The 115,343-nt window shown below is 68.6% G+C and carries 105 protein-coding genes (1 of these 105 running past the window's edge); 55 read left to right on the forward strand and 50 right to left on the reverse strand.

Features of this window, described 5'->3' with window-relative positions:
- Positions 1-118: 118 nt before the first annotated feature.
- Positions 119-832: a hypothetical protein gene (locus tag LQ566_RS16535; protein ID WP_231092884.1), complete on the forward strand. Its 714-nt coding sequence runs from the start codon at positions 119-121 to the stop codon at positions 830-832.
- 262 nt (positions 833-1,094) lie between these two features.
- Here the strand turns inward: LQ566_RS16535 and LQ566_RS17730 are convergent, their stop codons facing one another.
- The 5 genes from LQ566_RS17730 to LQ566_RS16555 form a co-directional block, all read right to left on the reverse strand.
- Positions 1,095-1,445 carry a protealysin inhibitor emfourin gene (locus tag LQ566_RS17730; RefSeq protein WP_308071100.1) on the reverse strand — a complete coding sequence of 117 codons (351 nt, stop codon included), beginning with the start codon at positions 1,443-1,445 and terminating at the stop codon, positions 1,095-1,097.
- Positions 1,426-2,523, reverse strand: a complete 1,098-nt coding sequence (locus tag LQ566_RS16540; protein ID WP_269143300.1) for a M4 family metallopeptidase — start codon at positions 2,521-2,523, stop codon at positions 1,426-1,428. Before LQ566_RS16540 ends, LQ566_RS17730 begins: the two co-directional genes overlap by 20 nt.
- 234 nt (positions 2,524-2,757) lie before the next feature.
- Positions 2,758-3,918: an acyl-CoA dehydrogenase family protein gene (locus tag LQ566_RS16545; RefSeq protein ID WP_231092885.1), complete on the reverse strand. Its 1,161-nt coding sequence runs from the start codon at positions 3,916-3,918 to the stop codon at positions 2,758-2,760.
- Positions 3,919-4,093: 175 nt separating this feature from the next.
- On the reverse strand, positions 4,094-5,077 hold the full coding sequence (locus LQ566_RS16550) for a M15 family metallopeptidase (RefSeq protein ID WP_231092886.1): 984 nt from the start codon (positions 5,075-5,077) through the stop codon (positions 4,094-4,096).
- A gap of 90 nt (positions 5,078-5,167) precedes the next feature.
- On the reverse strand, positions 5,168-5,971 hold the full coding sequence (locus LQ566_RS16555; protein WP_231092887.1) for a D-alanyl-D-alanine carboxypeptidase family protein: 804 nt from the start codon (positions 5,969-5,971) through the stop codon (positions 5,168-5,170).
- 118 nt (positions 5,972-6,089) lie between these two features.
- On the opposite strand from LQ566_RS16555, the gene LQ566_RS16560 reads away from it, so the two are divergent.
- Together LQ566_RS16560 and LQ566_RS16565 are read left to right on the forward strand one after the other, a co-directional pair.
- Entirely contained in the window at positions 6,090-7,007 is a 918-nt protein-coding gene (locus tag LQ566_RS16560; RefSeq protein WP_231092888.1) for an alcohol dehydrogenase catalytic domain-containing protein, read from the forward strand.
- A gap of 59 nt (positions 7,008-7,066) precedes the next feature.
- Complete coding sequence (locus LQ566_RS16565; RefSeq protein WP_231092889.1) at positions 7,067-8,113, forward strand: Rv2578c family radical SAM protein; 1,047 nt, start codon at positions 7,067-7,069, stop codon at positions 8,111-8,113.
- A gap of 102 nt (positions 8,114-8,215) precedes the next feature.
- Here LQ566_RS16565 and LQ566_RS16570 read toward each other — a convergent pair whose 3' ends face one another.
- Both LQ566_RS16570 and LQ566_RS16575 read right to left on the reverse strand, forming a co-directional pair.
- Entirely contained in the window at positions 8,216-8,764 is a 549-nt protein-coding gene (locus LQ566_RS16570) for a YceI family protein (RefSeq protein ID WP_231092890.1), read from the reverse strand.
- A 192-nt stretch (positions 8,765-8,956) separates the two neighbouring features.
- Positions 8,957-11,206: a DEAD/DEAH box helicase gene (locus tag LQ566_RS16575; RefSeq protein WP_231092891.1), complete on the reverse strand. Its 2,250-nt coding sequence runs from the start codon at positions 11,204-11,206 to the stop codon at positions 8,957-8,959.
- Between the two features lie 730 nt (positions 11,207-11,936).
- Between LQ566_RS16575 and LQ566_RS16580 the strand changes: the two genes are divergently transcribed.
- The 4 genes from LQ566_RS16580 to LQ566_RS16595 all read left to right on the forward strand — a co-directional run bounded on the left by LQ566_RS16580 (position 11,937) and on the right by LQ566_RS16595 (position 15,887).
- A complete protein-coding gene (locus tag LQ566_RS16580) occupies positions 11,937-12,857 on the forward strand; it encodes an aldose 1-epimerase family protein (RefSeq protein WP_231092892.1) in 921 nt (306 codons plus the stop codon).
- A gap of 51 nt (positions 12,858-12,908) precedes the next feature.
- On the forward strand, positions 12,909-14,069 hold the full coding sequence (locus LQ566_RS16585) for a sensor histidine kinase (RefSeq protein WP_231092893.1): 1,161 nt from the start codon (positions 12,909-12,911) through the stop codon (positions 14,067-14,069).
- Positions 14,066-14,686 (forward strand): response regulator, encoded by a 621-nt coding sequence (locus LQ566_RS16590; protein WP_231092894.1) that lies wholly within the window; start codon positions 14,066-14,068, stop codon positions 14,684-14,686. The genes LQ566_RS16585 and LQ566_RS16590 overlap by 4 nt, the downstream gene beginning before the upstream one ends.
- A 112-nt stretch (positions 14,687-14,798) precedes the next feature.
- Positions 14,799-15,887, forward strand: coding sequence for a DUF4822 domain-containing protein (locus LQ566_RS16595; protein WP_231092895.1), 1,089 nt, complete (start codon positions 14,799-14,801; stop codon positions 15,885-15,887).
- A 59-nt stretch (positions 15,888-15,946) separates the two neighbouring features.
- Here the strand turns inward: LQ566_RS16595 and LQ566_RS16600 are convergent, their stop codons facing one another.
- From LQ566_RS16600 to LQ566_RS16615, 4 genes are all read right to left on the reverse strand, one after another.
- Positions 15,947-19,240: an efflux RND transporter permease subunit gene (locus LQ566_RS16600; RefSeq protein WP_231092896.1), complete on the reverse strand. Its 3,294-nt coding sequence runs from the start codon at positions 19,238-19,240 to the stop codon at positions 15,947-15,949.
- Between the two features lie 118 nt (positions 19,241-19,358).
- Positions 19,359-19,721 (reverse strand): fluoride efflux transporter FluC, encoded by a 363-nt coding sequence (locus tag LQ566_RS16605; protein ID WP_231092897.1) that lies wholly within the window; start codon positions 19,719-19,721, stop codon positions 19,359-19,361.
- Positions 19,718-20,098: a CrcB family protein gene (locus tag LQ566_RS16610; RefSeq protein ID WP_231092898.1), complete on the reverse strand. Its 381-nt coding sequence runs from the start codon at positions 20,096-20,098 to the stop codon at positions 19,718-19,720. Before LQ566_RS16610 ends, LQ566_RS16605 begins: the two co-directional genes overlap by 4 nt.
- 85 nt (positions 20,099-20,183) lie before the next feature.
- Entirely contained in the window at positions 20,184-20,942 is a 759-nt protein-coding gene (locus tag LQ566_RS16615) for a MerR family transcriptional regulator (RefSeq protein WP_231092899.1), read from the reverse strand.
- A 157-nt stretch (positions 20,943-21,099) separates the two neighbouring features.
- On the opposite strand from LQ566_RS16615, the gene LQ566_RS16620 reads away from it, so the two are divergent.
- A complete protein-coding gene (locus tag LQ566_RS16620) occupies positions 21,100-22,044 on the forward strand; it encodes a DUF4097 family beta strand repeat-containing protein (RefSeq protein ID WP_269143302.1) in 945 nt (314 codons plus the stop codon).
- Entirely contained in the window at positions 22,044-22,652 is a 609-nt protein-coding gene (locus tag LQ566_RS16625) for a helix-turn-helix transcriptional regulator (RefSeq protein ID WP_231092900.1), read from the forward strand. Before LQ566_RS16620 ends, LQ566_RS16625 begins: the two co-directional genes overlap by 1 nt.
- A gap of 193 nt (positions 22,653-22,845) precedes the next feature.
- On the opposite strand, the gene LQ566_RS16630 is transcribed toward LQ566_RS16625, so the two are convergent.
- On the reverse strand, positions 22,846-23,379 hold the full coding sequence (locus LQ566_RS16630; protein WP_231092901.1) for a universal stress protein: 534 nt from the start codon (positions 23,377-23,379) through the stop codon (positions 22,846-22,848).
- A 178-nt stretch (positions 23,380-23,557) separates the two neighbouring features.
- Here LQ566_RS16630 and LQ566_RS16635 point away from each other — a divergent pair, with 178 nt between their 5' ends.
- Positions 23,558-23,746, forward strand: coding sequence for a DUF3073 domain-containing protein (locus LQ566_RS16635; RefSeq protein ID WP_231092902.1), 189 nt, complete (start codon positions 23,558-23,560; stop codon positions 23,744-23,746).
- A 223-nt stretch (positions 23,747-23,969) separates the two neighbouring features.
- Here the strand turns inward: LQ566_RS16635 and LQ566_RS16640 are convergent, their stop codons facing one another.
- Positions 23,970-24,515, reverse strand: coding sequence for a phosphoribosyltransferase (locus LQ566_RS16640; protein ID WP_231092903.1), 546 nt, complete (start codon positions 24,513-24,515; stop codon positions 23,970-23,972).
- A gap of 25 nt (positions 24,516-24,540) precedes the next feature.
- Positions 24,541-24,894, reverse strand: coding sequence for an iron chaperone (locus LQ566_RS16645; protein ID WP_231092904.1), 354 nt, complete (start codon positions 24,892-24,894; stop codon positions 24,541-24,543).
- Between the two features lie 40 nt (positions 24,895-24,934).
- Here LQ566_RS16645 and LQ566_RS16650 point away from each other — a divergent pair, with 40 nt between their 5' ends.
- A complete protein-coding gene (locus tag LQ566_RS16650; RefSeq protein WP_231092905.1) occupies positions 24,935-25,903 on the forward strand; it encodes a hypothetical protein in 969 nt (322 codons plus the stop codon).
- Here the strand turns inward: LQ566_RS16650 and LQ566_RS16655 are convergent.
- The 3 genes from LQ566_RS16655 to purM are packed head-to-tail and all read right to left on the reverse strand — an operon-like array spanning position 25,872 to position 29,121.
- Entirely contained in the window at positions 25,872-26,480 is a 609-nt protein-coding gene (locus LQ566_RS16655; protein WP_231092906.1) for a flavin reductase family protein, read from the reverse strand. The genes LQ566_RS16650 and LQ566_RS16655 overlap by 32 nt on opposite strands.
- Positions 26,481-26,505: 25 nt before the next feature.
- Positions 26,506-27,963, reverse strand: coding sequence for an amidophosphoribosyltransferase (gene purF, locus LQ566_RS16660; protein WP_231092907.1), 1,458 nt, complete (start codon positions 27,961-27,963; stop codon positions 26,506-26,508).
- A gap of 27 nt (positions 27,964-27,990) precedes the next feature.
- Complete coding sequence (gene purM, locus LQ566_RS16665; RefSeq protein WP_231092908.1) at positions 27,991-29,121, reverse strand: phosphoribosylformylglycinamidine cyclo-ligase; 1,131 nt, start codon at positions 29,119-29,121, stop codon at positions 27,991-27,993.
- Between the two features lie 123 nt (positions 29,122-29,244).
- Between purM and LQ566_RS16670 the strand changes: the two genes are divergently transcribed.
- The gene (locus LQ566_RS16670; protein ID WP_231092909.1) at positions 29,245-30,267 is read left to right on the forward strand and encodes an SMI1/KNR4 family protein; all 1,023 of its coding nucleotides are present in this window, start codon (positions 29,245-29,247) and stop codon (positions 30,265-30,267) included.
- A gap of 3 nt (positions 30,268-30,270) precedes the next feature.
- On the opposite strand, the gene LQ566_RS16675 is transcribed toward LQ566_RS16670, so the two are convergent.
- From LQ566_RS16675 to LQ566_RS16700, 6 genes are all read right to left on the reverse strand, one after another.
- Positions 30,271-30,588, reverse strand: coding sequence for a potassium transporter Trk (locus LQ566_RS16675; protein WP_231092910.1), 318 nt, complete (start codon positions 30,586-30,588; stop codon positions 30,271-30,273).
- A 114-nt stretch (positions 30,589-30,702) separates the two neighbouring features.
- Positions 30,703-34,569, reverse strand: coding sequence for an HtaA domain-containing protein (locus LQ566_RS17735; protein ID WP_231092911.1), 3,867 nt, complete (start codon positions 34,567-34,569; stop codon positions 30,703-30,705).
- Positions 34,570-34,695: 126 nt separating this feature from the next.
- The gene (locus LQ566_RS16685) at positions 34,696-35,460 is read right to left on the reverse strand and encodes a heme ABC transporter ATP-binding protein (protein ID WP_231092912.1); all 765 of its coding nucleotides are present in this window, start codon (positions 35,458-35,460) and stop codon (positions 34,696-34,698) included.
- The gene (locus LQ566_RS16690; RefSeq protein ID WP_231092997.1) at positions 35,457-36,503 is read right to left on the reverse strand and encodes a FecCD family ABC transporter permease; all 1,047 of its coding nucleotides are present in this window, start codon (positions 36,501-36,503) and stop codon (positions 35,457-35,459) included. Before LQ566_RS16690 ends, LQ566_RS16685 begins: the two co-directional genes overlap by 4 nt.
- 11 nt (positions 36,504-36,514) lie before the next feature.
- Positions 36,515-37,621 carry a heme/hemin ABC transporter substrate-binding protein gene (locus tag LQ566_RS16695; protein ID WP_231092913.1) on the reverse strand — a complete coding sequence of 369 codons (1,107 nt, stop codon included), beginning with the start codon at positions 37,619-37,621 and terminating at the stop codon, positions 36,515-36,517.
- Positions 37,621-38,544: an HtaA domain-containing protein gene (locus tag LQ566_RS16700; protein WP_231092914.1), complete on the reverse strand. Its 924-nt coding sequence runs from the start codon at positions 38,542-38,544 to the stop codon at positions 37,621-37,623. The genes LQ566_RS16695 and LQ566_RS16700 overlap by 1 nt, the downstream gene beginning before the upstream one ends.
- A 97-nt stretch (positions 38,545-38,641) precedes the next feature.
- Between LQ566_RS16700 and LQ566_RS16705 the strand changes: the two genes are divergently transcribed.
- Positions 38,642-38,998, forward strand: a complete 357-nt coding sequence (locus tag LQ566_RS16705) for a sterol carrier family protein (protein ID WP_231092915.1) — start codon at positions 38,642-38,644, stop codon at positions 38,996-38,998.
- A gap of 48 nt (positions 38,999-39,046) precedes the next feature.
- Entirely contained in the window at positions 39,047-40,318 is a 1,272-nt protein-coding gene (purD, locus tag LQ566_RS16710) for a phosphoribosylamine--glycine ligase (protein ID WP_231092916.1), read from the forward strand.
- 79 nt (positions 40,319-40,397) lie between these two features.
- On the opposite strand, the gene LQ566_RS16715 is transcribed toward purD, so the two are convergent.
- Positions 40,398-41,879, reverse strand: coding sequence for a DHA2 family efflux MFS transporter permease subunit (locus tag LQ566_RS16715; RefSeq protein ID WP_231092917.1), 1,482 nt, complete (start codon positions 41,877-41,879; stop codon positions 40,398-40,400).
- On the reverse strand, positions 41,876-42,493 hold the full coding sequence (locus LQ566_RS16720; protein WP_231092918.1) for a PadR family transcriptional regulator: 618 nt from the start codon (positions 42,491-42,493) through the stop codon (positions 41,876-41,878). The genes LQ566_RS16715 and LQ566_RS16720 overlap by 4 nt, the downstream gene beginning before the upstream one ends.
- 97 nt (positions 42,494-42,590) lie before the next feature.
- Here LQ566_RS16720 and LQ566_RS16725 point away from each other — a divergent pair, with 97 nt between their 5' ends.
- The 4 genes from LQ566_RS16725 to LQ566_RS16740 all read left to right on the forward strand — a co-directional run bounded on the left by LQ566_RS16725 (position 42,591) and on the right by LQ566_RS16740 (position 46,414).
- Positions 42,591-43,388, forward strand: a complete 798-nt coding sequence (locus LQ566_RS16725; RefSeq protein ID WP_231092919.1) for a siderophore-interacting protein — start codon at positions 42,591-42,593, stop codon at positions 43,386-43,388.
- Between the two features lie 191 nt (positions 43,389-43,579).
- Positions 43,580-44,722 carry a LacI family DNA-binding transcriptional regulator gene (locus tag LQ566_RS16730; protein ID WP_231092920.1) on the forward strand — a complete coding sequence of 381 codons (1,143 nt, stop codon included), beginning with the start codon at positions 43,580-43,582 and terminating at the stop codon, positions 44,720-44,722.
- A 155-nt stretch (positions 44,723-44,877) separates the two neighbouring features.
- Positions 44,878-46,035, forward strand: coding sequence for a glycoside hydrolase family 1 protein (locus LQ566_RS16735; protein ID WP_231092921.1), 1,158 nt, complete (start codon positions 44,878-44,880; stop codon positions 46,033-46,035).
- Between the two features lie 49 nt (positions 46,036-46,084).
- Entirely contained in the window at positions 46,085-46,414 is a 330-nt protein-coding gene (locus LQ566_RS16740; protein WP_231092922.1) for a TfoX/Sxy family protein, read from the forward strand.
- A 26-nt stretch (positions 46,415-46,440) separates the two neighbouring features.
- On the opposite strand, the gene LQ566_RS16745 is transcribed toward LQ566_RS16740, so the two are convergent.
- Entirely contained in the window at positions 46,441-46,881 is a 441-nt protein-coding gene (locus LQ566_RS16745) for a pyridoxamine 5'-phosphate oxidase family protein (protein WP_231092923.1), read from the reverse strand.
- A gap of 73 nt (positions 46,882-46,954) precedes the next feature.
- On the opposite strand from LQ566_RS16745, the gene LQ566_RS16750 reads away from it, so the two are divergent.
- Positions 46,955-47,836 carry a phosphoribosylaminoimidazolesuccinocarboxamide synthase gene (locus tag LQ566_RS16750; protein ID WP_231092924.1) on the forward strand — a complete coding sequence of 294 codons (882 nt, stop codon included), beginning with the start codon at positions 46,955-46,957 and terminating at the stop codon, positions 47,834-47,836.
- Positions 47,837-47,851: 15 nt separating this feature from the next.
- Here the strand turns inward: LQ566_RS16750 and LQ566_RS16755 are convergent, their stop codons facing one another.
- Complete coding sequence (locus LQ566_RS16755) at positions 47,852-48,427, reverse strand: TetR/AcrR family transcriptional regulator (protein WP_231092925.1); 576 nt, start codon at positions 48,425-48,427, stop codon at positions 47,852-47,854.
- Between the two features lie 80 nt (positions 48,428-48,507).
- On the opposite strand from LQ566_RS16755, the gene LQ566_RS16760 reads away from it, so the two are divergent.
- Both LQ566_RS16760 and LQ566_RS16765 read left to right on the forward strand, forming a co-directional pair.
- Positions 48,508-48,894 carry a DUF1304 domain-containing protein gene (locus LQ566_RS16760; protein WP_231092926.1) on the forward strand — a complete coding sequence of 129 codons (387 nt, stop codon included), beginning with the start codon at positions 48,508-48,510 and terminating at the stop codon, positions 48,892-48,894.
- A 34-nt stretch (positions 48,895-48,928) separates the two neighbouring features.
- Entirely contained in the window at positions 48,929-49,957 is a 1,029-nt protein-coding gene (locus LQ566_RS16765; protein ID WP_231092927.1) for an NADP-dependent oxidoreductase, read from the forward strand.
- 38 nt (positions 49,958-49,995) lie between these two features.
- Here LQ566_RS16765 and LQ566_RS16770 read toward each other — a convergent pair whose 3' ends face one another.
- Together LQ566_RS16770 and LQ566_RS16775 are read right to left on the reverse strand one after the other, a co-directional pair.
- Positions 49,996-50,676: a hypothetical protein gene (locus LQ566_RS16770; RefSeq protein ID WP_231092928.1), complete on the reverse strand. Its 681-nt coding sequence runs from the start codon at positions 50,674-50,676 to the stop codon at positions 49,996-49,998.
- Positions 50,677-50,702: 26 nt separating this feature from the next.
- Complete coding sequence (locus LQ566_RS16775) at positions 50,703-51,431, reverse strand: ScoMcrA-related endonuclease (RefSeq protein WP_231092929.1); 729 nt, start codon at positions 51,429-51,431, stop codon at positions 50,703-50,705.
- A 139-nt stretch (positions 51,432-51,570) separates the two neighbouring features.
- On the opposite strand from LQ566_RS16775, the gene LQ566_RS16780 reads away from it, so the two are divergent.
- From LQ566_RS16780 to LQ566_RS16795, 4 genes are all read left to right on the forward strand, one after another.
- Positions 51,571-52,914, forward strand: coding sequence for a uracil-xanthine permease family protein (locus LQ566_RS16780; protein WP_231092930.1), 1,344 nt, complete (start codon positions 51,571-51,573; stop codon positions 52,912-52,914).
- 25 nt (positions 52,915-52,939) lie between these two features.
- The gene (locus LQ566_RS16785) at positions 52,940-53,128 is read left to right on the forward strand and encodes a hypothetical protein (protein WP_231092931.1); all 189 of its coding nucleotides are present in this window, start codon (positions 52,940-52,942) and stop codon (positions 53,126-53,128) included.
- A gap of 391 nt (positions 53,129-53,519) precedes the next feature.
- Positions 53,520-54,290, forward strand: a complete 771-nt coding sequence (locus LQ566_RS16790) for a GNAT family N-acetyltransferase (protein ID WP_231092932.1) — start codon at positions 53,520-53,522, stop codon at positions 54,288-54,290.
- Positions 54,291-54,493: 203 nt separating this feature from the next.
- Positions 54,494-55,324 carry an endonuclease domain-containing protein gene (locus LQ566_RS16795; protein ID WP_231092933.1) on the forward strand — a complete coding sequence of 277 codons (831 nt, stop codon included), beginning with the start codon at positions 54,494-54,496 and terminating at the stop codon, positions 55,322-55,324.
- A gap of 84 nt (positions 55,325-55,408) precedes the next feature.
- Here the strand turns inward: LQ566_RS16795 and LQ566_RS16800 are convergent, their stop codons facing one another.
- The 5 genes from LQ566_RS16800 to LQ566_RS16820 form a co-directional block, all read right to left on the reverse strand.
- Positions 55,409-56,428 (reverse strand): LacI family DNA-binding transcriptional regulator, encoded by a 1,020-nt coding sequence (locus LQ566_RS16800; RefSeq protein ID WP_231092934.1) that lies wholly within the window; start codon positions 56,426-56,428, stop codon positions 55,409-55,411.
- 11 nt (positions 56,429-56,439) lie between these two features.
- On the reverse strand, positions 56,440-57,921 hold the full coding sequence (locus tag LQ566_RS16805) for a GH1 family beta-glucosidase (RefSeq protein ID WP_231092935.1): 1,482 nt from the start codon (positions 57,919-57,921) through the stop codon (positions 56,440-56,442).
- A 26-nt stretch (positions 57,922-57,947) separates the two neighbouring features.
- On the reverse strand, positions 57,948-58,838 hold the full coding sequence (locus LQ566_RS16810; protein ID WP_231092936.1) for a carbohydrate ABC transporter permease: 891 nt from the start codon (positions 58,836-58,838) through the stop codon (positions 57,948-57,950).
- On the reverse strand, positions 58,835-59,914 hold the full coding sequence (locus LQ566_RS16815; RefSeq protein ID WP_372459822.1) for a carbohydrate ABC transporter permease: 1,080 nt from the start codon (positions 59,912-59,914) through the stop codon (positions 58,835-58,837). The genes LQ566_RS16810 and LQ566_RS16815 overlap by 4 nt, the downstream gene beginning before the upstream one ends.
- Before the next feature lie 68 nt (positions 59,915-59,982).
- The gene (locus LQ566_RS16820; protein ID WP_231092937.1) at positions 59,983-61,266 is read right to left on the reverse strand and encodes an ABC transporter substrate-binding protein; all 1,284 of its coding nucleotides are present in this window, start codon (positions 61,264-61,266) and stop codon (positions 59,983-59,985) included.
- 221 nt (positions 61,267-61,487) lie between these two features.
- On the opposite strand from LQ566_RS16820, the gene LQ566_RS16825 reads away from it, so the two are divergent.
- Positions 61,488-61,736: a phosphoribosylformylglycinamidine synthase subunit PurS gene (locus tag LQ566_RS16825; protein ID WP_231092999.1), complete on the forward strand. Its 249-nt coding sequence runs from the start codon at positions 61,488-61,490 to the stop codon at positions 61,734-61,736.
- Complete coding sequence (gene purQ, locus LQ566_RS16830) at positions 61,733-62,440, forward strand: phosphoribosylformylglycinamidine synthase subunit PurQ (RefSeq protein ID WP_231092938.1); 708 nt, start codon at positions 61,733-61,735, stop codon at positions 62,438-62,440. The genes LQ566_RS16825 and purQ overlap by 4 nt, the downstream gene beginning before the upstream one ends.
- 43 nt (positions 62,441-62,483) lie before the next feature.
- On the opposite strand, the gene LQ566_RS16835 is transcribed toward purQ, so the two are convergent.
- A complete protein-coding gene (locus tag LQ566_RS16835; protein ID WP_231092939.1) occupies positions 62,484-62,915 on the reverse strand; it encodes a DUF1761 domain-containing protein in 432 nt (143 codons plus the stop codon).
- An 82-nt stretch (positions 62,916-62,997) separates the two neighbouring features.
- Between LQ566_RS16835 and LQ566_RS16840 the strand changes: the two genes are divergently transcribed.
- The 3 genes from LQ566_RS16840 (at position 62,998) to LQ566_RS17740 (ending at position 67,611) form a co-directional block, all read left to right on the forward strand.
- The gene (locus tag LQ566_RS16840; protein WP_231092940.1) at positions 62,998-63,933 is read left to right on the forward strand and encodes an NAD(P)-dependent oxidoreductase; all 936 of its coding nucleotides are present in this window, start codon (positions 62,998-63,000) and stop codon (positions 63,931-63,933) included.
- Between the two features lies 1 nt (position 63,934).
- Positions 63,935-64,129 (forward strand): hypothetical protein, encoded by a 195-nt coding sequence (locus tag LQ566_RS16845; protein ID WP_231092941.1) that lies wholly within the window; start codon positions 63,935-63,937, stop codon positions 64,127-64,129.
- Positions 64,130-64,332: 203 nt separating this feature from the next.
- Positions 64,333-67,611 (forward strand): PKD domain-containing protein, encoded by a 3,279-nt coding sequence (locus LQ566_RS17740; protein WP_231092942.1) that lies wholly within the window; start codon positions 64,333-64,335, stop codon positions 67,609-67,611.
- A gap of 69 nt (positions 67,612-67,680) precedes the next feature.
- Here the strand turns inward: LQ566_RS17740 and hemQ are convergent, their stop codons facing one another.
- A complete protein-coding gene (hemQ, locus tag LQ566_RS16855; protein ID WP_231092943.1) occupies positions 67,681-68,388 on the reverse strand; it encodes a hydrogen peroxide-dependent heme synthase in 708 nt (235 codons plus the stop codon).
- A 227-nt stretch (positions 68,389-68,615) separates the two neighbouring features.
- On the opposite strand from hemQ, the gene LQ566_RS16860 reads away from it, so the two are divergent.
- Entirely contained in the window at positions 68,616-69,326 is a 711-nt protein-coding gene (locus tag LQ566_RS16860; RefSeq protein ID WP_231092944.1) for a FadR/GntR family transcriptional regulator, read from the forward strand.
- Between the two features lie 71 nt (positions 69,327-69,397).
- Here the strand turns inward: LQ566_RS16860 and LQ566_RS16865 are convergent, their stop codons facing one another.
- Together LQ566_RS16865 and LQ566_RS16870 are read right to left on the reverse strand one after the other, a co-directional pair.
- Complete coding sequence (locus LQ566_RS16865) at positions 69,398-69,739, reverse strand: NINE protein (protein ID WP_231092945.1); 342 nt, start codon at positions 69,737-69,739, stop codon at positions 69,398-69,400.
- 148 nt (positions 69,740-69,887) lie between these two features.
- On the reverse strand, positions 69,888-70,409 hold the full coding sequence (locus tag LQ566_RS16870; RefSeq protein WP_231092946.1) for an adenine phosphoribosyltransferase: 522 nt from the start codon (positions 70,407-70,409) through the stop codon (positions 69,888-69,890).
- Between the two features lie 135 nt (positions 70,410-70,544).
- On the opposite strand from LQ566_RS16870, the gene LQ566_RS16875 reads away from it, so the two are divergent.
- The gene (locus LQ566_RS16875) at positions 70,545-72,218 is read left to right on the forward strand and encodes a glycoside hydrolase family 13 protein (RefSeq protein WP_231092947.1); all 1,674 of its coding nucleotides are present in this window, start codon (positions 70,545-70,547) and stop codon (positions 72,216-72,218) included.
- Between the two features lie 63 nt (positions 72,219-72,281).
- Here LQ566_RS16875 and LQ566_RS16880 read toward each other — a convergent pair whose 3' ends face one another.
- Positions 72,282-73,265, reverse strand: coding sequence for a LacI family DNA-binding transcriptional regulator (locus LQ566_RS16880; protein WP_231092948.1), 984 nt, complete (start codon positions 73,263-73,265; stop codon positions 72,282-72,284).
- Between the two features lie 71 nt (positions 73,266-73,336).
- Between LQ566_RS16880 and LQ566_RS16885 the strand changes: the two genes are divergently transcribed.
- Genes LQ566_RS16885 through LQ566_RS16895 form a run of 3 tightly spaced genes read left to right on the forward strand, consistent with a single transcriptional unit; the run spans position 73,337 to position 76,658 of the window.
- A complete protein-coding gene (locus LQ566_RS16885) occupies positions 73,337-74,359 on the forward strand; it encodes an alpha/beta hydrolase (protein ID WP_231092949.1) in 1,023 nt (340 codons plus the stop codon).
- Positions 74,356-75,381 (forward strand): alpha/beta hydrolase, encoded by a 1,026-nt coding sequence (locus tag LQ566_RS16890; protein ID WP_231092950.1) that lies wholly within the window; start codon positions 74,356-74,358, stop codon positions 75,379-75,381. Before LQ566_RS16885 ends, LQ566_RS16890 begins: the two co-directional genes overlap by 4 nt.
- Entirely contained in the window at positions 75,381-76,658 is a 1,278-nt protein-coding gene (locus tag LQ566_RS16895) for an MFS transporter (RefSeq protein ID WP_231092951.1), read from the forward strand. The genes LQ566_RS16890 and LQ566_RS16895 overlap by 1 nt, the downstream gene beginning before the upstream one ends.
- A 66-nt stretch (positions 76,659-76,724) precedes the next feature.
- Here the strand turns inward: LQ566_RS16895 and proS are convergent, their stop codons facing one another.
- The 3 genes from proS to LQ566_RS16910 form a co-directional block, all read right to left on the reverse strand.
- A complete protein-coding gene (gene proS / locus LQ566_RS16900; RefSeq protein ID WP_231092952.1) occupies positions 76,725-78,143 on the reverse strand; it encodes a proline--tRNA ligase in 1,419 nt (472 codons plus the stop codon).
- Positions 78,144-78,208: 65 nt separating this feature from the next.
- Positions 78,209-78,613, reverse strand: coding sequence for a hypothetical protein (locus LQ566_RS16905; RefSeq protein ID WP_231092953.1), 405 nt, complete (start codon positions 78,611-78,613; stop codon positions 78,209-78,211).
- A gap of 48 nt (positions 78,614-78,661) precedes the next feature.
- Complete coding sequence (locus LQ566_RS16910; RefSeq protein WP_231092954.1) at positions 78,662-79,426, reverse strand: aspartate dehydrogenase domain-containing protein; 765 nt, start codon at positions 79,424-79,426, stop codon at positions 78,662-78,664.
- A gap of 57 nt (positions 79,427-79,483) precedes the next feature.
- Between LQ566_RS16910 and LQ566_RS16915 the strand changes: the two genes are divergently transcribed.
- On the forward strand, positions 79,484-79,987 hold the full coding sequence (locus tag LQ566_RS16915; protein ID WP_231092955.1) for a hypothetical protein: 504 nt from the start codon (positions 79,484-79,486) through the stop codon (positions 79,985-79,987).
- A gap of 2 nt (positions 79,988-79,989) precedes the next feature.
- Here the strand turns inward: LQ566_RS16915 and LQ566_RS16920 are convergent, their stop codons facing one another.
- Both LQ566_RS16920 and LQ566_RS16925 read right to left on the reverse strand, forming a co-directional pair.
- A complete protein-coding gene (locus LQ566_RS16920) occupies positions 79,990-80,511 on the reverse strand; it encodes a hypothetical protein (protein ID WP_231092956.1) in 522 nt (173 codons plus the stop codon).
- Positions 80,501-81,088 (reverse strand): RNA polymerase sigma factor, encoded by a 588-nt coding sequence (locus LQ566_RS16925; RefSeq protein ID WP_231092957.1) that lies wholly within the window; start codon positions 81,086-81,088, stop codon positions 80,501-80,503. The genes LQ566_RS16920 and LQ566_RS16925 overlap by 11 nt, the downstream gene beginning before the upstream one ends.
- Before the next feature lie 103 nt (positions 81,089-81,191).
- Here LQ566_RS16925 and LQ566_RS16930 point away from each other — a divergent pair, with 103 nt between their 5' ends.
- Positions 81,192-82,196, forward strand: coding sequence for a LacI family DNA-binding transcriptional regulator (locus LQ566_RS16930; protein ID WP_231092958.1), 1,005 nt, complete (start codon positions 81,192-81,194; stop codon positions 82,194-82,196).
- A gap of 99 nt (positions 82,197-82,295) precedes the next feature.
- Here LQ566_RS16930 and LQ566_RS16935 read toward each other — a convergent pair whose 3' ends face one another.
- Positions 82,296-82,646 carry a VOC family protein gene (locus tag LQ566_RS16935; RefSeq protein ID WP_231092959.1) on the reverse strand — a complete coding sequence of 117 codons (351 nt, stop codon included), beginning with the start codon at positions 82,644-82,646 and terminating at the stop codon, positions 82,296-82,298.
- A 129-nt stretch (positions 82,647-82,775) separates the two neighbouring features.
- Here LQ566_RS16935 and LQ566_RS16940 point away from each other — a divergent pair, with 129 nt between their 5' ends.
- Both LQ566_RS16940 and LQ566_RS16945 read left to right on the forward strand, forming a co-directional pair.
- Positions 82,776-84,425 carry an HNH endonuclease signature motif containing protein gene (locus LQ566_RS16940; RefSeq protein WP_231092960.1) on the forward strand — a complete coding sequence of 550 codons (1,650 nt, stop codon included), beginning with the start codon at positions 82,776-82,778 and terminating at the stop codon, positions 84,423-84,425.
- Between the two features lie 116 nt (positions 84,426-84,541).
- Complete coding sequence (locus LQ566_RS16945; protein WP_231092961.1) at positions 84,542-85,474, forward strand: leucine-rich repeat domain-containing protein; 933 nt, start codon at positions 84,542-84,544, stop codon at positions 85,472-85,474.
- 435 nt (positions 85,475-85,909) lie between these two features.
- On the opposite strand, the gene LQ566_RS16950 is transcribed toward LQ566_RS16945, so the two are convergent.
- Positions 85,910-86,992, reverse strand: coding sequence for a VanZ family protein (locus LQ566_RS16950; RefSeq protein ID WP_231092962.1), 1,083 nt, complete (start codon positions 86,990-86,992; stop codon positions 85,910-85,912).
- A gap of 560 nt (positions 86,993-87,552) precedes the next feature.
- On the opposite strand from LQ566_RS16950, the gene LQ566_RS16955 reads away from it, so the two are divergent.
- From LQ566_RS16955 to LQ566_RS17000, 10 genes are all read left to right on the forward strand, one after another.
- Entirely contained in the window at positions 87,553-89,637 is a 2,085-nt protein-coding gene (locus LQ566_RS16955) for an APC family permease (RefSeq protein WP_231092963.1), read from the forward strand.
- A 118-nt stretch (positions 89,638-89,755) separates the two neighbouring features.
- Positions 89,756-90,052: a hypothetical protein gene (locus tag LQ566_RS16960; protein WP_231092964.1), complete on the forward strand. Its 297-nt coding sequence runs from the start codon at positions 89,756-89,758 to the stop codon at positions 90,050-90,052.
- A 31-nt stretch (positions 90,053-90,083) separates the two neighbouring features.
- Positions 90,084-91,091 (forward strand): hypothetical protein, encoded by a 1,008-nt coding sequence (locus tag LQ566_RS16965; RefSeq protein ID WP_231092965.1) that lies wholly within the window; start codon positions 90,084-90,086, stop codon positions 91,089-91,091.
- Positions 91,092-91,104: 13 nt separating this feature from the next.
- Entirely contained in the window at positions 91,105-92,382 is a 1,278-nt protein-coding gene (locus LQ566_RS16970) for a hypothetical protein (RefSeq protein WP_231092966.1), read from the forward strand.
- A gap of 283 nt (positions 92,383-92,665) precedes the next feature.
- Positions 92,666-92,755 carry a K(+)-transporting ATPase subunit F gene (gene kdpF / locus LQ566_RS16975; protein WP_231092967.1) on the forward strand — a complete coding sequence of 30 codons (90 nt, stop codon included), beginning with the start codon at positions 92,666-92,668 and terminating at the stop codon, positions 92,753-92,755.
- A 61-nt stretch (positions 92,756-92,816) separates the two neighbouring features.
- Positions 92,817-94,493 carry a potassium-transporting ATPase subunit KdpA gene (kdpA, locus tag LQ566_RS16980; RefSeq protein WP_231092968.1) on the forward strand — a complete coding sequence of 559 codons (1,677 nt, stop codon included), beginning with the start codon at positions 92,817-92,819 and terminating at the stop codon, positions 94,491-94,493.
- 101 nt (positions 94,494-94,594) lie between these two features.
- Positions 94,595-96,715, forward strand: a complete 2,121-nt coding sequence (gene kdpB, locus LQ566_RS16985) for a potassium-transporting ATPase subunit KdpB (protein ID WP_231092969.1) — start codon at positions 94,595-94,597, stop codon at positions 96,713-96,715.
- Between the two features lie 38 nt (positions 96,716-96,753).
- On the forward strand, positions 96,754-97,326 hold the full coding sequence (gene kdpC / locus LQ566_RS16990; RefSeq protein WP_231092970.1) for a K(+)-transporting ATPase subunit C: 573 nt from the start codon (positions 96,754-96,756) through the stop codon (positions 97,324-97,326).
- A gap of 84 nt (positions 97,327-97,410) precedes the next feature.
- Complete coding sequence (locus tag LQ566_RS16995; RefSeq protein ID WP_231092971.1) at positions 97,411-99,921, forward strand: ATP-binding protein; 2,511 nt, start codon at positions 97,411-97,413, stop codon at positions 99,919-99,921.
- A 58-nt stretch (positions 99,922-99,979) separates the two neighbouring features.
- Positions 99,980-100,675 (forward strand): response regulator, encoded by a 696-nt coding sequence (locus LQ566_RS17000; protein ID WP_231092972.1) that lies wholly within the window; start codon positions 99,980-99,982, stop codon positions 100,673-100,675.
- 53 nt (positions 100,676-100,728) lie between these two features.
- Here LQ566_RS17000 and LQ566_RS17005 read toward each other — a convergent pair whose 3' ends face one another.
- The gene (locus tag LQ566_RS17005) at positions 100,729-101,901 is read right to left on the reverse strand and encodes a glycosyltransferase (RefSeq protein WP_231092973.1); all 1,173 of its coding nucleotides are present in this window, start codon (positions 101,899-101,901) and stop codon (positions 100,729-100,731) included.
- Between the two features lie 102 nt (positions 101,902-102,003).
- On the opposite strand from LQ566_RS17005, the gene LQ566_RS17010 reads away from it, so the two are divergent.
- The 3 genes from LQ566_RS17010 to LQ566_RS17020 all read left to right on the forward strand — a co-directional run bounded on the left by LQ566_RS17010 (position 102,004) and on the right by LQ566_RS17020 (position 103,572).
- A complete protein-coding gene (locus LQ566_RS17010; protein ID WP_231092974.1) occupies positions 102,004-102,708 on the forward strand; it encodes a hypothetical protein in 705 nt (234 codons plus the stop codon).
- Between the two features lie 73 nt (positions 102,709-102,781).
- Complete coding sequence (locus LQ566_RS17015; RefSeq protein WP_231092975.1) at positions 102,782-103,276, forward strand: MarR family winged helix-turn-helix transcriptional regulator; 495 nt, start codon at positions 102,782-102,784, stop codon at positions 103,274-103,276.
- Positions 103,277-103,302: 26 nt separating this feature from the next.
- On the forward strand, positions 103,303-103,572 hold the full coding sequence (locus tag LQ566_RS17020; RefSeq protein ID WP_231092976.1) for a GlsB/YeaQ/YmgE family stress response membrane protein: 270 nt from the start codon (positions 103,303-103,305) through the stop codon (positions 103,570-103,572).
- A gap of 238 nt (positions 103,573-103,810) precedes the next feature.
- On the opposite strand, the gene LQ566_RS17025 is transcribed toward LQ566_RS17020, so the two are convergent.
- Complete coding sequence (locus tag LQ566_RS17025; RefSeq protein WP_231092977.1) at positions 103,811-105,640, reverse strand: ParB/Srx family N-terminal domain-containing protein; 1,830 nt, start codon at positions 105,638-105,640, stop codon at positions 103,811-103,813.
- A gap of 149 nt (positions 105,641-105,789) precedes the next feature.
- Between LQ566_RS17025 and LQ566_RS17030 the strand changes: the two genes are divergently transcribed.
- The gene (locus LQ566_RS17030) at positions 105,790-108,288 is read left to right on the forward strand and encodes a DEAD/DEAH box helicase (RefSeq protein WP_231092978.1); all 2,499 of its coding nucleotides are present in this window, start codon (positions 105,790-105,792) and stop codon (positions 108,286-108,288) included.
- Positions 108,289-108,758: 470 nt separating this feature from the next.
- On the opposite strand, the gene LQ566_RS17745 is transcribed toward LQ566_RS17030, so the two are convergent.
- A complete protein-coding gene (locus LQ566_RS17745; RefSeq protein ID WP_231092979.1) occupies positions 108,759-111,884 on the reverse strand; it encodes an Ig-like domain-containing protein in 3,126 nt (1,041 codons plus the stop codon).
- Between the two features lie 219 nt (positions 111,885-112,103).
- On the reverse strand, positions 112,104-113,615 hold the full coding sequence (locus tag LQ566_RS17040) for an SDR family NAD(P)-dependent oxidoreductase (RefSeq protein ID WP_231092980.1): 1,512 nt from the start codon (positions 113,613-113,615) through the stop codon (positions 112,104-112,106).
- 159 nt (positions 113,616-113,774) lie between these two features.
- Between LQ566_RS17040 and LQ566_RS17045 the strand changes: the two genes are divergently transcribed.
- Both LQ566_RS17045 and LQ566_RS17050 read left to right on the forward strand, forming a co-directional pair.
- On the forward strand, positions 113,775-114,962 hold the full coding sequence (locus LQ566_RS17045) for an inorganic phosphate transporter (protein ID WP_231092981.1): 1,188 nt from the start codon (positions 113,775-113,777) through the stop codon (positions 114,960-114,962).
- A 156-nt stretch (positions 114,963-115,118) separates the two neighbouring features.
- Positions 115,119-115,343: the 5' portion of a hypothetical protein gene (locus tag LQ566_RS17050; protein ID WP_231092982.1), read on the forward strand. The gene runs 66 nt beyond the window's last position; 225 of the gene's 291 nt are visible here — the first part of the coding sequence; the start codon lies at positions 115,119-115,121; the stop codon falls past the right edge of the window.

Here is a 115,343-nt window from a genome sequence, read left to right on the forward strand (position 1 = left end):
CGCTCTTCCGATGTGGGTGGGCACCTTGGTGCCCACCCCTCAACTCATGCACCGGACATGGGTGTGCCGACGACATCGACCGGGATAGGGTCGATTGCGTCAGCTCGGAGGAGGCATCATGTCCACACCATCACAGCCCGATGACCAGGCCACGAACGCCGGTGCAGCAGCATCCTGGCCGAAGGCGCCGCAGCCTTCGGCGCCTTCGCCGCAGTATGGCTCTGCCCAGCAGTACGGCTCCGCACCACAGCAGCATGACCCTGCCCAGCAGTACGGCTCCGCCCAGCAGTACAGCTCCGCACCACAGCAGCATGACCCTGCCCAGCAGTACGGCTCCGCCCAGCAGTACAGCTCCGCACCACAGCAGCATGACCCTGCCCAGCAGTACGGCTCCGCGCAGCAGTACGGCCCCGCCCAGCAGTACGGCTCTGCGCCACAGCAGCACTATGGGGCGATGGATGCGTCGGGGACTGCACCGGCCGCCGCAGCGGATCCGGTGAAGAGGCGAGCAACCGTCGGGATCATCCTCGGTGCCAGCACGGTCGTCCTGGGCCTGGTGCTGTACGTCCTCCAGACGGTCCTGCTGCGCGTGCTCATCCAGAATGGGAACTATGAGGCGTACGGTGTCGTCACCGCCGCGATCAGCTGGCTCAGCGTCCTGGCGATGGGGGCTTTGGGAGTGATCGCTCTCATCCTCGGTCTCAGCGCCGCCAAGAGTGGACAGCACCAGGTGCGCTCAGGAATCGCGATCGGTTTCGGAGCGCTGGCCTCCGCCGGAGCCGTCATCACATTGATCGAGTTCCTGCTCAACTTCGCACTGGCAGGGTTCTGATCCTTCCCCGGATCAACGTCTGATCCGAGCCCGGATCTACACCTGAACTGGCTCAGCCGTCGATCAAGGTCTGCCCCGGCCACCGCCTTGCCGGCCACCGGGTCAACGGCTGACCCGCAGGCGGCCACGGCTGCCCAGGCGCCCGTCAACGTCTGCCCACGCCCCAATTAACGGCTATCCAGCCCCCGATCAACGGCTGATCCCGTCCTCGATCACCATCCGAGTGAGGACGGGATCACCCACTCCGCAGCCTCGCTCCGAATCAGGTGGATGCGGGCCGCGGAGAACCGGCGGCCCTAACAGCGTCCACGAGTTCCCGCCACGGTCCCGACAGGTTGGCGTCGGAAACCACCTGCTCATGCTGATCATCATGAAGCTGCACGCGGATACGCCAGACGAAGCGATCTGCGCCCCGCTGCGTGCTGCTCTCGTTTCCCCAGGGGCAGCGCTCGATGAGAAGGGCCCAGTTCGGTGATTCCGCCGGAGGCGGCGCAACCGTCCACGTCCGCGGAGCGCCGGTGATTCCGCCGCTGCGCACCACGGTGATCAGAAGACCAGTCGCCCCGTCCTCACCAGTGACGGACTCGGGGTCCTCACTCCGACGCCCGACCATTGCCCGACCTCACATTCACGCCCACCGTCGTCCACGCCGTGCGGAGAGCCTGCGCCACCGAACGGTCGACCGTGCCGGCTTCGGCGAGTGTGGCCTCGGCGAACTCCGAGAAGGTGGCGTTCGTCCGCAGCCCGCGGGAAAGCGCGCGATACCAGACACCTCCGGCCGTCTCCCAGGCTTTACCCCCGAGCTCTCGCGCGAACAGCGCGAATGCCCGGTTCGGTATGCCGGAATTGATGTGCACTCCGCCATTGTCCTCTGATGTGCGCACGAAAGCGCTCATGTCAGCCGGTTGCGGATCGGCACCCAGGTCCGGATCGTCATAGGCGGTGCCGGGATGCAGCATCGACCGCAGCGCGACGCCCTTCACCGATGGCGTGAAGATCCCCGCGCCGATGAGCCAGGTGGCCTCGTGCGCCGTCTGATCAAGCGAATGCTGTTCGGTCAGAGCCCCGAAGACGTCGGCGATCGACTCGTTCAACGCGCCCGACTCTCCCTGATACTCGAGCTCGCCGGCATGCTGGATGACCCCGTGCCCCAGTTCGTGTCCGATGACGCTGAGGGATGCGGTGAAGCCCCGGAACACCTGCCCGTCTCCGTCGCCGAACACCATGCGCTCACCGTCCCAGAACGCGTTGTCGTACTCGGATCCGTAGTGCACCGTGGCATCCAGGCGTGAGCCGAGGCCGTCGATCGAGTTCCGGTCGAACGCTTCGAGGAGCATCTGGAAGGTGCTCCCCAGCCCGTCGTACGCCTGGTTCACGGCGACGTCGGCAACGGGGGCGTCACCTTCGCTCCGTACCAGCACCCCGGGCAGGGTCTCGGCCCCCTGCGCATCTCGGATGGTGCGGTCCGGCGCTGATTCCACGGATGCCACGAGCGATCCGTTCTCGTCGATCGAGAGCTCCAGCTGCGCCCGCCGCTCGGCCGGCGCTCGGCCGACAAGTGTCTGACGTGCTGCCCGCGCGGCGTGCGGGAATCGGTCCGATTGTGCAAGCCGGTCGAGCAGATAGGAAGGCACGATCCCCTGGTGACGCCCCGCGCACGCCCTTCGATCAGCGTTGTTCAGGTTCAGCATGTCGTCCTCCGCTCGCTGTGGTGACCTGACCATACGCCGGGGTTCCGACAGCGGGAGGAGGGTTGTGCACAGCGACGGAACACATCACCGTGCGCGAGCCGAATCCGGTTTCGCGAATGCGGCACCGCTCGGCTGCGCGAGCACGTGCCGGTGGATGCGACGAGCAGCGCCCAGCCGCCACACGGCGCGGGGCGGGCTCCGATGGAACCCGCCCCGCGTACACGTCTGCCGGTGTCAGCCCTTGAGGAGCTGGCGCCCGACGATCTCGCGCATGATCTCGTTCGTGCCGCCGTAGATGCGGTGCACACGGGCATCGACGAACGCGCGCGCGATCGGATACTCCATGATGTAGCCGTAGCCTCCGTGCAGCTGAACGCCCTGGTCCAGGACCTCCCACTCACGCTCGGTGGCGTAGAACTTGACCTTCGCGGCTTCCTCCGGGGTGAGCTTCTGCTCGCCGTACAGCAGGATCGCGCGATCGACGTAGGCCCACAACGCGTCCACCGTGGTGGCCATGTCGGCGAGGCGGAAGTAGGTGTTCTGGAAGGCGATGACCGGCTGACCGAACGCCTCCCGGCTCTTCGTGTAGTCCACCGTCCACAGCAGACCGGCCTCGGCAGCTGCGGCCGCCGCGACACCGATCGACAGGCGCTCCAGCGGAAGGTTGCGCATCAGCTGCACGAATCCGTGGCCCTCCGCACCGCCGATGAGGTTGGCGTCGGGGACGAACACGTCCGTGAAGCTCAGCTCAGCAGTGTCGTGACCCTGGAAGCCCATCTTGTGCAGCTTCTTGCCGTGATCGAAGCCCTCCATGCCGTTCTCAATGAGAACGAGGCTGAACGCGTCGGGGCGATTGCCCTCGCCGGTCTTGACGAAGGTCACGACGACATCGGCCGTTGCACCGGAGGAGATGAAGGTCTTCGCGCCGTTGACGATGTAGCCGCCGTCGACCTTCTTCGCCGTGGTCTTGATGCCGCGCAGGTCTGATCCAGCGCCCGGCTCCGTCATCGCCAGGGCGCCGATGATCTCACCCGTCGCCATACCCGGCAGCCACTTCTGCTGCTGCTCGGGGGTGCCGAAGTGAGCCAGATACGGAACCGCCAGGTCGTCCTGGATGCCGAAGGCACCGGCCAGCGAGCCCAGGCCCGCCTTGATCGTCTCCTCGTTCACGATCGCGCGGAAACGGTAGTCGAACAGCATGCCGGCACCGCCGAACTCGTCCGGCACGGAGAGTCCGATGATTCCCGCTTCTCCCGCAGCGAGCATCGTCGCGCGGTCCACCTGACCGTCGGCGTCCCACTTCTCGCGCGCCTCGTTGGTGCCGTAGCGCTTGATGAACTCCTTGACGACGTCGCGGAACGACTCGTGATCCTCGTCATAGATGTTGCGGTCCATCGGGCTCCCTTTCTGACTCCTCGGTGCGATCGACAGCGATCACCCGATTCGCGAGTCTAGGCGAGATTCCGCACCGAAAACAGGGTTTGGTGGGATTCCGTTCCAGATTTCGGGGAACTCGGTTCCAAGCTTGTGGAAAGTCTCCACACCGCTCGGCGAGGGTCGCGATCCGGGCTCAGGAGGTGTAATCGGGTGCCGCGGGCAGGCCGAAGAACTCCTCGAGCGTGTGGAATCCGCCGTCGTGATACGCCGCCGCCAGCTGGGGTCCGATGTAGCGCAGGTGCCACGGTTCGGCTTCGTAGCCGACGACGTCGTAAGCGCCCTCCTCATAGCGGACGATGAACCCGTAGCGCCAGGCGTTCTCGCTCACCCAGGCCGATGTCTCCGTGCCCCCGAAGGATTCGATCGAACCGCCCGGCAACTGCACATCGACCGTGGTTCCGAGCTGATGTTCGCTGAAGCCGGCACGTGCGCTGGTGCGTTCCGCGGACTGCCCTTCAGCGGCGAGCTGACGATCGTGGTTGCCCACCTGATACGAGTAGGAGCGGTAGCCACTGTTCGCCACGATGTCCGACATCCCCGCCGCAGACGCGTCAGCGACCATGGCGACGAATGCGTCGGCCGAGTTCTGGCGCATTAGCTGCCCGCCGGAGACGGACACGAGGTCGCCCGGCTCCCATTCGAGGGGCTGGATCGGGCGGAGCTTGTCGACGACCACCCAGGCGCGAGACGGATCGTCCAGCGAGAAGCACGGCGCAGCCCCGTTGGCGATGGCCTCTCGCACGGCGCTCCCGCCGCCGGCCGCCGTGATGGCCGCCTCATCGGCGGCGGAGGCCAGAGCATCCGCGACGCCCGGACGATCGCACACCCCGGCGGATGCCACGGGGTTAGCGACAGCGAACTCGGGCACCGGAAGCGATGCCACACCCTGCGGCCGCGGCAGCACCCCGGAGGTGAGATCCGCGCCGATCGGTGCATCGCCGCCCGCGGGGTTCGCGTCGTCGAACGTCTCAGCGACCGGCTGTGACAGAGCGGCCTGACCCGTCACACCGATGCCCACACAGACGACTGCCAGCGCGACGACCCCTGCGGCCAGGAGGACCGAACGTCGCCGCGCTTCCCGCGCGCGATGGCGCGCGATCGGCGAGAGCATCTGCATCACTCCAGTATGTGCACAGGTGCCGACGTTTTCGCACCTTTCCACACCATCGGATCCCTGAGAGGATCCTCATCCGTCCGCAGGGAGGCGTCAGCGGGCCGGCACCGCGAAGAACTGCTGCAGGGAGCTGTACCCACCGTCGTGGACAGCCCGGGCGATCTCGGTCCCGACATATCGCAGATGCGCCTCACGGCCCGTCATCGTCGTGATCCAGCCGTACTGCCAGGCGTTCTGCGTCAGCCAGGCTCCTTGGCTCGTCGTCGCGATATCCGCACCCGCGCCACAGTCACCGCTGGTGCACGCGACCACGTCGACGGCGAGGCCGGTGCGGTGCTCGGCGGCGCCGGGATCCGCGGCGCCGGACTGATCCGTGTAGCCAGCCGTCAGCGCGATGTCACCGCCACCGGCGGCATCCAGCGCCCGATGCAGATGATCGAGGGACTCCGCGGCCTCGGCGCGCAGGCGGGTCCCGGCGATCGATGGCGTCTCGGGGACCACGAGGTCGGACGGCGACCACCCGGACGGCACCGGCCGCGCTGCATCGGCAATCACCCAGATGCGGGCGGGGTCAGCCAGATCGATGCAGTCCGCGCGCGCGGAGACGACGGCCGCACGCAGGGCTGCGCCTCCACCGGCCGCAAGGACCATTCCACCGTCGTCGTCGGCGGCGCTGGCCTCACGCATGGTGGGCAGATCGCAGATCTGCCGTGCTGCCACAACCGAGCGCACCTGCGGTACGGGGAGCGCGGATACCGGGTCCGGCCAGGGCTGCGTGATCACGGACGGCTCGGCCGCGGCATCCGCACCGCCGGCTGCCGCAGCCACGGCGGTGGCGATGAGTGCGGAGCCACCGATGGCCATGGCGAGGAGCACGGCGCCCCGCCGCGCAGCCATTCGTCGCGATGGGCGCGACCGACGTGACGATGAGTGCTGCATGAGAATTCCATCATCTCGTGGGCTTCGGACATTCCCAGAATCGGACGCACCGTCATCGGGGTGGGAGGATCAGAAGATGGGAATGCAGCGCGCCATCACCTACGACCGGACCGGGGATCCCGGTGAACTTCACCTCTCCGAGGTCGCGGTGCCGTCGCCTGCGGCAGAACGCGCACTCCTGGAGGTCCATGCCGTCGGCATCAATCCGTACGATGTGAAAGTTCTCACGGGGCAAGCGCCCCGAGACACCCCCTTCCCGCGCGGGATCGGCAGCGATGTCGCCGGGATCGTCCGCGCCCTGGGGGACAACACGGGCGGGCTGCACGTCGGCGACGCGGTGATGGGCTGGGGGCTCAACACCCTCCGCGAGCAACTGGTCGTGCGCACGAGCAGCGTCACACTCATCCCCCCGGCACTCTCCCTCGACACCGCCGCGGCCCTCGTCACCCCGTCGATCGCCGCTACGGCATGCCTGCGGGCAGTCCCCCTGTCGGCAGGCGACATCGCCCTTGTGCCGGGCGCCAGCGGATCCGTCGGCTGGCTGATCGCCCAGCTCGCACTGCGCGCAGGCGCTCGTGTCATCGGCACCTCGGGCCCGGGCGCACGTGACCGGCTGGCGGCCGCCGGCATCACCCCGATCCCATACGGCGAGAGCTTCGCCGGCGCACTCAGCGACGCCCTGAACGGCGCCTCACTGACCGCCGTCCTCGGGGCCGCCGCGGGCGATGCGCTCCGCGCAGGCCTCGCGGCGGGAGCAGAGCCCGGCCACGTGGTGACGCTGGCGGGCGAGGATCTGGCGCAGGAGTTCGGCGTCATCTCCGCGGACACCACGCACCGCTCGATCGAGCAGGTCAGCATGGTCGCCGAGCTGGTTGCAGCCCGGGAGATCGAGTTCAGCGTGGCGGCCACCTATCCACTGGCGGATGCGCCCGCTGCCTTTGCCGCCGTCGCTTCGGGCCACGGCGGCAAAGTGGTTGTCCATCCACAGCAGTAATTCGTACACATTTTCGAATGTAGCTTGACATCTTCGTCGGACTTCTGTTCTATTGCCGTATGCGTTGGCAGGGACAGGAACTCGGAGTCGCGGATACGGCTGCTCTCCCGGGGATGGAGACGATGGATGGCCTGGTTCGCTCGGTGACGACACCCGAGTTCGCCGGCATCACCTTTCACGAGGTGCTGTGCAAATCCGCACTCAACCGGGTGCCGGTGCAGTCGCGGATGCTCTTCGAATGGACGGTGAACCCCTACCGCGGCTGCTCCCACGCCTGTGTCTACTGCTTTGCCCGGGGCACCCACACCTACCTGGATCTGGACGGCGGACGCGACTTCGACACCCAGGTCGTCGTCAAGGTCAACGTGGCGGAGGTCCTTCGCCGCGAGCTCTCCCGGGGATCCTGGCAGCACGGCCAGGTGAACCTCGGCACCAACACCGATCCGTATCAGCGCGCCGAAGGACGGTACGCACTCATGCCGGGCATCATCAACGCCCTGACCGAGAGCGGAACACCGTTCGCAGTGCTCACCAAGGGCACGCTTCTGCGGCGTGACATCCCTCTGCTGACCGAGGCGGCGGAGCATGTCGACATCGACATCGCCATGTCGATCGCCGTGTTCGACGATGCACTGCAGCAGTCCATCGAACCGGGAACACCCACAACCGCCGCCCGATTGGCGACAGTGCGCGCCGCGGCCGACGCGGGCTTCCGCGTGCGGGTCTTCCTGATGCCGATCCTCCCCCATCTCACCGACTCGATGGAGATGCTCGACGACGCACTGTCTCGCATTCGTGCCGCCGGGGCGAGCGAGGTGGTGTGGGGAGCGCTGCATCTTCGTGCTGGCGTCAAGCCCTGGTTCTTCGAGTGGCTGGAGCGCGAGCACCCCGAGCTCCTCTCGTCCTACCGCGGCCTGTTCCCGGGCGTCTCGACATACGCGCCCAAGGGGTACCGCCAGTGGCTCGCCAAGCGCATCCGCCCCTTGATCGCCGCGCATGGTCTCCGCGCTCGTGCCGACGAGGATTCTCCGGAAGCGCCCCGTCGCTCATCTCTCACCCCGGTGCGACTGGTGCAGCGGCCGCCTCAGCCCGCAATGCTGTTCTGAGACGGGATGCTCACCACCCCGAGAAACGGCGCTGCGCCACCCCTCACGGAGTGGCGCAGCGCAGGAGACGCAGGCGTTACGAGCCAGCAGCGGACGCTCGACTCAGGCGTCCTTGACGACCGAGATGTCCAGGTTGATCTTGATCTTGTCGGAGACCAGCCATCCACCGGACTCCAGAGCCACGTTCCAGGTGAGGCCCCACTCCTTGCGGCTGATGGCGAGGTCACCCTCGAAGCCGGCCCGCAGGGCACCGTTCTGGTCAGTGTGCACACCGCCCACCTCGACGTCGATCGACACCGGCTTCGTCACACCCTTGATGGTGAGGTCGCCGTGCAGCGTGAACTCCTCGTCATCCTTGACAGAGATGCCGGTCGAGTGGAACTCCATCGTGGGGAACTGCTCCGCATCGAAGAAGTCGGCCGAACGCAGGTGGTTGTCACGGTAGTCCTGGCGGGTGTCGATGCTGGCGGTCTGGATGACCACATCGACCTGCGCCTCGTTCTCGCCGGTCACGTTGATGGTGCCCGAGAAGTCGTCGAAGCGACCGCGGACCTTGGTGACCATGGCGTGGGTGGCGGCGAAACCGATGGCAGAGTGCGCGGCGTCGATGGTCCAGGTGCCGGCGATGGTGTCAAGTGCAGGAATTGTCATGTCAGGTGTCCCTCGTGTGGAAGATCAAGTGCGCGCGATCATCGCGTCAGTGGATGTGAACGAGGCTACGCGAACTTCTATTCCCGCGCATGCAGTTTTTCTGATTCTCTCCGCCCGTTCATCGGATTCACCCCGAGACGTCACAGGGCCGCCCCGGATCGGGGCAGCCCTGTGAGGTACGACGAACGGATGTCAGGCGGTGAGCTGCTCCAGCGTCATGCCGCCTGTGAGCTCGTCAAGGATGTCATCACCCGGACGAGCCTCCTCGAACGGCGCGGCGATCTCGGCGCGCTCCAGCAGTTCGGCGATGCGGCGCTTGCGCGCGCGGGTGATGAGTGTCACCACGCGCCCCGTGTTACCGGCGCGGCCCGTACGCCCGGAGCGGTGCAGGTAGGTCTTGTACTCGTCGGGGGCATCCGCCTGAATGACCAGATCGATGTCGTCCACGTGGATTCCACGGGCCGCCACGTCAGTGGCCACCAGCACGTTCGCCCGGCCGGACGACATCTTCTGCAGGTTTCGCGTTCGCTTGGCCTGGTTGAGGTCGCCGTGCAGCGCGACCGCGGAGATCCCCGCGTCCTCGAACTGCTCAGCGAGCATCTCGGCGTACGCGCGCGTACGCGTGAAGACGATGGTCTTGCCCTCTCGATCGACCAGCTCAGTGAGGATGTCGGCCTTGTCACGGTGCTCGATCACCAGGACGCGGTGCTCGATCGTTCCGGAGTTCTGGTCTTCGCCCGCCACCTCGTAGACGGCGGGATTCACGAGGAACTCGTTGACCAGGGCCTCCACCTCGGTGTCGAGAGTCGCCGAGAACATGAGCTTCTGGGCCCCGTCCGCGACCTGGCGCAGGATGCGCTGCACCGGCTCGAGGAAGCCCAGCTCGCACATGTGGTCGGCCTCATCCAGCACCGCCACCTGAACCTGCGACAGGTCCAGCTTGCCCTGGTTCACCAGGTCTTCGATGCGACCGGGCGTGCCGATGATGATGTCAACGCCCTTCTTCAGGGCGCCCACCTGGCGAGCCTGGGGAACACCACCGTAGATCTGCGTGGTGAACAGGCCGACCGAACGGGCGATCGGCTGGATGGTGCGGTCGATCTGCAGCGCGAGCTCACGCGTCGGAGCGAGGATCAGCGCCGAGGGTGCGCGACCGAACTCCCGCTTCACACCGGCCTTCGCACGCAGCACGGATTCCACGAGCGGGGCACCAAACGCGATGGTCTTGCCCGAACCAGTGCGCCCGCGCCCCAGGGTGTCGCGGCCCTCGAGAATCACGGGGATCGTGGCGGCCTGGATCGGGAACGGACGCTCCGCGCCGAGCTCACCGAGCACGCGCACGATGTTCTGCCCCAGCCCCAGGCTGTCGAACGTGACGTCTGCGACGTCGTCCGCCGTCACGGCTTCCGCGTTGAGACGCTCGCGAACGATGTCCTCGTTGTCCTGGAATGCCGCCTTCTTCGCGTCGGCGTTCCAGTCCGAGCGGTTGCCGGACGTGCGCTGCGGGCGGTCGTCGAAGGAACGACGCGGGCGGTCGTCGAACGACCGCGCGGGCCGCCCGTCGCGCTGCGGACGCTCGTCACGGAAGCGCGAGCCGCGATCCTCGCGCTGCGGACGCTCATCGCGGGCGAAACGTGAGCCCCGGTCATCGAACGATCGAACTGGACGGTGGTCGCGCGAAGAACGGTCTTCGAACCGCGGGGCACGTGCGTCACGATCGAAGCGAGACGCGCGATCGTCACGGGAGACGCGCTCGTCGCGGAAGCGCGAGCCGCGGTCGTCGAAGGAACGGGCGTCGCGGCCCGGGCGTGCAGCGCGGTCATCGAACGAACGCGACGGGCGGCCATCGCGAGAGAAGCGGTCACCAGAGCGGGCACCACGGTCATCACGGGAGAAGCCACGGTCATCACGGGAGAAGCCACGGTCATCACGGGAGAAACGGTCACCCGAACGAGCCTCACGGGAGAAACGGTCACCAGAGCGCGCACCACGATCATCGCGCGAGAAACGGTCACCCGAACGAGCCCCATGATCATCACGCGAGAAACGGTCACTGGAACGGGCACCACGATCATCGCGCGAGAAGCGCTCGTCACGGGCGTGGCGAGCAGAGCGATCGTCCGAACGTCCGGCGCGGTTGTCACCGCCGCGGTTGGCGCGGAAATCGTCATCGCGACGAACGCGGCCGCTGCCGGCGTAGTCGTCGCGCAGATCGCCGCGGGTGGTGCGATCATCGCGACCGGAGCTGATGCGGACGGCCTCGTCGCGACCGGCCTTCTCGGCGGAGCTCCACCGGCGCTTTCCGGCGTTCTCAGCGGGATCGGAGTAGCCGCGGTGGCCGCGACCGATGGTCTTGGCTCCCTTGGACGCCTTGGCGCGCTCGCCGTAGCGGGGGTCGAAGTTCTTCGGAGCGCGTCCGCCCTGTCGGGTGTTCTTGGGCATGCGTGATTGACCTGTTTCGTAAGTATCGCCAGCGAAGTGGGGCGCCAATTGAGACGCTCACCATCGGCCACCGAAGCTCACACAGATCCGTGCAGACGGGGGCACGGTGCTCGAAGCCGACATTCCAGGGTACCCGTACCTCCTGTGCAGCACCTGTGGTCTACGATCCTGCCGTCCACACGTGGTTCCTGCAGCCTGCGCGCGTAGGACCCGCAGGGTCGTCGCCCATCCCGTGCAGGGTCAACTGCCCAGGGGGCTGGGTCACTCACCAGGTCAAAGTCACCCGCGGGGAGCAGGGCCCGTTACCCGGGGGGGGTTGGCTCACTCACCACGCGCAGCATCACTCATTAAGCGCAGCGTCACCCACCACGCGCAGCGTCACCCACCACGCGCAGCGCCACCTCACCACACGCAGCGCCACCTCACCACGCGCAGCGCCACCCCACCACGTGCAGCGCCACCTCACCACGTGCAGCGCCACCCCACCACGTGCAGCGTCACCCCACCACGTGCAGCGTCACCCCACCACGTGCAGCGTCACCCCACCACGTGCAGCGTCACCCCACCACGTGCAGCGCCACCCCACCACGTGCAGCGTCACCCCACTACACGCAGCGTCACCCCACTACACGCAACATCACCCACCAAGCGCAACGTCACCCGCCGAGCGCAAGAGTGAATCGTGTCATGCACGGCACGCCTCGCGCGGTGCTCCCCTAACATGGGGCGGGTGAGCCTTGATCCCACCGGTACCCAGATCCACCTCAGCATCGAGCGCGACGGCCGCGTCGTGACGGCGGACATCGGACAGGTGGGAGCCGTGCTGCGCGGCGTCACCGTGGACGGCGTCGACCTCGTCGCCCGCTTCCCCGAGGGAACGCCCGCGCCGAGCTGCTCCGGAACGGTGCTGGTTCCGTGGCCGAACCGGATCCGTGACGGACGGTGGACGCACGAGGGCGCGGTGCAGCAGCTTGCCATCACCGAGCCGAAGCTCAGCAATGCGATCCACGGTCTGCTGCGCTACACGGCCTACGTCGTGAGCGAGTCGGATTCGTCCGTGACCCTGCGTGCCAATGTGGTGCCGCAGATCGGCTATCCGTTCCTGCTCGAGACCGCCGTCACCTACGCGCTCACCGCCGAGGGTGTCACGGTGACCCACGTGATCCGGAACTCGGGAGCCGAGAGCGCCCCGATCGCCATCGGAACCCACCCGTTCATCACCGTCGGAAACGCCCCGGCCGCCGAGCTCACGGTCACCTCCACCGGAGCCGAGCACATCGTCGTCGACGAGCGCCTGCTGCCGGTCGAGACTGCTCCCGTGACGGAGGAACTGGACCTCCGCTCGGGCCGCGTGCTCGCCGATCTGCACCTGGACACCGCATATGCCTCACTCGCCTTCGACGAGGACGGGCGTTCACGCCACCGCATCACCGATGCCGCCGGGAACTCCACCGTGCTGTGGCAGGACGAGCAGTTCGGCTACGTGCAGTTCTACACGGGTCGCGATTACCCCGGCCAGGACGTCGCCCTCGCCTGCGAGCCGATGACGGCGCCGGCCGACGCCTTCAACTCGGGCGAGGGCCTCATCTGGCTCGCTCCCGGCGAGACGTTCACGGGTTCCTGGGGCATCTCCTACGAGCCCGCCGTCTGATCCGCCGGGTGCCATGCGCACCCCACCGTGCGCGCGGATACTGGGATCACCATGACCGGACGTTCCACACCCCTCGCCGGAGGCCGCATCGACCTCGCCATCGACGTGGGCTTCGTCGCGCTGATGGTCGTGTGCGGCGCTCGGTACTTCACACGCCACACACTCGAGGGTGACGGTGTCATCGCTCTGATCCTCGCGATCGGTGCGACAGCGAGCTACGCGGTGGCCGTGATCGGCGGCGGAATCGGCCACGATGAACGATGGCGGCGCGGTGGAGTGCTCCTCGCCACGGCCCTCTGGGTGGGCCTCGCGGTCCTGGCGCCCTCGTTCGGCTGGTGCGCGTTCGCACTCTTCTTCGCGGTGCACCGGGTGCTCCAGGGCACGCGCGCACTCGTGCTGTCGACGATCATCGTGCTGGCCGTCAGCGCCGGGCTCTTCCTCATGTCCCGCGGCGACGATCTGGGCCTCGTGCTGGGCCCCCTCCTCGGGGGCATCGTGCTGTCTGCGGCATACGGCGCACTGGACCGCGCCCTCGCCGCACAGCGCTCCCTGAATGACGAGCTCCTCGCCGCACGCGATCAGCTCGCGGCATCGGAGCGGGAGGCCGGTGCGCTCTCGGAGCGGAATCGGGTCGCGGGCGAACTGCACGACACCGTGGTGCAGCGTACGGCCAGCGTTCTCCTGCTGCTGGAGTCGAGTCGCGACGGGTCGCCGGACGTCATCGAAGCGCGTGAGGGTCTGCGCGATGCACTGACGCAGACCCGCCGGGTCCTGCACGGGCTCGCAGCCCCGGCCGATGACCGTGAGCCGCTCGCGGCGACCCTCGCCCGGCTGGTGGACGACGCCCGGTCCGCAGACGCTGCCGGAGCCGAGTTCGCCGTGGTGGGTGTCCCGCGCGATGTCTCCGACACCACCGCGCACGCGCTCCAGCGCATCGTCCAGGAAGCACTCGTGAACGTGCGCAAACACGCTGCGGCGCAGCACGCGCGCGTCACGCTCACCTTCTTCCCCGAAGCGATCGGCGTCGACATCGCCGATGATGGAGCGGGCATCACCAGGACGACGGGCTCCGCAGACGGGGTGGGCCTGCGCGCGATGCGATGGCGCGCGGAGAGCCTGGGTGGATCTTTCACCGTCGGCCCCCTGGGCGAATCGGGAACCGTCGTCTCCGCCGTCATCCCCGATGCGGCTGTCGTGGAGGAGTCCTCATGATCCGGATCCTGCTGGTCGATGATCATCCCGTCCTGCGTCATGGCATGCGAGCCCTGCTCGGCACGCAGCCCGACCTCGCCGTGGTCGCCGAAACGGGTTCGGCCGCGGAGGCGATCACGCTGGCCGCGTCGGCTGATGTGGCACTCATCGATCTCGATCTCGGGGCCGACGTGCCCGGCGGCATCGACGCCGCGGCCGCCATCCGGCGCTCAGGGGCGCCCACACGTGTGCTGATCTTCACGGCGTACGACTCGGACGCCGACATCGTGCGCGCACTGGACGCCGGTGCGGTGGGCTACCTCGTCAAGGACAGCCGGCCCGACGAGCTGTTCCGCGCGATCCGATCGGCCGTGAGTGCGGATCCGGGCGTCGCGTCATCGCTCACCGCCTCGATGATCGAACGCGCTGCCGTCACCGACGAGACACTGACCGCGCGTGAGCTGGAGGTCCTCTCCCTCGCGGCAGCGGGTCTGTCCACGCGCGAACTCGCCGCCCGGTTGTTCGTGAGCGAGGCGACCGTCAAGACGCACCTGCACCATGCCTTCACCAAGCTGGGGGCGGAGAACCGGCAGGCAGCGATCGCGATCGCTGTGAAGCGGGGTCTGGTGCGCATCTGAGGTGGCGCTCAGCAAGCATCAACCGATCGGTTGATGTCGGGACCGGTGGGCGGTTCTTAGCGTGGGACATGTCCATCGCGGCTCGACCGCCACCACCTCTGGAGGATCCCTCATGGCTTCCCGTCTTGCACCACTCCGATCCGCGGTCATCGCCGCAGCCATCCTCGCTGCAGGGGCTGCCATCGCGCTCCCGGCCACCGCCTTCGCGGCCGCGCCTGCCGCACCTCACACCGTCACCGTCGATTCGCCGTCGGCCGTCCTGTCCGCCACCCCGTGGGAGACCACCGGCGCCGTCGACCAGGACGGCACCCCCGTCGCGCTGACCGACCCCGCCGTCGCCAACTTCGTCGGCTGGGCCTACTACGACGCCGACGGAACCTTCCGCATGTACAACCTCGACGACACCCCTAAGATGCACGGCGACTGGAGCATCGACCCCAACGGCGAAGCCCGCACCATCACCGCCAAAGACGACACCGGCGCCGCCCTCTTCACCCGCACCGTCCCCCTCGTCACCCTCACCACCGAAGAGTTCACCTACCGCGTCACCCCCGACGCGAACACCCCCGACGTCTACTACGACATCATCCACACCCCCACCGACCACCCCGAACCCACCACCACCACGCCGTCGTCGATCCTGGCCGCCACCCCGTGGGAGACCACCGGCGCCGTCGACCAGGACGGCACCCCCGTCGCGCTGACCGACCCCGCCGTCGCCAACTTCGTCGGCTGGGCCTACTACGACGCCGACGGAACCTTCCGCATGTACAACCTCGACGACACCCCTAAGATGCACGGCGACTGGAGCATCGACCCCAACGGCGAAGCCCGCACCATCACCGCCAAAGACGACACCGGCGCCGCCCTCTTCACCCGCACCGTCCCCCTCGTCACCCTCACCACCGAAGAATTCACCTACCGCGTCACCCCCGACGCGAACACCCCCGACGTCTACTACGACATCATCCACACCCCCACCGACCACCCCGAACCCACCACCGCGCCCGTTCCCACCGCACCCGTTCCCACGGCGACCGCGCCTGTCGAGGTGACCTCGGCATCGCCGAGCGCGACGACAGCTCCCGAACTCGCGGAGACCGGCTCGGCGATGCCCGTGGCGCTGATGGCCGTGGGTGTCGCGGCCGCGGCCGCAGGTGCGGGAGCACTGGTGGTGCGCCGCCGCCGCGCTCAGGGCTGAGTTCACAGATGGAAAACGCCGCTCCGAACAACATCGGAGCGGCGTTTTCCATCTCTCACTTACTTTTCGCCGCGGTTTCTCCGCTCGCGACGGGTGAGCGGGTGCTCATCGTCCGCCGCGGACTTCTGACCTTCGAGACGAATGCGCGCGACGTCGGCGGCGGGAAGGGTGTATCCCGCTTCCTCGTCAGTCGCCAGCGCATAGTCCCCCGTGGTCGCGACGGAGACAGCGCCAGTGCGCACCGGACCGCTCGGCCCGGCTTCGGTCTGCGCTCCCTCCCGCTTCGCGCGGCGGCGCTCCTTGGCCCCCTCGACGAGGTTGTACAGCGTCGGCAGCACCAGCAGCGTGAGGACGGTGGAGGACACCAGACCACCGATCACGACGATCGCGAGTGGCTGTGAGATGAACCCGCCGTGGCCCGTGATCCCCAGCGCCATCGGCGTGAGAGCGAAGATCGTGGCCAGCGCAGTCATCAGGATCGGCCGCAGACGCATCGACGAGCCCGTGAGCGTGGCGTCATGAGCGCTCAGCCCGCGCGTCCGGTACTGATTGACAAGATCCACGAGCACGATGGCGTTCGTCACCACGATGCCGATCAGCATCAGCACACCGATGAGCGAGGCCGCCCCCAGCGGCACGCCCGTGGCGAGCTGGAGCAGCACCGCGCCGGTGGCGGAGAAGGGCACCGAGATCAGCAGCAGCAGCGGCTGTCGCAGCGACTTGAACGTGGCCACCATCACGATGTAGACGATGAGGATGGCCGCCAGCATCGCCAGCCCCAGCTGCGAGAACGTGGTGGTCAGCTGCTCGGTCGCACCGCCGATCGAGTACGCCGCGCCCTCAGGCAGCGAGACGTCCTCCAGGGCCTTCGCGACAGCACCGCCCGCGGCGTTGAGGTCGTCCCCGGACGGCGTGACACTCACCGTCGCGGTCCGCTCGCCCCGCGCCGTGGTGATCGATGCCGGGCCATCGGCCTGGTCGACCGCCGCGAGCGTGGACAGCGCCACCGGACCCATCACGGTGGGAACGAGAGTGTTGCGCAGTTCCTCGATGGTCGCCGGCGGGTTCGCGGCCGCGACGTACACGGTCACGGTGCTGCCATCGATCTCGACGCTGCCGGCCTGCTGCGGGCGCATGAGGTTCGAGACGATGCCACCCACGGCCGCTTCGCTGAGTCCCGCGGCCGCTGCCTTGTCGCGATCGACGGTCACGGCGATGTACGGCATCGATGCGGCGAGGTCGCTGGTGACCTGGCCCACGCCGTCCACACCCTGCAAGCCCGCCACGACGGCGTCGGAGGCCTGCTGCAACGTGCCGGCATCGGGTGCCGTGATCTCCACCGTGATATCGGAGGAGCCGATGCCCTGCGAGGCCGTCATGGTGATCTCGCCGACATCGCTCAGTGCGTCCACGGCCTTCTGCACATCCGCGCGGACCTTCTCCTGGTCGGCGTCGGAGTCGGTCGTGATCGAGTAGGTCACACCACCCGAGCCACCGGAGAACGCATCACGCAACGCGGATCCGGACGATCCGATCGACACCTGCACGGTCTTGACGCCGGCGACGTCGATCACCGCCTGCTCCACCTTCTCCGCCGCAGCCTGCTGCACGTCGAGGCTGGATGCGGTGCCGACCTTCTGCGACATGGTGAAGGTGTTCTGACCCGAGTCGCCGAAGGTGGTGAACTTCATCAACGGCGCCAGGGCGAAGGTGCCGCCCATCACCAGGACCGCGACGATCAGAGTGACCGCGGAGTGCTTGAGCGTCCAGCTCAGGATCGGCAGATACGCCTTCTGCAGGCGCGACGGAGGCGCTGCGGGGTCCTCCGGGTCGATCGGAGCACCGTGCTCGTCCAGTACCGGCTTTCCCGGCTTCATGAACCAGTAGGCGAGCACCGGCACGATGGTCAGCGCCACGAACAGCGAGGAGAGCATCGCGATGGTGATGGTCATCGCGAACGGTCGGAAGATCTCGCCGATCATGTCCCCGACGAACGCGACCGGCAGAAAGACGGCGACGGTCGTGATGGTGGACGCGGTGATCGCGCCCGCCACCTCGCGCACCGCCAGCAGGATCGACTTCGCCCGGTCGGCGTCGCCCACGAAGTGCCGTTTGATGTTCTCGATCACCACGATGGAGTCATCGACCACGCGGCCGATGGCCATGGTGAGGGCGCCCAGGGTGAGGATATTCAGCGAGTAGCCGAACGCCTGGATCCCGATGAAGGTGACCAGCACGCTGGTGGGGATGGAGATCGCGGTCACCAGCGTGGAGCGGACGGAGAACAGGAAGAGGAGGATGATGAGCACGGCGAAGACGAGGCCGAGCAGGCCCTCCTGGGCCAGCGACTCGATGGACTGCGTGATGTAGGGCGCCTGATCGAAGATCACGGTGAACTTCGCGCCGCCGAGCTGCTGTTCCAGGTCCGCGAGCGCACCGTTCACGGCCTTCGAGACGTCGACGGTGTTGGCCGACGGGAGCTTGCTGATGGCGATGGTCAGTGCGTCCTGGCCGTCCACGCGGGACAGCGAGGTGACGGGGTCGGTGGCCTCCGCCACCGTGGCCACATCAGCGATGGTCTTGATGCCGGCGGCGATCTGCTCAGCCGAGGTGGGAACCAGCGGAAGGCCGGCGATGTCGTCGACAGATGTCAGCTTCGCCCCGGACTGGACGGTGAGGGTCTGCCCGTTCTCCGTGATGTCGCCGCCCGGGAAGAGGATGCCGTTCTGCTTGAGAGCGTCGGTGATCGCCTGCTGCGAGTATCCGGCCTGGGCCAGCAGGACGGGATCGGGTGTGATCGTCACCCGCTGTCCCGAACCGCCCACGATGGACGCAGAGGCCACACCGTCGAGGTGCTCGAGCTTGGGCACGGCGATCGTGCTCAGCTGATCCTGCAGCTTCGCCGCGTCCTGGCCGTCCGTGCCCACGGCAAGCTGGATGACCGGAAGGTCGTCGAAGGAGATGGACAGCACCTGCGGCTGCACACCGGTGGGCAGCTGCGACGAGATGCGGTTGACCGCCTGCTGCACCTTCTGCTCGGCGGTACCGAGGTCGGTGCCGTAGGCGAACGACAACTGGATCATCGACGCGTTGGTCGTGCTTGTCGCCGTGCTGGATTCGAGGCCGGGGACCGACTGCACGGCCGTCTCGATCGGAGTGGAGACGTCGGCGCTCACCACATCCGGCGATGCGCCCGGATAGGTGCTGGCCACGAGTAGCGCGGGCAGCTGAACCGACGGGAACAGCTCCTGCTTGAGGTTGACCAGCGCGAGCCCGCCGAAGACGGCTGCCACGATCGTGATCAGCGCGATGAGAGCGCGGTTGTACAGGCTGAGGACGGCGAGTTTCGACACGGACTCTCCCTGAGAGGGCCCTCGCCGTCAGCACGGAGGGGGCGATTATCGGGTCGCGCGAGCGCGCCGTGCCAGTATCCCATGGGGATCTTGCACGATTCCCAGTCGCGCCACAGCCTCAGAGCGCGCCGGTGAGCGCGAGTCCCGCCGCCGCGGCGCCCAGACTCAGCACGAAGGTGCCGATCGTGTTGCCGATGGCGGCGATCCAGCGTTTGGTGGCCAGCATGGACGCGGCCGCTGCACACACCGAGCTGAAGGTCGTGTACCCGCCGAGGAGTCCGGTGCCGAGTACCCAGCCGGCCTCGCTGGCGCCGAATGCCCCGGTGACGAGGCCCAGTGCGAACGATCCGGTGACGTTCACGAGCAGGATCCCCCAGGGGAAACGGTGACTCCAAGGCAGGGCGAGCACTTCGATCCCCCAGCGCAGCACCGCTCCGGCGCCGCCGGCGACGCCGATGAGGAGAAGAAGCAGCGGGCTCATGCCGCCCTCCCGCCCCGGCCGAGGCGAAGCCCGGCGAATGCGGCGATCACGCCCAGCACGACGGTGAGCACCGCGGTCCAGAACCACAGCGGGCTGGCCGCATGCACGGCCAGGGCGCTGTATGTGGTGAAGCCGCCGAGCAGTCCCGTGCCGAGGAGCAGGCGGACGCGACGATCGCGCTCGCTCGCGCCCCGGCGCAGCATCACGCCGGTGAGAAGGCCCAGAGCGAGCGCTCCGGCGACATTCACCACGAGCAGGCCCCACGTCTGCCACCAGGGGGCCGTGGGCAGCAGCAGAAGAGTGCGCAGCACCGTGCCGGCCGCCCCTCCGGCGAACACCAGTGCGGCATCCGTCCAGGAGAGTGCGGGGCGTGGCATGTCCCCACGGTACTTCCTCCCGTTTCATCGTGCGCACATGGACCCCTCAATGGCGATGGGGGGTCCCGTTGCGCACGATGAAACGTCAGGAGAGGTTGACGCGCACGTACTCGCGCAACGCGTCGCGCACGAAGGCCGCACCGGCCTCCCCGCCGTAGTTCGCAGCGAAGCGCGGATCGGCGACGTACATCTCCCCGAGTCCGAGAAGGTATCCCGCGAGGTTTCCTCCGTCGGCCGCCGGAGTTCCGGGAACCGAGCTGAGCCAGGCGACGTGGCGCGCGGCGAGGTCCTGGGCGACCGGGGATGCCGGGTCCGTGCCGGATTCGGCAGCCGCGGTCCAGTCACCGCCGAGCTGTGCGGTGCGGCGCTGCCAGTCGGCACGGTCCTCGGCCCTCATCCCCCGCCACCAGCGGTCGGAGCTCGCGTAAGCCTCCTTCCCCCAGCGCTCCTCCACCTCATCGCGATACTGCGTGTGGTCGAATCCGTCCAAGGCGTTCTCAGCCATCAGGGTCTTTCCTTCCTGTCGGGCATGGATCGTGGTCTGCACCGCCCGGATCTGCCGATCCAGTCGTTCGCGCTCCGCCTCGAGGAACTCCAGGTGCGCGCTGAGGGCACTGTGCTCGGGCACGTCGCGATCCAGCACGTCCGCGATCTGCGTCAGCCCGAGTCCGAGCTGACGCAGCAGCAGGATGCGCTGCAGGCGCACGAGGGCGTCCTCGTCGTAGTGCCGGTAGCCGTTCGCGGCGATCCGCGTCGGCGGGAGCAGTCCGATGTCGTCGTAGTGACGCAGCGTTCTGCTGGTGGTGCCGGCGAGCTTCGCCAGGTGCTGAATCGACCAGTCCATGCGTGTTTCTTCCTTCCGCATACGACCGTAAAAGCTTCCGTCGCGTCAATGTCAAGCGTCACTCGGCTGGGAATTCCCCGATCACGTTTCCACTCGCGATATATCGTGTTAGTGTTCCAACACGCGATATATCGCGAACAGATTCAAGGAGAACATCATGGCCGAGAAATGGCTCATCCAGCCGGGTCAGACGCGCGTGATCGACATCGCCGCCGAGCCCCGCATCAAGATCGGACTGGTCGGCGGGCAGGTCGATGTCGTGGCGCACGACGAACCCACGGTGCGCATCGAGGTGCACGATGTGACGGTCAAGGACCTGCGCATCGAGGTGACCGACGGTCTCATCGAGATCGATCACCCGCAGCTGCGCTGGGATAACTTCCTCGAGGTCTTCCGCAACTTCGGCGGCGGCGGACCGAAGTCGGAGGTCTCCGTGGCCGTGCCGCGGGACATCGCCCTCACGCTCGGCGTGGTCAGCGCCGGCGCGCTGGTCACCGGTCTCACGCGCGATGCCAAGATCAACACCGTGTCGGGTGACATGCTGGTGGACGGCCATGACGGCAACCTCACCGCCAACGCGGTATCCGGCGAGATCCAGGTGCGCGGACTGAACGGTGACTTCGGCGCCAACAGCGTCTCGGGCGATGTCGCCGTGACCGGCGAGCTGCGCAAGGTGCTCGTCGACACGGTGTCCGGAGACGTTTCGGTCGATGGTGAGGGTGAGCTCTACGCGGTCAACGCCAACACGGTCTCGGGCAATGTCACCGTCCGCCTGGATGAGGGACGCCCGGCCAACTTCATCACCCGCACCGTCAGCGGACGCGTGCAGATCGACGGCGTGCTGCGCTCGAAGTCCGGCCCATCGAACGTCACCGACACGGTCGGCGACCTCAGCGGCTCCTTCCTGGACCTCAACGTGAACACCGTCTCGGGCGACGTCACCGTACTGCGGCGGCGCATCGAGGCCTTCGAGGCCCCCGCCTCCGCGGACGAGGGATCCCACGCACGCCACGACATGCCCACCGGCGAGCCGTTCCGCGCCAGCGATGGCGAGGCGACCGCGCCCGGCGAGACCGCCGACACCGACGGCGAGGCCCGCTGATGTCCCCGGTCTTCTCCCACGGCGACCTCCGCCTGTACCTCCTGCGCCTGCTGGATGAGGAACCGCGTCACGGCTATGACCTGATCCAGGCGCTCACCGACCGGACCGGCGGCACCTACACCCCGAGTGCCGGCACCATCTACCCGCGCCTCGCGAAGCTCGAGGATGAGGGCCTGGTGACCAAGACCGTCGACGGACGCAAGACGGTGTACGCCATCACCGATGCCGGACGCGCCGAGGTCGCCGCCCGCGCCAACGATCTCGAAGACATCGAGTCCGGCCTGGCCGACTCGGTTCGCCTGATCGCCGATGGCGTCAGGGCGAGCGTCAAGGAAGCGATGCGAAGCCTGAACGCGGATCTCGCCGCGGCTGCCCGCATGGAACGCGAACAGGCGAAGACCGCGCCACCCGCGCCGGATTCCCGCGGCGAGAGCCGCCAGCAGTTGCAGCGCCTGGACGCCGTCGTCAACGAGTTCCGCGGCCGCGTCCGCGCGGAGACCCGCACATTCGTCGCCCGCGGCGGTGTGCTCGATTCCGCGGTGGTCGATCAGCTGGCGGCCGCGCTCGACGCCGCCGGTCGTGACATCACCCGCGCGCTGCATCGCTGACGGGCCGGAGCGCGCCCCGTCTCGCGGCACGGTCACTGACCGCGGACGCGAGGCGGGCGCCGCAGCCCGCGCCGATCTGCGCACTTCCGCGGGCCGACGTCCTCCGCGATGTCGCGCCGCGTGCCGGTCGGTTCACGCGCTCGCCGGTCACGCGCTCGCCGGACGAGGCCGGCGAGACGCACCGAAGCGGGATTCAGGCCTCCGGAACCAGAGGCTGATCGGCCGGCACGGGCTTCGCGTTGGGCACCACGAGGATGCTGCGGGCCTGCCGGTGGCTGAGGCGGGCGGCGACCGATCCGTTGAAGAACTCGCGCAGCGACTCACCGAGACCGGGCCGACGCGTGCCGACGACGATCAGCGAGGCGTCGAGGTCGTCCGCGAGGCCCGCGATAGCAAGAGCGGGGTCGCCGGAGAGCTGCCTCACCGTCCAGGTGACGTCGTGATCGACGAGCACGTTGGCGCATTCGAGCTCGACCGCCTCGGCATCGGCAGCCACCGCCGCGGAAGCGAGCTCGATGTTGGCGGTGGGCACCATGCCGGTCGGATCGTCGAACCCGAGATACCGGCCCACGTCCACAGTGACCACGACGAGAGGGACGCGGAAGAGCTCAGCGAATCGCGCGGCTTCCTTCACGACACGCGGCTGCTGCCCTGCCACCAGACCGACGACCACCGCGCCGCGCAATTCCGCATCGCTGCGCTCCCCGACGGGACGGTTCTCATTCATCGTTCCTCCTCCTTCCACCGGAAGGATGCCTCCGGCAGCGGTTCGGACGGTGCAACCGCCGGGGGCGGCGGCGCCGCGTGATATCCTGGATTTTACTCTTACCGGTCAAGCAACCGGTCCTGTGAAACCGTCGGACAGGCCAGATCTGTCCGCATCTGAACTCGTGAGGGGGTCTCGCATGGGGCGTGGCCGTCAGAAGGCGAAGCACACGAAGCTCGCCCGCGAACTGAAGTCGTTCAGCCCATCGGTGAACTACGCCGCGCTAGAGCGCGAGCTGGGTGCCGAGCACGACTCCGAGCCGGAGTACGTGGACAAGTGGGCGGACCAGTACGAAGACGAAGAGGAGGACGAACTCGAGAAGGCTTAGCCTTCCGTTCGTCCCTCGCCGAGTGGCGCTTGTGCTGAGCGTCCACTCGGCCTTTCGTGTTCCTGCCGCGCGTTGCGCGCCGCCCCATCTGTGGCACTGACGGCTCGGGCCTGAAGCGCAGCGCCGGGTGCAGGTGTCACCGGATCCGTCCGGTGCCCACGGATGCGCAACGCACCCGTCACGCATCCGGCGACGAGGAGCGTCCCGCCGCGCCAGGCGGGATTCAGTCCTCGGTGACCGGCGGCTTGTCCGACCAGGGGAACGCGATCCACCGGTCCGTGGTCTTCCACGTGTAATCGGGCTTGATCACCGAGGTCGGCTTGGTGAACAGCACGACGGAGCGCGCGTCCACGGCTAGCCGCTCGGCGGCGACGCCGTCGCCGTCCGCATCGACAGGGATGCCCTGCGTACGGATCATGCGCATGACCAGGTCGAGCGTCTTGCCCGAATCGGCGACGTCGTCGACGACCAGGACGCGCTTGCCCGGAAGCTCAGACGTGTCCATCAGGGGCGGAAGGATCACGGGTTCCACGAGGGTCTCCCCCACGCCGGTGTAGAACTCGACGTTGAGCGTACCCATGGCCTTGATACCCAGAGCGTAACCGAGCGCACCCGCCGGGAGCAGGCCGCCCCGAGCGATCGCGATGACTAGATCGGGCATCCATCCCGATGCCACCACGGTGCGGGCGAGGTCTCGCGCCGCCTCCCCGAATCCGTCCCACGTGAGGACTTCCAGTTCACGATCCGCCGCGACGTCGTCGAATGCCATAGATCAATCGTAGACGCCGCTCCGGTCAGCGGCCCAGTTCCGCCAGCCGCGCCGCGACGACGGCCCGGATCGCCTCCGGCGGCAGCGGGACGTCGAGGGCGAAGTGCAGCGAGCCCGTGGTCGACCCGATCACGCCGGGCAAGCCACCTCCGGCGAGCACCCGCGCCACCGTCTCGGATGAGTACGGATACACGCCGATGTGCTTGCGAGTGGACATGATGCTGATCACGCCTGCACCGTCGAGCGCCAGGGCTGGCATCGCGTACTTCAGCGTTTCCTCTGCGTCCGGTACCTGCTCGCGGGCGATGGCGTACGCGTCCCGGATGTACTCACGAACCGGAGCCGGCAGCGCCTCGACATAGTCACCCACTGTTCCCATGCGCCCATGCTCGCACGCCGGCGGGCGTTACGCTTCGATCATGGTCGCCGCTCGTCTGATCCGCCATCTCACCGGCCTCGATCCCAGCCGGGGGATCGTCTCCGGTCCCGGCGGGATCCACGCGTTCGAGGACGGAGTGCTGCGGCATTGGGATACCCGGGGTGACGTGCACGACCGCAACCTGGACGCACCGGGTGCCAGACTGCTCGCCGTCCACGGCGACACCGCCGTGCTCAGCGGCGGCGTCGACACGATCATCGCCCGTGCCGGAGCGGCGCCGGTCCACATTCCCGTGGGGGCGGATGCTGCCGTTGCGGTCGGCGATGGCTGGTTACTCACGGAACCTCGTGACCTCGATGAGACGGGGTGGTCGCAGTCCCACGCGATCATCTGGGTGGACGCGGCCGACCGGGTCCGGGCCGAGCACGCCGTGGACGTGTTCGGAGCCCGCCCGTCCGGCATCGCGCATCCCGCGGAGCGCGCGGCACTGATGGAGTTCCCGATGGGGCAAGACGGCACGCTCCTCGCAGCCGTTCGCGTGGTCTCGGACAACCTGGAGGTCACCGAACTTCTGCCCGCAGAGGATCCCGTCATCGGAGGCTTCTCCCCCGATGGCACCCGATTCCTGGTCCTTCCCTACCCGTCGGATCCGGAGACCGCGGCGATCGCCTCGTGGCCCTCGGGTGAGATCGTCGCGACGCTGAATGCGTCCGACCTCGAACTTCCGCAGGGCTTTGATCTCACCGGAGGCTACCTCGGCGCAGGTCACGTCCTGCTGCTGGCGACAGAGGCCTCTCCGGTGCTCGCAACAGCGGATCTGTCCGAGGCCGCCCCGATCGAGCTCCCCGGGTGGGAGGAGAGAGCGGGCGATGACGCGTGGATCTCACACGTGTTCCCCGTCGGCGACCACACGTTCGTGATCGGCGCCATGGAAGGGCGCGAGGCCCACGCCACACTGTGGCAGATCGACGGAGGGATCAGCCGCCGGGAACGGGCGGTAGTTCGATGATCTCGCCCACTCGCGTGTACCGGGGTCCGGCGAGACGCCCGATCGGGTGGACGCGGTCATACTGAATCCGGTCGCCGCCCCAGACGTCGTCGCGCACGTGCCAGCCGACGACCGTCCCCACCACGAAGCTCCCGCCCACTGCCGAGAACCGCATGATGCGATCGAGGCGGCACTCCATGGCGACCGGGACCTCGGCGAGCCGTGGCACCGCCACCGACACGCTCGGAGCGAGAGTGAGACCGAGGTGCTCGGCCTCGCCAACATCGGCGGTGAATCCTTCGGAGCTGGCGTGCACCTGCTCCAGCATCATGTCGTCGGCGATGTTCACGACGTACTCGCCGGTTGTCCGGATGTTGTGGAGCGTGTCCTTGTCACGCCGGGAACCGCCCACCGCACGCTGCTGGATGGTCACCCCGAGCATCGGCGGATCGACACTCACCCAGGTGAAGGCGCTGAAGGGCGCGAGGTTCACCGGGTCGGTCCCGGACGTGATCCAGGCGATGGGTCGCGGCATCACCGATCCCACGAGCATCCGATACCCGCCGCCGCGGGGAAGATCGGTCGCGTCGATGTACACGCAGGCCTGCTACTCGCGACGCGGGTCAGCTGGACTTCGACGCCTCGACCCAGCTGAGGTACTCGTCGGTGACGTCACCGGTGACATACTCCCCGTTGAAGCAGCTGAGGTCGAGCTGATCGATGTCGGAGCCTTCGAGGATCGCGTCACGGAGGTCGTCGACCTCCTGATACACGAGGTAGTCGCAGCCGAGCTCTTCGGCGATCTCCGGGATGGTGCGGCCGTGTGCGACCAGCTCCTGCCGTGACGGGATGTTGATGCCGTACACGTTGGGGTGTCGCACCGGCGGCGCCGCGGAGGCGAAGGTCACCGACGTGGCCCCGGCATCGCGGGCCATCTGGATGATCTCCTTGCTCGTCGTGCCGCGCACGATCGAGTCGTCGATGAGGAGGACGTTCTTGCCCGCGAACTCGCTGGGCATCGCGTTGAGCTTCTGGCGGACGCTCTTCTTGCGGATGGCCTGACCCGGCATGATGAACGTTCGCCCGACGTACCGGTTCTTGTAGAAGCCCTCGCGGTACTCGATGCCGAGCTTGCGCGCCACCTCCATGGCCGACGGGCGTGACGAGTCCGGGATCGGCATCACGACATCGATGAGCCCCTCCGGAACATGGCGGGCGATGGTGTCGGCCAGCTTGTCGCCCATCCGCAGACGCGACTCGTACACGGCGATGCCGTTCATGACCGAGTCGGGCCGCGCCAGGTAGACGTACTCGAAAGCGCATGGCGCGAGCTGCGTCTGCGTCGCGCACTGCTGGGAGGAGAGGTTGCCGTCCTGGTCGATGAAAACCGCTTCGCCCGGGGCGACGTCACGCACCACGTCGTAGTCGCCGTTGTCGAGCACGAGGGACTCGCTGGTGACCACCCACTCGTCCTGGTCTCCGGCGCGACGCTTGCCGAGGATGAGCGGCCGGATGCCGTAGGGGTCGCGGAACGCCAGCAGACCGTAGCCGGCGATCACGGCGATCGCCGCGTAGGACCCGCGGACGCGCTCGTGGACCCGGCTGACGGCATCGAAGATCTGCGTGGCGTCGAGCTCGGGGCCCGACTTGGTGTTCTGCAGCTCGCTGGCCAGCACGTTCACGAGCATCTCGGTGTCGCTGGAGGTGTTGAGGTGCCGACGGTCGCTCTGGAAGATCTCCTGTTCGAGCTCCCGCGTGTTGGTGAGGTTGCCGTTGTGCACCAGCACGATGCCGTAGGGCGCGTTCACATAGAACGGCTGCGCCTCCTGCTCGTTGCTCGCGGCGCCCATCGTGGCGTAGCGGACGTGCCCGAGGCCGACGTTGCCCAGCAGCGTGCGCATGTCGCGGGTGCGGAAGCCCTCACGCACCATGCCCTTCAGCTTGTGCACGTGCACGTGCCCGCCGCTCTCGGCGGTCGCGATGCCGGTGGAATCCTGGCCGCGGTGCTGCAGCAGCAGCAGCGCGTCGTAGATGTCCTGATTGACGGGGCCTGCTCCGACGACGCCGACGATGCCGCACATTTTCCGGGGGGTTCCTTACTTCGTGACTCAGCGGGCGTAGGAGCCGACCAGGCGCACCGCGCCTCCGTCGACGCCCTTGGCGCCCTGTTCGAACTCGCCCGCCGGGCGGTTCGTGGTGTGCACCGTTCCGACCTGCCAGGCGGCGATGCCGGTGGCCTCGATCGTACGGATGGCCTCTGCGGCGCGTGATGCGTCCACGACGGCGAAGAAGCCGACACCGAGATTCCAGGTGCCCTCGGTGGATTCCAGCGAGGTGCCGGCGATCTCGTTGAGAACACGGAACACCGGGGACGGCGACCACGTGGAGCGGTCGACTTCCGCCCAGGACCCGAGCGGGAGGACGCGCGCGAGGTTTGCGGCGAGACCGCCACCGGTGACGTGGCTGAGCGCGTGAACGCCATCGCCGACGGCCTCGATGAGACCCAGCAGGGGGGTGGTGTAGAGGCGCGTGGGCTCGAGCAGCGCCTCGCCCCACGTGGTGCCGAGCTCGGCGGAGTTGTCACCGTAGGAGATGCCGGCACCGGTGATGATGTGGCGCACCAGCGAGTAGCCGTTGGAGTGCAGTCCCGACGAGGCGAGTGCGAGGATCACGTCGCCGTCGCGCACCCGTTCGGCACCGAGCACGCGATCGGCCTCGACCACGCCGGTGGCCGCACCGGCCATGTCGTAGTCGTCTGCACCGAGCAGCCCCGGGTGCTCCGCCGTCTCGCCGCCGACCAAAGCGGTGCCGGTGGCCGCGCACGCCTCGGCGACGCCGCGGACGATCTCCGCGATGCGCTCGGGGAAGACCTTGCCACAGGCGATGTAGTCGGTCATGAACAGCGGCTTGGCACCCACCACGACGATGTCGTCGACGACCATTCCGACCAGATCCTGACCGACGGTGTCGTGCTTGTCGATGGCCTGCGCGATGGCCACCTTGGTACCCACGCCATCGGTGGAGGTCGCCAGCAGGGGGCGACGGTAGCCGAGCAGAGCCGACGCATCGAACAGCCCGGCGAATCCGCCGACACCGCCCAGCACCTCGGGGCCGTGCGTGGCACGAACAGCCGACTTCATGAGTTCGACCGCGAGGTCTCCGGCAGCGGTGTCGACACCTGCTGCGGCGTAGGAGTTGGGGGCGGAGGACGAGGAGGATTCGGCGGTTTCTGCGGCCACGAGCCCAGTCTAACGGGAGGTGAACGCGCCGCGGACCGCGGGTGAGCACCCCCGCGTGTGCTGTGCGCTCAGATGAGCGGCGCACTGTTCGGCGGCGCATGGCAGACTCCCCTCGGAGGCCGAATGTCGATATTCACCACGGCGGACTTGGCCGGCCTGTTCGATGATTCCGAGTACGGATTCGAGAAGTACACGGAGGCCGCCCCCACGGACGAGCTCGTGGCCGAGGTCGAAGCGGAACTGGGGTATCGGCTCCCCGCCGCGTACGTCGAACTCGCCCGCGTTCGAAACGGCGGCACCCTGGAGCGCAACTGCTTCCCCACCACGGGCGTGCGCGTGTGGGCGGAGGATCACGTCGCCGTCACGGGCCTGTACGCCATCGGCCGGACGGCCACGTGGTCGTTGCTGGGCGACCTCGGCTCACCGTTCATGCAGGCGGAATGGGGATACCCGGACATCGGCGTCTGCTTCGCCGACACCCCGACCGCCGGTCACAGCGTGTTCATGTTCGACTACCGCGAATGCGGCCCCCGGGGCGAGCCCGCGGTGGTGATCGTGGATCAGGAGGACGATTACCGCATCTCCTTCATCGCGCCGGACTTCCAGACCTTCATCCGCGGGCTGGTGCCCGAGGCGGAATTCCTCGACAGCCCCGAAGGGACGCTCGCGGAGGAGCTCGAGACGGTGGAGAAGGGCTCGTTCTCGCCCATCGTGCAGCGCGGCATCGCGGCCCTCGGTCCGGTGCTGACGGACGCGGAGGCCACCATCCGCACGATCGGGCGGCGCATCGTTCGGGAGAAGGGCTTCTTCGCCCTGCATTCCGACGGCGAGTCGAACCTGATGTATTCGACGATGTTCCTGCTGTACTCGGCGCTGACCACGGCGACCTCGATGGACGACTTCCTCGACGAGGACCCGGAGGATCCCACCTACGACCACCCCTGCTACGTCATGATGATCCCGTCGTCCTACGTCCGAGAGCCGTACGGCTTCACCACCGGCGGCTGGGCGCGCGACTTCGTCGTGGACTGGTGGAACCAGCAGGTGGAATCCGGAGCGATCGTCGAGACCCCGCGGGGCTACCGCTTCTCGGCCGAGACGGAGCGGTCGCTGGTGCGCCTGCTCAACGTCTACGCGATGTTGTGAGGGTCAGTCCTCGGTGAAGGTCTCGCGCTCGATGGTGACGGTGTGCGTGCGACGACCGACCACCTTGTCGAGGACGAGGGCGACGATCGCGCCGACAGCGACGCCGCACACGGCACAGAACAGCGCCAGGAAGCCGAAGACGGCACCCGGCGAGTAGGTCACGCCGATGGCGCTGGGCGTGCTGCTGCCGTCGAACGCGAAGGTGAGGATGGCCGCGGTGATCAGGCCGAGTCCGCCGCCGAGCACCAGGAAGACACCGTACTTCGGGACCCGTCGGATGCGGGCCTCAGACACAGCAGGAGGAGTGCGATCGGCGGCCATGGCTCCATTGTGGCACCGTGCACCTGTGCGTTAGCTTCGCCCTTTCGAGACGGTGCGTCCGCAAACGCCGGGAGGCGGGGGATCGCTCCCCCGCCTCCCGGTGCGCGCCACGGATCAGACCGCAGCGGCCACCAGCCGACGTCGCACGACCACGCCGGCACCGAGGGCGATGAGCCCGAGCGCAGCCCAGAGAAGGGCGGCGGGGGCCTCGGAGCCCGTCACGGCGAGCGACGCATCGGTCGACGAATCGCACGGAACCTCCGCACCGAGCGAGAACGAGAACGACACGGGGTCGAGCGCGTCACCGGCGTTGTAGAAGCCCATGAAGGCCGCGGCACCGGCAGCGGTCAGCGTTGCCGGGGCACCGCTCCAGCTGAGGCCGGCCGAGCTCGCCGCGGACAGGTTGAGCGTGGCGAAGGCGACACCCGACTGATTCACCGCGGCCTTGCCGCCGTAGCCCGCCGACATCACATCGACGTACAGCGTCGCCGAGGAGGCGCCGGTGAGCACGACACGCGGATTCGACAGCGTCAGATCCAGCAGGCCGCTGTGGCCCGTGAAGCTGGCAGCACCCGCGTAGCTCACGCGGCCACGAGCGTCCGCGGCGTTGTAGGCGCCGGACGCCGAACCCCAGCCGATCGACGAGGAGCCCTTGGCGATCGGGCCGTTGATGTAGTTCACGAAGCTGGCCTTCACGCCCCACTCGAAGCTGCCACCGGTGATCTCCTGCGCGGTGCAGACCGGAGCGGCCGGGGTCGTCGTCCCCGGAGCGGGACTGGGCTGAACCGTGGCGGCCACCGTGATGGTGGAGCGCTTCTCGATATCACCCGAGGTCGCGATCACCGTGTGCTCACCCGCCGGGAAATCGGCGGGCAGGGTACCGGTCACGCTGAACGCGCCCGTTTCATCCGCCGGGGCGGTGCCGAGGACGAACGGCTCGGAGTGGATGGTCACCGTGACCGGCGCTCCGGCGGGGAAGCCGACGCCGGTGACGGTCAGCTCTCCCCCGGGCTTGACCACGGTGGCGCCCACGCGGATGGCCGGCTCCAGCGCGACATCCTGGATCTCGACCGCAGCGAAGGCGTCGAGCGAACGGTTCGTGATCGACAGGCCGTGCGCGGCCGACGTCGCGAACTGGTAGCTCACCTTCGGATCGAACGTGCCCGCCGGCACCGTGAAGGTGGCGGTGAAGGAGCCGCCCGTGAGCTGCTGCGGTGTGATCCACTGCACGTCGAGCCAGCCGTCCTGCGGGAAGGCGCTCTTACCCTGCCAGAGCGCGCTCTCACCGAGACCGATGTAGACGCCGTTCGCCGCGGCCGCACCGGTGTAGCCGGTTCCGGTCACCGTGATGACGTTCTCGATGTTCGGATCGACGGCACCCGCGGGCGACACGCTCAGTTCCGGACCGTCCGTGCTCGGCGCCGTCGGCGTCGGGGTGGGAGTGGGGGTCGGAGTCGGCTGGGGGGTGGAGCCGGACTTCACCGACACCGCGGTGCGGGTGTCGAGACTGCGGTCGGTGACCGACAGCCCATGCGCCGCGGATGTGCCCACGATGTACGACGTACCCGGCTGGAGAGCCCCAGCGGGAACCGTCAGCGTCGTGGTGAACGCGCCGTTGCTGAGCTGCCCGGGCATGACCCACGCGAGTGCCAGCCAGCCGTCGGCCGGGAAGGCGCCCGAGGTCCAGTTCGACGCCTCACCGAGACCGAGGTACACGCCGTTGGCCGCTCCCGCACCGGTGAAGCCGGTGCCGGAGACGGTGATGACGTTCTCGACGGCCGGGTCGAGCTCGGCGGACGGTGACAGGGTGACCTGCGGACCATCGGTCGGCGTCGTCGGCGTCGGCGTCGGCGTCGGCGTGGTCGGCGTCGGGGTCGGCTCCGGAGTGGATCCGGACTTCACCGACACCGCGGTGCGGGTGTCGAGGCTGCGGTCGGTGACCGACAGCCCATGCGCGGCGGAGGTGCCGACGATGTAGGACGTGCCCGCTTCGAGAGCACCGGCGGGAACCGTCAGCGTGGTCGTGAACGCACCGTTCTTGAGCTGCCCGGGCATGACCCAGCCGAGGGAGATCCAGCCGTCTGCCGGGAACGCACCCGAGGTCCAGTTCGACGCCTCACCGAGGGCGAGGTACACACCGTTGGCCGCACCGGCACCGGTGAACCCGGTCCCGGAGACGGTGACCGTGTTCTCCACCGACGGGTCGAGGGGCGCCAGCGGCGTGAGGAGCACGGTGGGCTTCGTTCCCGGCGTCGTCGGCTTGGTCGGCGTCGGCGTCGGGGTGGGCGTCGTGACGGTCTTCACCGTGACGGGCGTGCGAGTGTCGAGGGTGCGGTCGGTGACCGACAGTTCGTGGGCGGCGGAGGTGCCGACGATGTAGGACGTGCCGGGCCGAAGAGCCCCGGCCGGAACCGCCAGCGTGGTCGTGAATGCACCGTTCTTCAGCTGGGCCGGCATCACCCAGCCGAGCGACACCCAGCCATCGGCCGGGAACGCACCCGAGGTCCAGTTCGACGCCTCACCGAGAGCGAGGTACACACCGTTGGTCGCTCCGGCACCGGTGAACCCGGTCCCGGAGACGGTGACCGTGTTCTCCACCGACGGGTCAAGGTCAGAGGACGGCGTCACCGTCACACGCGGCTTCGCCGCGGGCTGGGTCGGCGTGGCCGTCGGGGTGGGAGTCGGAGTCGAGGTGACCGTCGGGGTGGGAGTCGGCGTCGATGTGGGAGTCGGAGTCGGCGTGGGTTCCGGCGCCTTCGCCCCGCGATAGTCCACGGCGACGGACAGCTCCTGCGACGCGTTCACCACGCCGCCGGCCGCGTAGGAGTAGACACCCCAGGCACCCCCGGCGAGCGCGGTGTCGAACTTCTGGGCGGTCAGGGTGAGGGTGAATTCACCCGTCGAGGAGATGATCGCCGCCTGGCCCGCGACGGCTGACTTGTACTGGGCGGGGACGCTGTCGAGGACGGCCTGGGACATCGCCCAGCGCTGATCGGCGATCTTGCGCGCGCTGGAAGGCGCGGACGCGGACGGCTTCCAGTCGGCGAGGAAGGACCCGAGGACCACATAGGTGCCCTGCGGACCCACCGGCAGCGGCGCACCGCGTCCGCCGACGTTGCCCTGGGGGTCGAAGCCGCTGCCGCGGACGACGAGTGCATCGCCGTCGTACAGGGGCTGGCCGGTGTACGGCGTGGTGCCGTCGGCGAGGAATACCGAGAGCTTCGGTTCGTAGACCGGCGTGACCGGCTTCGCCGTCACCGTGATACTGGCGCTGCCGGAGTCGGATGCGAGGAACTCGGCGGGGTTCTCCGGCTCGAAGGACGCGGTGAAGGAGTGCGTCCCGACCGCCGGAGAGACCGTGAAGGTGGCAACCCCGTCGCTGACCGCGGTGCTCTGTCCGTCGCTGAGGGTCACGGTGCCGGCAGCTGCCGGCGTGACCGTGGCGGTGAGCGTCGCGCTCGAGCCCTCGACGATCGACTCAGCGCTCGCCACAAGCGCTGTCTGCGTGGCCTGGGCGGCCTTCGGGAACAGCGCATCCCAGTCGATCGTCACATCGGTGCGCGAGTATAGGGTCGCGGCCGTGGGAAGGGAACGGGACGGCCAGGTGATGACTTCATACGCCTGCGTGCGGTCCAGCTTCGCGGCCTCCTGGCTGAGCGTGCCGGAGAAGGTGCCGTCCGGGGCGATGTCCGCGGAGATGTTCGGCACGGCGCCGCCCATGTCGATGCTCGCGAGGTCCGAGCCCGCCACGATGAGCGCGGCATACAGGTGCGGCGATGCCTGCCCCGGCAGCGCCTTGACGTCCTCGTAACCGGTGCCGGACACCTGCACGTCGACACGGGTGTCGGGGACCTCGGTCGCCACGGCGGTGAGCGTGCGGTTGCCCGCTGCGGCCGCCGCGGGGGTGGCGAGACCGATGACGGCGGCCGCAGCCACCATTGCGCCGGTCAGCGCTGTTGCGAGCGCCCGCTGTACGGACACCCTTCTCCTGGTCTTCACGTCAGGACCTTCCTCTTCTGGTGCACCTGCGTGCTGCGCGCAGGAGTCGGGGTAATCATCAGACTTTTGTTAGCCTAACCTAACTTCTACGCGGAGCGAAGCCGGATCTCAGGCATCACGCCGGGGCAGGATGATGGGACGGCCCGTATCGGGATCCGCCATCACGCGCACAGGAGCGCCGTAGACCTCGGCCACGCGCTCGGCGGTGAGCACCTCATGCGCGCTGCCGTGGGCGACGATCGATCCACCCGCGAGCATCGCCACCTCATCGGCGTAGGCGGCCGCCACCGAAAGATCGTGCAGCACCACCACCACTGCGCGGCCCGTCGCGGCCAGATCCCGCGCGAGACGCAGCACATCCTCCTGGTGTCGCAGATCCAGCGCCGCGGTGGGCTCATCGAGCAACACGATCGCCGTGTGCTGCACCAGCACTCGCGCCAGCGAAACACGCGCCTTCTCGCCGCCGGACAGGGCGGGGAACGGCCGATCGACGAGATGCACGGCATCGACACGGGCCACGGCCTCATCGATGATCGGGCCGTCGGCAGCGGAGGCCGGCCACGGCGCGCGTCCCATCTCGACCACTTCGCGTGCGGTGAAGGAGAAGGTCACCTGGTTCGACTGCGTGAGCACGGCACGCTTCTGCGCCAGCTCCTTCGCCGTCCAGGCACTGAGCGGGCGGTCATCGAGCAGGACCTCCCCCGCGTGCGGGCGGACGTCGCCGGTGAGGACGCCCAGCAGCGTCGACTTGCCCGCGCCGTTGGGTCCCACCAGCGCCAGCACCCGCCCGTAGGCGACGTCCAGATCCACGCCGTCCAGCACGGCGGAACCGCCGAGCAGCACACGAACGCCGCGTACCGTGATCGCGTTCATGTCCAGCCTCCCGCCCGGCGGCGGTTCCGGCGGATGAGCCAGTAGAAGAACGGACCACCGACGAGAGAGGTGAGCACGCCGATCGGCAGGTCGGTGGCGGGCACCAGGGTACGGGCGAGCAGGTCGGCCAGCACGAGGAGCGCAGCGCCGAGCAGCGCCGACGCACCGATCAGCAGCCGATTGGACGGACCGAGGATCATTCGCACGATGTGGGGGACGACGAGACCGACGAAGGAGATGATGCCGACGAAGGCCACCGCGGCGCCCGTGAGCAATGCCACCAGCACGATGGAGAGGATGCGCAGTCGCTCGACGCGGACGCCGAGGTGAGCGGCGGTGCGGTCGCCCAGCGCGAGCAGGTCGTACTGGCGCGCCAGCAGGAGTGCGGCGATCACCGCGGCACCGCCGACCAGCGCAGAGACTCCCACCTCGCCCCAACGCGACCCGTTCATCGATCCGAGCTGCCAGAACACGATCTGCTCGCGCGATCCGGAATCCCCCACCGTCATCAGCAGCGCGAGCCCGGCGCCGGCGAACGCGTTCACCGCGATGCCGGTGAGCACAAGGGTCACCGACTCGGTGCGCCCCTGCGCGCGTGCGGTCGAGTACACCACGAAGGTGGCCACGAGACCGCCGGCGAACGCGAAGACCGCCGTGGTCCACCCGCCGAGGAACGTCAGGCCGAAGGCGATCGACGCCGCCGCTCCGAGCGCTGCCCCGGACGAGACGCCGACCACACCGGGCTCGGCCAGCGGGTTGGCGAACACCGCCTGCATGACCGCACCGGCGACGGCGAGCAATGCGCCCACGAGCAGCGACATCGCCACGCGTGGAAGGCGGATCTGCCACAGCGTCTGCTCGATGAGGGCGTCCTCCGGCGCCCACCCATTGGGCAGCCCCACGGCGCGAAGCAGCGAGCCGATCACGTCGGCGGGGCCGATGGCGAGCTGCCCGAGACCGGCCGAGAGCACGATTCCCGCGAGCAGCAGCGCTGCCGACACCGTGAACAGGACGACGGTCCGAGACCGCCGACGTGCAGCCAGCCCTGGAGCGGTCACGGTACGTCCGGCGCGTAGATCGCCCGCGCCAGCGCATCCAGCACCTCGGCGGAGCGCGGCCCGAAGGAGAGGATCTCCCCGTCGGCCATGTCCACGATGCGCCGGTGCTGACCGGCCCGCGTGAGCGCGATGGCGGGTTTGGCCTGCAGCAGCCCGTCGACACCGCCCACCGAATCCAGGCCGCTCGTCATCACGAGGATCAGGTCGGGGTCGGCCGAGACCATCGCTTCATCGGTCAGCGGCCGCATGCCGCCCCAGCCGAGCTCGCCCGCGACGTCCACACCCCCGAGAGCCTCGATGAGCTGGTCGGCACCCGACTCGGATCCGAAGAGGTAGTAGACCCCGGATGATCCGCGCAGATAGAGGAAGACCATGCGGAGCCGATCCCCCTCGGCTTGCGGCGCCAGGGTCGTGATGTCGGCCCGTGCGGCCGCGAGCGCATCGGCCGTGCGCTGCGCGAGGGCTTCTCCCGCCGCCGTCGCCCCGTACACCGCCGCCACGGCGCGCGCCATGTCGATCGCGCCGTCGTAAGAAGCGGTGTCCTCGATGAAGACCACCGGGATTCCGACGTCGCGCAGTTGCGTCACCACGTCGTTCGGACCGATCGAGCCGTCGGTGATCACGAGCGTGGGCCGGAGGGCGATGACGGCCTCGGTGTTGATCGTGTGGCCGCTGCCGGTGATCACCGGCAGGTCCTCGACGCCGGGGAAGGTGGAGGAGATGTCACGCCCGACGAGGGTGTCACCGAAGCCCAGGCCCCACACCGTGGCGGCGATGGATCCGGCGATGTCCATCGCGATGACCCGGGAGGTGTCGGCGACGGTCACGTCCACGTCGCCGGATCGGTCGTGCGAGACGACCGTGGCCGGCAGGGACTGCGCGGGAGCTTCCGTGACCGGCTCGATCGCCGCGCCGAGTAGGTGAGCCGTGCTGGCACCCTCGTACGCCTTCGGGTCGGCGAGTGGGGTCAGCTCCGCCAGCGGCACACGCTCTGCCGCGACGCCGGCCGCAGGTGCACCGGTGTCGCTACCCGAAGCGGGGGTGCACGCAGCGAGGGAGAGTGCCAGCACGGCGGCCGCGAGGACGGCGGTGAGACGACGCATCAGCGCTGATCGTCCGCGTGCGCGGACTCCGTTGCGCGCCGGCGCACAAGGAGGGTGGTTCCCGCCGCCGCAAGCACGACGATGACCCCACCGCCTCCGATCGCCCAGGGCACCCAGCCGGTGCCCGTGCCGGTGCCCGTTCCCGTGCCCGCGGCGGCTGTCGCGGGCGTGGCCGCCTGGGCGTCGCCCGTCGGGGCGTCTGCCGCTGCGCTCGCCTCCGCCGTGGGGGCCTCGGTTTCCGCCGGAGCGCACGTGGCGTGCACGGTGAGGGAGATGGGATCGAATGCGGTACCGGCCTCGTAGTTGCCGAACGCAGCGAACCCCTCCGCCGTGATCGCGGTGGGCAGCTCGGTACCCGTGATAGTCACATCCTCGCCGGTGCGAGTGACGGTGGCGGCGGAGAGGTCGATGTCCACGAACGGCACCTGAGCGCTCGTGTGCACAGTGCTGTCCCCGGCGAGCGCCTGGTCCATCGGGACGCTGGAAATGTCCAGCAGGAGTCGCGCGGTGCCCGCACTCGTGAACTGCACGGTGGGCACGGAGACGCTGGTCTGCAGCAGACCCTCGTGTCCGGTGAAGCGAATCGCGCCGGGGAAGGAGACCGTGCCGGTGGCGGTGGCGGGCTGATACTCGCCCGTGCCTCCGGTGAAGCTGAAGCTCGGGGTGGAGTAGCTGGCGCCTCCGTCGGTCTGCCACTCGCCGTTGGCGATCGTGCCGGAGATGTACGAGCGGAACGACTCCTTGAAGCCCCACGTGAGGTCCGCGGCATCGACCGAACACACCTTCGCGGTGACGGCCGCCGCGGGAGCAGCGGGGACCGTGGCGGCCGCGCCCGCTCCGAGGGCGGCCACGACGACGAGCACGGGAGCGGAAAGCTTCCCGGTGATGCGAGGGCGCGAGAGAACAGCGGCGAACGGGCGCATGACGACTCCGAATCGGGATGGGGGATCTTCATAAGACTAAGGCATGCCTTACCTATGTTCGAGTCCGCGTGTCCGCAGCCGGGGCTAACGTGTCCGTATGCCGACTCCGAAAATCGAGACGATCATCGGCCGGCGCGCACTCGCCGCGGTGCTGGACGGATCGACGGCGCGCATGGATCGCGCGACCGCGGTGCGCTATCTGCTCCAGCTCCTCGCGGAGAAGGCCCCCGGCAACTCCGTTGAGGTGCGCGTTCCCCCGTTCGGTGCCGTTCAGGTGGTCGAGGGGCCCCGCCACACACGAGGCACACCGCCCAACGTGGTGGAGACGGACGCCGACACCTGGATCGCGCTGGCCACCGGCGCACAGTCCTGGGCCGACCTGTACGGCCAGGGTCTGATCAGCGCCTCCGGGGTGCGCGCGGACCTCTCCCCGCTGCTTCCGCTGCGACCCTGAGATTCACCGGCTGTAACGCGCGGCACGCCCCCGGATAGGCTGGGCCCTGTGAAGATCCTGGTGCTTGGTTCCGGTGCTCGTGAGCACGCCATCGTCCTCGCTCTGCGTGCGGAGAGCAGCGAGCACGAGCTGTTCGCCGCCCCCGGCAATGCGGGCATCGCCCGTGACGCCACCGTCGTGCCGGTCGACGCGAACGACCCGGTCTCGGTCACCGACTTCGCCCAGACCCACAGCATCGACCTCGTGGTAGTCGGTCCCGAGGCCCCGCTCATCGCCGGCGTGGCGGATCGTCTGCGCGCCACAGGCATCCCCGTATTCGGTCCAGGCAAGGCCGCCGCGGCACTGGAGGGATCCAAGGCGTTCGCGAAGCGCATCATGGAGGCGGCGGGAGTCCCCACCGGTCGCGCCGTCCGCGCGGCGTCCGCCACCGAGGTGACCGCGGCGCTGGATGAGTTCGGAGCACCCTACGTGGTCAAGGCCGATGGACTCGCTGCAGGCAAGGGCGTGATCGTCACGACCGACCGCGATGCCGCGATCGCCCACGCAGAGTCCTACCTCCCGGGCGGGCCCGTCCTCATCGAAGAGTTCCTCTCGGGCCCCGAGGTCTCCCTCTTCTTCCTCTCGGACGGCGACACCGTTCGCCCGCTCAGCCCCGCGCAGGACTTCAAGCGCGCCGAAGACGGAGATGCCGGCCCCAACACCGGCGGCATGGGCGCATACTCTCCGCTGCCCTGGCTGGCCGAGCGCTTCGGCTCGGAGGCGGCTTTCGTCGATGAGGTGGAGAAGACGGTGGCCCTGCCCGTGATCCGCGAGATGGACCGCAGCGGCACGCCGTTCATCGGGCTCCTGTACGCGGGCCTGATCCTCACCGATGCGGGCATCAAGGTGATCGAGTTCAACGCACGATTCGGCGACCCGGAGACCCAGGTGGTCCTCCCCCGCCTCACCACGCCGCTGTCCCGCCTCCTGTTCGCCGCGGCCACCGGCACGCTCGAGGACGAGCCGCGCCCGGAGTTCTCCGATCGCAAGGCCGTCACGGTGGTGCTGGCGAGCGAAGGCTACCCCGTCAACTCCGTGACCGGACGCCGGATCACCGGGCTTGCCGAGGCGGAGAGCGTCGCCGATGTGCACATCGCCCATGCCGCGACCACCGACTCCGGGGGCGCACTCACGGCCACGGGCGGACGCGTCCTCAACGTGGTGGCGACGGGAGACTCGTTCTCAGCCGCCCGCACCGCCGCCTATGCGGCGATCGAGCGCATCGGCCTGGAGGGATCGCACTTCCGCCACGACATCGCCGCCCGCGTCGCCGGCGACTGACCGCGAAAAACCAGAATGTCCGAGAACCCCGTGCTTATGGGGCTTCTCGGACGTTCTGGGTTTTGCGGCGACCCGTGGGCTACGAGCGGGCGGCGGGGATCGACGACGGGCGCTGCATGAAGCACACCGCGACGACGCCGATCAGCAGCACGAACGCCGGTAGCAGGATGGTCTGCGACATCGCAGCGGCGAAGGGCTCGGCCACCGCGGGAGGAATCGGTCCCGTAGCCGCTCCGAAGCCACTCTCCGAGGATCCGGGCAGCTTCGCCTCCAGTCGTCCCTGCATCAGCGCGGCGATCGCGGCTGAACCGATGACCGAGCCGATCTGACGTGTGGTGTTGTAGACACCCGATCCGGCACCGGCGAGCGCGCGCGGCAGGTTGCGGTTGGCGGTGGTTGCCAGCGGCCCCCACATGCCGGCCTGACCCACGCCCATCACGCCGGCGATGATCAGGTACACCCAGAGCGGAGTATCGACGGTCATCGTCATCGAGTACGCGAAGATGGCACCCGACACCAGCAGCAGCCCCGGGATGAGCAGGAACCGCGGGTCGGTGCGATCCAGCAGCTTGCCGGCGAACGGCGCGAGGACGCCGGAGATCACGGCCATCGGGATCATCAGCAGGGCGGCCTGCGTGGGATCGAGACCGCGCGCGACCTGGATGAAGAACATCAGCGGCACGACCATGCTGGTCACCGTGAAGCCGACCGTGGTGATCGCGAGGTTGGCGACCGAGAAGTTGCGGTCACGGAACAGGCTCAGCGGGACGAGGGGCTCGTTCTTGGTGCGTGCCTGCATGAGGACGAACACCACGAGCAGCGCGACGCCGCCGAGGATCATGGTCCACACCCAGCCATCCCACGACATCTTCTCGCCCTCCTGCAGCCCGAAGACCAGCAGGAACAGACCCAGACCGGAGACGATGACGCCGGGGATGTCGAAGGAGTGGGCGTGACGCTCCATGCGGGGCACGAGAATCCACGCGGCGACGAAGGCGATGACACCGACCGGGAGGTTCACGAAGAAGATCCATGACCAGCCCCAGCTGTCCACCAGCAGACCACCGGCGATCGGGCCCACCAGAGAGGCGACACCGGCGGTGGCACCCCAGAGCCCCATGGCGGCGCCGCGCTGCTGCGGCGGGAAGAGGCGGGTGATGACCGTCATCGTCTGCGGGGTCATCAGCGCGGCGCCGAGGCCCTGCACGGCTCGGGCGGCGATCAGCATGCCGAGCGACTCGGACACACCGCACCAGAGCGAGGCGAGAGTGAAGACCACCAGGCCCGAGAGGTACAGGTTCTTCGGTCCGAACCGGTCGCCGAGCCGGCCGGTGACCAGAAGCGGGACGGCGTACGCGAGCAGGTACGCGCTGGTGACCCACACGACGTTGTCGAGGTTGTTGGTGTCGGGATCCAGAGCGTTCTTGATGGCGGGGTTGGCCACCGAGACGATCGTGGTGTCCACCAGGATCATGAAGAATCCGATGACCAGAGCCCAGAGGGCGGGCCACGGCTTGACCACCCGGTTGGAACCGGTGGTCACGGGTGCGGACGCGGTCATGCGTCGTCCTTTCCAGCGATGAAGTGTTGGGAAGCGCGGTGCAGCTCCGACGGTTCGCCCCACTGCAGGGCTCCCGCCGCGAGATCCGCGCACAGTGATTCGGTGAATTCGATGTCGGCGTTCAGCAGGGCGATCGCCCGCTGCAGCTCGACGAGATACTGCCGGTCGACGGGCTTCGCCAGAGCGCCGGTGTAGCCGCCCTGATACTCGTCGCGCAGGGTGGCGAGCTGGTCGACGCGCTGCCTGAGCAGAACGACGACCTCCTCGCGCGGCAGGTTGTGAGCCTCCGCCAGCGCCACCGCGAACTCATCCGGGCGATCGGTGGAACCGAGGCGCTCGCGCACCCAGCTGACGATCTCCGCGGCGCCGGCCGGCAGCAGCGTGTAGGTGGTGCGTTCGGGGCGATTGCCTTCGCGGTCGGTGCCGGCCTCGGCGATCCATCCGTCACGCACGAGCCCGGCGATCTGGTTGTAGAAGGTGCCGTTCTGGATGGACACCAGTCGGTTCTCCCGGCGATGGCGCAGCAGCCGCATCATCTCGTACGGGTGCATGTCCCGCTCGCGCAGCAGCGCCAGGATCATGACCCCGAGCGGACGCACGGGTCGTGTGCTCATCGTTCGATCGCCTCCAATTAGTACAGATGGAATAGTACACCTGTAATTCTCTCTCGAAACCATCGCAACCGAAGTTAGGTAACCCTAAGCTGGACTCATGACCGATGTTCAGCCACGTTTCCACCGCGAAGTCACCCGCTACGACCTCGTCAGCCGATCACTCACCGTCTCCCGCGTGGAGCGCGTCGCCCCGGAGATGATCCGCGTCACGCTGTCCGGGGATGAGCTCGCCGGATTCGTGAGCACCGGCCCCGCGGACCACGTCAAGGTGTTCTTCCCCGACGCGGACGGGGTCTTCCACACCCGGCGCCCCGACGGCGAGCCGACGGGACCCGTGGTCCTCCGCGACTTCACGCCGCTGCTCAGCGATGGGGAGCTCGCCCTGGACTTCTACACCCATGCCGATCCGGGTCCGGCGGCGGCCTGGGCGCAGTCGGTGAGTGTCGGCGATCCCGCACGGATCGCCGGTCCGCGCGGCTCCCGTGGCGTTCCGGCGGGAATCTCGCGCGCCATCCTGTTCGCCGACGAGACCGCGATGCCCGCCGTGACACGGTGGCTGGAACTGCTGCCCGCGTCCGTCACCGTGGAGATCATCGCGATGGTCGGTGACGGCAACTGGCTGGCAGGCTATCTCGGCCGGACAGCCGCCACCGTGCACGTCACGGGTCGCGACGCGAGCGGAGCGCTGCAGACTCTGGCCGGGCTCGCCCCGATCGACGCGTCCACGTTCGTCTGGGCCGCCGGCGAAGCCACGCAGCTCGTTCCGATCCGGCGCCACCTCCGTCGCGAGCTCGGGCTGCCCAAGGAGCAGGTCGTCGTGGACGGCTACTGGCGCCGCGGCGCCGCCGACTTCGACCACCACGCGCCGCTGGATCCCACCGACCCGGAGGAATGACCCCGCGAGTCTTCCGCCTGTGGGCGAGATCCGGTCAGCGCGCCGGTTCTCGCCCACAGAGCGAAGTCTCACGGCAGTGCGCCACGAAGTCACACGAGAAGAGGCGTGCGAGGGTGCGCACGGAGGCGCCCGCGTAGGATCGACGCAGCCGCAGCCGCCCGGGCACCGGGCTCGACACCGAGGGAGGCGTGATGGCCCGCCGGCCCACCGTGTACGACGTCGCCAAGCTCGCCGGCGTGTCCACCGCGACGGTCTCCTTCGCATTCCGCCGCCCGGATCAGGTCCGCGACAGCACCCGGGAGGCCGTGCTGGATGCCGCCCGGGAGCTCGGGTATGTCCCGAGCGGTGCCGCACGCGGCCTCGCTCGTGGCGGCACCGGCGTGCTCGGTCTTCAGTCCTTCGATCTCCTCACCGAGTCCGACCTGCTCTCCTCCGACGAACACGCACCCACGGAGGACGGCCCGCCCGATCCCCGCGTCTTCCCGCTCTACGTCGACGAGGTGCAGCGGGGGTTCGAACTGGAGTGCCGACGGCGCGGATGGTCCGTGCACATCAGCAACGATCCGCGCGCACCGCAGGACGTCACCGATCACGCCGGGCGCGTGGACGGGCTCGCGGTGTTCCCCAGCCGCGCGGGGTTGAGCGGCGTCGCCGGCGTACTCGAGTCGGTGGTGCGCACGGTGCCGGTCGTGCTGTTCAGCATGGGCGGCGTGAGCGCCGACGAAGCGTTTCATCGGGTGCAGGCCGACAACAACGGCGGTGCGCGCGCCCTCATCACCCATCTCGTCGACCATCACGGCGCGCGCCGGTTCAGCTTCATCGGCGATCTCGCCGCGCCGGACTACCAGGAGCGATTCACCGCGATCACGGACGAGCTCACCGCTCGCGGGCTCGCGCGGCCCGCGACTCCCCTCATCGCGTCAGAAGGTCCGCCCACGTCGGACCATCCCTCCGCACCGGACGACATCGCAGACCACGCGACGTCGCAGGTCGCTGACGACATCGCCGCGAGCATCGCGGACGTCCCTGCGACGGAGCTTCCGGATGCCCTCGTGTGCGCGAGCGATCAGATCGCCATCGCCCTCATCGAGCGGCTCGAGCGACGCGGCATCTCCGTGCCCGGCGACGTGATCGTCACCGGCTTCGATGGGATCCTCGCCAGTCGCGTCCTTCACCCCACCCTCACCACGGTGCGCCAGCCGATGGCGGAAATGGGACGCGCCGCCGCGCGGATCCTCATCGAGGAAGCCGAACAACGCAGCGGCACCGGCCACACCGTGATCCTGCCGACCACGCTGATGCTCGGCGAGTCCTGCGGCTGCATTCCCGGTTGATCCGCCGGCACCCTTGCGTCGCTCCGGTGATCGAGCAATACTCGAACATGATCTAAGCGCGTAGATTCGCGCACGGATCTCGACTCGACGCTCCCGCACGAGATTCGCACCGATGCTTCGCGAGCACGCCGAGACCCGCCCACGAAAGGACTCACGTGACCAGCTTCCCCGACTCCTTCTTCTGGGGTGCGGCAACGGCCGCCCACCAGATCGAGGGCAACAACATCGGCTCGGACTGGTGGGAGATGGAGAACTCCCCGCAGATGCACATCGCCGAACGCAGTGGCGACGCCGCCGACAGCCTGCACCGATACCCCGAGGACATGCAGTTGCTGGCCGACCGTGGATTCGACATGTACCGGTTCAGCATCGAGTGGGCGCGCATCGAACCCGAGGACGGACAGTTCTCGGAGGCGATGCTGCAGCACTACCGTCGCATGATCGAGACCGCGATCGAGCTCGGCCTGACCCCCAATGTGACACTGCACCACTTCACCAACCCGCGCTGGTTCGCCCACGGCGGTGGGTGGCGCCGCGACGACGCCCCCGATGTGTTCCTCCGCTACGCCACCCGCGCCGCAGAGATCCTTGCGGGGGTGGAATGGGTGGTGACCATCAACGAGCCCAACATGGTCGCCGTGGTGCACGATTTCGCCGCCCCGAACCAGTCCGATGAACCCCCGGCTCCGGACCCGGTGGTCACACAGAACCTCATCCGTGCCCATCACCTCACCGGGGCGATGCTGCGCGCGCGTGGCCACAAGGTGGGATGGACGATCGCCAACCAGGCCTACCATGCGGTCCCGGGCTACGAGGCTGAGACTCTCGCCTACCAGTACCCGCGGGAGGATGTCTTCCTGGAGGCGGCACGCGGTGACGACTGGCTGGGCGTGCAGGCCTATCTCCGGACGTTCATCGGCGAGGGCGGGCGGCCGCAGCCGATCCCGGAGGGCGTGGAGCGCACGCTGACCGGGTGGGAGTACTTCCCCGAGGCCCTGGGCATCGCGATCCGCCACAGCGCCGAGGTGGTGGGCGATGTCCCCCTCATCGTCACGGAGAACGGCATGGCCACCTCCGATGATCAGCGCCGCATCGACTACACCGGCGTGGCGCTGCGCGACGTGGCCTCGGCGATCGCCGACGGCATCGACGTCCGCGGCTACCTGCACTGGTCCCTGCTCGACAACTACGAGTGGGGATCGTTCCGCCCGACCTTCGGCCTGGTGGCCGTCGATCCCGTAACGTTCGAGCGTCGCCCCAAGCCCAGCCTGGACTGGCTGGCCGGCGTGGCCCGCACCGGCCGCCTCAGCTGACACACGGCAGGGGTTTCGTGTGCCGCCCGCGCGGCGTACGATCCCCGGCATGGTCCACGAGCGCGCGCACGAGATCTTCGATGACCTGACCCCGCAGTTCACGTCGTTGCCCGACGTGGCGCTCGGGCGGATGTTCGGCACGATCGGTCTCGGCGTCCGCGGCAAGATCTTCGCGTTCGTCGGCAGCGGCGGTGACCTGATCGTGAAGGTCGGCGAACGCCGCGCCGGGGAACTCGTGGCCGACGGCACAGCGGAGCGCACCGTGATGCGCGGACGCGAGATGCGCGAATGGCTCTCGCTGCGCATCGAGCAGGACGAGCTCTGGGCACCGCTCATGAGCGAGGCGCATGACTTCGTCGACGCCATCACCCCGCGCTGATCACCGGAGCGTGCTCGTGTCGCGGGTCACCAGGCCAGCAGCTTGGTCGGCCGGAGCAGAATGAGGGCGGAGAAACTCTCGACGATGTCATCCAGCGGCATGCCGTAGTCTGCGATCGCCTCCCGGTACTTCACCTCGTACGCCTCGCGTCGCGGTGCCATCCACGCCGCCGTTCCGCCCTCTCGCAGTTCCGCATCGCCACTGAGGATCACCACGTCATCGCCGAACGGGCCTCCCGCGTTGAGGTGGAACTGGGCGGCCGAGCCCGCGCGCAGGTGCTTCACCTTAGCCGTGTCGGGGCGAGTGATGATGACCACCTCGCCGTCCTCCCAGAAGAACCACACCGGCACCGAGCGCGGCGCGCCCGCACGATCCACCGTCGAGATCCACCCCACCAGCTCGCGCCGCAGCGCCGCCAGCGCCTTCACGTGCACCGGATCCGTCTCGTCCCACACCAGTTCGCTCATGTCATCGCCTCCGCGGGTCACGATACGAGGGGCCACCGACAGGGGAAAGGCGCGGAGGCGCGATAATGGTGGCGTGAGCACCGCGCGCGAGATCCCCGGCTGGAAGCACGTCTATTCCGGAAAGGTCCGGGACCTCTACGAGCCCGCGGACGGGCCGGCGGATCGGATGCTGGTGGTGGCCTCCGATCGCGTGAGCGCCTTCGACTTCGTACTCTCACCCGACATCCCCGACAAGGGCGTCCTGCTCACCAGCCTCAGCGGATGGTGGTTCGAGCAGCTGGCGGGCGCCGATGGCGGCGTTCCGGTCGCCAACCACCTCACGGGGCAGGAGCCTCCCGCCGAGGTGACTGGCCGCGCGATGGTGGCCAGGAAGCTGTCGATGATCCCGATCGAGTGCGTCGTGCGCGGCTATCTCACCGGCTCCGGCTGGAAGGAGTACCAGCAGAGCGGCTCGATCTGCGGTGTGGCGCTGCCCACGGGACTCCAGGACGGCGACCGCCTGCCCGAACCGATCTTCACGCCCGCGTACAAGGCGCCACTGGGCGAGCATGACGAGAACATCACCTTCGAGCAGTCGGAGGAGATCGTCGGCGAAGAACTGGCGGCCGACCTGCGGGACCTGTCCCTGCAGATCTACCGTCGCGCTGCCGCCACAGCCGAAGCGCACGGACTGATCCTGGCCGACACCAAGTTCGAGTTCGGTCACGACGCCGACGGATCACTGACCCTCGGCGACGAGGTGCTCACGAGCGACTCCTCGCGCTACTGGGACCGCGCCGCGTGGGAGAAGGGGGAGACTCCGGCCGAACGCATGGCGAGCTTCGACAAGCAGATCGTGCGCGACTGGCTCGCCGCGAACTGGGACAAGACCGGCACTCCCCCGGAACTGCCCGCCGACATCGTGGCCGAGACCGCGGCACGATACGGCGAGCTGCTCACCCGCCTGCAGTCCTGAGCCGGGACACGGCACTCACCCGAGGAGAGCGAGTGCGGTGTCGATGCTGCGCGCCGCCTCCGCAGCATCCACCCTCGCCATCGCGAAGGCGGCGACCATGAGTCCGGTGACCGCGTCGGCGAGCCGCGCGAGCTCCGGCGCTGGCACCTGTCCGCGCGCGGCGTGCAGCCCCCGCACGACCGCGTCACGCAGTTCCGCACGGTAGTCGGCGATCACGCGAGCCACCTGCGGGTCGTCGGCGATCGGCGCCCCTGCGGTGTTGATGAGCAGGCAGCCGTTCGCGGCGGGCATCGACTCGAGGTTCTGAAACGCCGCGCGCAAGCCGGTGAGGTAGTCCGCGAGCGCGCTCGGTTCGACATGCTGGCCGGCCAGGGGTCGCAGCCGGGGCCGCACGACCTCCGTGAGGTAGCTGTCGACGGCGGCGTCGAACAGTCCTCGCTTCGATCCGAACGCGTTGTAGATGCTGGAACGGCTGAGTCCGGTCGCGGCCTCGAGCTCGGGGATCGAGGTGCTTTCGTACCCGGTTCGCCAGAACAGCGCGCGAGCCGCCCGCACGACCGTGTCTCGATCGAAGCTCTGCGTGCGTGCCATGGATTCCCACCTTTGTAACGACCTGTCCAGTATATACTGGACAGGTCGTTACAGAATTGACTCGACAGAAGGAGATCCCCATGGTGATCGCAGGCCTGATCCTCGCCGGCATCGCAGCGCTCGTCCACGTCTACATCTTCGTGATGGAGTCGCTGACCTGGACGACACCGCGCGTCCGCGCCACCTTCGGCTTGAGTGAGGAGGAGGCGCATGCCACGAAGGAGATGGCGTTCAACCAGGGGTTCTACAACCTGTTCCTCGCCATCATCGCCGTGGTCGGCATCGTCGCTTTCCTCCTCGGCACCACGTCACTGGGCGCCGGCCTGGTGTTCGCGGGCACAGGTGCCATGGCGGGCGCAGCGCTCGTCCTGCTTCTCTCCAGCCCCGACAAGCGCAGCGCCGCCCTCAAGCAGGGCGTGATCCCGGCCCTTGCCGTCCTCCTGCTCGCCCTCGGCCTCGCGCTCTGACCGTCCGCGCGCTCCTCCTCAGAAAGAGAGTTCCATGTCCACTGCCCTGAGCACCCAGATCCGTCTCGCGAAGCGCCCCGTGGGGTGGCCGACGCACGAGGACTTCGAGACCGCCGAGATCGCGTATGACACCCCGGCTGCCGGAGAAGTCCGGGTGCGCAACGAGTTCGTCTCGGTCGATCCGTACATGCGCGGGCGGATGAACGACGTCCGCAGCTACGTCGCGCCCTACGCGCTCGGCGAGACTATCGCCGGTGGCGCGATCGGCCGCGTGGTCGAGTCGAACGCCGCGGAGCTCCCCGTGGGAACGCTGGTTCTTCACCAGCACGGCTGGGCCGACGTCGTCCAGGCCCCGGCCACCACCTTCCGTGCGGTACCGGAGCTCGACGGCGTCCCGTCCTCGGTGCGCCTGCACATCCTGGGGATGACGGGTCTCACCGCGTACGTCGGTCTCACCACGATCGCCGCGATGAAGCCCGGCGACACGGTGTTCGTCTCCGGTGCCGCAGGCGCCGTGGGCACCGCCGTCGGCCAGATCGCGAAGCTCCTCGGAGCGGGGCGGGTGATCGGCTCCGCCGGCAGCGCGGAGAAGGTCGCTCTGCTCACCGGGAAGTACGGCTACGACGCCGCTTTCAACTACAAGGACGGCGACGTTCGCGCACAGCTCGCCGCAGCGGCGCCGCAGGGGATCGACGTGTTCTTCGACAACGTCGGCGGCGATCACCTCGAAGCCGCACTGGACGCCTTCAACGATGGCGGGCGCGCCGCGCTCTGCGGCGCGATCGCCGAGTACAACACGACGGGCCGCACTCCCGGCCCCGACAACATGGCCAACATCATCACGCGCGGCCTCACGCTCACCGGGTTCACTCTCGCGAACCACCTCGGCGTCGCGCCGGAGTTCCAGGAGAAGATGGCGGGCTGGTTCGCAGCGGGCGAGATCGCCTATGACGAGACCATCGTGGACGGCATCGAGAACACCGTCGACGCCTTCCTCGACATGATGCGCGGCGCCAACACGGGCAAGATGCTGGTGCGCACCGCGCCGGCCGAGAACGCCTGACGACACCGGCCGGCGCCTCACCGGCGCCGGCCGTCCCGTCACTCGGGCGAGTGAATCACGTGGACTTCCGCGGCCAGAGGTTCGCCGAGACGAGCACCCGCATCATTCCAGCCGATCCAGCCGTCGCCGGCGATGCTCGCCAGAAGGAACGGGCCGCTGCGGCGGAAGCTGTGGGTCGGCTCCTCGAACACGTACCAGCCGTTCTCCCACACCGGCTCCGCCTCCGCCCAGGCGGCAGCCCAGGCATCGCCGGCATCGACGCTCGCCAGGAAGCGGGAGCCGAACAGGCTCTCCTGCAGCACGAACGACGTGAGCAGATGCTCCAGGGCGGGAGTCAGCGGAACGTAGTCGTCCATGTCGCCGTCGTCCCACATCCAGTGGGCGTTCGAGTGGGGCGCTCCGGCGGGATCGTCCGCGCGGACGCGGACGCGCCACCCCTCCTGGTTTTCGGAGATGACGTCGAACCAGCCATCGACCGCCGACAGGTCCTCCGCCCGCACCAGGACGTCCTGGTGCTGGAGGATCCCGGGCGCATCCGGCAGGTGCTCCCCCGGATCACGTCCCGGCCACCGGCCCGCCACAGCGTACAGCCGGCGCAGGGCTTCGGGCAAACCCGCGGGCAACTCCGATGCCGGGACACCGAACCGCGGTTCAGGCTCCCCGTGCCAGTCGGTGAGGAACCCGATCAGTCCGTCGATGCTTCCATCCAATGCGGGCACGAGGTGAGCCTATCGACCCTTCTGGTTCAGTCGCAGTTGGCGCAGACGCCCGTGGCGGGCAGCACCATGAAGCACGTGGGGCAGAACGCATCCTGACGCTCCACTTTCGCCACACGCGGAGCGCGGGCTTCGGCGGCGGCACGCGGTGCGCGCGGCTCAGTCGATCGCGTGGAGGATGCACCCCCGCGGATCGGCGACAGCGCTTCGACGACGGCGCTCACCCGCACCGGCAGTTCGATGCCGCGCGGGCGTCCGTCCTCTTCGCGGTAGGCGATGTAGCCGCGACCGATCTGGTGCGGGGGCTTCCCCGAGCGCGGCTTGGCGCCGATGTATGCACGGCTGGCGGGGATGAAGAACTCGCGGTAGTTGCGGTTCACGAGGAACTCGCGGATGACGGGGAGGTTCTCCACCGGGATCGGGAATCGTGCGAGCGCGGCGTCGAAGGTCGGGAACGTGTCGGCCGCCTTGAGGTCATCCGGAGTGGTCACCACATAGCCGAGCGCGCCGAGCTGCCCCGCGGCGCCGGTGAGCCCGGCGACCACCTGGCGGCTGGTGAGCGGCTCACCGTGCTGGTGCCCGTACGCGGAGGCGAACAGCGCACGGGTGTCGTAACGACCGGCGCCCACGATCACGAAGGACTCGTTGACCTCCGGGAACCCGTACTTCAGAAGGAACAGCTCCCGACCCAACGAGGAGAACTCGGCGATCGCCGCTTCGACGGCCGCATGGTCGGTGAGGGAGGAATAGGAGGGCATAGGAAAACGCTAACGCGTCCGGGGCCGCCCCGGATCGGGGAGAGAGGCCTCCTACCCGGGCAGCCGTCCCGTCCAGCCAATCCCCAGGTTCGATAAAGTGATGCAGCGGTTCCGCCCCTTACCCCTGAGGAGTCCCTCCATGCCCTTGTGGTCCGTCTACGGCAACGGTCGCACCGTCGCCCCCGGCGACGTCGTCAAGCCCGAACAGCGTCTGAGCTGGCCCGCCACCATCGCCATGGGCGGTCAGCACGTCCTCGCGATGTTCGGCGCGACCTTCACTGTCCCGATCCTCACCGGCTTCCCGGTGGCCACCACCCTGCTCTTCAGCGGTATCGGCACGATCCTCTTCCTGCTGCTGACGCGCAACAAGCTGCCCAGCTACCTCGGCTCCTCCTTCGCGTTCCTCGCCCCGGTGATGGCCTTCAACGGCGGCAACCGGCTGGAGACCCCCGAGCAGATCGCGATGGCCCTCGTCGGCATCGTCGTCGCCGGTGTGGTGCTGGCGGGCATCGGCTTCCTGATCCAGGCGGTCGGGGTGAAGTGGATCGACCGCTTCATGCCCCCGATGGTCGCGGGCACCATCGTCGCCCTCATCGGCCTCAACCTCGCCGGCGCGGCGTGGAACAACTTCAAGGCGGCCCCGCTCACGGCCGTGATCACGCTGGCCGCGATCGTGCTGTTCAGCGTCGTCTTCCGCGGATTCCTGGGTCGTATCTCCATCTTCCTTGGTGTGATCGTCGGCTACATCGCCGCGGTCATCCAGGGCGAGGTGGACTTCGGCACGGTCGCCGCCGCCGACTGGGTGGGCCTGCCGCAGTTCCACCTCCCGGCATTCGCCGAGCCCGCAGCGTGGTCGGGAGTGCTGATGTTCCTGCCCGTGGTGCTCGTGCTCATCGCCGAGAACGTCGGCCACGTGCGGGGTGTCGCCGCCATGACCGAGGACCCCTCGATCAACCAGTCCACCGGCAAGGCGCTGTCTGCGGACGGCATCTCGACCGCCATCGCCGGCATGTTCGGCGGCTCCGGCACCACCACCTACGGCGAGAACATCGGTGTCATGGCGGCCACCCGCGTCTACTCCACCGCCGTGTACTGGGTCGCGGGTCTCGTCGCCATCGTGCTGGCGTTGTCGCCGAAGATCGGCGCGCTCTTCAACACCATCCCGATGGGTGTGCTCGGTGGCGCCACCACCGCCCTGTACGGCCTCATCGGTGTGATCGGCATCAAGATCTGGGTGGACAACCGCGTGGATCTGTCCCGCCCCGTCAACCAGCTCACCGCCGCCGTCGGTCTCATCGTCTCCATCGGCGGGTTCAGCGCGGTGTTCGGCGGCATCGAGTTCGGTGCGATCATCCTCGCGACGGTCGCCGTGCTCGCGATCTACCACCTCGGCAACCTCATCGCGCGAGCCCGGAAGACCGGCGCCGACGATGGCGGCCCCATCCCGGCGGTCGGCCCCCTCGGCGGCGACCCGGAGAACTGATCCATTCAGCTGTAGCGTTCTCTGAATGCAAGAGGTGTGGATCGTCTACCACGACAGTGGCCCAGACAACAACATCCTCGGCGTCTTCGCGAAGGCAGAAGACGCCGAGGAATATGTCGCGATCGTGGGCCCTCCGTTCGAGCGTGGAGTGCTCACGAGCCGCTTCCCCGTACCGTGGCGGTCAACCGATCGTGTGACGCAGATCCGGATTTAGCCGCACGTGAACGTGAACTCGTCGGTGGAGTCACGGCCGAGGCCCGTGGCGCCGTTCTTGTTCGCACCCCAACCTCATCGCCTGCGCCCGCAAGACCGGCGCCGACGACGGCGGTCCGATCCCGGCGGTCGGCCCCCTCGGCGGCGACCCGGAGAACTGACGCCTCAGATGTGAGCACACGGCCCCGACGAGACTGCTCGTCGGGGCCGTGTGCTCAGTCCTCGTCTGAGGGCGTGTCATCGCGGCGCTTGCGCTGCCATCCGATGACGCATATCCAGAACACGCTGGCGATGGACATTCCCATGATCAGTGATGCCGCGTCCATGGGAGCAGGCTATGCGGGGGCCGCGCGCTACACCTCCCCCGTGCGACGGAGTTCTACGCTGGATCGGTGACCGACCTCCTCGCCGCGTACGACGCCCACCTCCGCACCGCCTCCGAAGTACTGGGGGCCACCTCCGTGGACCGCATCGGGCCACTCTGGGCGGCGCGCTACGAGGGCGGTCGCCTGTTCGTCACCTACGCCGAGCTGGATGATCCCGCCGCCCGTGTCGCGCAGATCGCGGCGCTGATCGCCGCCGACGAGTCGATCGTGCAGGCCGAGTGGAAGACCCGGACCCACGACCACGCGCCGGGCCTGGAAGACGCCCTGACGCGCGCCGGATTCGCCGCCGAGGGCGTCGAATCCGTGATGCTCGGCGATGCGGGCACCCTGGTGGACGTCCCGGCTCCGGAGGGCGTGACGGTGCGGCAGATGACGACCCCCGCCGACATCCGCGCCGCGCTCGACATGCAGGACGAGGTGTTCGGCGGCACGCCGTATGCCGAGCGTCTGCTGCCGGAGATCCTGGAACGGCAGGCTCGCGGAGAAGGTGTGGAGGTGTGGGCCGCGGAGGTCGACGGCCGTATCGTCAGCGTCGGGCGCATCGATCCGATCCCCGGCACCGCCTTCGCCGGGATCTGGGGCGGCGCCACGCTCGCTGACTACCGCGGTCGCGGCATCTACCGCGCGCTCACCGCCGCCCGTGCCCGATCCGCCATCTCCCGTGGCGTGCGCTGGATCCACTCGGACTCGACCGAGTTCTCCCGTCCGATCCTGGAGCGCGCGGGCCTGGTGAAGGTCACGGAGACCGTGCCCTGGACCTGGGAACGCAGCGCCTGAACCCTGCCGACGCGGATCCATGACCCGGTCTCCGGATCATGACGAATCCGGAATACTCGTCATGATCTGGAGGCCCGGTCATGGATTCAGGAAGCCCGCCGCGCCCGAGGAGGTGCGCACGAAGCTTCCTCCACATGCGCGATATCCATTCCGCGGCCTGTGGACACGGCGTTCGCAGCGTGCCACGGCGGCCACTATGAGGCATGGATCTGCCTTCCTGGCTCGCAAAGCACGACCGAATCGCCCACCGCCGCCTTCTGCATGAAGCGGGTTTCGATGCGCGCGGAGTGCGACGATGGCTCGGATCGGCGATCGTTCCGATCGGCCGCAACTGGGTGGCCTTGGCGGATGTCGATGACGTGCGGCGCGCAGCCGCCGAACTGAACGCCCGCGTCGCGTGCGTCTCCGCGGCGCGGCTGCGAGGCTGGTGGGTGCCCGTGACAGCGCCGGCAAACACTCATGTCCATGTTCCGCCCAGTGCCGCCACGACGTCCCGCCACGTTCATGTGCACCGCACCCGCCCGTTGATGCCGCTGCGGACGGGCGAGCTCCTCGAATCCATCGAAGACACGCTTCAGCACGTGGTCCGCTGCTGCGACGAGGCCACGGCGTTGGCGATATGGGAGTCGGCTTCGCGCGCAGAACGGCTCGCACCGGCCGCCCTTCAGCGAATCCCCTGGCCCCGTCACGATGCACGAAGACTCGCCGCGCAGGTCACGGGCCTCTCGGACTCGGGGCTGGAAACCCTCCTCGTGCGTGGGATGCGGCACATCGGACGCCAGCTTCGTCCGCAGGCGCTGATCGCCGGGCATCGCGTGGATCTCCTGATCGATGACTGGCTCGTCGTCCAGGTCGACGGTCACGCCTTCCATTCGTCCGCAGCGGACCGCGGCCGCGACGTCGCCCACGACGCGGAGCTCACTCTCCGTGGCTATCAGGTGCTGCGGTTCACCTACGCTCAGGTCGTGCATGAGTGGGCGAGCGTGGAACGCACCATCCGGCGAGCGCTCCTCGCCGGTCCCGCCCGACGCTGACGCGGTGTCGCGAATCCATGACCAGGTCACCAATCCATGACGAATCCGACCGATCCGTCATGAATTCAGCAACCGATCATGACCTCACGTGGAGTCGCGGGCGATGAGCTCCAGCTCGACGAGGGTGGCGCGCGGGGGCTCCTCGCCGGAGAGGATCTCGATGAGGCGCTGCGCCACGAGATCGCCGAGCGCGGGCTGGCGCACGGTGGTCAGCGCGGGGGTGAGTTCGCGCGCGATGCTGGAGTCGTCGAATCCGACGATCGCGACGTCCTGCGGCACCCGCAACCCCGCCTCGGCCAGCACGGCGAGTGCGCCCTTGGCCATCAGATCGCTGGCGACGAACACGCCGTCCGGTGTCCCGTCCGCCAGGATCTCGCGCATGGCGGCCGCCCCGCCCAGTTCGGAGAAGTCGCCGATCGCCACCGTACCCTCGGCCAGCCCGGCATCCGCGAGGGCCTGGCGATAGCCGCTCAGGCGGTCGATGCCGGCCGGCATGTCGCTCGGCCCCGCGATGGTCGCGATACGGCGACGGCCACGCTCGATGAGGTGGGCGGTGGCCAGGCGGCCGCCCTCCACGTTGTCCACGTCGACGTAGTACTCGGACTCCCCCGCGCGTTTGCGTGTCGGGCGGCCGCCGAACACGACGGGCACGACACCGGCGATGCGGTCCACGAACGCATCGCGCGAGTGGTGCGACACCACGATCACGCCGTCGACGCTGCCACCCCGGAGGTAGGCGATGGTGCGCTCGCCGGTCTCTTCACCCACCAGCACGAGAGTGAAGACATACCCCGATGCCGTGAGCCGGTGGTGCGCTCCTTCCACGACCGAGGCGATGAAGGGGTCCCCGAAGAAGCGCGAGACGTCTTCGGGGACCATCAGTGCGACGGCTTTGGTCTGCCTGCTCGCCAGGGAGCGGGCGGCCTGGTTCGGAACGTAGTGCAGCTTCGCGATGGCGGCCCGCACCCGCTCCTCGGCGCTCGGGCTGACGGACGTCGATCCGTTGACCACACGGGAGACGGTCGAACGCGAGACCCCGGCAGCGGCGGCGACTTCCTCGATCGTGGCCGCCGTGGCGGGTACGGACGTCGACGGATCCGCCACAGAGCCCTCTTTCAGTTCAACAGGTACGGGGGAACGCTGACCGGCGTCGGCACGTCGATGGCGCGTTCGGTGATGATGCGACGATACTCCAGTGCGCTGTCCTTGAATGCACGCTCCTGGCTCTCGTAGTCCACCCGCACGATCCCGAATCGCTTCTCGTAGCCCCACGCCCACTCGTAGTTGTCGAGCAGTGACCAGTAGAAGTAGCCGCGCACGTCGACGCCGCCCTCTCGTGCGTCGAGGATGGCCGCGAGGTGACGGCGCAGGAAGTCGACGCGCTCGGCATCGTGCACTCGCGTCTCGCCCTCCTCGATCACCGGCTCGTCGTCATAGGCTGCGCCGTTCTCGGTCACGTAGAGCACGCTCTGCGCCGGCTGCGCGTACTCGTCCCAGACCCGGTGCAGCAGACGGGTGAGCCCCTCGGGCTGCACCTCCCAGCCCTGACCGGTGCGCGGGAGCCCTCGGTCGACGTGGTAGATCCCGTCCGAGGCCGGGAACGGGGAAGCCGTCTCACGCGTGGTGGGGGCCTCACCCTCGGGCGCGGGCCGATCGGAGGGTGCCCCTGCCACGTACTCGCCGTGGTAGTAGTTCACCCCGAGGGTCGCGATGTGTGTGGAGATGGTGTCGAGGTCCCCGGGCAGCACCGCCGCCTCGAAGCGCGCCACCGCCTCGGCGTCCACGCCACGGATGTCCTCCACGATGTCCGCGGGGTACTCGCCACGGAACACCGGATCCAGGAACCAGCGGTTGAACTGGCCGTCCACCCGTCGCGCAGCATCGCGGTCGGCCGCGTTCTCCGGGTCGACCGGATCGGCCACAGTGAGGTTGAGCGTGATGCCGAGGTTCAGCGACTCGTCGCGCCGACGCAGTTCCTCCACCACCTGCCCGTGCCCGAGCAGCAGGTGGTGGGAGGCCAGCATGCCCTCGGCCACCGACCGGTGCCCGGGAGCGTGCGCTCCCGCTGTGTAGGACAGGAACGACGAGCACCACGGCTCGTTCAGCGTGGTCCACACCTTCACGCGATCGCCGAGGGCGTCATGCATCGTGAGCGCGTACTCGGTGAAAAGGTCGCTGGCCTCCCGCGTGGTCCATCCGCCGCGTTCCTGGATGGCCTGCGGCATGTCCCAGTGGTACAGCGTGAGCCACGGCAGAATGTCCGCCTCCAGCAGTTCGTCCACCAGCCGCCGGTAGAAGTCCACCCCGGCCTGGTTGACCGCGCCCCCGTCGGGACGGACCCGGGACCAGGAGGTGGAGAACCGGTAGGTCTGCAGGCCCAGTCGCTTCATCAGCGCGACGTCCTGCGGATAGCGGTGATAGTGATCGCAGGCCACATCGCCGTTGTCGGCGTTGATGACGGCACCCGGAACCCGGGCGAACGCGTCCCAGATGGACGCTGTCCTGCCGTCTTCGAAGGCCGCGCCCTCGATCTGGTACGCCGCGGTGGCCGCGCCGAAGAGGAAGTCGTCCGGGAAGGAGCGAGCGGGAGAAGACATGGGAAACCTCTCGATTCGGGTGTGCGTCAGCCCTTGACCGCGCCAGCCATGATGCCACTGACGAGCTGTTTGCCGGCGAAGACGAACAGGATCAGCAGCGGGATGGTGGACAGCAGCACGCCGGCGAGCACCACGGAGTAGTCGACGAAATAGTTCGACTGCAGCAGGGACAGCGCCACGGGAAGGGTGGGGTTGGAGCGATCCAGCACGATGAACGGCCAGAAGAAGTTGTTCCAGGAGGATACGAACGTGAACAGCGCCAGCATCGCGGCGGCCGGTCGCGCGGCGGGAAGGCCCACGGTCAGGAAGGTGCGGAACTGGGTGGCGCCGTCGACGCGGGCAGCTTCGATCAGCTCGTCCGGCACGGACTGACGCAGGTACTGCGTCATCCAGAACACCCCGAACGCGCTGGTCAGCGCGGGCACGATGATGGCGCCGATCTGACCGGTCCAGCCGAGATCGCTGAAGAGGATGTATAGCGGCACGACACCCAGCTGCATGGGAACAGCCATCGTGGCGATGACGAACACCAGCAGCACGTTCGAGCCCGTGAACTTCAGCTTCGCGAACGCCCATCCGGCGAGGGTCGAGAAGAAGACGACGGATGCGGCGATCACCGCCGAGCTCCACACGGAGTTCCACAGCGCCTGCCAGAAGTTGACGGCGGGATCCGTCATCACCTTCTGCATGTTCTCCCAGAGGTTGCCTCCGGGGATCCAGCTCATGTGGGGATCGCGAATCGTGTACGAATCACCCGAGCCGATCAGCAGGGACCAGTAGTACGGGAACAGGCAGGCGAGGAGGAACGCGCCAAGCACCCCGTAGACCAGGAAGCCGGGACGGGTGCCGCGGATGGCACGTGCGCGCGGAGCGCGCCCGGTGGCCTGGGTGACGGTCTCGGTGGCTGTGGTGGTCATCGGAGCGCCTCCGTCTTCGTCGATTCGCGGGTGGTCGCGCTCGTGCGCTGGGCGGCAACGCGACGACGCATGGCCACCGAGGCCGCACGCCGCTGGGCGCGCGTCATCCCGTCGCGGGTCCCCTCGTCGCGCACCAGGGAGCGGGTGACGAGGAGGTTGATGATGCCGATGGCCAGGATGATGATGAACAGGATCCAGGCGAGCGCCGCCGCACGGCCGAAGTTCCACTCTCCCCAGCCGATGTTGTAGAGGTACATCGTGATGGTCAGCCACTGGCTGTTGGCACCTCCGGTTCCCATCTGGTCGTACATGCGCGGCTCGTCGAAGATCTGGAGCCCGCCGATGGTGGAGGTGATGATGACGAAGATCAGCGTCGGCTTGAGGCTCGGCATCGTGATGGAGAAGAACTGCCGCACGCGCCCCGCGCCGTCCACGGTCGCCGCCTCGTAGAGGTCGCGGGGAATGGCCTGCATGGCCGCCAGCAGGATGAGGGTGTTGTAGCCGGTCCAGCGGAAGTTGACCATGGTGGCGATGGCGATGTGGCTGAAGAAGGCGTTCGAATGCCACGGCAGGGCGGTCAGTCCCGCGTTGGTGAGGATCGTGTTCACGATGCCGTACTGGTCGCCGAACATGTTGGAGAAGATGAGCGCGACGGCGACGGGTGCCATCACGTACGGGACGAGGACCCCCATGCGCCAGAACGTGCGCGCCCGGATGTTCTCGTTGAGCATCGCGGCGATGATGATCGCGATGATCAGCTGCGGCACCGAGGAGAGCAGGAAGATGCTGAACGTGTTGCGCAGCGCGATCCAGAACTTCGGCTGGCTCAGCACGTAGGTGTACTGGTCGAAGCCGATGAATTCACCGGAGTTGCGCACGAGATCCCAGTCCATGAACGAGATCACAGCGGTGTATCCGATGGGGAATAGCCCGATCACGGCGAAGAGCACGAAGAACGGGGAGATGTAGAGGTAGGGCGAGACCTTCAGGTCCCACCTGCTGAGCTTGTGCCCGAACCCGATGCGCTGAGGGTCACGCGGGGTCGCTCGCCGGGCGGTGGGGGTCGTGGCGGACACGATGCTCCTTTTCGCGAGGGAGTCCGCGGGATCGGCCGGTCGGACCGATCCCGCGGAGACGGACACTGTTACTTGATCGCCTCGACCTCGGAGACCCACTGGTCCCACGACGTCTTCGCGTCCTGCGTTCCCTCTTCCACGCGCGTCAGTGCCTTCTGCATCGCGTCGTTGATCTGGAAGTAGAAGGCGCCCTTGTACGGCGAGACGGTGACCGCCTGTGCACGGTTGCTGAGGATCGTGCCGACCGGCGCGTCGTTGAAGAACTCGTTGGTCGCGGCGGCCAGCTCATCGCTCTTCATGGCGTCCACCTGGCTGGGGAAGGTTCCCGCCGCGGCGAACGCCTTCATCTGCGTCTCGGGAGAGGTGAGCCAATCCGCCAGCTCCTGCGCCGCCTTCACGTTCTTGCCGTTGGCGGGAATCGTGAGGTAGGAACCGCCCCAGTTGCCACCGCCGCCGGGGAAGACGTCGGCGATGTCCCACGTGGTCACGTCCTTGGCGTTGCCGGAGATGACACCGAGCATCCAGCCCGGGCAGAGCATCGTCGCGAAGGCGCCGTTGGCCAGGCCCGCGTTCCAGTCGTCGGACCACTGGCCGAGGTGCGCCGACTGATCCTTCGAGGCGGCGAGCACCTGGTCGTACGCGGCCTTCACGTCCGCGTTCTTCGTGGCGGTGATGTCGCCGCTCTTCGGATCCTCGTACGCGGCCTCGATCTGGTTGACCATGCCCTGGTAGGTGCCGCCCGCGGAGTCGAAGAAGGCCTTTCCGGTCTTCTGCGAGTACTCGGCGCCGACCTGGAAGTACTTGTCCCAGCCGCCCTCCAGCAACGCGGCGACCTCGTCGCGGTCCGTGGGCAGACCGGCCTCGGCGAACAGGTCGGAGCGGTAGCAGACGCCCTCCGGGCCGATGTCGGTGCCGTAGCCGATGAGGTTGCCGTCCTTGTCGGTGGCCGCCGCAGTCTTCCAGTCCAGCCAGCGGCTGGTCAGGTCGGCAGGCACCGGCGCGAGCAGGTCGGAGTACTTCATCACCTCGGGCAGCCAGTCCACCTCGATGGCCTCGATGTCGGCGAGGCCCGACTTGCCGAGCTTCTGGAAGTAGTTCGCGCGGGCGTCGTTGGACGTGGCCGCCTTCGTGAACACGACCGTGACGTCGGGGTGCTCGGCCTCGTAGGCCTTCTTCAGGTCGTCGGTGTAGCCGAAGTCGTTGAAGGTCGACACGGTCAGCGTGACCTTGCCGTCGGAGGATCCGCCGTCGCCGGCGTCGGACGATCCGCCGGCGCAGCCGGCGAGGACGAGGGCCGTCGCGGAGACGGCTGCCACGGCGATGCCGCCGCGGCGAAGTGCTGCAGAAATCACTGTCACTCCTTTGTGGATGATGTGGTGCGGGGATTGTGGGGCCACCTTGGGAGCGCTCCCAACCGGTTCTCGACCATATGAGAGCGCTCCCACGAAAGTCAAGTTTCGTGATCCGAACGTGATTCACGAGGGCCGAGGGCGCCGATCAGCCGCGGTCGAACCGGCGTGGGGCCGCGGGTAGACTGATGACGACCGCCGTTCGCGTCCACCTCGGAGCCACAATGCCCACCATCGTCGTCGACGTCATGCCGAAGCCCGAACTCCTCGACCCGCAGGGCAAGGCGGTGAGCGGTGCCTTCGCGCGTCTCGACGTCGACGCCTTCACCGGTGTCCGCATCGGCAAGCGATTCGAGCTGACCGTCGAGGGCGAGGTGACCGAGGAGATCCTCGCCACCGCCCGCAAGGTCGCCGAGGACGTGCTCAGCAACGCCGTCATCGAGGACGTCGTGGGCATCGAGGTGGTCGAGTGACCGCTCGGATCGGGGTCGTCACCTTCCCCGGTTCGCTGGACGACCGCGACGCTCAGCGCGCGATCCGCCTCGTCGGAGCCGAGCCAGTGGCCCTGTGGCATGCCGACCACGACCTGCAGAACGTCGACGCCGTCGTCCTCCCGGGCGGCTTCAGCTACGGCGACTACCTGCGCGCCGGAGCCATCGCGGCTCTCGCACCGATCATGACCGAGATCAAGGACGCCGCCGGCAAGGGCATGCCCGTCCTGGGCATCTGCAACGGCTTCCAGATGCTGGTGGAGGCACACCTGCTCCCCGGCGGCCTGATCCGCAACGCCCACCAGCAGTTCATCCGTCGCGACCAGCGCCTGCGTGTGGAGAACGCGGACACCGCGTGGACCAACGCCTTCACCGCCGGCGAGGAGATCATCATCCCGCTGAAGAACGCCGATGGCGGCTACATCGCCGATGAAGAGACCCTCAAGCGCCTCGAAGGTGAGGGCCGGGTGGCGTTCCGTTACGCCGGCATCAATCCCAACGGATCCCTCAACGACATCGCCGGTCTCACCAACGAGGCGGGCAACGTGGTGGGCCTCATGCCGCACCCGGAGCACGCCGTGGAGCCGGGCTTCGGCCCGAACACCCCCGCAGCGATGCGCTCCGGCGAGGACGGCATCACGTTCTTCGAGTCCGCGCTCGCCGCGATCGCTCGCGTCGCAGCCTGAGAGCATACGAGAACGGCCCTGCCTCGGCAGGGCCGTTCGTCGTTCAGACGGTGCCGGCGGGCGGCCAGACGCCGATGATCACGGCCATGACCACCACCGTCACCAGCTCGTGCATCACGTTCATGACCGTCAGCGCCGGCGGCCGCCCCTCGAACGCATCGTGGGTGATGAAGCGCGCGGCGGTGAACCCAGCCCACAGCAGCACGCCGGTGACGAGGGCCGACACCAGGTAGCTGCCCTCGTAGAAGTGCCACGCGATGGTGGTCGAGCCAGCCAGCACCCAGGAGGTGATGAAGCTCACCACGACGGTGACGAGGATGGGCGTCACGGCGCTCGCTCCCTCGCGATGGGGGTCGACCTTGGCCAGCGCCATCCACTTCGTTCCGAACACTTTCGGGGTGTACCAGACGCTGCCGACGATCATGGTCGACAGCGTCGCCAGGATCACGCTCCAGTAGTTGATTTCAGGGACCATGCTCGTTCTCCTCGGATCGGGATGACGCGAGCATAGCGATCACCCGGTGCTGTCGGGGGCGGAATCGGAATAGGGTCGAATCATGTCGAAGCTGAGCGTGTCCGTGCCCACCGAACGACTCGAGCGGGACGTGCGTGCACGACTCACCCCGGAGCAGATCGCAGCGATCGATCTGTTCGTGTGGGACATGACCGATCCCACGCCCCGCCAGCGCATCGACATCGTGGTGCCGCCGTACATGTCGGCGCGCGACGCCCTCCCCCGCCTCGCGGACGTGACGACGCGCCTGGTGCAGAGCCAGTCCATCGGCTGGGACGACGTTCCCCACCACCTGCCCGCCGGTCACGTCTTCGCCAATGCCGCCAGCGTGCACGAGACGGCCACCGCGGAGCTCGCCCTCGCACTCACCCTCGCCGTGCAACGACGCCTGCCCCAGTACGTGCGTCAGCAGGACGCGCACGAGTGGCGGGGCAGGTTCGCGAACGGACTGGCCGACTGCCGCGTGCTGCTGCTCGGGTACGGCGGCGTCGGTAAGGCGACCGCGGCGCGGCTGGACCCGTTCGAGGTCGAGGTGGTGCCGGTCGCATCGTCCGCGCGCGTCGAGGACGGCCGCGAGGTGCACGCGATGAGCGAGCTCGCGGAGCTGCTGCCGACCGCCGACGTCCTCATCGTCACGCTGCCCGACACCCCAGACACCCGGGGCCTCATCGACGACGCCGTGCTGTCGGCGCTTCCCGACGGCGCGCTGGTGGTCAACGTCGGACGCGGCCCGATCATCGACACGGACGCGCTGGTGGATCACCTGCGCCGTGAGCGGATCCTCGCCGCGCTCGACGTGACGGAGCCCGAGCCGCTGCCGGCGGATCACCCGCTGTGGTCCGCTCCCGGCGTGCTGATCTCCCCGCACGTTGGCGGTGCGTCGGCTGCCATGCAGCCGCGCATCGCCCAGCTCGTGGCCGACCAGATCACGCGGATGCTGGACGGCGAGGACGCCCGCAACGTGGTCTACTCCAGCTGACGTGAGCACCTACGTCCCCTTCGCGTGGACAGAAGCCGGCACCACCGTGCGAATCACCCGCGGCGGCACACTCGTGACGGTCGTCGGCGGGGCGGACGCTCGCCGGCTGCTGGCCCGGCTGGGCGACTCGGATGAGAACGATCAGGCGCTGCTCCAGCGCGCGACGGGCAACTACAGGCGGGGCAACGAGCGCTAGCGTCTCCGCCCGATCGCGACCGCGTGTGACCGGGTACAGCAGTGCCATCTGAGCGCCGGCACCGCAGACGCCACCGTCTGTCCACAGTCCGGGAGGCCGCAACCGCGGGAGCCCCGGGAAACCCGCTATCGTCGCGTCCGCGGTGCGTCCACCGCCCCTTCTCGAACTCGACGAGACGACCGGGCGCACCAGGGAGGAGCCGCGTGGCTCACGGAATCTCTTCGTCGCGCCGTCGGGGATGGCGGCCGGGCACGCCTGTGATCGCCGCGCTGGCCATCGTGCTCTCAGCGGTCCTCGCCGCCCTTCCCGCTTCCGCCGCGCAGCCGGCGGTCGCGTGGCAAGGTGCACAGGCATCCGTGAACGCTGCGGTGGATGCCGGCGCAGCGGTGAGCGATGCACTCGCTCCCACCGTGACCGCGGACCCGCTTCCGACGGTGCAGATCGACGGGGTCGTCTGGACGCAGGCCATCGTGGGCGACTGGGTGTATGCCGCAGGCCGGTTCAGCAGCGCACGACCGGCGGGCGCGGCTCCGGGAACCGGAGAGACGCCGCGCGCGAATCTGCTGCGCTACCGGCTGACCACGGGTGAGCTGGATCCGGGCTTCGACGTTCCGGTCAACGGCGCCGTCTACGCGCTGACCGCGTCGCCCGACGGGCGCACGCTGTACTTGGGCGGGGCGTTCACGCAGGTGGGCACGCAGCCGCGCTACCGGGTCGCTGCGCTCGACACCGCGAGTGGCGCCGTCTCACCGCTCAGCATCGGCGCCAATGCGACGGTGTACGGCCTGGCCGCAACCGCGGACACGCTCTATCTGACGGGCGGATTCAGCACGATCAACAACAAGCCGCACGCCCGGGTCGGTGCCGCCAGCACGCTGACGGGCAAGGTGCTCCCCTTCGATGCGACCCTCACCGGCGACGGAGTGGGCCGGAGCATCGCCGTCTCCCCCGACCGTTCGAAGATCGTCGTCGGCGGCAGCTTCGAGGCCGCGAACGGTTCGACCAACCCGGGGCGCGGCATCGCTGCGCTGGACGCGTCGACGGGTGCCACGGTGCCGTGGGCGATGAACTCCCTCATCCACAATGCCGGATCCGCAGCGGGTTTCATGGGGGTGACCTCCGATGAGACCAGCGTCTACGGCACGACGTACTCGTTCGACGGCGGAGGAATGGAGGGTACCTTCCGTGCGGCCTGGACGGACGGCAGCATCATCACGATGGAGGACTGCCACGGCGATGTGTACGACGTGGCGCTGAGCGACGGACTCATGTACCGCGCGGGTCACACGCACGCCTGCGCCACTGTTCCGGGAGGCTTCCCGGATGAGGACCCGCTCTTCCACACCCATGCGCTCGCCTTCTCGATGAACGCCAGCGGACGCACCCTGACCGCCAACCAGGTGCCCACGTACCTCTCCTACGAGGGACAGCCGGCACCGACCCTGCGACACTGGTACCCGACCTTCACGCCCGGATCCTTCACCGGGCAGGAGCAGGCGACGTGGAGCGTCGCGGCCGGTGACGGGTATGTGGTGTACGGCGGCGAGTTCCCGGCCGTGCAGGGCACGCCGCAGCAGGGGCTGGTCCGGTTCGCGAGCTCACGGGTCGCCCCGAACAAGCAGGGCCCGGTCGTCACCGGCGGGGCCTACGGCGTCCACGCTGCCAGCGCGTTGCGGGGCGAGGTGGTCCTCACCTGGACGAGCAACTATGACCCGGACGACGCATCGCTCACCTACGCGGTCGAGCGCCGCGGGGAGTCCGCGCCGCTGTTCACCACCTCGGCAGCCTCCACCCGCTGGAACCGTCCGGTGCTCAGCTACCGCGATCAGGGCCGCCCGGCCGGATCCGTGCAGGAGTACCGGGTCGTCGTCAGCGATGTCCACGGCAACAGCACCGCGAGCGACTGGACCGCGATCACCGTCAGCAGCACCGACAGCACCGAGCAGAACGTCATCGCAGCCGACGGATTCAGCCGGACGGAGTCGACCGGCTGGGGCGTGGCCGCCATCGGCGGACGCTGGCTCACGAGCGGTGGAGCGGGTGAGTTCAGCATGGCCGACAGCACGGCGAACATCGCGCTGGCGCCCGGTCAGACGCGCGGCGCGCTGCTGGATTCGGTACAGACCAGCGACAGCATCACGCGGGTGCGCGTCAGCGTCGACCGGGCCTCCGAGGGTGGCGTCGTCAGTGCCAACGTCCACGCCCGGGTGGTCGGCTCTGCCGGGTACTCGGCTCGGGTGCGGTTCGAGCCCGGCGGCGTCGTGCGGCTGTACCTGCTACAGGGCGAGACGCTTCTGGGCGGTAAGAGCGTTGTCCTCACCGGCTACACGCCGGGCACCGATGTGCTCGTCGCGGTGAGTGCGCGGGGTACCGCACCGACACAGCTGAGCGCGAAGGTCTGGGCCGCTGACGCCGCGGAACCGTCCCAGTGGCAGATCACCGCCACCGACACCACCCCCGCGCTCCAGGCAGCCGGTGCCATCGGCCTCGGAGGCTCCTCCAGTTCGCTGTCGACCGTCCCGGTAACCACCGTGCGCTTCGACGACTACTCGGTCACCGATGGCCGCCCGCTCGGATCGCCGAACGGGAACACCGCACCGCGAGCCGCGTTCAGCAGCAGCACCGACGCTCTGACCGCGTCCTTCGATGCCGCGGCCTCCACCGATGCGGAGGGTGCCATCCGGCAGTACCTGTGGGACTTCGGGGACGGCACGAGCGGATCGGGATCGACGGCTCAGCACACCTATGCGCAACCGGGGCAGTACACCGTGACGCTGACGGTGACCGACGCCGCCGGTGCGACCAACGCGGTCTCCCAGTTGGTGTCCGTCCTTGCGGACCCCCCGGCGGAGATCATCGCCCGCGACGACTTCGCCCGGACGGCGTCCGCATCGTGGGGTTCCGCCGTCGTCGGCGGCCCCTGGCTGCTGCGGGGAGGCGACGGTGACTTCTCGGTGAGCGGTGATGCCGGACGGATCGAGCTGAGGCCCTCGTGGACGAGAACAGCGACACTGACGCAGGCGACCTCCGCTTCCACGACCGTCGAGACCACGTTCTCCGCCGATGCGGTGCCCACGGGTGCCGGCGCGGTGTCCCTCAGTGTGATCGGGCGCCAGACGACGGCCGGCAGCTACCAGGCGCGGGTGCGCATCGAGGCGGGTGGCACGGTGCGGCTGTATCTCCTGCGCGACGAGGTGTCCATCGCCGGCGCCGGGCTCGTCCTGCCCGGCACATATCGAGCGGGCGAGGCTCTCCATGTGCGCCTGCGGGTGTCAGGCGGTGGCCCCACAGCCGCGGCGGCGAAGCTCTGGCGCGACGGGTCGTCGGAGCCGGCCGACTGGCAGCTCAGCGGCAGCGACGGCACCGACGGCATGCAGACCGCCGGATGGGTGGGCCTGAAGGGGACCCTGTCCGCGTCGACCACGGCGCCACGCATCGTCCTGAGCATCAGCGACTTCCAGGCGACCGGCGCCGCACGCTGAGGCCTTGGAGGGGGACTTCATCGGGCGCGGGCGTGCAACGCCGCCGGCACCCGATGAGGGGCACCGGCCTCAGAGGAATCGGGGGAACAGCTCCGCCGGATCCACACGCGGACCGGTGAAGAACGGGATCTCCTCCCGCACGTGGCGGCGGGCGCCCGTCGCACGCAGCTCGCGCATGAGGTCGACGATGCGCACGAGTTCGTCCGCTTCGAACGACAGCAGCCACTCGTAGTCGCCCAGGCCGAAGGCCGCGACGGTGTTGGCGAGCACATCGCCGTAATCCCGCGCGGCCGCGCCGTGCTCGCGCAGCAGTCCTGCCCGCTCGGCGTCGGGCAGGAGGTACCACTCGTACGAGCGGACGAACGGGTACAGACAGATGTACCCGCGGGGGGCATCCCCGGCGAGGAAGGCGGGCACGTGTCCGCGGTTGAACTCGGCTGTGCGGTGCACGCCCACCACCGACCACACGGGGTCAAGCGCGCCGCCGGCGGCGTCGATGACTGCGCGATACGCAGCCTGCAGGTTCTCCACCGTCGGTCCGTGCCACCAGACGAGCACCTCGGCGTCCGCGCGGAAGCCGGAGACGTCGTAGGTGCCGCGCAGCGTCACGTCGTCCGCAGACGACTCCAGCGCGCGCACCACATCGGCGGCGGTGCCGTCGCCGGAACGGGTGGCGGTGAAGGCCGCGTACATCGTGAACACCGTGGAAGCGTTGACGGCGTCGGCCACCGCCGAGTGATCGACCACGGGGCGGGTGGGGGTGGTGTTTTCGCTCATGCTGTCTCCTCTGTCTCAGTCTTCACCGTCGCCGTCACGGCGACGCCGGTCCCGCGCCGGGCGTGACAGCCGGCCGAGATGCCGACGGTGGCGGGGACGAGATCCTCGCCGCGCTCTGCTGAGGTCGAGCACCCCTCAACCTATCATCAGATGAAGCTCTTCATCTGATGATCCACCCGTCCTTCAGTCACCCTGTAGGTGTGGTTGAATCACGGGAGGAGGTCCCCATGTCACAGCCGTCCGGCAGCGCTCTGGCGCGCCAGACCCTCGCACGCCTGAAAGCGCGGATCTCGTCTGGCGAGTGGCCCGTGGGTTCTCGGATCCCCACCGAACCCGAGCTGATCGAAGAGCTGAACGTCGGCCGATCGACGGTGCGTGAGGCGGTGCGCTCGCTCGCCACGCTCGGCATGGTCGAGACCCTGACCGCGCGCGGCACGTTCGTGCGTTCACTGACGCCCGCACCCTCCCTGTTGCTCGATGCGCTGGCGGCCTACCACCCGGCCGAGCTCGTCGGAATCCGCCGTGCACTGGACGTCGAAGCAGCACAGACGGCGGCCGCGAACTGGACCGCTCCCCTGCTGGAGACGATGGAGTCGACCATCGCCGCGGAGATGGAGACGGTGCGCGAAGGCACCGGATCGGTGCGGTGCTCCCTGTTCCACGGAGTGATCGCGCAGGCCTCAGGCAATCGGCTGCTCTTCGACCTCGTGCAGAACCTCTCGATGGCGCTGGATTCGTCCGGGCTCGGCGACCGGATCGCGGGCGACGTGGATCCCGTGGTGATGCTGGCCGATCACGACCGGCTACTGACGGCGATCCGTGCGCGCGATGTCGCTGCGGCAGCGCACCTGATGGCGCTGCACGTCGACACACAGCTGCGCACCCTGCAGGAGTCACCGGTGATGACCGAGCTGGCCTCGCTGCGTTCTGAGGACTGACTCCTTTTCACAGCGCGCACATGGCCCCTATCCGCGCGGGATAGGGGCCATGTGCGCGCAATGAAGCGCTATCAGTTGCCGTAGACGCCGAACGTCAGCAGACCCAGCGCACCGCTGATGCCGCCGCTCAGCAGACCGATGACGAAGAAGATGCCGGTGACGATCCAGGCGACCTTGCGGTTCTCCAGGTAGCCGGCCAGCGGGGCACCCTGCTTGTCTCGCTGCGACCCGGCGAGCGTGATGATGAGATCGATGATCCACCACAGGCCAAGACCGCCGATGGTGATCAGCTTGAGGATTCCGGTGCCGATCTTTCCGAGGTAGAAGCGGTCGATACCGAGACCACCGAGCAGCCACGAGAGCAGCCAGGTGACGACGAAGGACTTCTGGCCGGGGTGTTGAGGGGCAGACATGAGGTGTCCGATCAGGCGTGGGCCCCGAGGCTGTGCGCGGGCCCGTGGCAGGTGCACAGCACCCGCGAGTGTACAGCCCCGGCGAGACGGTTCATAGCACGACGGGCCCCTCCGGCAGCGGAGGGGCCCGTCGTCCGGCGAACGCGGCTCAGGCGAAGACGGCGTGCACCGACTTCTCGCCGAGCGCGGCACGTCCGCCGAGACCCTCGATCTCCAGCAGCACCGCCGTACCGGCGACGATGCCGCCCAGCTGCTCGACCACACCGTGCGCCGCATGCAGGGTGCCGCCCGTGGCGAGGACATCGTCGACGACGAGCACGCGTGCACCGGCGGGGATGTCCGCGCCCACCTCGATGGTCGCGGTGCCGTACTCCAGGTCGTATGTCACCTGCGCGGCGGGCTGAGGCGTCTTGCCCGCCTTGCGGATCGGCAGCACTCCGGTTCCCGCGATGGCCGCGGCGGCCCCGGCGAGCACGAAGCCTCGCGCCTCGACGCCCGCGACCAGATCGAACTGCCCAGCGAAGGGTTCGATCAGCGCGTCGATCGTGGTCCGGAACGCTCGCGCGTCCGCGAGAAGCGGAGCGATGTCACGGAAGAGGATTCCCGGCTGGGGGAAGTCCTGCGTGAGGCGGATGAGGGAGAACGCGCGGTCCAGTTCGACGGAAGTCACGTGCAACCACGATACTCGCTGCACCTGAGAAGCGCGCCCGGATGTGCCGCCGTGACGATCATCGTCATCGAATCGATTCGAAGTCTGGGAGCGGCGACCCTCGCATTCCGGGGTACGTGCACTACGGTGGTGCGCATGAGCACCTCGCCCGAGCACGCCGCCACCGGTTCCGAGTGGTGGCGCACCGCCGTCATCTACCAGATCTATCCGCGCTCCTTCGCCGATGCTTCGGGCGATGGCATCGGCGACCTGCCCGGCATCGAGAGCCGCATGGACGCGCTTGCCCAGCTCGGCGTCGATGCCCTCTGGCTCAGCCCGTTCATGGTGAGCCCGCAGCGCGATGCCGGCTACGACGTCGCGGACTACCGTGACGTCGACCCGCTGTTCGGCTCGCTCGCCGACTTCGACGCGATGCTCGCGGCCGCCCACGAGCGCGGCATCAAGCTCATCGTCGACCTCGTCCCAAACCACTCCTCCTCCGACCATGCCTGGTTCCAGGCCGCACTGGCCGCAGGCCCCGGCTCGATCGAGCGCGCGCGATACATCTTCCGGGACGGAAAGGGGGAGAACGGCGAGCTTCCGCCGAACAACTGGGAGTCGGTGTTCGGCGGTCGCGCCTGGACCCGGGTCACCGAGGCTGACGGCACCCCCGGCCAGTGGTACCTCCACATCTTCGACAGCAGCCAGCCCGACTTCGACTGGAGCAACGAGGAGGTGCGCGAGGAGTTCCGCAGCGTGCTCCGCTTCTGGCTCGACCGCGGCGCCGACGGCTTCCGGGTCGATGTGGCGCACGGCCTCGTGAAGGCCGAGGGACTTCCGGACTACACCCCGCCGGCGGACGGCGACTCGATGGGCGGTCACGAACCGGTGCCGTACTGGGGCCAGGAGGGCGTTCACGAGATCTACCGGGACTGGCACAACGTCCTCGCGGAGTACGAGGGCGACCGCGTGCTGTGCGCGGAGGCGTGGCTGCCCACGCTCGACGAGACCGCACTGTGGGTGCGAAGCGATGAGATGCACCAGGCGTTCAACTTCCTCTACATGTACGCGGGCTGGAACGCCGACGCACAGCGCGAGGTGATCACCGAGTCGCTGCGTGCGTTCAACAGTGTCGGCGCCCCCTCCACCTGGGTGCTGTCCAACCACGACGTGGTCCGTCACGCCACCCGCCTCGCCGTCGAGTTCGAGAACGCACAGGGTGCAGGCATCGGCCCGAATACGCCCGGTCCCCGCCCGGATGCGGCTCTGGGCCTACGTCGTGCACGCGCGGCCACGACGCTGATGCTGGCACTCCCCGGCTCCGCGTACCTCTACCAGGGCGAGGAGCTCGGCCTCCCCGAGGTGATCGACCTCCCCGACGAGGCTCGTCAGGACCCGTCGTTCTTCCGCACGAACGGCGAGCGATACGGCCGCGACGGGTGCCGCGTACCGATCCCGTGGGAGCCCGACGCCCCCGCGTTCGGTTTCAGCACGACGGGCGAGAGCTGGCTCCCCCAGCCCCCGGAGTTCGTCGAGTACGCCCGCTCCGTCGAGGAGAAGGACGACGCCTCCACGCTCGAGCTCTACAAGAACCTGCTGACCGAACGCCGCGCGCACGGCCTCGGATCCGGCACGCTCACGTGGAAGGAGACCGGCAGCGCCACGCTGCTGTCGCTCACCAACGCCGACGTCGAGGTGGTCGTGAACTTCGGCGCGGATGAGCTGCTCGTCGACGCCGCGCGGGTGATCCTCTCCTCCGAGCCCCTCCTGGTGACCGCGGAGAACCAGGCGAAGGTCCCCACCGACGTCACGGTCTGGCTCCACGCCTGACCTGATGCGAAGCGCCCGTCCGTTGCGGGAACGGACGGGCGCTTCGTGCGTGCGTGCGACCTCTTACGCGGGCCGTGTGGAGTCGCGCACGACGAGCTCGGGCTCCAGGCGGGTGACGCCGCCCCTCGCCGCCCCCGTGGACACGATGCCGAGCGCGAGCTCCAGGGCCACACGTCCGGTCTCCTCCAGCGGCTGGCGCACGGTGGTGAGATCGAGGGCCTGGGCCAGATCTCCGTCGTCGTAGCCGACCACCGACAGCGAACGCAGGTGGGGCTCCGCCCGCAACGTCCCGAGCACGGACGCCGCCAGCTGATCATGGCCCGCGACGATGGCCGTGCAGCCGTCGGCAGCGGCCCGCCGCACGGCTTCGGACACATCCGAACCGGACGCCGCCGGGTAGGCGCGCACGTGGCCGTGCTGGGCCAGCCCCTCGGCGCGGAGCATGCCGGATGACACATAGGCGGGCGAGACCTGGACATCGTGGACAAAGCCGAAGCTGCGGTGTCCGAGGCCGGCGAGATGCGTGCCGAGGAGATCGCCGCCGCGACGGTCGTCCACCAGCACCACCGGTCCGTCCACGGCGGTGCGCCCTGTGGGCACGACGTCTACGTGGACCACGGGGACGCGGGCGGTACGACTGGCGCGGCGGGCGGCCCCGCCCAGCGGCACACCCATCAGGACGAGACCCGCGGCATCGGTGCGCACGGGCAGCGTCTCCAGGAGCGGGGATGCGGCACTGGCCGCGGAATCGATGTCGTACGGGATGATGTCGGCCGCGGCGGAGCGCGCTCGCAGCAGCATTCCCGACAGCCGTCGCAGGTACGACGGATGCGCGGTGAACGGTGCAGCCACCGCGATGCGGGTGGCTCCGATCCGGCGACCGGGGGTCATCCGGTAGCCGAGTTCGGTGGCCGCCGCGACGATCCGCTCCCGCGTGGCGGGTGAGACGCGGTGGGGCGCATTCACCACGAGCGACACCGTGGAGATGCTGACGCCCGCCCGCTCGGCCACGTCGTAGATGGTCACCCGCCCCGGATTCCCGCGCATGACGCTCCTCGATTCGATGATTCATCGAAGTTCTTCGATGAATCACAATCGTTCCACACGAAGGAGTACCCATGCCGAAGCGATCATTTCGACGACCCGCGGTGGACACCGCCGTCACCGCGTTCGAGCGCCGCATCGCACCACTGCTGGAGCGGGAGCCGCGAAGCGCGGCGGGCCGGCGCCGCGTGGCGCAGGAGAACGACGCGAGGATGTGTGACGCGCTCGACATCGCGATCCTCGACGTGGCCACCGAGGAGCACGTCGTACCGGTGGCCGATCACCCGGATGTGCGCGTTCGCGTCTACTGGCCGAGCGCACTCCGTGCCGAACCCGGGGCCGAGCTGCCGATCCTGCTGTACTTCTACGGCGGGGGATTCACCATCGGCGGCATCGACTGGGTCTCGTGGGACGCCCGGTTCCGCGAGCGCGCCCGCGACGCGGGAGTGATCATCGTCGCGGCCGACTACTCGCGTGCCCCGGAGGTGCGCTTCCCGGCACAGCCGGAGCAGTGCTGGAGCGCGCTGGAATGGGTTCACGAGCATGCCGGCGAGCTGGGGGGCTCGCCGGCACGGATCGCCGTGGGCGGCGGATCCTCCGGGGGCAACCTCGCCGCTGTGACGACGCTCCTCAACCGCGAGCGCAACAATCGCCCGATCCGGCTCCAGCTCCTGGAGAACCCGGTGGTGGATCTCACGATGGGTCACGCCGACATGGCGGGACTCACCGCGGCGATTCCCGGTGTGATCGTCCGGCGCGTGGGCCGCCGGCTGGTGCGGCAGTATCTCGGCGGCAGGCCAGGGGCGGCGCGCAGCCCGCTCGCGTCACCGATCCTGGCGCGTTCACACACGGGGCTGCCCGCGGCGTGGATCTGCACGTCCGAGCTGGACCCGCTCCGCGGTGACGGTGAGGCATACGCCCGCGCGCTCTCCGCTGCCGGGGTGCCGGTGAGCGTGGTGCGCTACGTGGGACAGACGCACACCTCACTCGGCTGGAACCGCTTCATCCCCGCGGCCGCGGAGGCGCATCGTGCGGTCATCGCTCGCCTGCGCACCCTGCACGACGACGCACCGGAACCCTCGGCGGACGCGGCATGAGCCCCGAACCCGAGCCCCGGGATCAGGTCGGTTTCGACCCCGCCGTGCTGAGTCTCGATCCGGTGATCGCCGAGTGCGCCGGGCGCATCGCCGCTCTGCGGGATGATCTCCCCGACCTGGCCTCGCCGGATGCGAGGCGCCGCCGCGTCGCCGCGCTCGCGCTGAGCGACGCGCTCGCCGCGGAGTTCACCGAGCCGATCCCGGCCGGGGTCGAGATCGACGACGTCACCGTTCACGGCGGCGAGGGATCGCTGCGGGCGCGCCGTTTCCGGCCCGTGGCGGGGCCCGCAGCCCGCCCCACGATCCTGTGGTGCCATGGCGGCGGCTTCGTCGGAGGCACCATCGATGAAACGCTCAACGACCGGCTGAGCGCAGCGCTGGCTCTGGCGTCGGGCGTGCAGATCCTCTCACTGGAGTACCGGCTCGCCCCCGAACATCCCTATCCCGCCGCCGTCCACGACGCCGTGGCCGCGTTCCGGGACGCCGCGACACGCGCCGGCGAGCTGGGGATCGACGCGGCGAGACTCGGCATCGGCGGTAACTCCGCGGGAGCGGCGATCACCGCGGTGGCCGCACAACGCCTGCGCGATGAGGGCGTGAGCGTCCATCACCAGGCGCTCGAAGTGCTCCCCGCCAGCGCCGAACCGCTGGGGGAATCGTGGGAGCTGTACTCGACCGGTTTCGGCCTCGACGATGCGGAGGAGGTCGCTCGGCTCTACGTCGGGACGGCCGATCCCGAGGACGCCTTCCCGCTCCACGCCGATGACCTGCACGAACTCGCCCCGGCGCTCATCCTGGTGGCCGAGCACGATCCGCTCCGCGACGGCGCGCTCGCTTACGCCGCTGCCCTCCGCTCCGCCGGCGTCCCTGTCGTCGTTCGCGTGGGCGCCGGTCATCTCCACGGAACACCCGGACTGACCGCGCGCTGGGAGGCCGCGCGCGTCTGGCAGCGTCGCTTCGCGCACGAGCTCGCCACCGCCTACCTCACCCACCTTCCGCACCCGATCCCGAAAGGACGATGATGTCCGCGACCCCCGCACCACCCGTTCCCACAGCCCTCGGACCCGAGATTCCGGGTTCGAAGCAGCCGCGCTCCTTCCTCCCGCTGTTCGTGCTCAGCTGGTTCGGCATCAACCTGGTGCTGTCCACGCTCGGCAGCGCGGCGATCCCGAAGGCCTTCGCCTTCCTCGACGACGCGACCAAGGAGGTGAACCTGTCGATCACCACCGCCATCGGCGGCATCGTGGTGATCATCGTCACGCCGCTGTTCGGCAGACTGAGCGATCGGACCATGTCCCGCCTCGGGGTGCGGCGACCGTGGATCCTCGGTGGCGCGGTGATCGGCCTGATCGGAGTGTTCCTGCTGGCGGCCGCGACCGGCCTCTGGAGCATCGTGCTGGGCTGGGTGGTGGTCCAGATCGGCTTCGGCGCCACCAACGCCGCTGTCCACGCGCTGCTCGCCGACCAGATCCCGGGCCGGATCCGCGCGCGGGTTTCCGGCATCGCGGGAGCCGCGAACAGCCTCGCGCTGATCGTCGGGTCGCAGATCGTCGCGGCGCTGCCCAACGACCAGCGCTGGCTGTGGTTCGCCGTCCCCGGCATGCTCGGCGGCGTGCTGTCGGGACTGCTGTTCTTCGGGCTGCGTGACATCGTCCGCACCGAGCGACCGGCCCCCTGGCGCTGGAGCGATGTGCTCGGTACCTATTGGCTGAGCCCGCGCCGGTATCCCGACTTCTTCTGGGCGTTCCTGTGCCGGCTGTTCGTCACCATGTCGATCTTCTCCGTGGCCACCTACCTGCTCTTCTTCATCATGGATCGCCTGGGCGTTCCCAAGGAGGAGGCGTCTGCGGTGCAGGCGACGGGGCTCATCGTCTTCACCCTGTGCGGGCTGGTCACGACCGTGCTGTTCGGCTGGATCTCGGATCGCACGGGGCGTCGTAAGCCGGTGATCTGGATCTCCTGCCTGTTCTCGGTCGGCGGGCTCGTCATCGCGATGTTCGCGCCGGATCAAACCGTCTTCCTCATGGCGTTGGCGCTCGTCGGCGCCGCCCAGGGAGCGTACGTGTCGGTCGATGTGGCGCTGATGACCGAGGTGCTCCCCCACTTCCAGGACGCCGGTAAGGATCTGGGCATCGTGGCGCTGTCCTATCAGCTGCCGCAGTTCATCGTCCCGGTGCTGGCGGTTCCCACACTGGCGATCGGGGGCACCGGCTCGAACTACACCGCCCTCCTCGGTGCGGCGATCCTCTACGGCGTCATCGGCGGGCTGTGCGTGCTGCCGATCCGCTCGGTGCGCTGAGCCGCCCCATCCCCGAACACGACGATGCCCGCCCCGTCTCCGGGGCGGGCATCGTGGCGTTCGTGATCAGTACGCGCGGGCGACGATCGCGACCAGGTCGGTCTCGGGGTTGTGCGGGTCGGGCATGTTGCCGTCGCGGGTGCGCAGGCAGCGCACCGTGATGGCGTCCTTGTTCAGCTCCTTCTCGCCGGCCTCGCCGAGCACGGCCCAGTCGATGACGGCGAAGCCGGTCTGTGCCGCCTCACGCGCCTCCTCGATCGTGGACACGTGCTTCGTGCGCTCCTCGAGACGCTTCTGAGCTGCGGCGAACATGTCCGCCTGGATCTCGTCGAGAAGCGCGGGAAGACGCGTGGCCACGTCCGCGAGCGGAAGCTGCTGCTTTCCGCCCTGGTCGCGGCGGGCGAAGGTGATCTGCTCGGCGTCGAGGTCGCGGGGTCCCACCTCCACGCGGACCGGAACACCCTTGAGCTCCCACTCCGTAGCGCGCCGGCCGAAACCGGTCTGCGTGCGATCGTCCAGCTTTGCGCGCACGCCGGCCGCCGTGAGGTCGGCCACGATGGTGCGGGCGGCCTCGATGGTGCGCTCGTCGTCCTTCACGACGATCACCACCACCTGGTGCGGCGCGATACGCGGCGGGAGGATGAGACCGGCGTCGTCGCCGTGCGACATGATGAGCCCGCCCATCATGCGCGTGGACGAGCCCCATGACGTGGTCCAGGCAGTCTGCGCGACACCGTCGGTGTCGGAGAAGGTGATGCCGAACGCGTTGGCGAAGTTCTGCCCCAGCTCGTGCGAGGTGGCCATCTGCAGCGCCTTGCCGTCGCCCATCATGGCCTCGCAGGTCATGGTGTTGATGGCTCCCGCGAATCGTTCGGACGCGGTCTTGAAACCGGGCAGCACCGGGATCGCGAGCACGTTCTCCAGGAAGTCCTTGTACACGTCCAGGTGGATCCGGCGCGCGTAGTTCGCGGCGTCTTCACGCGTGGCGTGGGCGGTGTGGCCCTCCTGCCAGAGGAACTCCGTGGTGCGCAGGAAGACGCGCGGACGCATCTCCCACCGCACCACATTGGCCCACTGGTTCAGCAGCATGGGCAGATCGCGGTGCGACTGGATCCACTTGGCCATGACCTCGCCGAACAGCGTCTCGCTGGTGGGGCGGACGACGACGGGCTCGGTCAGCTCCTTGCCGCCGGCGTGGGTGACCACGGCGAGTTCGGGGCTGAAGCCCTCGACGTGCTCGGCTTCGCGCTCCAGGTAGGACTGCGGGATGAACAGTGGCAGGTAGACGTTCTCCGCACCGGTGGCCTTGATGCGCGCGTCCATCGCGGACTGCATTCCCTCCCACATCGCGTAGGAGTACGGTCGCATGACCATGGTGCCGCGCACCGGGCCGTTGTCCGCGAGCTGCGCCTTCTCGAGGATGTCCTGGTACCACTGGGGAAAGTCGTTCTCGATCGATGCGAGAATCTTCTGTCGTTCAGCCACGTACCCAGGGTACCGGTGTGCCGCCCGCGCCCCGCATTCGGATCCCGGCCGCGGGCTGGGTCACCTCACCCCAGCTCCTGCTCTCGCATCTCCCGCCATCTCCGGATCCCGCTCGCGTCCGTCAGGAGCCCGCCGCTCCCGGTCTCGACGGCCGTGGCCCCGAGTCGCGCGGCCAGCGCCACGACCGTCGGGACGATGCTGTCGTCGGCTCGGATCGAGAGCATGAGCATAGACGTCGCCTGGTCGCCCCTCCCCGTACCGAGCCGGAACTCGATGCTCCCCGGGGTGCCGTTCCAGATCCCCAGCGGGTGTTCCGTCCACTCCGTTTCGGGGAACACCGCGACGACGTGCTCGCGCACCTGGGCAACCGTGCCCAGCGGGATGTCCGGGATCGGTTCGGTCAGGGCCTGGAGATCTGCCGTCGTACGGATGTTCTCCGGCATGCGCATGATGATGACGTCCCAGCTCATGTCCGCATCGTACGCGTGCTGCCGATCGGGCGGTTCCGCCCGATCGCGTCAGAGAACCACAACGCCTGCGACGGCGTCGAACCCCCGCAGTCGCGCGTAGTCGTCGATCGCGCGCACCACCGCACGGGCGACGACGGCGCTCGATCGCGGCCGCTCGGGCGAGGGCTCGTTGGTCACCGTCACGGTCACCTCCCCCAGCTCACCCGCCGCGTGAATCGTGTGACGGGTGCGTGCCGCCGTGGGGTCAGCCACCACCCGTGCGGTCGCACTGTCCCACGCGTCGGCCGCGAGGGCCACGGCAGCGGCGACATTGGCGGACGCCGGAAACCGCCGCGTCACGGCGGTGGCGAGATCGTCGTCCAGCATGATCTCCTCCTGTCCCGACTCCAGCCGCTGGCGCAGCGCGTCATCCATCCACGGCTGGATGAGCGTGGCCGGGAGCTTCCTGCTCTCGATGGTGACCTCACGGAGCGCGCCGCCCAGCCGCAGCGCGCGCACCTGATCGAGCCCGCCGATCGCTCCCGTGCACGCGATGAGCTGCCCGGGGCCACCGGTCAGTCGCCGACGGAGAAGGGGATCGGCGAGGGCGCCGATGGAGAGGAGGAGAACGTCGGTACCCCGTGCGATGATCGGCACCAGGCGCTCCTCGACGGCGCGCTGCGTGGCGGCTTCGACCAGCAGGTCCAGGTCGTCTGCGATCACGTCACCGCGTCCGAACGTTCCCACCACGTCATACGGTCGCGAGGCGAGTTCGTCCCGCACCGTGCGGGCGATGTTGCCGCCGCCGAGGAATCCGATCCGCAAGCGCGTCATCGCTCCATCCTCGCGTACGAGCAGCGCGTCTGCGGCGCCACGACCCCGAGGAGAACAATGTCCATCGCATCCGCGCTCGTCACCGCCACGGTGATCGCCGCTTCCGCCATCAGTCCCGCCGACCCCGCCTGGGCGACGCCCGTCGTCGAACACTGCGCAGTGGAGGTCATCGCCTCCGCCGACGAGTCCGTCTCCGGGGAGGACATCGTCTGCTTCGCCACCGAGGCTGAAAGAGACGGCTATGTCTCCGCTCAGACGCTCACCCAGCGCCGCGCCGGTTCGGGCTCGGTGAAGCTCGGAACCGCGTACAAGGGCACGAATCTCACCGGATCGAGCCTCGCGTTCTGGGGCACCGGCACGTGCGCCGGCACGACATACGGTTTCGCCTCTCTCGCCTCCGACTGGGTCACCGGGATGCGGTCGATCACGGGGGCGGGGTGCAGCGTGCGGGTGTACAGCGCGGCGAATTACGGCGGCAACTCCGTCACGTGCACACCGACGTGCAATGCGCTGGGGTCCGTGGTCGGCACGGCACGATCACTGATCTTCCGTCCGCTCTGATTTCAGCGAGGGCTCGACGTGGCGGCAACCGGTGCCAGCTGGAGGGCCGTGCAGATCTCTGGTGCATCCGAGGGGACGACGACGGCCGTCCCATTCGGTGCGACGCACACCGTGAGGGGTGGTACCGGGAAGGGCACTTCGGGGGGTAGGGACAACGGATCGTAGTCGGGTTCGTATGTCCCCTCCTCCCACATCCGGGTGCACAGCTCGAGCACATCGCTGCGAACCCCTGGGTTGAATGGTCCCGACATCGCGACCTCACCGCCGTTGAATCCGCCATCCGCGTTTCGTTTGGCCTCACTGGCGCACATCGCGATCGAGGTATCCGCAAGTTCTGCGGGTGCCAGCACCCGCAGTCCGGCGACGGCCACGCCGCCTACGGCGACCAGGGAGAGCACCGAACCGATGATGACCCGGCGCCGGCGCGTGCGGTGCGCGCGGACAGGCTCGGAGGCGACGTGCGCGGCGAGCGCCTCGCGCATCGCCGTCAGTCGGGCGGGAGAGATGTCCCTCTCATCGTTCATCCGCAGCCTCCTCTCTCCAAGGTATGTCCGCAGGAGTCAAAATGGTTCGCAGTCGATCGCGCGCACGGTACAGCCGCGACTTCACGGTCCCGACGGGCAACGCCAGCGCCGAGGCCGCGTCGACGATCGAGTACTCCTCCAGCAGCACCAGCTGAACAACCACCTGATCGCGCGCATCCAGCGATGCGAGGGCCTGCCGCACGCGTCGTCGCGTTTCCTCGCGACTCACATCCTCGTCGACGCCGTCGGCCACGTCCGGTTCGTCCATACTCGGGGGAAGCTTCGCCAGCATCGCGCCGTACCGGCGCTTGGAGCGGGTGAGGTTGCGGCAGACGTTGGTGGTGACCACGAAGAGCCAGGGCAGAAGTGAGTCATCGACGATGCGCACCTTCTTGCGCAGCCGCCAGAGCTCCAGGAAGACGACAGCTGTCGCTTCCTCGGCGAGATCGAAGGAATCCGTCTGGCGGAACGCGGCCGCCAGCACGCGCCGGCGGTAGCGGTCGAAGATCTCGACGAAGGCACGTTGAGAACCCGATGTCGCTGCAAGCCACAGCGCCGCGTCCGAATCCCCCTGCACCGATCCAGCGTACGAAGGCGCCTCCGGGGAAGCAAATGATGAGCGGCACCGCCCCTCGGCCCGGGACGGATCACGCCGCGGAGCAGTCACGTACAGTGAAACCATGGCAGCCGCGAAGCGCGTGACCATCACGGACATCGCCCGGATCGCCGGCGTGTCCCCTGGTGCGGTCTCGTTCGCGCTCAACGGCAAGCCCGGGGTGAGCGAGGAGACGCGTGCACGCATCCTGCGGGTCGCGAGGGAGCAGCACTGGCGCCCCTCGCAGGTGGCGCGCTCGCTGGTCGGCGCTCGCGCGAACGCGGTGGGCCTGGCGCTCAACCGGCCCGCGCGGTCGCTGGGTACCGAAGCGTTCTTCACCGACCTGATCGCGGGGATTCAGCAGGGCCTCAGCGATGGCCGAGCGGGTCTGCAGCTGCGCCTCGTGTCGAGTCTGGATGACGAGCTCGAAACACATCGGCAGTGGCACGCCGCGCACCAGGTGGACGGGGTCCTGGTCATCGATCCCTTGGGCGATGATCCGCGCGTCCAGGCCCTCCATCACCTGCAGATGCCGGCCGTGCTCGTCGGCTCACATGTCCGGGCCACGTCTGCGGTGTGGGTCGATGACACCGAGACAGCGACCACCCTCTTCGGCCATCTCGCGGCTCTGGGTCACACCCGCATCGCCTATGTCGCCGGTCCTGCGGCGCTGGAGCACACGCGACTGCGCGCCGGGGTGCTGGAGCGGCTCGTCGGCGGAAGGACGATCAACACCGATTTCTCGCCCGCCGCGGCCGGTGAAGTGACGCGCGAGCTGCTGCAGCCGATCGACCGCCCGAGCGCCATCGTGTACGACAACGATGTGATGGCCGTCGCCGGGCTTCGGGTGGCTCAGGAGGTGGGGGTGGGCGTCCCCCGCGACGTGTCACTGGCGAGTTTCGACGACTCGGTGATCGCCGCGCTGGTACGACCGTCGCTCACCGCGATGACCCGCGACACGTTCGAACTGGGCGAACGCGCCGCGCGACTGCTGCTGCGGCAGATCGACAGTGACGTGGCACTGCCCGGAGAGGCGGGCCCCACCCCGGTGCTCACCGTGCGCGAGAGCACCGGGCATCTGCGGCGCTGACGCTGGCGCTGGCGCTGTCCTCCCCGCTCGGTCACGGGCCGAACGGCAACCCCGGATCGCGAAGAACTCGCGGGTCAGCAGTGAAGGACGCGCCTTCGGTCACGGCGCCAGTTCCCACAGCTCGATCGGCAGCCCCTCGGGATCACGCAGGCGGGCGAAACGGCCGAAATCGGTCACCCACTCGTCCCGCGTCTCTACCTCGATCCCTGCGGCCCGCAGACGCACCACCAGCGCAGTCAGATCGGTCACGCGCAGGTTCAGCATGAACGGCTGGTCGGCGTCGAAGTAGTCGCTGTCCTGCGGGAAAGGTGCGAACACGGTCATGCCGGCTTCCTGCGTCCACGCCGCATCCTCGCCCGCGGCGATGCCGAGGTGCTGCCGATACCAGGCGGAGCGCGCCTGGGGATCCCGGCTCCGGAAGAACACCCCGCCGATTCCTGTCACCGTCATGGCGTCATGCTACGTCCGCCGACTCGGCCACCGCGCCGGTCGCGAGACGTCTGAGTTATCCACACTCATCCATGTTTCGTACTTTTGTTCCCTGCTCTCCGGGAGTATTAGGGTATGAAATTAGAACATATGGCGGATAGGTTCTCTGGCAGACCAGCCCCCGGCCGCGGTCGGCGATGGCCACCGCCGGCCGCGGCTGCAGGCTTCCGCCGCGCGGAATCGTCACCAGGTGATGCCGGCGCTCGAGTCAGGCGCGCCTCTATCGATGCGATCGTGGCGGTCACCCGCTCGCGGGCCGCTGACGATGCGCGGGAAGCGACGTTGCTCGCTGACCTCGTCGCACTGTCGGGCGCGTCCGGCAGGTCGTCCGACACTGATCTGGAACTGCGATCCCTCGCCGCCGAAGTCGGTGCCGCCATCCGCGTGAGCGATCGTACGATTCAGCGCCGGATGTCCGACGCGCATCAGCTCGTGCACGGTTTTCCGCAGGTGCACGCGGCGCTCGCCGAGGGTGAGGTCACCGCATCGCATGTGCGGGTGATCCTGGACCACGGAGCACACACCGAGCCCGGCGCCATCCGCGACGAGTATGTAGTGCGGGCACTCGCGCTGGCGCGGGTCGAGTCGCCGAATCGCCTGCGGGGCATGCTGGCGCGCGTTGCCGAAGAGGTGCAGGCTTCTGGGATCACCGAGCGCCACCGGATCGCGCGTCAGTCGCGAGCGGTATGGATCACCGATGACCGCGACGGCATGTCGACCCTGCACGCTCTTCTGCCGTCCGTGCTCGCTCATGGGGTGAAGGATCGGCTGGATCAGATGGCGCACGAGCTTCGGGGCGCGCGCCGCACGGCGGTCCTCGGCGGAGGTGGCGACGTCGGCTCCGGTGGCGCGGGTGGACCCGGTGAGCACCGCGAGCACCGCGAGCCCCGTGGGCCCCACGAGCACGGCGGGCCCCACGAGCACGACGAGCCCCATGAGCAGCGCGGGCCCCAGGAGCACGGCGGACCTGGTCGGTTCGGTGAGCTCGGTGAGCTCGGTGAGCCGAATGGTTCGGACAAGTGGGCTGAGCTCGGTGGCGCCGATGGGTTCGGCACCCCTGCGGAGCTCAGCGAGTCCGGTCATACCGATGCCGGAGGTGCCACCGATGCTCGCACAGCGGATCAGATGCGCGCCGATCTTCTCGCCGACCTCCTGCTCACGTCTGCGCCTACAAGTGTGAGCACCGGGATCGGAGCGATCCGCGCCACGATCGCCGTCACGATTCCGGTCCTGACGCTGGCCGGCCGAGGTGACGAGGGCGCGGAGCTCGACGGCGCGGTTCCTATCGACGCGGATACCGCCCGTCTTCTCGCCGGGGGTGAGGCCGGGTGGGACCGCGTGCTCACGCATCCCGTCTCCGGGGCCGTGCTGGGAACGGATCGGTATCGTCCGACCGCGGAGATGAAGCGTTTTCTCGCCCATCGCGATCAGCACTGTCGGCATCCTGGCTGCCGCGTTCCTGTCCGGCGCACCGATATCGACCACAACCGAGATTGGGCCCACGGAGGCAAGACCGACGTTGCGAATCTGGCCCCGCTGTGCCGAAGGCACCACACGCTCAAGACGAGCGCCGGGTGGACGATCATTCCACGGCCGGGAGGGGTCCTGGAGTTCGTCACGCCGCTCGGCTACCGCTATATCGATACGCCTCAACCCCGCACGGTCGCGTTCAGTGCCGACCTCTCGGCCGGGCGTGCGCACGCGGCCACGGAAACGACGGATGGCACGCCCCCGTGGTGACGCCCAGCGCCCGCCCGAGAAGACCACGCACCATATACCTTCACAGGTGCGCGACACGAAGCCCGCTACGCCGCATGCGCCTCGACTCAGCGGCACGGTCAGGAGAGCATAGGGTCATGACCAACGTGCGAGAGGTCGCAGGTGTCTCCCCCGCACACGCCCAGGAACTGACGGAACTGGCGATCGGTGCGCGCGATCTCGACCCCGATTCGGCAGTGACGTCGCTCTCCGGGTTTGATGAGCTGCCGCGGCTGCGGAGGCTCGAGGTGTGGGGGCTGGGCTTGGAGTCTCTGGATCTCACGGGGGCAGGAGCCCTCGAAGAGCTCATCGCCAGCGACAACGCACTCACCCGCATCGACCTGTCGGCCACTCCCCACCTCATCTCACTGGCGGTGGGACGCAACCCGCTGAGCTCTCTCGATCTGAGCCCGGTGGGTGGGCTCCGGGAGCTGCGGTGCGACAGCGCGGGACTCGCCGAGCTGGATCTGTCTCCCGTGCCTCACCTGCGGGATCTGCGATGCTTCGGTAACGCGCTGACTGCTCTTGACCTCCGTCTCGTGCCGGAGCTGCGCCGCCTGCACTGCGAGGACAATCTCCTCACCGAACTGGATCTTTCGGTCGTCCCGCATCTGGAGCACGCCGGATACAGCGGCAACCCGATCACACCGGTGGCAGTGAGCCTCGGGCGGGCGGGGACGTTCTCCTCCGTGTGTGGTGCGGATTTCGAGCGCACACGCCGCATCGACGGTGTGGACGTCCTGATCACGGTCGCCACCTCCGACCCTGCTGTGCTCGACGGGCTGCGCGCCCCGCTGGGCCGCGCGCTCGCCGCGCTGCGGAGTCTCACGGCGCAGGCCCGTCTTCTGCTCGAAGAGACCCACCCGGGCGAAGACGCCGGCATCCCGCTCGTCTCCATCACCTTCCGCACCGACGGGTCCGTGCAACTGGGCTTCGACGCGGGAGAGTCGCCCGCTGGCGCGCTCGAAGTCGGCGTCGTCTTCGACCACGACCTACTGCGCCAGCCGGACCTCGTGTACGAGGTGTACTGAGCCACCCCCACCACGACCCGTACCGGACTCATCCCGCCACGACGCGCACGGCACCGGCCGCGAATCCCGACTGCACCGAACATACGCCGAACCACGAATCACCCGGCGCCCGCCGCGAATCCCGACTGCACCGAACATCCGCCGAACCACGAACCCCCCGGCGCCCGCCGCGAATCACGCCCTGCACCGGACTCACCACGAACCACGAACCACGAACCACACGGCACCCGCCGCGAATCCCGGCCCGTACGGGACTCATCCCGCCACGACGCCCACGGTGCCCGCCGCGAATCCCGACCTGCACCGAACTCTCCCGAACCGCTGCCGGTGGGCGCGCTCGTGAGCGCTCCACGGTTCGCCGGGCGCAGAGTCGTGCCTCACCCGACATATGTGCACATCGGGTGTGCACTGCGTCACCGGGATCCGGGGTGGCAGTTACGCGGCGTGCGTGATCCGCGCAGGCCGCTCGGCACTCCGCTCGCGAGCATCGACGAGCGGGCGACCCATCAGCAGGCCGGGAAGACCGCGGCCATCCGTCGTGAACGTGAGGATGAGAGTCACCAGCCAGAACGCACCGGAGAGCAGCTCGCCCGCCCCGGGGATCAGCGCCAGCAGCGCGGCACCCGAGATTCCCGACAGCAGACGCAGCACGCGCGACGGGAACTCCTTGCCCGGACCGCGATAGGCCAGCTGAACACTGTGGTCGCCGACGGATCGGCCGGTGGCGAGGATGAGGACCGTCCAGAGCACGAGCGGCAGGACGTTCGCAACGGTCGAGGAGATCACCGTCTGCGCCTCGGTGACCCGGTGACCGTTCAGCAGCGAGAAGGCCAGCTGCATCGCCACCGCCGCACCGGCGCCGATCACCCAGAACGACAGCGCATCGCAGACCATCGCCAGCAGACGCCGCCCCCGCGTCACGGGCCGCGGCAGATCGGCACCCGGCAGCTCCCGGCCGCCCCGCAGGCGAGCCGGGATCACGAGCCCGATCGCCGCTCCGATGAACGCCCCGGCCGTGTTGGTGATCAGGTCCGCGACGTCGAAGAAGCGGTAGGCGCACGAGTAGACACCCCACACACCCGTGAGCTGAGTCAGCTCGATGAACAAGGACACCCCGAAGCCGACGGCAGTGGCGAGGACGATGCCGCGGCCCGCGAGCACCCGGATGAAGAACCCGAGCGGCACGAACAGCAAGACGTTCAAGGCCAGCTGCAGCACAGCCGCGCTGAGCAGAACGTTCCCGCCCTCCCCGATGGCCTTCTGCACGTCGTGGACCGCGTCCATCGGATTGAGGATCGCCCCGGCGCAGTACTCGATCGGCCCGTCGGGAAGTGGCAACAGCGTGTAGGTCCAGATCGCCCAGAAGTACACCAGCGCCGCCGACCACAGCAGGAACATCCCCGCCGTGAGCCGACCGCGACGACGATAGACCCGTGCCACGAAGGGGACGAAGAGAAGGATGCCGAGCAGTCCGCCCGCTCCGAGTGCGATGAATCCGGACAGAAGTTGATTGCTCATGACATATCCATCTTCGCTGGCCGGGCCCGGCCGCCGCGTCGCCCGCGAGGCGTAGCCGGGTCATCCCGGCGAACGATCCGGGACGCAATCCGGCGAGGGTCCTGGGACGCAACCCCCGCGAACGGTCCGGGACGCGACCCCCGCGAAGGGTCCGGGACGCAATCCCCGCGAACGATCCCACGCCCCTGCGAACGGTCCGGGACACAACCCCGCGAACGGTCCGGGACACAACCTCGCGAACGATCCAAGGCACACCCCCACCAAGGGTCCGGGACACAACCCCGCGAACGGTCCAAGGCACACCCCCGCGAACGGTCCAAGGCACAACCCGCGAACGGTCCAAGGCACAACCCGCGAACGGTCCAAGGCGCACCCCCGCCAAGGATCCGAGGCACAACCCGCGAACGATCCCACGACCCCGCGAACAACTCCAGGGCCACAACCCGCGAAGGATCCAGGGCACACGTCGGACCGCAGCGCACACCACAGCCGTCAGGATCTCGTGAGGATTCCCGTGATTACGCATCATCGGCCGTCAGGAACGCGTAGGTTCTACGTCCGTGGTGAATGACACTCGCGATCCCGCCAGTCCCCGACCCAGCGCCAAGCGCTGGATCCTCGGGGAGCCGTTGACGTCCACGCAGGCGGACGACCAGCTTCTGCCGAAGAAGCTCGCGCTGCCGATCTTCGCCTCCGACGCGCTGAGCTCGGTCGCCTACGCACCGCAGGAGATCATGATGATCCTGCTGCTGGGCGGCGCCGCGTTCCTTTCGTTCGCCCCCTGGGTCGCCGCGGCGGTCGTCCTGCTCCTCGTCGTGGTGGTGCTCAGCTACCGCCAGCTGATCCGGGCCTACCCGTCGGGCGGCGGCGACTACGAGGTGGCATCGAAGAATCTCGGCGAGAAGGCCGGCGTCGTGGTGGCCGCGGCCCTCCTCGTCGACTACGTGCTCACCGTCGCCGTCTCTGTCGCCTCCGGCGTCGACAACATCATCTCCGCGCTCCCGGTGCTGAACCCCTGGCGCGTCGAACTCGCCATCGGGTTCGTCGTGCTCATCATCCTGATGAACCTCCGCGGCGTGCGCGAGGCCTCGTCGGTCTTCGCCGTTCCCACCTACATCTTCATCGGCTCGGTCGCCGTGATGATCGTCGTCGGCCTCGCACGCACGGTGCTGGGCGACGCTCCTGTCGCCTCCAGCGCCGACTACACCTCGCAGGTGCACTCGCTGACCAACGCCGCCGTGGTCCTCCTGGTGCTCCGCGCGTTCTCCTCCGGCTGCTCGGCGCTCACCGGAGTCGAGGCCGTCTCCAACGGCGTCCAGGCGTTCCGCCGCCCCAAGATCCGCAACGCCCAGACGACCCTCGCCATCATGGGAACGATCGCGGGATGCCTGTTCGCGGGACTCGTCGCGCTCGCCCTCATCAGCGGAATCCACTACGCGGAGAACCCGTGCGATCTGCAGGGCTTCGACTGCACGCAGCCGCAGCCGAGCCTCATCGCCCAGCTTGCGGCCGCCGTCTTCGGCGGCGGGTCGATCCCGTTCTTCATCATCCAGGCCGCCACCGCTTGCGTGCTGCTGCTCGCGGCCAACACCGCGTTCAACGGCTTCCCCCTCCTCGGCGCCGTCCTCGCCCGCGACGGATACGCGCCGAAGGCGCTGAACACCCGCGGTGACCGCCTGGTGTTCAGCAACGGCATGATCCTGCTCGGCATCGGGGCGATCACGATCCTGCTGGTGTTCCAGGCGAACCTCACCACGCTGATCCAGCTCTACATCATCGGTGTCTTCGTGTCGTTCACCCTCGGCCAGATCGGCATGGTCCGCCACTGGCGCCGCGTCCTGCGCGAGATGCGGGAGGAGCTGCCTGCGGGCAGCGAGCATCAGCGCAGCACCGACTTCACCCGGCACGAGGCGGTGAAGGGCCTCATCATCAACTCCGCCGGAGCGACGATGACCTCGCTCGTGCTCGTCATCGTGACCATCACGAAGTTCACGCACGGCGCCTGGCTCGTGTTCCTCGCGATCCCGGTGCTGTCGATCCTGATGATCGGCGTGAGCCGCTACTACCGCGACGTCGAGGCGGAGATCACCGTCACCGACGTCCCCCACTTCGGCGCGCAGGGCGACGTCGCGATCGTTCTGGTCAACCGCCTGCAGAAGCCGGTGCTCAAGGCGCTGGACTACGCACTCGCTGCGAACCACCGAACGCTGCTCGCTGTCCACGTCTCGGCTGATCCGGCCGAGACAGAGCGGCTGCTCGCCGACTGGGATAGCAAGCGGATGCCCGTTCCGCTCACCGTCGTGGAGTCTCCGTACCGCTTCTATGCGGCTCCGGTGGCGATGTTCATCAAGCAGTTCCGCGAGAAGCACGGGCCGTCGGTGGTCACCGTCTACCTGCCGCAGTACATCGTCGGGCACTGGTGGGAGAGCGTGCTGCACAACCGCAGGGCCAAGCGGATGGCGCAGCAGCTGATGCTGGTCCACGGCGTCACCATCACCCTGGTCCCCTGGCTGCTGGACTCGTCGGAGATCATCTACGGCCGCCGCTCACGCGTGATGCCCGGACAGGAGCGCTCCGGCCAGCCCTTCCCCGCCGCAGAACCACGGCGGGCCACCCGGGCCGGCGGCCCGCCCGATCACAGCTGACCCGCGCCGGTGCACGCATGAGCCCGTCAGAGAACTCATCGCCGAATTCGTGAACCTTTTCCGTGTGAGCGGACATCTCATCCACAGGGGGTCACTTTTTCGACGATGAGGACAGGACATGGCACGCGCCCTTCGCCACCCCGCAACGATCATGCTGCTCGTCGGGCTCGCCGTCCTCGGCCTCGCCCTGTGCTGTCTGGGCGGGAGCGTCGTCTTCACCGCGCTGGCGGAGGACGGGTCGCCTGATCAGCCGCCGGCGGCCGCCACCGTCTGCGTGATCGTCGGCGCTGTGGCCTTCGTCGTCGGGGTGATCGGAGTGTGCCTCGCCGCACTGGCGTCCCGCCCCGTCGCGCGGCCGCATCGGACAGCTTCGGACGTGGGCGGCCGGCGCGGCATGTCCGAGCCCACTGCGTAGGATGTGAGCGTCAGAGGCGGAGGGGATCGCGATGATGCCGCATCAGGGAGCACCGGGGTTTTCCCCCGCCACGCCCGGTGACCCGCGCGGAAGCCACCAGCGCCCACTGCGCTTCGGGGGCGCCGGGGTGCTGTCCGCACCGATGCGACGAAGCGGGCCCCGCGGGTCGACCGTCGCAACCGCGATCGCCACCGTCCTGATCGTGCTCGCGGGATGCGGTGGAATGTGGGCGGCGTCGGCCACGGCGCGGGCCAACATGTTCCCCGGCGCACCCCTGGAAGACGTCGCCGCCGCGTTGGGTACACACCTGGACGCCGACGGCGATGCCTGGAGGGACGATCTCGTGCCCGCACTCGCCGCCCAGTTCACCGACGCCGGCTCACGCCCCGGCGCCGGCGACGCCGCCGCGCTGGACGCGCTGGGCGTCACGCGCAGCACGGAGATCACCGTGGCGCCGTGGCGCGCGAACGGCGACCTGATCGACAAGGATCGCCCCGCCGATGTGTCGGACGCCTACCTCGCCACGACGCTCACCCTGCCCGACGGATCGACCACGGTCCTCAACGCTCAGGGCCTGTTCGTGCGGGCCTTCTACTACGACGGATCCGACCAGCCGGAGCAGTCGCGCGCGGGCGAGGACCCGACGGCGGTAGCGCCGTGGGCCCTCGGCTCGCTGACCGCGTCCGGCGCGCAGTCCTCCGTCGTCGCCGAGAACGAGAGCTGCTCCGATCCGCTGCAGGCCATGGTCGCGCTCTCGACGGTTGCACGCACGACCGGCACGCTCGCTTCCCCCTGCGCCCTCGGCGGATCGGCCGTCGCGGTCGCCGCAGGACTCGATGCGGCCGCGATCGCGGCGACCTTCCCGGTGCTGGGCGAGTACTCCGAGCTGCCCCAGATTCCCGCGCTGCCCGGCGATCCGGAGGACGTCGGACTCGTGCAGTACCGCTTCACGGCGGGCGAGCAGAATCTGGTCGCGGTGCTCGTCAGCACGCAGGACTACGGCTGGGCGTTCGTCGGCATCGCCGGGGCGCAGTCATGACGGGGGTGCGGTCGTGAAGGGCGGCGCGAAGACGGTGTGGGCCGGGGCCGGCGTGATCGCGCTGGCGATCGCCGGTGCGTTCACCGCGATCACCTGGCCCCACGAGGTCGAAACCGGAACGGTCGCCGAGGTCCCGGGAATCGTCGCCACCCAGCCCCCGCTGGTTCCCGAGCGTGATCCGTCCAGCGACGAGCGCCACCAGAGCATATGGGACGGAATGAACCAGGCGATGCTCGCCAAAGACCGCGACGCCTTCCTCTCGCACACCACTGGTGAAGCCACCACACAGCTGGCCACCTGGTGGGACGGCACCAGCACGATCGGCTGGGACGTCGCGGCGATTTCACCGTGGGACGACTACACCGTGATCCTCGGCGCCCAGCTTGCCTTCGCCGCCCACCCGGAGCGCGGCAGCGGCGCCGACGATGCCGGACTCCAGCTGATCCAGGGGTTCTACTACGACGTCGAGTGGGATGGCGACCTGATCTCGTCGATCACCCCCTACACCGAGCCGATGCCGTGGGACGAAGGACCACTGTACGCGGCCCGGTCGGAGCACGTGGTGCTGTTCGGCGCGGCCGACGAGCAGGCCCTGGTCGACGCCAATCTCGCGCAGGCCGAAGCGTCGGCGCAGATGGCGCTGAGCGAGGTCCGCAAGCTCGGCGGCGACGTTCCGATGGACGGGTTCGTGGCCGCGATCACCGATGACTCCGCGCGGCTCTCGCGCTGGCAGTTCGGCGGCGGCCAGCAGTGGGACATGGACGTGGCCGGATTCGCCATGCCGACCTATCGGCCACCGTCCCCGGCGCCCTGGCTGGACCCGCGCATCGCCACCGGGGATGCCAGCAGCGGCACGATCGTGGCTGTGGGTCCGCTGAGCGCCGACCAGCGATCGGAGACGTTGACACATGAGTTCCTGCACGCCCTGCACCTGACCGCGGCGCCGACCAGCGAGAGCCAGCCGTCTGTGGCCGTCATGGAGGGTTTCGCCGAGTGGGCCACGGCCGATTCGGGCGCCGACGATTTCACCTACCGCCGCCCCGAGGTCAAGGATGCCGTCGCCCGCGCGGGAACGGAAGCCTTCTCCGACGACGCTCTGCGTGCATCAGACGCGTGGCTGGGATACGGCGCTGCGGGGTCGGTCTACGGCTTCGTGCAGGCGAGCGGGGGCGACGCCTGGCGGCTCGCGGTGGATGCGCAGCGCTCCGGTGCGGACCTCTTCACGGTGGCGCAGGCGCAGAATCCAGCTCTCACCCCAGACGCCTGGCAGGCGTGGGTCGCAGCGCAATAGCCACCCCGCGCAGGCCGCCCGCGACGCGCACATCACGAGGCGCGGTGCGTCGGGTCTCCGGCCGTGCAGCGACGAGCTGAGCGCTCCGTGTGAGGGACCCGTCAGGGATCCGGGCGCTGCCGTGTGGATTCCGTGAGGGCCCCGTGCACCGTGCATGAGAGGGCGGAAGCATCGAAGCATCCGTTCCGATTCAAAGGAAGATCATGCTCGATGTCTTCTCCGTCCTGCTGACGCTCGCGTGCTTCGCGCTCGTCGCTGTGGTCGCGCGATTGGTGGAGAAGCGATGATCGCCCTCTCCGCGATCGCCGCCGTCCTCGCCGTCGCCGCGCTCGTCTACCTCGTCGTCGCGCTGTGGAAGCCGGAGCGCTTCTGATGATGATCCTGCCGCCGCGCACCCTCGTCGTCCCCCGCACCCTCACGCCGGAGCTCAGCTGATGCCCGCCACCGCCGCCGCCATCGTGCAGGCGCTCGCCCTCGTCGCCCTTCTCGTCATCACCCACCGGCCCATGGGCGATCTGCTGGCTCGGGTCTACACCGCACGGCGCCACCTGCGCATCGAGCGCGGCACCTACAAGCTGCTCGGTGTGGACGGCGACGCCCAGCAGTCGTGGCCGATGTATCTGCGCGGAGTGCTGGCCTTCTCCGTCGTCGGCATGCTGCTCGTCTACCTGCTGCAGCGGACGCAACAGTGGCTTCCCGCGTCGCTGGGGCTTCCCGCCGTCTCCGAGCCCATCGCTTTCAACACCGCAGCATCGTTCGTCGCCAACACGAACTGGCAGTCCTACTCCCCCGAGGCGACGGTCGGATACGTCGTCCAGGCGTGCGGACTCGCGGTGCAGAACTTCGTGTCCGCCGCCGTCGGCATCGCCGTGGCGGTCGCCCTCGTGCGTGGATTCGCCGCACGCGGCACCGGAGTGATCGGCAACTTCTGGGTCGACCTCATCCGCGGCACCTATCGGGTGCTGCTGCCGATCTCCGTCATCGGCGCCACGATCCTCATCGCGGGCGGCGTCATCGAGAACCTCACCGCCGTCACCACCGCACAGACCCTCGCCGGCGCGACACAGTCCATCCCCGGCGGCCCGGTCGCCTCCCAGGAGGTCATCAAGCTCCTGGGCACCAACGGCGGCGGCTTCTTCAACGCCAACTCCGCCCACCCGTTCGAGAACCCGGCACCGTGGACCAACCTCTTCGAGTGCTTCCTGATCCTCCTGATCCCGTTCGCGCTCCCCCGCACCTTCGGCGTGATGGTCGGCGATCGCCGCCAGGGCTACGCGATCACCGCGGCGATGGCCACGATCTTCGTCGTGTCGCTCGTCGCGCTGTCGCTGCTCGAAGCGGGTGCCGCAGGTACCGCACCGCAGCTTGCGGGAGGGGCGATGGAGGGCAAGGAGACCCGCTTCGGCATCTTCGGCTCCACCCTGTTCTCCTCCGCCGCCACCCTCACCTCCACCGGTGCCGTCAACGCCATGCACGACTCGTACACGGCCCTCGGCGGCATGATGCCGATGCTGAACATGATGCTCGGCGAGATCGCGCCCGGCGGAGTCGGCTCCGGACTCTACGGCATGCTCGTGATCGCCGTCATCGCGGTGTTCGTCGGCGGGCTGCTCATCGGCCGCACCCCGGAGTACCTCGGCAAGCGCCTCGGACCGCAGGAGGTCACGCTCGCGAGCCTGTACATCCTCGTGGTGCCCACCCTCGTGCTCGCCGGAACCGCGCTCAGCTTCGCGATCCCCGGCGTGCGGGACGAGATCACGGGATCCGCGATGCTGAACCCGGGTCCCCACGGCCTCAGTGAGGTGCTCTACGCGTTCACCTCCGCGGCCAACAACAACGGCTCCGCCTTCGCCGGTCTGACCGCGTCCGGACCGTGGCTGGCCAATGCCCTGGGCGTCGCGATGCTCCTCGGCCGGTTCATCCCGATCGTGTTCGTGCTCGCCCTCGCCGGAGCCCTTGCCGCGCAGTCCCCCGCTCCGGCGACCGCGGGAACCCTCCCGACCCACCGCCCGCTCTTCGTGGGCCTCCTGATCGGAGTGGCCGTGATCGTCACCGCGCTGACCTACTTCCCGGTGCTCGCGCTGGGTCCCCTCGCGGAAGGGCTCGCCTGACATGGCCGTGATCACCGATCCCCGGACACCAACAGCGCACCCGCGCCCCACACCCTCACCGGCACTCACCCCGGAATCCCCCGTGGAAGGACTCTTCTGACATGGCTGTGATCACCGATCACCCCGCCGCAACGCCTCGTACCGCACCGGCACGCACGTTCAGCGTGCAGCAGGTACGCGCCGCACTTCCCGGCGCCTTCCGGCGACTCGACCCGCGCACGCAATGGCGTAACCCGGTCCTGATGCTCGTCTGGGCCGGTGCTGCCTTCACGACGGTGCTGGCCGTCGCGGAGCCGTTCCTCGGTGGCGACGGCCCCGTCGGCTTCACCGCGGCAATCGCCGCGTGGCTCTGGCTCACGGTCCTGTTCGCCAACCTCGCCGAATCCGTCGCCGAGGGGCGCGGCAAGGCTCAGGCCGACACACTGCGGCGCACCCGCGCCACCACCACGGCGCGACGCGTGGTGTCACCGGACGCCACGGACCCCGGCGCCTTCGCCACCACCGTCACGGAGGTGGCCTCGACGGACCTCAAGGTGGGCGACCGCGTCATCGTCGAGGCCGGTGAGCTGATCCCCGGCGACGGCGACGTCGAGTGGGGCATCGCCACCGTCGACGAGTCGGCCATCACGGGAGAGTCCGCCCCGGTCGTGCGCGAATCCGGTGGCGACCGCTCGGCCGTGACCGGAGGCACGCGCGTTCTCAGCGATCGCATCGTGGTGCGCATCACCGCGCAGCCGGGCGAGACCTTCGTCGACCGCATGATCGCCCTGGTGGAAGGCGCCGCCCGCCAGCGCACCCCGAACGAGATCGCGCTCAACATCCTCCTGGCGAGCCTGTCGTTCGTGTTCGTCGTGGTGGTCATGACACTGAATCCGATCGCATCCGCCGTCACCTCCCCCGTATCGCTCGCCGTGCTGATCGCGCTCCTCGTCTGCCTCATCCCCACGACCATCGGCGCCCTGCTGAGTGCCATCGGCATCGCCGGAATGGATCGGCTGGTGCAGCGAAACGTCCTGGCCATGTCGGGGCGGGCCGTCGAGGCGGCCGGAGACGTCACCACGCTCCTGCTCGACAAGACCGGCACGATCACATACGGCAACCGCCGTGCCGTGCGCTTCATCCCCCTGCCGGGCATCGGCGAGGGCGACCTCGTCCGCACCGCCGCTCTCAGCTCGCTCGCCGACCCCACACCCGAGGGCTCCTCGGTGGTCGCCCTCGCGGAGCAGCTGGGCGTGCACGCCACGGACGACGGCGAGGCGGCAGTGGTTCCCTTCACCGCGCAGACACGTATGAGCGGCCTGGATCTCCGCGACGGCACGCGCATCCGCAAGGGAGCCGGCTCCGCGGTGCGCGCCTGGCTGACATCGGAGGGCGTGACGCTCTCCGATACGGCGGACGCGGCGCTCACGGAGCACACCGACGCGATCGCCTCCGATGGCGGCACCCCGCTGGCCGTGGCCGTGCTCCGTGCAGACGGCTCGGGGGACGTTCTCGGCGTCATCCACCTGAAGGACGTCGTCAAGGAAGGACTGCGCGAGCGGTTCGACGAACTGCGAGCCATGGGCATCCGTACGGTGATGGTGACGGGCGACAACCCGCTCACCGCCCGCGCCATCGCACGCGAGGCCGGCGTCGACGACGTCCTCGCGGAAGCGACACCCGAGAACAAGCTCGAGCTGATCCGGCGGGAGCAAGAGGGCGGCCGCATGGTGGCCATGACCGGTGACGGCACCAATGACGCCCCGGCGCTCGCACAGGCCGATGTCGGGGTGGCGATGAACACCGGCACCTCGGCGGCGAAGGAGGCGGGGAACATGATCGACCTCGACTCCGACCCCACCAAGCTGATCGACATCGTCCGCATCGGCAAGCAGCTGCTCATCACCCGCGGCGCGCTCACCACGTTCTCGCTGGCCAACGACATCGCCAAGTACTTCGCCATCATCCCCGCGCTGTTCATGACAGCCTTCCCCGGGCTCGCCGCGCTGAACATCATGGGCCTGCACTCGCCGGCGTCCGCGGTCCTGTCGGCGATCATCTTCAACGCGATCATCATCGTGATCCTCATCCCGCTGGCACTGCGCGGAGTCCGCTACCGTCCCGCGAGTGCGGCATCGCTCCTGGGCAGGAACCTGCTCGTCTACGGACTCGGCGGCCTGATCGCGCCCTTCATCGGGATCAAGCTGATCGACCTCGTCGTCAGCCTCATCCCCGGCTTCTGAAGCCCCCTCCCACTCTCTGATCCAGAGGAATCTCCACCATGTCTGTTCGCACGACACTTCGTACCCATGCCACTGCGCTCCGGGCCATGCTCGTCCTCACCGTCATCCTCGGACTCGCCTACCCCGCCCTCATGCTGCTCGTCGGCCTCGCGATGCCCGCCCAGGCGAACGGCTCGCTGGTGCGGGATGACAACGGGACGGTTGTCGGGTCCGCACTCATCGGCCAGTCCTTCACCGACGAATCGGGCAAGCCCCTGCCGCAGTACTTCCAGTCGCGTCCATCCGCGTCCGGCTATGACGCACTCGCGTCCGGCGGCAGCAACCTCGGCCCGGAGAACCCGGAGCTCGCCGATGCGATCCGCGATCGACAGGCGAGCGGGGCGACGGCGACCGACGCACTGACGGCGTCGGGCTCCGGTCTCGACCCCGATATCTCGCCGGAGAACGCGCTGTCCCAGGTGCCCGGGGTCGCGGCGGCCCGCGGACTGGACGAGTCGGTGGTGCGCGAGCTCGTGCGGTCTATGATCAGGCCGAGGGACCTCGGATTCCTCGGCGACGAGCGCGTGAACGTGCTCGAGCTCAACCGGGCGCTGGACGCGTCGGCACGATAGCGGAGGACGACGGATGAAGCAGGCGAGCCTGCGGGTCCTGCCCGACGCGACCCGCACACCCGCCGCGCCGGACGGAGCGCGGCGGTGAAGCGCGGAAATCTGCGCGTCCTGCTCGGTGCGGCCCCGGGTGTCGGCAAGACCGTCGAGATGCTCACCGAGGGGGCGCGTCTTCGAGACGAAGGACGCGACGTGGTGATCGGTGTCGTGGAGACCCACGGCCGCGCGATGACCACGGCACGCACCGAAGGGCTCGAGCGGATCCCCCGCCAGCGCGTCGAGCACCGGGGCGTCACCCTGGAGGAGCTGGATGTGGCAGCCGTGCTGCGGCGACACCCGGATGTCGCCCTCATCGACGAGCTCGCGCACACCAACGCCCCCGGCTCCACGAACGCGAAACGCTGGCAGGACGTGGAGGATCTGCGAGACGCCGGCATCGACGTGATCACCACGGTCAACGTCCAGCACATCGAATCGCTCGGCGACGTCGTGCGCCGGATCACCGGCGTCTCGCAGGCCGAGACCGTTCCGGACGCGGTGGTGCGCGGCGCCGACCAGATCGAGGTGATCGACGTGGCGCCGCAGGCGCTGCGCGACCGGCTCTCCGCGGGCTTCGTCTATCCGGCCGAGCGCATCGATGCCGCTCTCTCGAACTACTTCCGGCTCGGGAACCTCACCGCACTGCGCGAACTCGCGCTGCTGTGGCTCGCCGACGAGGTCGAGAGCTCGCTGGCTCGGTATCGCGAGCAGCAGGGCATCGACGCCCCCTGGCAGACCCGCGAGCGGGTGGTGGTCGCCCTCACCGGCGGACCCGAGGGAGACACGCTGCTGCGGCGCGGCGCTCGCATCGCCGCGCGCGGTGCGGGTGGCGAGCTGATCGCGGTACACGTCTCGGGGCAGGACGGGCTGTCAAGCTCGGATCCCTCGCTGCTGTCCGCACAGCGCACCCTCGTGGAGAGCCTGGGCGGCTCCTTCCACACGGTGGTCGGCGATGACATCCCCCGCGCGCTCGTCTCCTTCGCGCGCTCGGTCGAAGCAACGCAGCTCGTGCTCGGCGCGAGCCGCCGGGGACGGTTGGCCACGGCGTTCACCGGCCCGGGGATCGGAGCCGCCGTCATCCGCGAGTCCGGAGAGATCGACGTGCACATGGTCACGCACGGCGAAGCGGGCGGCGCCACCCGGCTTCCCCGCATGGCCCGCGGTGCGCTCAGCCGCCGCCGGGTCGTCCTCGGATTCGTCGTTGCGCTCATCGGCGGTCCGGTGCTCAGCTGGCTCCTCACCGCATTCCACACCGAAGCGGCGATCACCTCGGAGGTGCTCGGCTATCAGCTGCTGGTCGTGGTCGTTGCCCTCATTGGCGGCATCTGGCCCGCGCTGTTCGCCGCCGTCCTGTCCGGCGTCACCCTGGACTTCCTGTTCGTGGCGCCGCTGTACAAGGTCACCGTCGCCGACCCTCTGCACGCCCTCGCTCTGGGCCTGTACGTCATCATCGCGATCCTGGTGAGCGCCATCGTCGACCAAGCCGCCCGACGGCTGCGATCCGCCAAGCGCTCGGCGGCGGAATCGGAGCTGCTCGCCACCGTCGCGGGCTCCGTGCTGCGTGGTGAGAGCGCCGTGCCCGCGCTGGTCTCACGCACCCGCGAGGCCCTGGGAGCCGCCGGAGTGCGCCTCGTGTCCCCCGAGGGTGCGGTGCTGGCGACAGATGGCGAACCCGTCCGCGGATCGGAGGAGCCGGACGTCCGCGTCCAGATCGGATCCGGACCGCAGGCCGTGCTGGAGGTGCACGGCGCGCGACTGGACGCATCGGAGCAGCGCCTGCTCGGAGCCATCGCCGCCCAGTTGTCCGGCGCGCTGGAGAACGCAGAGCTCACCGAGCAGGCCCGCCGCGCCGGCGCGATCGAGGCAGCGGATCAGGTGCGCTCCGCCCTGCTCTCCGCGGTGAGTCACGATGTGCGCCGCCCGCTCGCGGCAGCCGTTGCGGCGGTGGGGGGACTGCGCGCGGCGGGCGAGCGTCTGGATCCCGCAGACCGCGCGGAACTGCTGGAAACCGCTGAGGAGAGCCTCGGCACACTGTCCTCCCTGGTCACCGATCTCCTCGACGTCTCCCGGGTGCAGGCGGGGGCACTCGCCGTGCGGCTGGAGCCGACAGATGTGAGCTCGGTCATCCTGGCCTCGCTCGACGAACTGCGCGTCACACCGGCGGATCTCGAGCTGCTGCTGGATCCCGCCCTGCCGCCGGTCGCGGCGGATGCCGTGCTGCTCAAGCGCGTGCTCGTCAACGTCCTCGCCAACGCCCAGCGCCACACGCCCCTGGGCACCCGCATCGCCCTCAGCACCAGTGAGCTGCGCGGCACGGTGGAGATCCGGGTGATCGATCACGGCCCCGGAGTGCCGCCCGACCGGCTCGGCGACATCTTCCTGCCGTTCCAGCGCCACGGCGACACCGACAACAGCAGCGGACTCGGGCTCGGCCTCGCTCTCTCGCGCGGTTTCACGGAGGGCATGGGCGGCATGCTCACGGCCGAGGCCACCCCGGGCGGCGGGCTCACCATGGTGGTCTCGCTCCCCGCAGCCGCGGCTTCGGTGACGGACGAGTGATGACTGTCCTTCCCGCCTCCCCTCTCCTCACCGCCATACGACACTCATCGGAGGGTGCATGAAACTCCTGATAGCGGACGATGACCCCCAGCTCGTGCGTGCGCTGCGCATCACCCTCGGCGCGCAGGGCTACGAGGTCGTGACGGCGGCCGATGGAGAGGAAGCAGTGGCGCAGGCGGTCGCCGAGCACCCGGACATCGTGATGCTGGACCTCGGCATGCCCCACCTGGATGGCGTGGAGGTGATCCACGCACTGCGCGGCTGGATGACGGCTCCCATCATCGTGGTCTCCGGCCGGACCGGGTCCGCGGACAAGGTCGACGCCCTCGACGCGGGTGCGGATGACTACGTCACCAAGCCGTTCCAGATGGATGAGCTGCTGGCGCGCCTGCGAGCAGTGTCGCGCCGCGCCCAGCCGGCCATCACGCCGACCGACCCCGTGGTGAGGTTCGGCGCGGTCGAGGTGGACCTCGCCGCCCACGTGGTGACCCGCGAGGACATCGCGGTGCATCTCACTCCCACGGAATGGCGGATGCTCGAGTTCCTGGCCCGCCACCCCGGCGCTCTCGTCACACGACAGGCCCTGCTCAAGGAGCTGTGGGGCACCGATCAGGTGAGCGACACCGGGTACCTCCGCCTGTACATCTCGCAGTTGCGCAAGAAGCTCGAACGCGATCCGTCGCGCCCCGTCCACCTGCTCACCGAATCGGGAATGGGCTACCGGCTGATTCTCGACGCCGCATCACCGAGCTGACGGAACGCACGCCGACGACGCGGTGCGCTCGTCCGTGACGGCGACGTCGTCCATCATCCGAGGGTGCGGGCGCGGGAACGGTCTCGGGCCTCCGCGAGCGCATCGATCAGGCGCGTGTGGAAGCTCGACGTGGAATGCCGCTCTGCCACCACCCGCTTCGCCTCGCCGGTGGACGCGACGATCGCCTGCCAGTCGGTGATGACGTGCCGCAGCGCTGAGACGAGCGCCGGAACGTCGTCAGGCTCGACCGCCCGCGCCGTCGGGACCGCGGCGATCGCCTCCTTCAGCCCCGCTCGCGCCGCCACGATCACGGGGCGCCCGGCCAGCACCGCCTCCACGGCGACGTTCCCGAAACCCTCGTCGAGACGGGACGGGACCACCAGCACGTCGATGTCCGAGAGACAGGGACCCACATCCGAACGGAAGCCCAGAAACCGGACACGATCGGCGACTCCCCGCTCCAGCGCTGCGGCGCGCAACTCGCGTTCGTACCACTCGTAGCCGGGGAACACCGCGCCCACGAGGTCCAGCCGGGCGTCAATGCCGCCCTCGACGAGGGCGGGCAGCGCGCTCACCAGCAGATCCACTCCCTTGCGCGGGGAGAGCCTGCCGAGATATCCGATCCGGAGGGTGCCATCGAGCTTCTGCCGAGCCGGAGCGACGCCGGACGGCACGGGCACGGGGTTGAGGACCACTCTGGTGCGGGCAGAGAGGGCGGGTTCGCTGGAGAGCAGATCGTCGCGGGTGAACCGACTGTTGCAGACGACGACATCGGCGGAGCGCGCGGGGAACGCGAGCACCCGTCGCACCAGGGCACCGGCGGCGGTCTCCGCTTCGTGCAGGTGCAGAACCACACTCGCGCGACGGCGGGAGAGCAGACACCACAGCGGCAACGTGATGGTCGAGACGTAGACGAGCTCGGCGCGATGCTCCGCAATCAGCCGCCGGACCCGTCGAACCTCATGAAGGGCGAGGCGCACCAGCAGCGACCATCCCGAGGGCGCCATCAGCGACTTGCGAAGGACGAGCAGATCCGACACCTGGACGTCGGCTCCGGCCTCCCGAAGCTCATCGGCGAGGGGACCTTCCTGCGGCAGAAGCACGCGGACGTCGGAGCCGGCCGCGAGCATCCCGCGCACCGCCTCGGCGAACACGCGGTCCGAGCCGTACTGTTCTGCTCCCGGGTGCACGGCGAGGACGCGATCGGGCAGAGGAGAGGAAGGCATCGGGACAGGATCGCAGGAACGAGTCCGCGGCGACGGGAGGAGTCCACAGCCCCTGCGCGCGGTGGTCGCCCGCGCGTCCCGCGCCGATGACATACTCGCCGCATGGCGAACCGCATCCGCACGGCGCTCATCGTCTCGATCGCCCTGCTGCTGACATCGCTCACCGGGTGCGCCCGAACGCTGCACGGGGTGGAGCTCTACCAGAGCGCCCAGCAGCAGTTCCTGAGCACCGCGACCACCATGCACCGTGTCCTGATGGCGATCCATCCCGGGGACTGGACCGTGCCGACGGGGGGCTACGGTGCCGTTCCGATCGCGTGCAGTCGGGGCTGGAGCGGGGACTTCGGCTACATGTTCTCCTATCGCCGTGACGTGGACGTGGACATCTCCGACGCCGCCGCTCTGCAGGAACGTGCGACAGAAGCGTTCGCGCGCGCCGGGCTGGAAAGCAGCTCCCCGGTGTACGGGACGGGCCAGGGTGCGGAGTGGAATGTCATCGCGGAAGACGCCTCGATAGGGCGGCTGGTGGTGACCGTCATACCCTCTGCCGGACGGGTCGAAGTGTCCGCCGACTCCCCGTGCGTGGCCGGCGATGCGGGCGAGCTGAGGTCGATGATCATCGAAGACGACACGGTGACGACCTGGCGATCGCTGCCCGCCTTCGAGGGGCCGACGTCGGTCCCGCTGTTCTATTTCCCCGCCGACGGTCCGCTCTACTTCCGTGAAGACGGCACCCCGATCGAGCCTCAGCCGGTCGTCACCGTCGCCCCGGTGTCACCGTGGTCGACCCCCGGGCCGACCCCGTAAGAACACATCCGGATCGGCAACAGTTGACTTTTCCAACTGTTCACGCCAAGATGTTTCAGACGGAAGGAGCGGGATGATGCTCAACACGACGAACACCGAGGACCCGCGGCTCCCCGCCGCGCAGTCCGCCGGCCAGGTCGCCGTGATGAGCGGAATGCTGGCATTGCTGGAAGCCGAGCGGCGCGTCCGCGTGCAGATGCACACGGCGCTCAAGCTGTCTTCCGGTGAGCTGGCGGCGATGCAGACGGTGCTCCTTGCAGAGCCTCGCGGCGTCGTCCTCCGTCAGCGCGAGCTCGCCGAGCTCCTCGGCATGAAGCACAGCGCGATGAGCACGATGATCGACCGGCTGGTGAGTCGCGGTGACATGGTCCGCGACGCACATCCGGATGATCGTCGCTCCATCGCCCTGCGCATCACCGAGCAGGGCGCGGAACGTGTCGCGCGAACGATGGGAGAGGTGCAGAACGCCATCTTGTCGCGCGCGGCCGAGCTCACGGAGGACGAGCAGAACGCTGTGGCTCGCTTCCTCCACTCCGTCGCGGAAGATCTCATTGATCTTCGAACGTGATCACAACAGATCGGGAAAGGGACATCATGGGATTCATCGCATGGATCATTCTGGGTTTCATCGGCGGCGCCATCGGTAAGGCCATCGTCGGAAAGTCGATGGGCTGGATCGGCACTCTCATCTGCGGTCTGATCGGCGGTGTCGTCGGAGGCTGGATCGTCGGCATGATCACCGACAGCGACAACGTGATGACGAGCTTCTTCTCGCCGTGGTCGTGGCTGGCATCGATCCTCGGATCCGTCATCGTGGTCTGGGTCGTGTCGCTGATCACGGGCAAGAGCCGCAAGGACGCCTGACCCGGGTTCCGGCAGGAACGCACATACGAACGTGACGGTGCCGTGGGGGATTCCCCCCACGGCACCGTCGTGTTTGTGGGCCCGAGGTTGGCGTGCGAACGACGCCGAGCAATCAACGCCAGGCCAGCAAAGCCGCACATCCGCCACCGGGGTCCCACCGAGTCAGACATGTGAACGACGCCGAGCAATCAACACCAAGCCAGCAAAGCCGCACATCCACCGCCGGGGTCCCACCGACTCAGACGTGTGAACGACGCCGAGCGATCAGCACCAGGCCAGCAACAGCCGCACATCCGCCGATCCACAGCGGCAGCGTGTCGAGCGCCGCTCCGGTTCGCGGCAGGTTGCCCGCTGCCGGCGGGACCGAGGTGGCAGAGGCCAGGGGCGGCACCGACCGGGTCGGCGCTGCCGACACCGTGACGGGGATGCTTCCGACCGATACACCGTCGACGACCACCACGATGCGATGGTCACCGGCTGGAACGCTCGAAGGAATCGTGGCGCCCAGAGTGAACGATCCGCTGCTGTCCGTCGTGACCGTACCGAGGACAACCGGGTCGGAGTGCAGTTCGACCGTCGCCGGCACACGCGGCGCGAAGCCGGAACCCGACACGGTGATCTCGCCTCCGGCGACCAGATCACCGGAGACGGTGACCGTGCCCTCGCCCGCGGTGGGCTCCGGCGACGCGGTGGGCTCCGGCGACGCGGTGGGCTCCGGCGACGCGGTGGGCTCAGGGGAAGCGGTCGGCTCCGGGGAACTGGTCGGCTCCGGGGAACTGGTCGGCTCCGGCGAGACCGTCGGCTCAGGCGAAGACGTCGGCTCAGGCGAAGACGTCGGCTCAGGCGAAGACGTCGGCTCAGGCGAACTGGTCGGCTCAGGCGAACTGGTCGGCTCAGGGGAACTGGTCGGCTCCGGGGAGCTCGTCGGCTCCGGCGAGACCGTCGGCTCCGGAGAATCCGTGGGCGTCGGAGTCGGCGAAGCGGTGGGAGAAGGCGTCGGTTCGGGTGTGACGGGGTGCGCGAGGCGATACTCCGTCATGTATGCGAGCTTGCCCGGCTTCGCCTCGCTGTACGGCTTCGCGAGCTTGGCCCACTCCCCCTTGGTTTCACTCTTGCCGTCGTTCCATGCGCCCAGCACGCTGAGATCACCCGCCGTGTAGCCCGACTGCGGGTCCACGACCGTATCGGCGCCGAGGGCGACCTGCGCCTCACTGATCTGACGCACCAGGGCGAGGGACGCGGCCCAGTCGTCCTGGTTCCAGCCCGCCACGTCGATGTCGTCGCGCGTACGCAGCCAGGTGCCCCAGTAGAACTCCTGGAACGGCACGGCGCCGTCGGCGATGTAGCCGATGTCGCGGGCGAAGTAGAGGATCGAACGGTAACGATCGTCCTGGAAGTTGGCGAGCCCGACAGTGGAAGGAAGCTGTGCTGGCGTGATGGGCGCACCGTTCACGTCGCGCAGCCAGGTCCACCGATTGTCCTGCATCGCCTGCCAGAAGTCCGCTTCCGACAGACCCGACAGGTTCCCCAGCACCCGCAGCCGGACATGCACATCCGGGCCGGCGTTCTCCTGGAACGAGGTGAGGGTGTGGTGGCCGTCCGTCAGGTACAGCGTCCCGCCGGGGCCGATCACGACAGTCTTCATCGGTGCGATGGTCGCCGCCGTCTCCGACCCGACCGGCACGGTGCAGGTGAAGGTGGCGGGATCCAGCAGCGTGGCCCCCGGCTCCGCCGATGCCGCATCTTCCTGCCCGTTCGCCTCGCACCAGTCGGCGAAGCGCTTGTTGACCGCGTCCTTGCCGATCTCGGAGTCATAGCGGCCGAGCTTGTAGAACACCTCGTCGTAGCCGAGGGACGGCTGCGTCGGATGGACGTCGCCCACGCGCACGTCGAGCAGCGTGCCGAGCTCAGCACACAACGCACGGCCGTCACCGGCGACGCACGACGAATCCTTGACGTCGGTCGGCGAATCGACGGCGTGGGCGGAGGACACGGGCAGGCCGAGAAGCACAGCAGCCGCAGCGACGGCACCTGCTCCGAGCGCGGCGAGGGGACGGGCGATCTTCACTCCTCGATGCTGACCATCACAGATGAGCACCGGATGTCGCCGTGGTGAACAGACGGTGCCGTCTGGCCCTCTCCGCTGAGGCGGGCAGCTGAGGCCCTCGACGCAACCCGTGCGAATCGGCGGAGGCCATGCGGGAGAATCGAAGAATCATGACTGCTGCGCCGCTGGATCCCTCCGCCCTCCGCATCGACGGCGCCGCGCCCGAACCCGACGCGATCTACGAAGCCTTCGTCACCTGGGCCGAGTCGACCGGCCTCTCCCTCTACCCCGCCCAGGACGAGGCGGTCATCGAGATCGTCTCCGGCAACAACCTCATCCTGTCCACGCCCACCGGCACGGGAAAGTCACTCGTCGCCATCGGCGCGCACTTCGCCGCGATGGCCGATGGTCGTCGCACCTACTACACCGCACCGATCAAAGCGCTGGTGAGCGAGAAGTTCTTCGCACTGGTCGATGTCTTCGGCGCGGAGAACGTGGGAATGGTGACGGGCGACTCCTCGGTGAACCCCGACGCGCCGATCATCTGCTGCACCGCGGAGATCCTCGCCAACCTCGCGCTGCGCGGCGGCTCGGACGCCGCGGTGGGACAAGTGGTGATGGACGAGTTCCACTTCTATGCCGACCCCGATCGCGGCTGGGCCTGGCAGGTGCCGATTCTCGAGCTGCCGCAGGCGCAGTTCGTCCTGTTGTCGGCCACGCTCGGTGACGTCACCGACCTCGCCGCCGACCTCACGCGCCGCACCGGCAGAGAGACCGCTGTCGTCACCGGTGTGGAGCGCCCGGTCCCCCTGCACTTCTTCTATGAGACGGCGCCGATCCACGAGACCATCGAGGAGCTGCTGCACACCGACCGCGCACCGGTCTACATCGTGCACTTCTCCCAGGCGGCCGCGATGGAACGCGCGCAGGCTCTGTTGTCGGCGAAGATCGCCAGCCGCGAGGAACGCGACGCCATCGGCGAGCTGATCGCCGGATTCCGCTTCACGACGAGCTTCGGGAAGACCCTCAGCAAGTTCCTCCGCGCCGGCATCGGCGTGCATCATGCGGGCATGCTGCCCAAGTACCGGCGACTCGTCGAGCAGCTCGCCCAGCGGGGATTGCTCAAGGTGATCTGTGGCACCGATACGCTCGGCGTCGGAATCAACGTCCCGATCCGCACCGTGCTGCTGACGGCGCTCACCAAGTACGACGGAACCCGGATGCGCCAGCTGAACGCGCGCGAGTTCCACCAGATCGCGGGACGCGCGGGACGGGCCGGCTACGACACCGCAGGCACGGTGATGGTGCAGGCTCCCGAGCACGAGACGGAGAATCTCGCGGCGATCAAGAAGGCGGGGGACGACCCGAAGAAGAAGCGCAAGATCATTCGCAAGAAAGCCCCCGAGGGTTTCGTCTCCTGGGGTGAGCCCTCGTTCCAGAAGCTCATCGGTTCGCAGCCGGAGACTCTCGGCAGCAGCATGCAGATCACCAGCGCGATGCTCCTGAACGTGATCGGCCGAGGCGGCGATGTGGTGGGAGCGGTGCGTTCGCTCGTGTTCGACAACCACGAGCCGCGACACCGCCAGTATGAGCTCGCCCGCCGCGCGCTCGGCATCTACCGCACGCTGCGCGAGTCGGAGGTGGTGGAGGCGGGTCCGGACGGCCAGCCCCGGCTCACCGTGGATCTGCAACCCCACTTCGCCCTCAACCAGCCGCTGTCCCCCTATGCGCTCGCCGCCTTCTCGCTGTTGGATCCGGAGTCGGCCACCTATGCACTGGACATGATCTCCATCGTCGAATCCACGCTGGACGATCCGCGAGCCATCCTGAATCAGCAGGAGTTCCGTGCCCGGGGCGAGGCGGTCGCGGCGATGAAGGCCGAGGGCATCGAGTACGAGGAGCGCATGGAGCTGCTTGAGCAGATCACCTATCCGAAGCCCCTCGAAGAGCTGCTCGCGGCAACGTTCGAGACATTCGCGTCGGCCCAGCCCTGGGTGCGCGATTTCGAGCTGCACCCCAAATCCGTCGTGCGCGACATGTATGAACGAGCCATGTCGTTCGGCGAGTACGTCGCGTTCTACCAGATCGCGCGCAGTGAGGGCGTCGTGCTGCGCTACCTCTCCGATGCGTACCGAGCCGCCCGGCAGACCATCCCCGATGAGCTCAAGAACGAAGAGCTCTGGGACATCATCGAGTGGCTCGGTGAACTGGTGCGCCAGGTGGACTCGTCGCTGCTGGACGAGTGGGAGCAGCTCGTCTCGCCGACGACCACGGAGGATGACGACACCCCCATCGTCCCGCCGGCTCCGAAGCGGCTCACCGCGAACACCCGTGCTTTCCGCATCCTGGTGCGCAACGAGTTGTTCCGGCGCGTCCAGCTGGCGGCGCGCGAGGACATGGCCGCGCTGGCGGAACTGGACCCCGGCTTCGACTGGGAGGGTGCGCTCGACGGCTACTACGCCGAGCACGACACCATCGGCACCGGCCCCGACGCGCGCAGCGCCGCGATGCTCCTGTTTGAGGAAGGCGCCTCCGAATGGCGCGTGCGCCAGATCATCGAGGACCCGGCGGGAGATCACGATTGGGGGATCTCCGCGGTGGTCGACCTCGCAGCGTCGGATGAGGCCGGCGCTGCCGTCCTGCAGCTGAGTGCGGTGGATCGCCTGTAGCGAGAAGGGCGTCGGCGAAAGAACTCCCCTCTCTTCCTCGACCGAGCTCCCCGCGACGCTCTTGTGGCCACTCGCGGAGGACAGACCTTGGATTCTTTACACCGAACGTAAACTGCGTCGTGTTTTGCCGCCTGAACCCCACCCATCCGTGCACCACCGGCGGGATCCTGGAAGGGATTCAACCGCGGGCCGTGCCGATGATGGCACCCGCGCGACACACACCACAACGCAGGAGCCACATCATGGACCGCAGCACCACCACTTTCGACGCAGACGCCCTCGACTTCGCCGCCACGCCGGCGTGGTACGACCGTCACCCCTCGCAGGCTGAGGGCGCCGACTTCTGAGTCGCCCCCACGACACAGCGCCCGCCGCCTCACCGGAGGCGACGGGCGCTGTGCTGTTGCGGGGGCCGGAACATGCCGAAGGCGGCAGCCAGATGGCTGCCGCCTTCGGTGCGATCTCCTCGATCAGGCCTTCGAGCCCTGACGACGGATGATCATGAGTGCACCAGCACCGAGCAGGAACAGGAGCGCTGCTGCGCCCACCAGGCCGCTGACATCGGGCGCACCCGTGGTCGGCAGCGTGGCAGCGCAGGCCGCGGTGCGGAACTTCGTCGCCGGACCCTCGACGCCGTCGCGGGTCTGGGTCGCCGAGTAGTCCGTGCCGCACGCGAGCTTCGAGATGTTGATGCTCCAGGCACCCTTCGCATCCACCGTGCCGCTCGCGACCTTCTTGCCGTCCTTGTCGCGGATGGTGACCGTCGCCGTGGCCTCGCCCGTTCCCGACACCGTCTCCTTGGTCACCTCGGTGACGATCGGAGCGGTGGGGACGGTCGGAGTCACCGCGCAGTCAGCGGTGGTGATGGAGGTCGGGGCGCTCTCGACGCCGTCGACGATCTGCACCACGGCGTAGGTGGTTCCGCACTGCAGGCCGTCGACCGACCAGCTGCCGTCGGCCTGAGCTGTGGTGGTGGCCACGACCTTGCCGTCGGCGTCGCGGATCTCGATGACGGCTCCCGGGAGGCCGGTGCCTTCGGCGCCGTCATCGGTGATGGTCGTCACCAGCGGGGCGCCCGGCACGCCGGGCTCGACGCAGTCGGCGGTCGAGAACGGCGTCTCAGCGCTGTCCACACCATCCACGATCTGCACCACGGTGTAATCCGTGCCGCACTCCAGACCGGCAACCGTCCAGCTACCGTCGGCAGCGACCGTCGCCGTACCCACGACCGTGCCGTCCGCGTCACGAACCTCAACAGCGGCGGCCGGCGTGCCCGTACCCGCAGCAGCGGTCTCCGTGGTGGAGGTCACCACCGGAGCCGTGGGCGCGACGGCACAGTCGGCGGTCGAGAACGGCGTCTCAGCGCTGTCCACACCATCCACGATCTGCACCACGGTGTAATCCGTGCCGCACTCCAGACCGGCAACCGTCCAGCTACCGTCGGCAGCGACCGTCGCCGTACCCACGACCGTGCCGTCCGCGTCACGAACCTCAACAGCGGCGGCCGGCGTGCCGGTACCCTCGGCGGTCGTCTCGGTGGTCTCGGTGACGACCGGGGCGGGCGGGGCGACCACGATGTTCTTGTCGATGCTCGAATACTGCGAGGTGTTGCCGTTCGCATCGACGGTCTGCACACGGAGGTAACCCGAGGTGTGTGCGGTACCGATCGTGACCTTCTGGCCCGGCGTGACGTTGTCGATCGTGCCCAGGTACTCCTCGGCGTGATTGTCAGCGGTCCAGTACACGTGCAGCGTGACCGGAGCCACGGCCGCGTTGTTGCCTGCCTCCGGCGCCGGCTGGGTGGCCGTGAAGCTTGCCGTGGTGCCGTTGTAGATGACGCTCTCGGCTCGGAACGTCTGAACGCGGTTGTTCACACCGGCGCGGTCGTTCCACACGAACCAGTAGCCGAGGTTCTCGGTCTCCGGGTCGAAGCTGCCGCGGGTGTTGGGGCCAAACGTGTTGCCGGTGATCCTCGCCTTACCCAGGGCGTTGTCCGTGATCGGAGCCTGCGTAGCAATCGCCGGGTTGCCGCCGAAGCCATCCACGCTGTTGTTCACAACGCTCCAGCCGACGTTCGCGTCGGCGCTGGCAGCGCCCGCCTCCGCCCACAGGTACACCGCCCAGTGGTTGGCCATATTGGCAGGCAGGTCCACGTTGTCGCCGCGGTCGAGGTGCTGGATGAACTCGTTGTCGCTCACCGTGTTACCGGCACCGGGCGCCACGATCGCGACGGCCGAGCGGCTGACGTCGGCGTAGAAGTCGTGGAATCGGTTGTCCGTGATCGCCACGTCCTGAGCATCCGCGCCCTGGACGCGCACGGCGTCGACAGCCCAGACCGTGTCGAAGAAGTTGTTCGACACGGTCACGTTGTCGTTCACAGCCGTACCGGACAGCCCGAGGCTCAGCGCCGCACCGTTCGGCTCGCGCGTCTCGGTGAACGTGTTCCCGTCGAACAGCGCATCCGTGATGGTGCCGTTCATGAGGATGCCGCGCGTGAACGTGGCGGTGTTGTTGGTGTAGTCCAGACCGGTCCACGTGCCGCTGTTCGCACCGATGATGCGCGAGAGCGGCTGGGTACGGGAGACGCCGGTGAAGGTGTTGCCGTCGAACACGGTGTCGGTGAACGACGAGGTGTTGCCGTAGCCACCCTCGAACATGACGACGTTGCGCTCGGGGCCGGTACCCTGCGTCATCGTGTTGTCGCTGAACGTGAGGCCCGTGGTGGTGACCGCCGGGTTGATGTAGAAGCTCGGCGAGGTGGAGCTCTCGTCCGCCGCGCCGAAGTCGCTGTTGGTGATGGTGAGACCGTTGACGACGGCGCCGTCCTCGATGTCGATGTGGCCGTAGCCGGATTCGACACCGCGGCTGGTGATGTTGTCGATGGTGATGTTGGTCACTGTGGTGGGGTTCGCCTGGGATCCGTCGATGAGGATCGAGGACCACCACTGGCTGACGAAGGTGCTGTTGGTGATCGAGACATCGCTCGCGCCGTTCAGCAGCGCGACGCCGACCTCGGCGATCGGGCCCTCCGCGTCGTCGAAGGTCATATTGTCGACGGACACGTTGGTGCCGTCGATGGCGAGGCCCGCCGCACCGGCCTTGAGCTTGTCCAGGTTGGAGAGCGTGACGTTGTCCGAGTGGACGTAGATGCCGGCGAAATCCGCATCCGTCGTGGTGTCGATGCCGTCGAGATTCGTGAAATCGATGTCGACGGGAACGTCTGCGTCGATGAGATAGCGTGCGCCCAGGGCACCCGCGAGCTCGTTTCCGACGCCGATCGGCTGATCCCACATCTTGCACACCGACCCGGGATGCATGATCGGACCGGTGTCGGCGAGCGCCGCGTCGAAGACGATCTCCACGCCGTCGGGGTTGGTGGAGGCGTTCGCTGCGGCGAGAGCCGCACCGAAGGATCCCGGGTCCTGACAGTTGGTGAGGTTGGTGACCGTGATCACGTCTTCTGCGGCGTGGGCGGCGGTGACGGGCAGGATGACGCCGGCGAATACGGTGGCGAATCCGGCGGCAGCCGCACCAGACCGCTTCAGAATCGTGCGGCGCCCCTGCGCGCGTTCTCGTTTCGGGACCTGGTGGCTCACTGACGCTTCCTTTCGACAAGCGTGTCACCACAAACCGGCCCTCGCGCACGCGCGAAGAACGGAAGATCTATTCAGGCCCCTGAGACCGGCAACTGTCACAGAGAGAGGGTGCGGGGACACGCTGGGTAATTCGAGTTGCCTCACATGAATCTTGCAGAGCCCCGGACCGCTGCGTGTACTGACCACAGCGGAATGACCCCAAACTAGGGGTCATACACATCACCACGGATGCGGCTTGTAGTCCTTCAGGAATACGCCGTAGAGATCCTCACCCGCGACGCCTCGCACGACCGGGTCGTACACGCGAGCGGCGCCGTCCACGAGGTCCAGCGGAGCGTGGAAGCCCTCCTCGGCGAGGCGCACCTTCGTGAAGTGCGGACGCTCGTCGGTGATCCAGCCGGTGTCCACCGCCGTCATCAGGATTCCGTCCGACTCGAACATCTCGCCCGCCGATGTCCGCGTGAGCATGTTCAGCGCGGCCTTCGCCATGTTGGTGTGCGGGTGGCCGGGCCCCTTGTAGCGGCGGGCGAACTGGCCCTCCATCGCCGAGACGTTCACCACGTACGACCGTCCGGCCGCGGCCATCGCGGGGCGGAGCCGGTTGATGAGGATGAAGGGAGCCGTGGTGTTGCACAGCTGCACTTCCAGCATCTCGAGCGGATCCACGTCGCCGATGTTCTGCACCCAGGTGTTCACGCGCTCCACGTCGGGCACGAGGCCGCCCGCGTCAATCGCAGTGCCGTCGTGGTGCTTGGCGAGCGAGGAGGAACCGGGCGCCATCGCGAGGCGCGTGAGCTCGTCCGCCGTGATCGCCGGTGCACCGACGCCCACCGTGCCTGCCAGGGAGGCCACCGACAGCAACGGGTGCTCGGACACCGAGGCCTGCAGCGCATGCGGGTGCAGGTCGTTGGTATGACCGAAGGTCTCCATCTCCGGCAGGGGTCCATCCGGAAGCGGCTGCAGCTCGGCGTCCGCGAGGAGCGAGTACGCGCCCGGCGACCGGCGGACGGTCTGGGCGGCGTTGTTGATCAGGATGTCGAGCGTCCCCTGCGCCGCCACCGAGTCCGCCAGCCCCATCACCTGGGCGGGGTCTCGCAGATCGATGCCCACCACGCGCAGCCGGTGCAGCCAGTCGGCGGAGTCCTCCAGCGCCGAGAACCGCCGCACGGCGTCACGAGGGAAGCGCGTGGTGATGGTCAGGTGAGCACCATCGCGCAGCAGGCGCAACGCGATGTGCATGCCGATCTTTGCACGGCCGCCCGTGAGCAGCGCGCGCTTGCCCGTGAGGTCGGCCCGTGCGTCACGACGGCTGTGGTTGAAGGCAGCGCACTCCGGGCACAGCTGGTGGTAGAAGGCGTCGACCCGCGTGTACGGCTGCTTGCAGATGTAACAGTTGCGGGGTTTGCGCAGCTCACCGGCGGAGGGTGCGGCCGTGCGCGTGGAGATGTCGATACCGCGGGTCTCGTCGTCGATGCGGTCGGGCGAGCCGGTCGCCGTCGCGGCCACCACGGCGCGGTCGGCCTCCGCGATGGACTCGCGGATCTCCTTGCGCCGGGCCCGCTTGTGCGCGCGGAACATCCCCGCTGTGGCGCGCCGAACGCGGATGAAGTCGGGGTGCTCCGGATCGAGCTCGGTGGTCTGCGCGAGCACGCGCAGCGCGATCTCGAGTTCTTCGGGGTCAAGGCCCGATTCGGGGGCGCGCTCGGACTCGACGGAATCAGGGGTGGACACCCGTCGATTCTAGGCGGGGAGCCTGGACGAACGGCCGCGCGGCATCGAGACCCGTGCCGAATGCATCACCGTGGATCGGGGTGAACGACGTGTGAACTTCACAGGGCGGTCCACGAAAATCGCCGCGGGCGCTCGCGGTGCAGGAGAACACTTGCCGACGTGACCGCCGAACTACTGATCCTGATCCTCGTGATCGTCACCGCCGTGGGCTTCGATTTCACCAACGGATTCCACGACACCGGGAACGCGATGGCGACCTCGATCGCCACCGGCGCGCTGAAGCCGAAGGTCGCCGTGACCCTGTCCGCCGTGCTCAATCTGGTGGGCGCGTTCCTGTCCGTGGAGGTGGCCGCCACCATCACGAAGGACGTGCTCACGATCCAGACGGCGGAGGGTTCGCTGGTTCCCGGGTTGTCGGCGGAGACCGCGATGATCATCATCTTCTCGGGCCTCGTGGGAGGCATCCTCTGGAACCTGCTCACCTGGCTTCTGGGGCTGCCGTCCAGCTCCTCCCACGCGCTGTTCGGCGGCCTCATCGGGGCAGGCATCGCGGGTGCCGCCACCGTCAACTGGGCCGGCATCCTCGGCAAGATCATCATCCCGGCCTTCCTGTCGCCGGTCATCGCCTGTGCGGTCGCCGCGGTCGGAACATGGCTGATCTACGCGATCACCGCCCGGGTCCATGCCAAGCACCGCGATGTGGGGTTCCGCTGGGGCCAGATCGGCACGGCTTCGCTCGTGTCACTGGCACACGGCACGGGCGATGCGCAGAAGACCATGGGTGTCATTGCGCTCGCCCTCATCGCTCACGGAGCCCTCACCACGGAGCAGATCCATGCGGAGGGGCTGCCGATCTGGATCATCTTCGTCTGCGGCATCGCGATCGCCCTCGGCACCTACATGGGGGGCTGGCGCATCATCCGCACACTCGGTAAGGGCCTCGTCGAAATCGACTCGCCGCAGGGTATGGCCGCAGAAGCCGCATCCGCCTCGATCATCCTGACCTCGTCGGCGATGGGCATGGCGCTGTCGACCACCCACGTGGCGACCGGCTCGATCCTCGGATCCGGCGTGGGCAAGCCTGGTGCCACGGTGCGCTGGGGGGTCGCCGGCCGGATGGCCACGGCATGGCTGATCACGATGCCCGCCGCCGCCATCGTGGGCGCCGTCTGCTACTTCATCGCCGCCGGTATCGGCGGACTCCCGGGGGCCCTCGTGGTGTTCGCCCTGCTGCTCGCCGGCGCGAGCGCCATGTTCGTCCGCAGCCGCCGCCAGAAGGTCGACCACAACAACGTCAACGCCGACTGGGACGGCAAGGTCGTTCCGGACGCCGCCCCCGCCCGCTGAGCCGGAATCGAGAAGGACGACATGTACATCGACCGGACTGATTCACCCGCAGCGCCCACGGCCTGCTAACCGGAATCGAGAGGACGACATGAACATCGACCGGACTGATTCACCCGCAGCACCCACGGCCCGCTAACCGGAATCGAGAAGGACGACATGAACATCGACATCGCTGAGATGGGTATGGCGGCACTGCGCGTGCTCGCGCTGGGCCTGGTCTTCGGTGCGGGCCTTCCCGCGCTGTTCGCCGTGGGCATGCGCCTACAGTCCGCCGGCACCGGCGAGATGGACGGCGAAGCGCCAGGCGTCCGCCGTCCCGCCCTGCTCGTGAGCGGGTACGCGATCTTCACGATCGTGGTGCTCGTCGCGCTGGCGGCCGTG

The sequence above is a fragment of the Microbacterium nymphoidis genome (genome assembly GCF_021044885.1).
Classification (GTDB): Bacteria; Actinomycetota; Actinomycetes; order Actinomycetales; family Microbacteriaceae; genus Microbacterium; species Microbacterium nymphoidis.

Coding starts and splice junctions, on each gene's coding strand:
- LQ566_RS16590 (WP_231092894.1), top strand. CDS start 14,066: ATGATCCGGATCCTGCTGGTCGATGATCATCCCGTCCTGCGTCATGGC.
- LQ566_RS16555 (WP_231092887.1), bottom strand. CDS start 5,971: ATGGCTGCGCGGCGGGGCGCCGTGCTCCTCGCCATGGCCATCGGTGGC.
- LQ566_RS16895 (WP_231092951.1), top strand. CDS start 75,381: ATGTCCGCGACCCCCGCACCACCCGTTCCCACAGCCCTCGGACCCGAG.
- LQ566_RS16880 (WP_231092948.1), bottom strand. CDS start 73,265: ATGCGCGGGAATCCGGGGCGGGTGACCATCTACGACGTGGCCGAGCGG.
- LQ566_RS16700 (WP_231092914.1), bottom strand. CDS start 38,544: ATGCGCCCGTTCGCCGCTGTTCTCTCGCGCCCTCGCATCACCGGGAAG.
- LQ566_RS16885 (WP_231092949.1), top strand. CDS start 73,337: ATGCCGAAGCGATCATTTCGACGACCCGCGGTGGACACCGCCGTCACC.
- LQ566_RS16585 (WP_231092893.1), top strand. CDS start 12,909: ATGACCGGACGTTCCACACCCCTCGCCGGAGGCCGCATCGACCTCGCC.
- LQ566_RS16915 (WP_231092955.1), top strand. CDS start 79,484: ATGTCCATCGCATCCGCGCTCGTCACCGCCACGGTGATCGCCGCTTCC.
- LQ566_RS16730 (WP_231092920.1), top strand. CDS start 43,580: ATGGCCCGCCGGCCCACCGTGTACGACGTCGCCAAGCTCGCCGGCGTG.
- LQ566_RS16630 (WP_231092901.1), bottom strand. CDS start 23,379: ATGAATGAGAACCGTCCCGTCGGGGAGCGCAGCGATGCGGAATTGCGC.
- LQ566_RS16755 (WP_231092925.1), bottom strand. CDS start 48,427: ATGGCACGCACGCAGAGCTTCGATCGAGACACGGTCGTGCGGGCGGCT.
- LQ566_RS16780 (WP_231092930.1), top strand. CDS start 51,571: ATGCCCTTGTGGTCCGTCTACGGCAACGGTCGCACCGTCGCCCCCGGC.
- kdpF (WP_231092967.1), top strand. CDS start 92,666: ATGATCGCCCTCTCCGCGATCGCCGCCGTCCTCGCCGTCGCCGCGCTC.
- LQ566_RS16615 (WP_231092899.1), bottom strand. CDS start 20,942: ATGGACTGGTCGATTCAGCACCTGGCGAAGCTCGCCGGCACCACCAGC.
- kdpC (WP_231092970.1), top strand. CDS start 96,754: ATGTCTGTTCGCACGACACTTCGTACCCATGCCACTGCGCTCCGGGCC.
- LQ566_RS16910 (WP_231092954.1), bottom strand. CDS start 79,426: ATGACGCGCTTGCGGATCGGATTCCTCGGCGGCGGCAACATCGCCCGC.
- LQ566_RS16965 (WP_231092965.1), top strand. CDS start 90,084: ATGATGCCGCATCAGGGAGCACCGGGGTTTTCCCCCGCCACGCCCGGT.
- LQ566_RS16905 (WP_231092953.1), bottom strand. CDS start 78,613: ATGAGCTGGGACGTCATCATCATGCGCATGCCGGAGAACATCCGTACG.
- LQ566_RS16810 (WP_231092936.1), bottom strand. CDS start 58,838: ATGACCACCACAGCCACCGAGACCGTCACCCAGGCCACCGGGCGCGCT.
- LQ566_RS16765 (WP_231092927.1), top strand. CDS start 48,929: ATGTCCACTGCCCTGAGCACCCAGATCCGTCTCGCGAAGCGCCCCGTG.
- LQ566_RS16745 (WP_231092923.1), bottom strand. CDS start 46,881: ATGAGCGAACTGGTGTGGGACGAGACGGATCCGGTGCACGTGAAGGCG.
- LQ566_RS16740 (WP_231092922.1), top strand. CDS start 46,085: ATGGTCCACGAGCGCGCGCACGAGATCTTCGATGACCTGACCCCGCAG.
- kdpA (WP_231092968.1), top strand. CDS start 92,817: ATGCCCGCCACCGCCGCCGCCATCGTGCAGGCGCTCGCCCTCGTCGCC.
- LQ566_RS16720 (WP_231092918.1), bottom strand. CDS start 42,493: ATGAGCACACGACCCGTGCGTCCGCTCGGGGTCATGATCCTGGCGCTG.
- LQ566_RS16805 (WP_231092935.1), bottom strand. CDS start 57,921: ATGTCTTCTCCCGCTCGCTCCTTCCCGGACGACTTCCTCTTCGGCGCG.
- LQ566_RS16535 (WP_231092884.1), top strand. CDS start 119: ATGTCCACACCATCACAGCCCGATGACCAGGCCACGAACGCCGGTGCA.
- LQ566_RS17030 (WP_231092978.1), top strand. CDS start 105,790: ATGACTGCTGCGCCGCTGGATCCCTCCGCCCTCCGCATCGACGGCGCC.
- LQ566_RS16785 (WP_231092931.1), top strand. CDS start 52,940: ATGCAAGAGGTGTGGATCGTCTACCACGACAGTGGCCCAGACAACAAC.
- LQ566_RS16565 (WP_231092889.1), top strand. CDS start 7,067: ATGCGTTGGCAGGGACAGGAACTCGGAGTCGCGGATACGGCTGCTCTC.
- LQ566_RS16945 (WP_231092961.1), top strand. CDS start 84,542: ATGACCAACGTGCGAGAGGTCGCAGGTGTCTCCCCCGCACACGCCCAG.
- LQ566_RS16890 (WP_231092950.1), top strand. CDS start 74,356: ATGAGCCCCGAACCCGAGCCCCGGGATCAGGTCGGTTTCGACCCCGCC.
- LQ566_RS16595 (WP_231092895.1), top strand. CDS start 14,799: ATGGCTTCCCGTCTTGCACCACTCCGATCCGCGGTCATCGCCGCAGCC.
- LQ566_RS16935 (WP_231092959.1), bottom strand. CDS start 82,646: ATGACGGTGACAGGAATCGGCGGGGTGTTCTTCCGGAGCCGGGATCCC.
- LQ566_RS16670 (WP_231092909.1), top strand. CDS start 29,245: ATGTCGATATTCACCACGGCGGACTTGGCCGGCCTGTTCGATGATTCC.
- LQ566_RS16560 (WP_231092888.1), top strand. CDS start 6,090: ATGGGAATGCAGCGCGCCATCACCTACGACCGGACCGGGGATCCCGGT.
- LQ566_RS17015 (WP_231092975.1), top strand. CDS start 102,782: ATGATGCTCAACACGACGAACACCGAGGACCCGCGGCTCCCCGCCGCG.
- LQ566_RS16540 (WP_269143300.1), bottom strand. CDS start 2,523: ATGCTGAACCTGAACAACGCTGATCGAAGGGCGTGCGCGGGGCGTCAC.
- kdpB (WP_231092969.1), top strand. CDS start 94,595: ATGGCTGTGATCACCGATCACCCCGCCGCAACGCCTCGTACCGCACCG.
- LQ566_RS16635 (WP_231092902.1), top strand. CDS start 23,558: ATGGGGCGTGGCCGTCAGAAGGCGAAGCACACGAAGCTCGCCCGCGAA.
- LQ566_RS16860 (WP_231092944.1), top strand. CDS start 68,616: ATGTCACAGCCGTCCGGCAGCGCTCTGGCGCGCCAGACCCTCGCACGC.
- purF (WP_231092907.1), bottom strand. CDS start 27,963: ATGTGCGGCATCGTCGGCGTCGTCGGAGCAGGCCCCGTCAATCAGGAC.
- LQ566_RS16950 (WP_231092962.1), bottom strand. CDS start 86,992: ATGAGCAATCAACTTCTGTCCGGATTCATCGCACTCGGAGCGGGCGGA.
- LQ566_RS16545 (WP_231092885.1), bottom strand. CDS start 3,918: ATGGACCGCAACATCTATGACGAGGATCACGAGTCGTTCCGCGACGTC.
- LQ566_RS17020 (WP_231092976.1), top strand. CDS start 103,303: ATGGGATTCATCGCATGGATCATTCTGGGTTTCATCGGCGGCGCCATC.
- LQ566_RS16775 (WP_231092929.1), bottom strand. CDS start 51,431: ATGCCCTCCTATTCCTCCCTCACCGACCATGCGGCCGTCGAAGCGGCG.
- LQ566_RS16695 (WP_231092913.1), bottom strand. CDS start 37,621: ATGCGTCGTCTCACCGCCGTCCTCGCGGCCGCCGTGCTGGCACTCTCC.
- LQ566_RS16835 (WP_231092939.1), bottom strand. CDS start 62,915: ATGGTCCCTGAAATCAACTACTGGAGCGTGATCCTGGCGACGCTGTCG.
- LQ566_RS16625 (WP_231092900.1), top strand. CDS start 22,044: ATGTCCCCGGTCTTCTCCCACGGCGACCTCCGCCTGTACCTCCTGCGC.
- LQ566_RS16865 (WP_231092945.1), bottom strand. CDS start 69,739: ATGTCTGCCCCTCAACACCCCGGCCAGAAGTCCTTCGTCGTCACCTGG.
- hemQ (WP_231092943.1), bottom strand. CDS start 68,388: ATGAGCGAAAACACCACCCCCACCCGCCCCGTGGTCGATCACTCGGCG.
- LQ566_RS16795 (WP_231092933.1), top strand. CDS start 54,494: ATGGATCTGCCTTCCTGGCTCGCAAAGCACGACCGAATCGCCCACCGC.
- LQ566_RS16725 (WP_231092919.1), top strand. CDS start 42,591: ATGACCGATGTTCAGCCACGTTTCCACCGCGAAGTCACCCGCTACGAC.
- LQ566_RS17730 (WP_308071100.1), bottom strand. CDS start 1,445: ATGGTCGGGCGTCGGAGTGAGGACCCCGAGTCCGTCACTGGTGAGGAC.
- LQ566_RS17005 (WP_231092973.1), bottom strand. CDS start 101,901: ATGCCTTCCTCTCCTCTGCCCGATCGCGTCCTCGCCGTGCACCCGGGA.
- LQ566_RS16675 (WP_231092910.1), bottom strand. CDS start 30,588: ATGGCCGCCGATCGCACTCCTCCTGCTGTGTCTGAGGCCCGCATCCGA.
- LQ566_RS16620 (WP_269143302.1), top strand. CDS start 21,100: ATGGCCGAGAAATGGCTCATCCAGCCGGGTCAGACGCGCGTGATCGAC.
- LQ566_RS16570 (WP_231092890.1), bottom strand. CDS start 8,764: ATGACAATTCCTGCACTTGACACCATCGCCGGCACCTGGACCATCGAC.
- LQ566_RS16640 (WP_231092903.1), bottom strand. CDS start 24,515: ATGGCATTCGACGACGTCGCGGCGGATCGTGAACTGGAAGTCCTCACG.
- LQ566_RS16705 (WP_231092915.1), top strand. CDS start 38,642: ATGCCGACTCCGAAAATCGAGACGATCATCGGCCGGCGCGCACTCGCC.
- LQ566_RS16550 (WP_231092886.1), bottom strand. CDS start 5,077: ATGCAGATGCTCTCGCCGATCGCGCGCCATCGCGCGCGGGAAGCGCGG.
- LQ566_RS16610 (WP_231092898.1), bottom strand. CDS start 20,098: ATGCCACGCCCCGCACTCTCCTGGACGGATGCCGCACTGGTGTTCGCC.
- LQ566_RS16940 (WP_231092960.1), top strand. CDS start 82,776: ATGGCGGATAGGTTCTCTGGCAGACCAGCCCCCGGCCGCGGTCGGCGA.
- LQ566_RS16715 (WP_231092917.1), bottom strand. CDS start 41,879: ATGACCGCGTCCGCACCCGTGACCACCGGTTCCAACCGGGTGGTCAAG.
- LQ566_RS16840 (WP_231092940.1), top strand. CDS start 62,998: ATGTCGAAGCTGAGCGTGTCCGTGCCCACCGAACGACTCGAGCGGGAC.
- LQ566_RS16575 (WP_231092891.1), bottom strand. CDS start 11,206: ATGCCCAAGAACACCCGACAGGGCGGACGCGCTCCGAAGAACTTCGAC.
- LQ566_RS16875 (WP_231092947.1), top strand. CDS start 70,545: ATGAGCACCTCGCCCGAGCACGCCGCCACCGGTTCCGAGTGGTGGCGC.
- LQ566_RS17000 (WP_231092972.1), top strand. CDS start 99,980: ATGAAACTCCTGATAGCGGACGATGACCCCCAGCTCGTGCGTGCGCTG.
- LQ566_RS16960 (WP_231092964.1), top strand. CDS start 89,756: ATGGCACGCGCCCTTCGCCACCCCGCAACGATCATGCTGCTCGTCGGG.
- LQ566_RS16645 (WP_231092904.1), bottom strand. CDS start 24,894: ATGGGAACAGTGGGTGACTATGTCGAGGCGCTGCCGGCTCCGGTTCGT.
- LQ566_RS17010 (WP_231092974.1), top strand. CDS start 102,004: ATGGCGAACCGCATCCGCACGGCGCTCATCGTCTCGATCGCCCTGCTG.
- LQ566_RS16825 (WP_231092999.1), top strand. CDS start 61,488: ATGCCCACCATCGTCGTCGACGTCATGCCGAAGCCCGAACTCCTCGAC.
- LQ566_RS16650 (WP_231092905.1), top strand. CDS start 24,935: ATGGTCGCCGCTCGTCTGATCCGCCATCTCACCGGCCTCGATCCCAGC.
- LQ566_RS16605 (WP_231092897.1), bottom strand. CDS start 19,721: ATGAGCCCGCTGCTTCTTCTCCTCATCGGCGTCGCCGGCGGCGCCGGA.
- LQ566_RS16685 (WP_231092912.1), bottom strand. CDS start 35,460: ATGAACGCGATCACGGTACGCGGCGTTCGTGTGCTGCTCGGCGGTTCC.
- LQ566_RS16760 (WP_231092926.1), top strand. CDS start 48,508: ATGGTGATCGCAGGCCTGATCCTCGCCGGCATCGCAGCGCTCGTCCAC.
- LQ566_RS16930 (WP_231092958.1), top strand. CDS start 81,192: ATGGCAGCCGCGAAGCGCGTGACCATCACGGACATCGCCCGGATCGCC.
- LQ566_RS16920 (WP_231092956.1), bottom strand. CDS start 80,511: ATGAACGATGAGAGGGACATCTCTCCCGCCCGACTGACGGCGATGCGC.